Source organism: uncultured Microbacterium sp. (assembly GCF_937927635.1).
GTDB lineage: Bacteria > Actinomycetota > Actinomycetes > Actinomycetales > Microbacteriaceae > Microbacterium.
In genome coordinates, this window is sequence record NZ_CALBRW010000017.1 from 224520 (window position 1) to 339061 (window position 114542).

General features: G+C 69.0%; 101 protein-coding genes, 5 tRNA genes and 1 pseudogene (2 of these 107 cut by a window edge). 36 read left to right on the forward strand and 71 right to left on the reverse strand.

Annotated elements, in window-relative coordinates:
- Positions 1 to 315, forward strand: the 3' end of a protein-coding gene (locus Q0568_RS07700) for a DUF4349 domain-containing protein (RefSeq protein WP_298864843.1). Its footprint begins 636 nt before the window's first position; the window shows 315 of its 951 coding nt (coding positions 637-951); its start codon lies beyond the left edge, outside the window; the stop codon is at positions 313 to 315.
- A 31-nt stretch (positions 316 to 346) separates the two neighbouring features.
- Here the strand turns inward: Q0568_RS07700 and nusB are convergent, their stop codons facing one another.
- The 14 genes from nusB to Q0568_RS07770 form a co-directional block, all read right to left on the reverse strand.
- Positions 347 to 757, reverse strand: a complete 411-nt coding sequence (gene nusB / locus Q0568_RS07705) for a transcription antitermination factor NusB (protein ID WP_298864845.1) — start codon at positions 755 to 757, stop codon at positions 347 to 349.
- A 9-nt stretch (positions 758 to 766) separates the two neighbouring features.
- On the reverse strand, positions 767 to 1330 hold the full coding sequence (gene efp / locus Q0568_RS07710) for an elongation factor P (protein ID WP_298864848.1): 564 nt from the start codon (positions 1328 to 1330) through the stop codon (positions 767 to 769).
- Positions 1331 to 1401: 71 nt separating this feature from the next.
- On the reverse strand, positions 1402 to 2232 hold the full coding sequence (locus Q0568_RS07715) for an alpha/beta fold hydrolase (RefSeq protein ID WP_298864851.1): 831 nt from the start codon (positions 2230 to 2232) through the stop codon (positions 1402 to 1404).
- Positions 2233 to 2236: 4 nt separating this feature from the next.
- A complete protein-coding gene (locus Q0568_RS07720; RefSeq protein ID WP_298864854.1) occupies positions 2237 to 2662 on the reverse strand; it encodes a type II 3-dehydroquinate dehydratase in 426 nt (141 codons plus the stop codon).
- A 13-nt stretch (positions 2663 to 2675) separates the two neighbouring features.
- Positions 2676 to 3755 carry a 3-dehydroquinate synthase gene (gene aroB, locus Q0568_RS07725; protein ID WP_298864857.1) on the reverse strand — a complete coding sequence of 360 codons (1080 nt, stop codon included), beginning with the start codon at positions 3753 to 3755 and terminating at the stop codon, positions 2676 to 2678.
- The gene (locus tag Q0568_RS07730) at positions 3752 to 4285 is read right to left on the reverse strand and encodes a shikimate kinase (RefSeq protein ID WP_298864860.1); all 534 of its coding nucleotides are present in this window, start codon (positions 4283 to 4285) and stop codon (positions 3752 to 3754) included. Before Q0568_RS07730 ends, aroB begins: the two co-directional genes overlap by 4 nt.
- Entirely contained in the window at positions 4269 to 5498 is a 1230-nt protein-coding gene (gene aroC / locus Q0568_RS07735; protein WP_298864863.1) for a chorismate synthase, read from the reverse strand. The genes Q0568_RS07730 and aroC overlap by 17 nt, the downstream gene beginning before the upstream one ends.
- 4 nt (positions 5499 to 5502) lie before the next feature.
- Complete coding sequence (locus Q0568_RS07740) at positions 5503 to 6327, reverse strand: shikimate dehydrogenase (protein WP_298864866.1); 825 nt, start codon at positions 6325 to 6327, stop codon at positions 5503 to 5505.
- A gap of 1 nt (position 6328) precedes the next feature.
- Positions 6329 to 7831: an endolytic transglycosylase MltG gene (gene mltG, locus Q0568_RS07745; protein ID WP_298864869.1), complete on the reverse strand. Its 1503-nt coding sequence runs from the start codon at positions 7829 to 7831 to the stop codon at positions 6329 to 6331.
- Complete coding sequence (ruvX, locus tag Q0568_RS07750; RefSeq protein ID WP_298864872.1) at positions 7824 to 8306, reverse strand: Holliday junction resolvase RuvX; 483 nt, start codon at positions 8304 to 8306, stop codon at positions 7824 to 7826. Before ruvX ends, mltG begins: the two co-directional genes overlap by 8 nt.
- Entirely contained in the window at positions 8303 to 10963 is a 2661-nt protein-coding gene (gene alaS / locus Q0568_RS07755; RefSeq protein ID WP_298864875.1) for an alanine--tRNA ligase, read from the reverse strand. The genes ruvX and alaS overlap by 4 nt, the downstream gene beginning before the upstream one ends.
- A 64-nt stretch (positions 10964 to 11027) precedes the next feature.
- Positions 11028 to 11216 (reverse strand): hypothetical protein, encoded by a 189-nt coding sequence (locus Q0568_RS07760; protein ID WP_298864878.1) that lies wholly within the window; start codon positions 11214 to 11216, stop codon positions 11028 to 11030.
- Between the two features lie 62 nt (positions 11217 to 11278).
- Positions 11279 to 11908, reverse strand: a complete 630-nt coding sequence (rpsD, locus tag Q0568_RS07765; RefSeq protein WP_182253198.1) for a 30S ribosomal protein S4 — start codon at positions 11906 to 11908, stop codon at positions 11279 to 11281.
- Between the two features lie 172 nt (positions 11909 to 12080).
- Positions 12081 to 13400 carry a replication-associated recombination protein A gene (locus Q0568_RS07770; protein WP_298864892.1) on the reverse strand — a complete coding sequence of 440 codons (1320 nt, stop codon included), beginning with the start codon at positions 13398 to 13400 and terminating at the stop codon, positions 12081 to 12083.
- Positions 13401 to 13573: 173 nt separating this feature from the next.
- Here Q0568_RS07770 and Q0568_RS07775 point away from each other — a divergent pair, with 173 nt between their 5' ends.
- Positions 13574 to 14524 (forward strand): formate/nitrite transporter family protein, encoded by a 951-nt coding sequence (locus Q0568_RS07775; RefSeq protein ID WP_298864895.1) that lies wholly within the window; start codon positions 13574 to 13576, stop codon positions 14522 to 14524.
- A gap of 59 nt (positions 14525 to 14583) precedes the next feature.
- Here the strand turns inward: Q0568_RS07775 and Q0568_RS07780 are convergent, their stop codons facing one another.
- From Q0568_RS07780 to nirB, 5 genes are read right to left on the reverse strand one after another with little or no spacing between them, the layout of a single operon-like run.
- A complete protein-coding gene (locus Q0568_RS07780) occupies positions 14584 to 15261 on the reverse strand; it encodes a sirohydrochlorin chelatase (RefSeq protein ID WP_298864898.1) in 678 nt (225 codons plus the stop codon).
- Positions 15258 to 16388, reverse strand: a complete 1131-nt coding sequence (locus tag Q0568_RS07785; RefSeq protein WP_298864903.1) for a uroporphyrinogen-III synthase — start codon at positions 16386 to 16388, stop codon at positions 15258 to 15260. The genes Q0568_RS07780 and Q0568_RS07785 overlap by 4 nt, the downstream gene beginning before the upstream one ends.
- Positions 16385 to 17620, reverse strand: coding sequence for a uroporphyrinogen-III C-methyltransferase (gene cobA / locus Q0568_RS07790; RefSeq protein WP_298864906.1), 1236 nt, complete (start codon positions 17618 to 17620; stop codon positions 16385 to 16387). The genes Q0568_RS07785 and cobA overlap by 4 nt, the downstream gene beginning before the upstream one ends.
- Positions 17617 to 17979, reverse strand: coding sequence for a nitrite reductase small subunit NirD (nirD, locus tag Q0568_RS07795; protein WP_298864909.1), 363 nt, complete (start codon positions 17977 to 17979; stop codon positions 17617 to 17619). The genes cobA and nirD overlap by 4 nt, the downstream gene beginning before the upstream one ends.
- Positions 17976 to 20555, reverse strand: a complete 2580-nt coding sequence (gene nirB, locus Q0568_RS07800; protein ID WP_298864912.1) for a nitrite reductase large subunit NirB — start codon at positions 20553 to 20555, stop codon at positions 17976 to 17978. The genes nirD and nirB overlap by 4 nt, the downstream gene beginning before the upstream one ends.
- Positions 20556 to 20726: 171 nt before the next feature.
- Here nirB and Q0568_RS07805 point away from each other — a divergent pair, with 171 nt between their 5' ends.
- The 3 genes from Q0568_RS07805 (at position 20727) to Q0568_RS07815 (ending at position 23068) form a co-directional block, all read left to right on the forward strand.
- A complete protein-coding gene (locus tag Q0568_RS07805; protein WP_298864915.1) occupies positions 20727 to 21032 on the forward strand; it encodes a hypothetical protein in 306 nt (101 codons plus the stop codon).
- Between the two features lie 118 nt (positions 21033 to 21150).
- Entirely contained in the window at positions 21151 to 22437 is a 1287-nt protein-coding gene (locus Q0568_RS07810; protein WP_298865259.1) for a DUF349 domain-containing protein, read from the forward strand.
- A gap of 67 nt (positions 22438 to 22504) precedes the next feature.
- Positions 22505 to 23068 carry a type IV toxin-antitoxin system AbiEi family antitoxin gene (locus tag Q0568_RS07815; RefSeq protein WP_298864918.1) on the forward strand — a complete coding sequence of 188 codons (564 nt, stop codon included), beginning with the start codon at positions 22505 to 22507 and terminating at the stop codon, positions 23066 to 23068.
- Here Q0568_RS07815 and Q0568_RS07820 read toward each other — a convergent pair.
- The 9 genes from Q0568_RS07820 to Q0568_RS07860 form a co-directional block, all read right to left on the reverse strand.
- Positions 23055 to 25307, reverse strand: a complete 2253-nt coding sequence (locus Q0568_RS07820; RefSeq protein WP_298864921.1) for a bifunctional (p)ppGpp synthetase/guanosine-3',5'-bis(diphosphate) 3'-pyrophosphohydrolase — start codon at positions 25305 to 25307, stop codon at positions 23055 to 23057. The two genes, Q0568_RS07815 and Q0568_RS07820, sit on opposite strands and share 14 nt — an antisense overlap.
- Before the next feature lie 68 nt (positions 25308 to 25375).
- The gene (gene secF / locus Q0568_RS07825) at positions 25376 to 26371 is read right to left on the reverse strand and encodes a protein translocase subunit SecF (RefSeq protein ID WP_298864924.1); all 996 of its coding nucleotides are present in this window, start codon (positions 26369 to 26371) and stop codon (positions 25376 to 25378) included.
- Positions 26368 to 28122, reverse strand: a complete 1755-nt coding sequence (gene secD / locus Q0568_RS07830; protein WP_298864926.1) for a protein translocase subunit SecD — start codon at positions 28120 to 28122, stop codon at positions 26368 to 26370. Before secD ends, secF begins: the two co-directional genes overlap by 4 nt.
- Positions 28123 to 28154: 32 nt before the next feature.
- Positions 28155 to 28568, reverse strand: coding sequence for a preprotein translocase subunit YajC (locus Q0568_RS07835; RefSeq protein ID WP_298864929.1), 414 nt, complete (start codon positions 28566 to 28568; stop codon positions 28155 to 28157).
- Between the two features lie 90 nt (positions 28569 to 28658).
- Positions 28659 to 29690, reverse strand: coding sequence for a Holliday junction branch migration DNA helicase RuvB (gene ruvB / locus Q0568_RS07840; RefSeq protein WP_298864932.1), 1032 nt, complete (start codon positions 29688 to 29690; stop codon positions 28659 to 28661).
- Positions 29683 to 30291, reverse strand: coding sequence for a Holliday junction branch migration protein RuvA (gene ruvA / locus Q0568_RS07845; RefSeq protein WP_298864935.1), 609 nt, complete (start codon positions 30289 to 30291; stop codon positions 29683 to 29685). The genes ruvB and ruvA overlap by 8 nt, the downstream gene beginning before the upstream one ends.
- Before the next feature lie 9 nt (positions 30292 to 30300).
- Positions 30301 to 30900, reverse strand: a complete 600-nt coding sequence (ruvC, locus tag Q0568_RS07850; protein WP_298864938.1) for a crossover junction endodeoxyribonuclease RuvC — start codon at positions 30898 to 30900, stop codon at positions 30301 to 30303.
- 86 nt (positions 30901 to 30986) lie between these two features.
- Positions 30987 to 31751 (reverse strand): YebC/PmpR family DNA-binding transcriptional regulator, encoded by a 765-nt coding sequence (locus Q0568_RS07855; RefSeq protein ID WP_298865262.1) that lies wholly within the window; start codon positions 31749 to 31751, stop codon positions 30987 to 30989.
- 79 nt (positions 31752 to 31830) lie between these two features.
- Entirely contained in the window at positions 31831 to 32709 is an 879-nt protein-coding gene (locus tag Q0568_RS07860) for a DUF402 domain-containing protein (RefSeq protein ID WP_298864941.1), read from the reverse strand.
- Between the two features lie 32 nt (positions 32710 to 32741).
- Here Q0568_RS07860 and Q0568_RS07865 point away from each other — a divergent pair, with 32 nt between their 5' ends.
- Positions 32742 to 33665 (forward strand): aminoglycoside phosphotransferase family protein, encoded by a 924-nt coding sequence (locus Q0568_RS07865; RefSeq protein WP_298864944.1) that lies wholly within the window; start codon positions 32742 to 32744, stop codon positions 33663 to 33665.
- A 21-nt stretch (positions 33666 to 33686) separates the two neighbouring features.
- On the opposite strand, the gene pdxT is transcribed toward Q0568_RS07865, so the two are convergent.
- Positions 33687 to 34274, reverse strand: coding sequence for a pyridoxal 5'-phosphate synthase glutaminase subunit PdxT (gene pdxT / locus Q0568_RS07870; protein WP_298864947.1), 588 nt, complete (start codon positions 34272 to 34274; stop codon positions 33687 to 33689).
- A gap of 5 nt (positions 34275 to 34279) precedes the next feature.
- Positions 34280 to 35176 (reverse strand): pyridoxal 5'-phosphate synthase lyase subunit PdxS, encoded by an 897-nt coding sequence (gene pdxS, locus Q0568_RS07875; protein ID WP_298864949.1) that lies wholly within the window; start codon positions 35174 to 35176, stop codon positions 34280 to 34282.
- Between the two features lie 81 nt (positions 35177 to 35257).
- On the opposite strand from pdxS, the gene Q0568_RS07880 reads away from it, so the two are divergent.
- Positions 35258 to 36565, forward strand: coding sequence for an aminotransferase class I/II-fold pyridoxal phosphate-dependent enzyme (locus Q0568_RS07880; RefSeq protein WP_298864952.1), 1308 nt, complete (start codon positions 35258 to 35260; stop codon positions 36563 to 36565).
- 31 nt (positions 36566 to 36596) lie between these two features.
- Positions 36597 to 37448, forward strand: a complete 852-nt coding sequence (gene pdxY / locus Q0568_RS07885; RefSeq protein WP_298864955.1) for a pyridoxal kinase PdxY — start codon at positions 36597 to 36599, stop codon at positions 37446 to 37448.
- A gap of 3 nt (positions 37449 to 37451) precedes the next feature.
- Here the strand turns inward: pdxY and Q0568_RS07890 are convergent, their stop codons facing one another.
- The 5 genes from Q0568_RS07890 to Q0568_RS07910 all read right to left on the reverse strand — a co-directional run bounded on the left by Q0568_RS07890 (position 37452) and on the right by Q0568_RS07910 (position 40522).
- Entirely contained in the window at positions 37452 to 38003 is a 552-nt protein-coding gene (locus Q0568_RS07890; RefSeq protein WP_298864958.1) for an HIT domain-containing protein, read from the reverse strand.
- Positions 38000 to 39937, reverse strand: a complete 1938-nt coding sequence (gene thrS, locus Q0568_RS07895; RefSeq protein WP_298865265.1) for a threonine--tRNA ligase — start codon at positions 39935 to 39937, stop codon at positions 38000 to 38002. Before thrS ends, Q0568_RS07890 begins: the two co-directional genes overlap by 4 nt.
- A gap of 286 nt (positions 39938 to 40223) precedes the next feature.
- Positions 40224 to 40295 (reverse strand) — tRNA-Val (locus tag Q0568_RS07900).
- Positions 40296 to 40324: 29 nt separating this feature from the next.
- Positions 40325 to 40395: transfer RNA gene (locus tag Q0568_RS07905), tRNA-Cys, on the reverse strand.
- Between the two features lie 54 nt (positions 40396 to 40449).
- Positions 40450 to 40522, reverse strand: a tRNA-Gly gene (locus Q0568_RS07910).
- Between the two features lie 214 nt (positions 40523 to 40736).
- Here Q0568_RS07910 and Q0568_RS07915 point away from each other — a divergent pair.
- The 3 genes from Q0568_RS07915 (at position 40737) to Q0568_RS07925 (ending at position 41853) form a co-directional block, all read left to right on the forward strand.
- Positions 40737 to 40809, forward strand: a tRNA-Val gene (locus Q0568_RS07915).
- A gap of 1 nt (position 40810) precedes the next feature.
- Positions 40811 to 40886: transfer RNA gene (locus Q0568_RS07920), tRNA-Gly, on the forward strand.
- Positions 40887 to 40956: 70 nt separating this feature from the next.
- The gene (locus tag Q0568_RS07925) at positions 40957 to 41853 is read left to right on the forward strand and encodes a TIGR01777 family oxidoreductase (RefSeq protein ID WP_298864962.1); all 897 of its coding nucleotides are present in this window, start codon (positions 40957 to 40959) and stop codon (positions 41851 to 41853) included.
- A 72-nt stretch (positions 41854 to 41925) separates the two neighbouring features.
- On the opposite strand, the gene Q0568_RS07930 is transcribed toward Q0568_RS07925, so the two are convergent.
- The 3 genes from Q0568_RS07930 to Q0568_RS07940 all read right to left on the reverse strand — a co-directional run bounded on the left by Q0568_RS07930 (position 41926) and on the right by Q0568_RS07940 (position 44240).
- Positions 41926 to 42312, reverse strand: a complete 387-nt coding sequence (locus Q0568_RS07930) for an SPW repeat protein (protein ID WP_298864965.1) — start codon at positions 42310 to 42312, stop codon at positions 41926 to 41928.
- A 94-nt stretch (positions 42313 to 42406) separates the two neighbouring features.
- Positions 42407 to 42985 (reverse strand): type II toxin-antitoxin system PemK/MazF family toxin, encoded by a 579-nt coding sequence (locus Q0568_RS07935; protein WP_298864968.1) that lies wholly within the window; start codon positions 42983 to 42985, stop codon positions 42407 to 42409.
- 19 nt (positions 42986 to 43004) lie between these two features.
- The gene (locus tag Q0568_RS07940; protein ID WP_298864971.1) at positions 43005 to 44240 is read right to left on the reverse strand and encodes an ammonium transporter; all 1236 of its coding nucleotides are present in this window, start codon (positions 44238 to 44240) and stop codon (positions 43005 to 43007) included.
- Positions 44241 to 44433: 193 nt separating this feature from the next.
- Between Q0568_RS07940 and Q0568_RS07945 the strand changes: the two genes are divergently transcribed.
- On the forward strand, positions 44434 to 45051 hold the full coding sequence (locus tag Q0568_RS07945) for a YceI family protein (protein ID WP_298864977.1): 618 nt from the start codon (positions 44434 to 44436) through the stop codon (positions 45049 to 45051).
- An 18-nt stretch (positions 45052 to 45069) separates the two neighbouring features.
- On the opposite strand, the gene zapE is transcribed toward Q0568_RS07945, so the two are convergent.
- Positions 45070 to 46125 (reverse strand): cell division protein ZapE, encoded by a 1056-nt coding sequence (gene zapE / locus Q0568_RS07950; RefSeq protein ID WP_298865268.1) that lies wholly within the window; start codon positions 46123 to 46125, stop codon positions 45070 to 45072.
- Between the two features lie 139 nt (positions 46126 to 46264).
- Here zapE and Q0568_RS07955 point away from each other — a divergent pair, with 139 nt between their 5' ends.
- Positions 46265 to 47161: a sulfurtransferase gene (locus tag Q0568_RS07955; protein WP_298864980.1), complete on the forward strand. Its 897-nt coding sequence runs from the start codon at positions 46265 to 46267 to the stop codon at positions 47159 to 47161.
- An 18-nt stretch (positions 47162 to 47179) separates the two neighbouring features.
- Entirely contained in the window at positions 47180 to 47611 is a 432-nt protein-coding gene (locus Q0568_RS07960) for a SufE family protein (protein ID WP_298864983.1), read from the forward strand.
- Positions 47612 to 47617: 6 nt separating this feature from the next.
- Here Q0568_RS07960 and Q0568_RS07965 read toward each other — a convergent pair whose 3' ends face one another.
- The gene (locus Q0568_RS07965) at positions 47618 to 48775 is read right to left on the reverse strand and encodes an alpha/beta fold hydrolase (protein WP_298864987.1); all 1158 of its coding nucleotides are present in this window, start codon (positions 48773 to 48775) and stop codon (positions 47618 to 47620) included.
- A gap of 25 nt (positions 48776 to 48800) precedes the next feature.
- Here Q0568_RS07965 and Q0568_RS07970 point away from each other — a divergent pair, with 25 nt between their 5' ends.
- The 4 genes from Q0568_RS07970 (at position 48801) to Q0568_RS07985 (ending at position 54003) form a co-directional block, all read left to right on the forward strand.
- The gene (locus Q0568_RS07970; protein ID WP_298864990.1) at positions 48801 to 49382 is read left to right on the forward strand and encodes a DUF3000 domain-containing protein; all 582 of its coding nucleotides are present in this window, start codon (positions 48801 to 48803) and stop codon (positions 49380 to 49382) included.
- The gene (locus tag Q0568_RS07975; RefSeq protein ID WP_298864993.1) at positions 49375 to 50571 is read left to right on the forward strand and encodes an HRDC domain-containing protein; all 1197 of its coding nucleotides are present in this window, start codon (positions 49375 to 49377) and stop codon (positions 50569 to 50571) included. Before Q0568_RS07970 ends, Q0568_RS07975 begins: the two co-directional genes overlap by 8 nt.
- Before the next feature lie 73 nt (positions 50572 to 50644).
- On the forward strand, positions 50645 to 51850 hold the full coding sequence (locus tag Q0568_RS07980) for a thiolase family protein (RefSeq protein ID WP_298864996.1): 1206 nt from the start codon (positions 50645 to 50647) through the stop codon (positions 51848 to 51850).
- Positions 51851 to 51858: 8 nt separating this feature from the next.
- The gene (locus Q0568_RS07985; RefSeq protein ID WP_298865271.1) at positions 51859 to 54003 is read left to right on the forward strand and encodes a 3-hydroxyacyl-CoA dehydrogenase NAD-binding domain-containing protein; all 2145 of its coding nucleotides are present in this window, start codon (positions 51859 to 51861) and stop codon (positions 54001 to 54003) included.
- A gap of 62 nt (positions 54004 to 54065) precedes the next feature.
- On the opposite strand, the gene Q0568_RS07990 is transcribed toward Q0568_RS07985, so the two are convergent.
- The 3 genes from Q0568_RS07990 to Q0568_RS08000 are packed head-to-tail and all read right to left on the reverse strand — an operon-like array spanning position 54066 to position 58211.
- A complete protein-coding gene (locus Q0568_RS07990) occupies positions 54066 to 55688 on the reverse strand; it encodes a GMC family oxidoreductase (RefSeq protein ID WP_298864999.1) in 1623 nt (540 codons plus the stop codon).
- A 5-nt stretch (positions 55689 to 55693) separates the two neighbouring features.
- Positions 55694 to 56593 (reverse strand): YegS/Rv2252/BmrU family lipid kinase, encoded by a 900-nt coding sequence (locus Q0568_RS07995; protein WP_298865002.1) that lies wholly within the window; start codon positions 56591 to 56593, stop codon positions 55694 to 55696.
- Positions 56586 to 58211, reverse strand: a complete 1626-nt coding sequence (locus tag Q0568_RS08000) for an FAD-binding oxidoreductase (RefSeq protein ID WP_298865004.1) — start codon at positions 58209 to 58211, stop codon at positions 56586 to 56588. Before Q0568_RS08000 ends, Q0568_RS07995 begins: the two co-directional genes overlap by 8 nt.
- Positions 58212 to 58231: 20 nt before the next feature.
- Here Q0568_RS08000 and Q0568_RS08005 point away from each other — a divergent pair, with 20 nt between their 5' ends.
- The 3 genes from Q0568_RS08005 to Q0568_RS08015 are packed head-to-tail and all read left to right on the forward strand — an operon-like array spanning position 58232 to position 60975.
- Entirely contained in the window at positions 58232 to 58816 is a 585-nt protein-coding gene (locus Q0568_RS08005) for a TetR/AcrR family transcriptional regulator (RefSeq protein ID WP_298865008.1), read from the forward strand.
- Positions 58813 to 60261 carry a glycerol-3-phosphate dehydrogenase/oxidase gene (locus Q0568_RS08010; RefSeq protein WP_298865013.1) on the forward strand — a complete coding sequence of 483 codons (1449 nt, stop codon included), beginning with the start codon at positions 58813 to 58815 and terminating at the stop codon, positions 60259 to 60261. The genes Q0568_RS08005 and Q0568_RS08010 overlap by 4 nt, the downstream gene beginning before the upstream one ends.
- Before the next feature lie 42 nt (positions 60262 to 60303).
- On the forward strand, positions 60304 to 60975 hold the full coding sequence (locus Q0568_RS08015; protein ID WP_298865016.1) for a TetR/AcrR family transcriptional regulator: 672 nt from the start codon (positions 60304 to 60306) through the stop codon (positions 60973 to 60975).
- A gap of 52 nt (positions 60976 to 61027) precedes the next feature.
- On the opposite strand, the gene dxs is transcribed toward Q0568_RS08015, so the two are convergent.
- The 6 genes from dxs to dut all read right to left on the reverse strand — a co-directional run bounded on the left by dxs (position 61028) and on the right by dut (position 68347).
- Positions 61028 to 62971: a 1-deoxy-D-xylulose-5-phosphate synthase gene (dxs, locus tag Q0568_RS08020; RefSeq protein ID WP_298865019.1), complete on the reverse strand. Its 1944-nt coding sequence runs from the start codon at positions 62969 to 62971 to the stop codon at positions 61028 to 61030.
- A gap of 114 nt (positions 62972 to 63085) precedes the next feature.
- On the reverse strand, positions 63086 to 63391 hold the full coding sequence (locus Q0568_RS08025; RefSeq protein ID WP_298865022.1) for a hypothetical protein: 306 nt from the start codon (positions 63389 to 63391) through the stop codon (positions 63086 to 63088).
- 128 nt (positions 63392 to 63519) lie between these two features.
- Positions 63520 to 66399, reverse strand: a complete 2880-nt coding sequence (locus Q0568_RS08030; protein WP_298865025.1) for an aconitate hydratase — start codon at positions 66397 to 66399, stop codon at positions 63520 to 63522.
- Positions 66400 to 66528: 129 nt separating this feature from the next.
- Positions 66529 to 67191 carry a DUF3159 domain-containing protein gene (locus Q0568_RS08035; protein WP_298865274.1) on the reverse strand — a complete coding sequence of 221 codons (663 nt, stop codon included), beginning with the start codon at positions 67189 to 67191 and terminating at the stop codon, positions 66529 to 66531.
- A 116-nt stretch (positions 67192 to 67307) separates the two neighbouring features.
- Positions 67308 to 67901 carry a DUF3710 domain-containing protein gene (locus Q0568_RS08040; RefSeq protein ID WP_298865029.1) on the reverse strand — a complete coding sequence of 198 codons (594 nt, stop codon included), beginning with the start codon at positions 67899 to 67901 and terminating at the stop codon, positions 67308 to 67310.
- Entirely contained in the window at positions 67898 to 68347 is a 450-nt protein-coding gene (gene dut / locus Q0568_RS08045; protein ID WP_298865032.1) for a dUTP diphosphatase, read from the reverse strand. The genes Q0568_RS08040 and dut overlap by 4 nt, the downstream gene beginning before the upstream one ends.
- Positions 68348 to 68359: 12 nt before the next feature.
- Here dut and Q0568_RS08050 point away from each other — a divergent pair, with 12 nt between their 5' ends.
- Positions 68360 to 68845, forward strand: coding sequence for a DUF3093 family protein (locus tag Q0568_RS08050; protein WP_298865276.1), 486 nt, complete (start codon positions 68360 to 68362; stop codon positions 68843 to 68845).
- A gap of 63 nt (positions 68846 to 68908) precedes the next feature.
- On the opposite strand, the gene Q0568_RS08055 is transcribed toward Q0568_RS08050, so the two are convergent.
- Positions 68909 to 69202, reverse strand: coding sequence for a DUF4193 domain-containing protein (locus tag Q0568_RS08055; protein WP_298865034.1), 294 nt, complete (start codon positions 69200 to 69202; stop codon positions 68909 to 68911).
- Between the two features lie 205 nt (positions 69203 to 69407).
- Between Q0568_RS08055 and sepH the strand changes: the two genes are divergently transcribed.
- Entirely contained in the window at positions 69408 to 70445 is a 1038-nt protein-coding gene (gene sepH, locus Q0568_RS08060; protein WP_298865037.1) for a septation protein SepH, read from the forward strand.
- Positions 70446 to 70463: 18 nt separating this feature from the next.
- Here the strand turns inward: sepH and Q0568_RS08065 are convergent, their stop codons facing one another.
- A complete protein-coding gene (locus Q0568_RS08065; protein ID WP_298865040.1) occupies positions 70464 to 71591 on the reverse strand; it encodes an alkaline phosphatase family protein in 1128 nt (375 codons plus the stop codon).
- Positions 71592 to 71674: 83 nt separating this feature from the next.
- Here Q0568_RS08065 and Q0568_RS08070 point away from each other — a divergent pair, with 83 nt between their 5' ends.
- Positions 71675 to 74113 (forward strand): DNA topoisomerase IV subunit A, encoded by a 2439-nt coding sequence (locus Q0568_RS08070; protein WP_298865043.1) that lies wholly within the window; start codon positions 71675 to 71677, stop codon positions 74111 to 74113.
- Between the two features lie 61 nt (positions 74114 to 74174).
- On the opposite strand, the gene Q0568_RS08075 is transcribed toward Q0568_RS08070, so the two are convergent.
- Positions 74175 to 76274, reverse strand: coding sequence for a DNA topoisomerase IV subunit B (locus tag Q0568_RS08075; protein ID WP_298865046.1), 2100 nt, complete (start codon positions 76272 to 76274; stop codon positions 74175 to 74177).
- A gap of 183 nt (positions 76275 to 76457) precedes the next feature.
- Here Q0568_RS08075 and Q0568_RS08080 point away from each other — a divergent pair, with 183 nt between their 5' ends.
- Positions 76458 to 76670 carry a hypothetical protein gene (locus Q0568_RS08080; RefSeq protein WP_298865048.1) on the forward strand — a complete coding sequence of 71 codons (213 nt, stop codon included), beginning with the start codon at positions 76458 to 76460 and terminating at the stop codon, positions 76668 to 76670.
- A 23-nt stretch (positions 76671 to 76693) separates the two neighbouring features.
- On the opposite strand, the gene Q0568_RS08085 is transcribed toward Q0568_RS08080, so the two are convergent.
- The 3 genes from Q0568_RS08085 to Q0568_RS08095 are packed head-to-tail and all read right to left on the reverse strand — an operon-like array spanning position 76694 to position 79436.
- The gene (locus Q0568_RS08085; protein WP_298865051.1) at positions 76694 to 77749 is read right to left on the reverse strand and encodes an alanine racemase; all 1056 of its coding nucleotides are present in this window, start codon (positions 77747 to 77749) and stop codon (positions 76694 to 76696) included.
- Positions 77737 to 78408 (reverse strand): alanine racemase C-terminal domain-containing protein, encoded by a 672-nt coding sequence (locus Q0568_RS08090; RefSeq protein ID WP_298865054.1) that lies wholly within the window; start codon positions 78406 to 78408, stop codon positions 77737 to 77739. Before Q0568_RS08090 ends, Q0568_RS08085 begins: the two co-directional genes overlap by 13 nt.
- Positions 78405 to 79436 (reverse strand): sugar-transfer associated ATP-grasp domain-containing protein, encoded by a 1032-nt coding sequence (locus Q0568_RS08095; protein WP_298865057.1) that lies wholly within the window; start codon positions 79434 to 79436, stop codon positions 78405 to 78407. The genes Q0568_RS08090 and Q0568_RS08095 overlap by 4 nt, the downstream gene beginning before the upstream one ends.
- Before the next feature lie 92 nt (positions 79437 to 79528).
- Here Q0568_RS08095 and Q0568_RS08100 point away from each other — a divergent pair, with 92 nt between their 5' ends.
- On the forward strand, positions 79529 to 80560 hold the full coding sequence (locus Q0568_RS08100) for a sugar-transfer associated ATP-grasp domain-containing protein (RefSeq protein WP_298865060.1): 1032 nt from the start codon (positions 79529 to 79531) through the stop codon (positions 80558 to 80560).
- Between the two features lie 39 nt (positions 80561 to 80599).
- Here Q0568_RS08100 and murJ read toward each other — a convergent pair whose 3' ends face one another.
- The 4 genes from murJ to Q0568_RS08120 form a co-directional block, all read right to left on the reverse strand.
- Positions 80600 to 82186, reverse strand: a complete 1587-nt coding sequence (gene murJ, locus Q0568_RS08105; protein WP_298865063.1) for a murein biosynthesis integral membrane protein MurJ — start codon at positions 82184 to 82186, stop codon at positions 80600 to 80602.
- A gap of 18 nt (positions 82187 to 82204) precedes the next feature.
- Positions 82205 to 82900 (reverse strand): coenzyme F420-0:L-glutamate ligase, encoded by a 696-nt coding sequence (locus Q0568_RS08110; protein ID WP_298865066.1) that lies wholly within the window; start codon positions 82898 to 82900, stop codon positions 82205 to 82207.
- Entirely contained in the window at positions 82900 to 84168 is a 1269-nt protein-coding gene (locus tag Q0568_RS08115) for an RNA polymerase sigma factor (protein WP_298865069.1), read from the reverse strand. Before Q0568_RS08115 ends, Q0568_RS08110 begins: the two co-directional genes overlap by 1 nt.
- A 165-nt stretch (positions 84169 to 84333) precedes the next feature.
- Positions 84334 to 85263, reverse strand: coding sequence for a proteasome assembly chaperone family protein (locus Q0568_RS08120; RefSeq protein WP_298865097.1), 930 nt, complete (start codon positions 85261 to 85263; stop codon positions 84334 to 84336).
- A gap of 108 nt (positions 85264 to 85371) precedes the next feature.
- On the opposite strand from Q0568_RS08120, the gene Q0568_RS08125 reads away from it, so the two are divergent.
- From Q0568_RS08125 to sucB, 3 genes are all read left to right on the forward strand, one after another.
- Positions 85372 to 86847 (forward strand): leucyl aminopeptidase, encoded by a 1476-nt coding sequence (locus Q0568_RS08125; protein ID WP_298865100.1) that lies wholly within the window; start codon positions 85372 to 85374, stop codon positions 86845 to 86847.
- Entirely contained in the window at positions 86847 to 88220 is a 1374-nt protein-coding gene (gene lpdA / locus Q0568_RS08130) for a dihydrolipoyl dehydrogenase (RefSeq protein WP_298865103.1), read from the forward strand. The genes Q0568_RS08125 and lpdA overlap by 1 nt, the downstream gene beginning before the upstream one ends.
- Positions 88221 to 88286: 66 nt before the next feature.
- A complete protein-coding gene (gene sucB / locus Q0568_RS08135) occupies positions 88287 to 90068 on the forward strand; it encodes a 2-oxoglutarate dehydrogenase, E2 component, dihydrolipoamide succinyltransferase (RefSeq protein WP_298865106.1) in 1782 nt (593 codons plus the stop codon).
- A gap of 6 nt (positions 90069 to 90074) precedes the next feature.
- Here sucB and Q0568_RS08140 read toward each other — a convergent pair whose 3' ends face one another.
- Positions 90075 to 91430 (reverse strand): hypothetical protein, encoded by a 1356-nt coding sequence (locus tag Q0568_RS08140; protein WP_298865110.1) that lies wholly within the window; start codon positions 91428 to 91430, stop codon positions 90075 to 90077.
- Between the two features lie 116 nt (positions 91431 to 91546).
- On the opposite strand from Q0568_RS08140, the gene Q0568_RS08145 reads away from it, so the two are divergent.
- Positions 91547 to 92260 carry a DUF4191 family protein gene (locus Q0568_RS08145; RefSeq protein WP_298865113.1) on the forward strand — a complete coding sequence of 238 codons (714 nt, stop codon included), beginning with the start codon at positions 91547 to 91549 and terminating at the stop codon, positions 92258 to 92260.
- 56 nt (positions 92261 to 92316) lie between these two features.
- Here the strand turns inward: Q0568_RS08145 and Q0568_RS08150 are convergent, their stop codons facing one another.
- Complete coding sequence (locus tag Q0568_RS08150) at positions 92317 to 93504, reverse strand: RimK family alpha-L-glutamate ligase (protein ID WP_298865115.1); 1188 nt, start codon at positions 93502 to 93504, stop codon at positions 92317 to 92319.
- 25 nt (positions 93505 to 93529) lie between these two features.
- Here Q0568_RS08150 and Q0568_RS08155 point away from each other — a divergent pair, with 25 nt between their 5' ends.
- The gene (locus Q0568_RS08155; protein WP_298865118.1) at positions 93530 to 94009 is read left to right on the forward strand and encodes an ATP-dependent zinc protease; all 480 of its coding nucleotides are present in this window, start codon (positions 93530 to 93532) and stop codon (positions 94007 to 94009) included.
- A gap of 44 nt (positions 94010 to 94053) precedes the next feature.
- Here the strand turns inward: Q0568_RS08155 and Q0568_RS08160 are convergent, their stop codons facing one another.
- Positions 94054 to 94470, reverse strand: a complete 417-nt coding sequence (locus tag Q0568_RS08160; RefSeq protein WP_298865120.1) for an RDD family protein — start codon at positions 94468 to 94470, stop codon at positions 94054 to 94056.
- A 118-nt stretch (positions 94471 to 94588) separates the two neighbouring features.
- On the opposite strand from Q0568_RS08160, the gene glnA reads away from it, so the two are divergent.
- The 4 genes from glnA to Q0568_RS08180 all read left to right on the forward strand — a co-directional run bounded on the left by glnA (position 94589) and on the right by Q0568_RS08180 (position 101751).
- Positions 94589 to 96013: a type I glutamate--ammonia ligase gene (gene glnA / locus Q0568_RS08165; RefSeq protein ID WP_298865123.1), complete on the forward strand. Its 1425-nt coding sequence runs from the start codon at positions 94589 to 94591 to the stop codon at positions 96011 to 96013.
- A 400-nt stretch (positions 96014 to 96413) separates the two neighbouring features.
- Positions 96414 to 97637, forward strand: coding sequence for an IS256 family transposase (locus tag Q0568_RS08170; protein ID WP_298865126.1), 1224 nt, complete (start codon positions 96414 to 96416; stop codon positions 97635 to 97637).
- A gap of 77 nt (positions 97638 to 97714) precedes the next feature.
- Positions 97715 to 99442 carry a DUF262 domain-containing protein gene (locus Q0568_RS08175; RefSeq protein WP_298865128.1) on the forward strand — a complete coding sequence of 576 codons (1728 nt, stop codon included), beginning with the start codon at positions 97715 to 97717 and terminating at the stop codon, positions 99440 to 99442.
- 5 nt (positions 99443 to 99447) lie between these two features.
- Positions 99448 to 101751 carry a DUF262 domain-containing protein gene (locus Q0568_RS08180; protein WP_298865279.1) on the forward strand — a complete coding sequence of 768 codons (2304 nt, stop codon included), beginning with the start codon at positions 99448 to 99450 and terminating at the stop codon, positions 101749 to 101751.
- Between the two features lie 38 nt (positions 101752 to 101789).
- Here the strand turns inward: Q0568_RS08180 and Q0568_RS08185 are convergent, their stop codons facing one another.
- The 6 genes from Q0568_RS08185 to Q0568_RS08210 all read right to left on the reverse strand — a co-directional run bounded on the left by Q0568_RS08185 (position 101790) and on the right by Q0568_RS08210 (position 108072).
- Complete coding sequence (locus Q0568_RS08185; RefSeq protein WP_298865131.1) at positions 101790 to 102173, reverse strand: sulfate permease; 384 nt, start codon at positions 102171 to 102173, stop codon at positions 101790 to 101792.
- A gap of 222 nt (positions 102174 to 102395) precedes the next feature.
- Positions 102396 to 103124, reverse strand: a complete 729-nt coding sequence (locus tag Q0568_RS08190; protein ID WP_036285135.1) for an adenylate/guanylate cyclase domain-containing protein — start codon at positions 103122 to 103124, stop codon at positions 102396 to 102398.
- Positions 103125 to 103134: 10 nt separating this feature from the next.
- Entirely contained in the window at positions 103135 to 103692 is a 558-nt protein-coding gene (locus Q0568_RS08195) for a Pycsar system effector family protein (protein WP_100810668.1), read from the reverse strand.
- Positions 103693 to 103797: 105 nt separating this feature from the next.
- Positions 103798 to 107337 (reverse strand): MobF family relaxase, encoded by a 3540-nt coding sequence (gene mobF, locus Q0568_RS08200; RefSeq protein ID WP_298865282.1) that lies wholly within the window; start codon positions 107335 to 107337, stop codon positions 103798 to 103800.
- 117 nt (positions 107338 to 107454) lie between these two features.
- Entirely contained in the window at positions 107455 to 107817 is a 363-nt protein-coding gene (locus Q0568_RS08205) for a hypothetical protein (RefSeq protein ID WP_298865149.1), read from the reverse strand.
- 60 nt (positions 107818 to 107877) lie between these two features.
- Positions 107878 to 108072 carry a hypothetical protein gene (locus Q0568_RS08210; protein WP_298865151.1) on the reverse strand — a complete coding sequence of 65 codons (195 nt, stop codon included), beginning with the start codon at positions 108070 to 108072 and terminating at the stop codon, positions 107878 to 107880.
- Between the two features lie 110 nt (positions 108073 to 108182).
- On the opposite strand from Q0568_RS08210, the gene Q0568_RS08215 reads away from it, so the two are divergent.
- Positions 108183 to 110843 (forward strand): DEAD/DEAH box helicase, encoded by a 2661-nt coding sequence (locus Q0568_RS08215; protein ID WP_298865158.1) that lies wholly within the window; start codon positions 108183 to 108185, stop codon positions 110841 to 110843.
- Positions 110844 to 110852: 9 nt separating this feature from the next.
- On the opposite strand, the gene Q0568_RS08220 is transcribed toward Q0568_RS08215, so the two are convergent.
- The 3 genes and pseudogenes from Q0568_RS08220 to Q0568_RS08230 all read right to left on the reverse strand — a co-directional run.
- Positions 110853 to 112646 (reverse strand): hypothetical protein, encoded by a 1794-nt coding sequence (locus tag Q0568_RS08220; protein ID WP_298865161.1) that lies wholly within the window; start codon positions 112644 to 112646, stop codon positions 110853 to 110855.
- Between the two features lie 490 nt (positions 112647 to 113136).
- A pseudogene (locus tag Q0568_RS08225) lies at positions 113137 to 113907 on the reverse strand (DEAD/DEAH box helicase); the annotation flags it as partial.
- A 135-nt stretch (positions 113908 to 114042) separates the two neighbouring features.
- On the reverse strand, positions 114043 to 114542 hold the 3' portion of the coding sequence (locus tag Q0568_RS08230) for an alpha/beta fold hydrolase (RefSeq protein WP_298865285.1). 637 nt of this gene lie beyond the right edge of the window; the window shows 500 of its 1137 coding nt (coding positions 638-1137); its start codon lies beyond the right edge, outside the window; it ends in the stop codon at positions 114043 to 114045.

The following is a 114542-nucleotide window of genomic DNA, read 5'->3' on the forward strand; positions in this document are numbered from 1 at the left end:
GAGGCGCACTACGTTCCCGCGCCGACGGCGCCGCGCGATCTCGGCGAGGCCATCGTCGCGGGCTGGAACGGCTTCCTCGCGTTCTGGGCGGGAGTCGGCATCGCCCTGGGCGTGGGCCTGCCCTGGCTGGTGCTGATCGCCCTGGTCACGGCGGCCGTCATCTGGCTGGTGCGCCGGTCGCGCCGTCGCCGGCCGGGGCCGCTGCCCGCTCCGACGCTCCCTCCGGACTTCGGTGGTGAGCTGCTCGGGGCGAGGGCCGGTTCCGACGGTGCGGCCGCCTCGGATCCGCAGACGGCTCCCCCGCAGTCGCAGTGAGGCCGAGGCGCCTCTCAACGCTTCGGGCTCCTCACCGGGCGCGGTCGATGCGCGCGAGCACGCCGTGCACGAAGGCGCCGGAGTCCTCGGTCGAGAGCTCCTTGGCCAGCTCCACGGCCTCGTCGACGGCGACAGCGGTCGGTACCTCGTCGTTGAAGAGGATCTCCCAGGTGCCGATGCGCAGCAGGGCGCGGTCGACCGCCGGCATCCGCTCCAGCTTCCAGTCGCGGCTGTGCGTGGTGATCTGCTCGTCGATCTCGTCCTGGTGATCGATGATCCCGTCGACGATGTCGCGGGCGTACAGCCACGACGCCTGCCGTGCCGGCTCGCTGGCGGCGCGGGCGGCGGCGGCGGCGAGGGCGACGGAGACCTCTTCTCCGCGAACGTCGGCGGAGAAGAGGATGTCGAGGGCGCGCTTGCGCGCCTTGGTGCGTGCGCTCAAAGCCGGCCGTCAGTCGTTGACGCGGCCGAGGTAGTCGCCCGTGCGGGTGTCGACCTTGACCTTGGTGCCCTGCTCGAGGAACAGCGGGACCTGGATCTCGTAACCGGTCTCGAGCGTGGCGGGCTTGGTGCCGGCCGAAGAGCGGTCGCCCTGCAGACCGGGCTCGGTGTGCGTCACCTCGAGCACGACGGAAGCCGGAAGCTCGACGTACAGCGGGTTGCCGTTGTTCAGCGCGATCTGCACCTGCTGGTTCTCCAGCATGAAGTTGGCTGCGTCGCCGACGGTGGCGGCGGTGACGGTGAGCTGGTCGTAATCCTCCTGGTCCATGAACACGAAGCTGTCGCCGTCGTTGTACAGGTACTGGAAGTCGCGGCGGTCGACGTTCTCGATCTCGACCTTGGTGCCGGCGTTGTAGGTGCGGTCGACGGTCTTGCCCGAGACGACGTTCTTCAGCTTGGTGCGCACGAACGCACCGCCTTTGCCAGGCTTGACGTGCTGGAACTCCACAACGCTCCAGAGCTGTCCGTCGATCTTGAGGACGACGCCGTTCCTGATGTCTGCGGTGGATGCCATGCTGGTGCGAGTCCGTTCATGTAGAAGGTTCAATGGTCAGGCGCGGATGCGCGCAGAGAGTGACCGAGGATTCATCCTATCGGATGCGGGCTGGACGCCCGCCGCGGTGAGTCCAGTATCCGCTCGATATGCGGCCAGGCCTGCGTGCCCAGCTCGGCATCGGCATCCGGCGTACCGCCGCGCTGCATGGTGATTCCACCCGAAGCCCGACTCTCGCCCGGCAGCAGCAGGCGGTGACCGGCGCCGGGATGCGAGACGACCATCGTATGCAGTCCTGCCGCCCCGCGTGCGGCCTGGATCTCCGCGGCGAAGCGCACACTCGGCCACACCCGATCATCGCCGCCGGCGATCAGCAGCACGTCGCCGGCGATGTCTTCGACACGGATGCGCGCAGCCTCTGTCACCTCGGTATCCAGCTGCAGACTCGATCCGTACAGCGACAGGAACGCGGGCGGGTCGGCATCCGGCTCCCACTCCGCGTCGAACGGCACGAACGGTACAGGTGCGCCTTCGTACGTCCAGTGCGACGACCACGAGCCCGCGTGCAGCCCCGCCCACACGACAGATGACGGCGCCACAGCGACCACGCCATCGACATGATGCCTGCTCGCGACGGCCAGAGCTGCCTCCGCCCCGAACGACGTGCCGAACAGCACCACGCGGTCGGCATCCCTTCGAAGCACTTCGATCTGCTCGATGAACAGCTCGAGCGGCACCTCGTGCGGCGCCGGACGCTGTCCGATGCCGCCGAACCATCGGATGGCGCGCACACGAGCGCCGGTCGTCGAGAGCAGGTCGGCCCGTGCGGATTCGATCCGCCCGCTCGACCCGGCCAACAGCAACACCGCCGTGCCGTTCGATTCAGCGGGCTCTGCATCGTACAGGTCGGCGGGATTCAGCATTCGGCTACTCGCCGATCTTCGCGACCAGCTCCCGGACGGCCTCGGCGTAGCCGTCGATCCCATGGCCGACCACGCGCACGGCGGCGACGTCCTCCAGGTACGAGAAGTGCCGGAACGATTCCCGGGCGTACACGTCCGAGATGTGCACCTCGGCGAACGGCAGCCCGACACCGGTCAGCGCGTCGCGCAGCGACACCGAGGTATGCGTCAGCCCACCAGGGTTGATCACGATGCCCGCGCAGTCCTCCCGGGCTGCGTGGATCGCGTCGATGAGCACCCCCTCGTGGTTGCTCTGCAGCGCTCGGACCTCGTAACCGAGTTCGGCAGCCGTCGCGGCAGTCAGCTGCTCGGCATCCGCGAGCGTCGCCGTGCCGTACACCTCCGGCTCGCGTGTGCCCAGAAGGTTGAGGTTCGGACCGTTCAGAAGCATCAGGCGGCGCATATCACTCGGCGATCTCCTGGTAGGCCGCGAACATCAGCGACTCATCGGGAGCCTGAAGCACGGTCGGCTTGGCGATGTCGTCCAGCACGATGAAGCGCATCATCGACCCGCGGGCCTTCTTGTCGCGCTTCATGGTCGTCAACAGGCCCTTCCACGCGTTGCCGCGGTACGTGGTCGGCAGTCCCAGCGACTCCAGGACGCTGCGGTGACGGTCGACGGCCTCGTCCGAGAGCCGGCCCGCCAGCCTCGACAGTTCCGCGGCGTACATCATGCCGATGGAGACGGCCGCACCGTGTCTCCACTGGTAGCGCTCGGCGTGCTCGATGGCGTGACCGAGCGTATGTCCGTAGTTGAGGATCTCGCGCTGGCCCTGCTCGCGGAAGTCCTCCGAGACCACCCTGGCCTTCATGTCGATCGCCAACTCGACCATGCGCGCGAACTCATCGGTGGCGGTGTCGACCGCCCGCTCCGGTGAGGCCTCGATGATGTCCAGGATCTCCGGCGCCCAGATGAATCCGGCCTTGACGACCTCCGCGAACCCGGCGGTGGCCTCGTTCGCGCTGAGGCTGCCCAGCTCGTCCAGGTCGCCGATCACGGCGCGGGGAGCCCAGAACGCGCCGACCAGGTTCTTGCCCTCTGCGGTGTTCACCCCGGTCTTGCCTCCGACGGATGCGTCCACCAGTCCCAGCACGGTCGTGGGCACCTGCACGACCTGCACGCCGCGCAGCCACGTCGCGGCGACGAATCCCGCGACGTCGGTGACGGATCCGCCACCGTAGCCGATCACGGCATCAGTACGGGTGAAGTCGGCCTGGCCCATGATCTGCCAGCAGAACGCCGCGACCTCGATGCGCTTGCCTGCCTCGGCATCCGGGATCTCCGCCAGCAGCACCTGCAGCGTGCCGTCGGCCGTGAGCCGGTCACGCAGCTCGGCAGCACGGATGGCCAGCGTGGGCGCGTGCACGATGAGGACCTTGCGCACGGCGGGGTCCAGCGCCGTACGCACCTCGTCGAGGATGTCCCGCCCGAGGATGATGTCGTAGGCGGACGCTCCGGTCACGCTGATGGTCTTGAGGGTCATTCCTGTTCCTTCCTCCAGGCGGCGATCTGCTCCGCCAGCATCCGCATCGGCCGGCGCGAGGTGTCGACGGTCAGGTCCGCGACCTCCTCGTACCAGCCGAGTCGCTCCGCGAAGATCGTCCGCCAGCGTTCCACCGGATCGCCCTCCCCCGTCAGCAGCGGGCGCCCCGCACCGCGGATGCGCTGCGACACCGCCTCTGCGCTGACGGTCAGGAAGACCACCGGAAGCTGCGCCAGCAGCGCGCGCGTCGCGGTATCCGTCACGGCTCCGCCGCCCAGCGACACCACGCCGCCGGCCGCGACGGCCTCGGCGACCGCCGTGCGCTCCAGGTCGCGGAAGTACGGCTCGCCGTGCTCCGCGAAGATCTGAGGGATCGGGCCGTGCTCTGCCGCGATCCGCTTGTCGGTGTCCGTGAACGGCACCTCCAGCAGCCGGGACACCTTGCGCCCCACGCTGGTCTTCCCCGCCGCCATCGGGCCGACGAGCACGACGGTCAGCGGACGGTCGACCGTCTCAGGAGAGCTCATCATGGGCGAGCAGCGCCGCCTCGGATGCCGGCGCCGTGCGCAGCGCCTCGGGGATGCCCGCGAGGTATCCCTCCAGGTTGCGTCGCGTCTCGCGGATGCTGTCTCCGCCGAACTTCTCCAGCACGGAGTTCGCCAGTTCGATGGCCACCATGGCCTCGGCCACCACGCCCGCTGCCGGAACCGCGCACACATCCGAGCGCTGGTGGTGGGCTGTGGCGTCCTCGCCGGTCGCGACGTCGACGGTGTGCAGCGCGTGCGGCACGGTGGCGATGGGCTTCATACCGGCGCGCACGCGCAGCACGGTGCCGGTCGTCATGCCGCCTTCGGTGCCGCCCGCGCGGTCGGAGCTGCGGGTGATGCCGTCTTCGGTCTCGAACAGCTCATCGTGAGCGGCGGAGCCGCGACGGCGGGTGGTCTCGAAGCCGTCCCCGACCTCGACGCCCTTGATGGCCTGGATGCTCATCAGCGCCTGCGCGAGACGGCCGTCGAGTCGGCGGTCCCAGTGCACGTGCGACCCGACCCCCGGGGGCAGCCCGTACGCCAGCACCTCGACGATGCCGCCGAGGGTGTCGCCGTCCTTGCGGGCCGCGTCGACCTCGGCCACCATCAGCGCAGAGGTCGCGGTGTCGAAGCAGCGCAGCGGATCGGCGTCCAGGGCGTCCACGTCGTCGGGGGTCGGCAGCGGCGAGCCGTCGGGAACCCGCACCGGCCCGATGGACAGGGTGTGGCTGACCAGCCGGATGCCGAGCTCGCCGAGGAATGCGCGGGCGACTGCCCCGAGTGCGACGCGGGCTGCGGTCTCACGGGCGCTGGCGCGCTCGAGGATGGGGCGGGCCTCGTCGAAGTCGTACTTCTGCATGCCCACCAGGTCGGCGTGCCCGGGGCGGGGGCGCGTCAGCGCGGCGCCGCGACCACGCGACTTCTCGGTGAGCTCGGCGGGTGCCGGGTTCATGACCTCGGTCCATTTGGGCCACTCGGTGTTGCCGATGCGCAGCGCGACGGGGCTGCCGAGCGAGAGCCCGTGCCGCACGCCACCCGAGATCGTGAGCTCGTCCTGCTCGAACTTCATGCGCGAGCCGCGGCCGTAGCCGAGCTTGCGGCGCTGCAGGTCGGCCTGGATGGCCTCCGCCAGGACGGGGACGCCCGAGGGCAGGCCCTCCATGACGGCGATGAGTTCGGGGCCGTGCGATTCGCCGGCCGTGAGCACACGGAGCATGCCTCTAGTCTTCCATGGCTGCAGCGCGCATGATCGCCACGATGACGTCCTCGTCGTCAAGACGGCGGTCCTGGTCACCGTGCAGGAAGATGCGGATCTGCCGCACGGCCTGGTACAGCAGCATCTCGAACCCGGAGATCACCCGAGGATTCCGCCACTGAGAGGCCAGCGCAGACGGCCACGGCGCGTAGGCGGCTTCGAACAGCACGCCGCCGCTGTCCGCCAGGGGCGCGGAGATCCCGGCATCCAGCGCCGTGCCGCTGGGCAGCGTCGCGACGGTCGCATCGACGGCATCCACCGGTGCGTCGAACGGCACCACCGTGAGCGCCACGCCCAGCTGCTCGCCGATGCTCAGCATCCGCCCGGCCGACTCAGGGCGGCGCGCGCGCACCTCCACCGCTGTCGCGCCCAGCTCCCCCAGCGCGACCAGAGCGGATGCCGCCGTCGCGCCGGCGCCGAGGATACGAGCCGAGCGGATGCCGGTGACCCCGGCGTTCCTGAACGCGTCGACGATCCCGCCGACATCGGTGTTGAAACCGCGCAGTCGCTCGCCCAGCAGCAGTGTGTTCACGGCGCCGGTCAATCGCGCATGCGCGTCGATCTCATCGGCGGCCTCCAGCGCGGCTGCCTTCAGCGGCATGGTGAGCGACAGCCCCCGCCAGCTGTCGTCGAGACCGGCCAGCGCGGCGCCGAAGCCCGCTGCGTCGACCCGCTGACGTCCGTACTGCCAGTCCAGGCCCATCCGGCGGTAGGCGGCGCCGTGCAGCGCCGGTGAGCGGCTGTGGCCGATGGGGTCGCCCCACACCGCCAGCAGGGTTCGTGCGGTCACCTCAGCAACCCGTGCCCGGGTTGGCCTTGCACCACGCCTGCATCTTCTTGATGGCCTGCTGGTGCTCCTCGTACGTGGTGGAGAACTGCGTCTCGCCGGTGCTCATGTTCACGGTGACGAAGTACAGCCAGGGCCCGTCGGCGGGATGCATGGCCGCGTCGATCGCGGCATCCCCCGCGCTGGCGATGGGCGTGGCGGGCAGACCGGTGATGACGTACGTGTTCCACGCGTTGTCGTTGTTCTGCGCCTCCTTCGATGTGCTGGCCTTGCCCGCGTGGAGCTCGCCGAACCCGTACTGAGCCGTGGAGTCCATCTGCAGCTTCATGCCGTCGGCGAGCCGATTCTCGATCACCCGCGACACCTTCGCGAAGTCCGGCGTGCGCGCCTCGCGCTCGATGATCGACGCGATCGTCAGCACGCGCTGCGCGTCGGCATCCGGCACTCCCGCCTTCTGCAGCGACTCGCGAGTGCGATCCACCATCCGCTGGATGACGTCCTTCGCCGTCACGCCGGGATCGAACGTGTACGTGGCCGGGAACAGCCACCCCTCCAGCGACTTCGCCTGCACGCCGTAGACCGTCGGATCCTTGACAGCGGCCTGCAGGTCCTCGAGCTTCAGCCCGACGCCGTCGACGATCCGCGGCAGCGACGACGCCATGGTGCCGCCCTCCGCGATGCGCACGGTGTTCGCCATCCGATTCTTCGGATCCTGCAGCGCCGCCAGTGCTGCGGCGGCGGTCATCTTCTTCTGCAGCTTGTAGACGCCCGGATAGAACGTGACCGACTTGTTCTCCTGGATCAGGTAGTCGTAGAACGCGCGGTCGGTCTTCGTCACACCGGCCTTGTACAGCGCGGTCGAGACCGGGGAGCCGGTGTCGCCCTTCAGGATGGTGAGGGTCGCCTCGCCGGATGCCTGCCCTGCCGGGTAGTCCGCGGATTCGCCCCAGCCCATCACCTTGTCGATCTGCGGCTTGTACGTGCTGTACACCCACGCGCCGCCCGCCGCGATGGCGCCCAGCACGACCAGCAGGACGATCAGCCAGATCAGGCAGCCGCGACCGCGCTTCTTCGGCGGCACGGGCTTGTGGCGCTCGGGCGAGAACAGCGAATCCAGGCCGCCTTCCTGCCCGAAGGGTGCGCCCGCCGAGGACTCGGCTGGCAGGAGCGGTGCGACCTCGGAGGCGACCGTCAAGGGGTCCTTGGCCGACCGCTCGGGATCGGAGGCGGATGCCTGCGCTGTGACCGGCACGTAGGTGGAGCGGTGCGCGGGTGCCGCAGCCGGCGCAGGTGCGGGGGCAGCACCCCGTGCGCGCTCGTCACCCCGTGTGCGCTCGTCACCCTGCGCGCACTCGGCGGCCTCGCGAGCCTCGCGCATCGCACGGCGCGAACCCGGCGCCGCCCGCTCGCGCTGCTCGCGCTCCGGCAGCGGAGAGGATGCCGTGGGCAGATCGTCGAAGAGACCGTCCAGCCCCGGCACGGACGGGGACTCGTGTGAGTCAGGCATCGTGAGAGGGCTCCTCATCGAGTTCGATCAACGCGCCGGCGGGGTTCCCGGTGCTCTTCTCGGTATCGACCGCGTGCTGCAGGAGCACGACCGCGGCCACCTGATCCACAATGCTACGAGAGTTCTTCTGAGTCCTGCCCGAGGAATGCAGTGCCGTGTACGCGCTCACGGTGCTCAGCCGCTCGTCCACCATGCGCACGGCGATGCCGGTGCGACGGCCGAGCCGAGCGGCGAAATCGCGGGCATCCTTGGTGGACAGGGTCTCCTCGCCCCGCATGTTCACCGGCAGCCCCACGACGAACTCGATCGGCTCCCACTCCCGGGCGAGCTCGGCGATCCGGTCGACCGAGGCCTCCGACCTCGGCACGGTCTCCACCGGCACGGCGAGCATGCCGTCCGGATCGCAGCGCGCGACACCGACACGGGCCTTGCCCACGTCGATGCCGAGCCGGGCGCCGCGGCGGAATCCGGTCACGCTGCCGAGAGCTCCATGGTGACGGCAGCCAGCGCGGCATCCAGCGCCGAAGCATCCGTGCCCCCGCCCTGGGCGACATCGTCCTTGCCGCCGCCGCCGCCGCCGAGCACGCCGGCGGCGATGCGCACGAGCGCGCCCGCCTTCGCTCCGGCCTTGCGAGCGGCATCGTTCGTGGCGACCACGACGATCGGGCGGGAATTCACGATTCCGCCGAACGCGACGACCGCGGCATCCGAACCCAGCCGCTCGCGAACGCTCAGCGCGAGGGTGCGCACGTCGTCAGCCGAGCCGACCTCGCCGAGCGAGGTGGCGGCCACCCGGTACGAGCCCAACTGCTGCGCGGCCTCGGCCAGGGCCGGCACACGACCGGCGCGCTCCGCGGCCTCGAACTGGGTGATGCGCTTCTCGGCGGCCTTCAGGTTCGCCTGCAGCTCCTCGATACGGGCCGAGAGCTGATCGCGCGGCGCCTTCAGCGCGGCGGACAGCTGCGAGACCACCGTGCGCTCGGCAGCCAGCTCGCGGAAGGCGTCCTGGCCGACCAGCGCCTCGATGCGGCGGTTGGACGCGCCGACCGAGGACTCGCCGACGACGCTGACCAGGCCGATCTCGGCACTGGAGGAGACATGGGTGCCACCGCAGAGCTCACGCGACCAGGGTCCGCCGATGTCGACCATGCGCACGATGTCGCCGTACTTCTCGCCGAACAGCGCCATGGCGCCGGCCTCCTTGGCCTCGTCCAGCGAGATCACCCGGGTCGTCACCTCGAGCGCGTCATTGACAGCGCGGTTGGTGATGTCCTCGATCTCCGTGCGGGTCTCTGCCGACAGCGGCTGCGACCAGGCGAAGTCGAAGCGCATGTACCCGGCGCGGTTGAGCGAGCCCGCCTGCGTGGCCGTCTTGCCGAGCGTGTCGCGCAGAGCGGCGTGCACGAGGTGCGTGGCGGAGTGCGCCTGACGGGCGGCGTGCCTGTTCGCAGCGTCGACGACGGTGGTCGCGGGATCGTCGACGGCGACCGCGCCGGAATCCACGTGCACGGTGTGGCTGATCAGCCCGGGCACGGGCTTCTGCACGTCGAGGACATCCAGCTCGAAGCCCGCACCGACGATGGTGCCCTTGTCGGCCACCTGACCGCCGGACTCGGCGTACAGCGCGGTCTCGGCGAGGATGACCTCGGCGACCTGGCCTTCGGTCGCGGTCTGCACGGGCGCGCCGTCGACCAGGATGCCCAGCACGCGGGACTCGGTCTTCAGATCGTCGTAGCCGACGAACGAGGTCTCCCCCAGTGCACGGAAGTCGCGGTACACCGACACATCGGCGCGCTGGCGCTTGCGGCTGCGGGCGTCGGCCTTGGCGCGCTCGCGCTGTCCGCGCATGAGCTCATCGAACGCCGGGCGGTCCACGTCCAGCCCCGCCTCCTCGGCGACCTCCAGCGTGAGGTCGATCGGGAAGCCGTAGGTGTCGTGCAGCAGGAACGCCTGCGAGCCGCTGAGCGTGGATCCGCCGGCCTTGCGGGTCTCGTCCAGGGCCAGGTCGAGGATGGTCGATCCCTGCACCAGGGTGCGACGGAAGGTCTCCTCCTCGGCGAAGGCGGATGCCGACAGCATCGACCAGTCCTTCTCCAGCACCGGGTAGGCCGACTTCATGGCGTCCTTGGACACGGCGAACAGCTCGGGGAACGTCGGGTCCTCCACGCCCAGCAGGCGCATGGCGCGCACCGTGCGGCGCATCAGCCGGCGCAGGATGTACCCGCGGCCCTCGTTGGAGGGGCGGACGCCGTCGGAGAGGAGCATCAGCGAAGAGCGCACGTGGTCGGCGACCACGCGGAAGCGCACGTCGTCCTCGTGGACGGCGCCGTACTTCTTGCCGGACAGCTCGATGGCGCGGTCCAGCACGGGGCGCACCTGGTCGGTCTCGTACATGTTCTCGACGCCCTGCTTCAGGAACGCGACGCGCTCCAGGCCCATGCCGGTGTCGATGTTCTTCATGGGCAGGTCGCCGACGATGTCGAACTCGGTCTTGCCGCGGACGTTGTCGATGAAGTCCTGCATGAACACGAGATTCCAGATCTCCAGGAACCGGGTGTCGTCTGCGGCGGGCCCGCCGTCCTTGCCGTACGCCGGGCCGCGGTCGAAGAAGATCTCCGAGTCGGGGCCGCCGGGGCCGGGCTGACCGGTGTTCCAGTAGTTGTCCTCGCGGCCCAGCCGCTGGATGCGCTCGGGCTTGAGGCCGATGATGTCGCGCCAGATCGACTCCGCCTCGTCGTCGGTCTCGAAGACGGTGACCCAGAGGTCCTTCTCGTCGAAGCCCAGGCCGCCGTCGGCCTCGGATGAGGTCAGCAGCTCCCACGCGTAGCGGATGGCGCCTTCCTTGAAGTAGTCGCCGAAGGACCAGTTGCCGAGCATCTGGAAGAAGGTGCCGTGCCGCGCGGTGCGTCCGACCTCTTCGATGTCGTTGGTGCGGATGCACTTCTGCACGTCTGCGATGCGGGGATGCGGCGCGGGGACGACTCCGGTCAGGTACGGGATCATCGGGACCATGCCCGCGACCGTGAACAGCAGCGACGGGTCGTCGCTGACCAGCGATGCCGACGGGACGATGACGTGGTCGTTCTTCTCGAAGAAGTCGAGGTAGCGCTGCGCGATCTCCGCAGTTCTCATAGTGCTCTCAGGTGTCCTTGCATGGCTCGGTCGCGTCCCGCGGACGCGGAGGGATGAATCGTGGTCAGTCGTCTGCGGGGTCCGACAGGCGCGCCTCCTGCTGGCGGTACGCCTCACCGAGGATGCCGGTGAACTCCGAGATGCGCGCGTCGATGTCGGCGAAGATCTCCTGACCCCGAGGGTCCTTGTTCATGAAGTGCGCGGCGACGAAACCGCCGATCACACCGATCAGGAACCAGAGCAGATTCTTCATTCCGCCATCCTACGACGAGAGGCGCCGGGGAATCCCCCGACGCCTCTCGCACGGATGCTGTATCAGCGAGCCGCGTAGTACTCGACGACCAGCTGCACCTCACAGGTCACGGGGACCTCGACGCGCTTCGGACGACGGACCAGACGGGCCTGCAGCTTGTCCAGCTCGACCTCGAGGTAGCCGGGAACCGGGGGCAGGACCTCGGCGTGACCGCCGGCGGCTGCGACCTGGAAGGGCTCGAGAGCCTCCGACTTGGCCTTGACGTGGATGAGCTGACCCGGCTTCACGCGGAAGGACGGGCGGTCGACGAGCTGACCGTCGACCAGGATGTGACGGTGCACGACCAGCTGACGGGCCTGCGCGGTGGTGCGGGCGAAGCCGGCACGCAGCACGAGGGCGTCGAGACGCATCTCGAGCAGCTCGACCAGGTTCTCACCGGTCAGGCCGTCCTTGCGGCGGGCCTCGTTGAACGCGATGCGCAGCTGCTTCTCGCGGATGCCGTACTGCTCGCGCAGACGCTGCTTCTCGCGCAGACGGACGGCGTAGTCGCTGTCGGCCTTGCGCTTGGTGCGGCCGTGCTCACCGGGAGCGTAGGGACGCTTCTCGAGGTAGCGGGCGGCCTTCGGGGTGAGCGGGATGCCCAGCGCGCGGCTGAGGCGGACCTTGCGGCGGTCCTGAGACTTCGTGACCACGAAGTGCTCCTTCCATGACGCGGACGTGTCTTTCACGACTCGCGGGCGTATCTCCTCTGCTCCGCCTTTCCGCCGCGTACGCCGAGGCGCGCCGGGAAGTGCTTCAGGAATGGAGGGATGCCCGAAAACTGGGTTTCGAGCCAATCCATGCTATCAGACGAGCCCGGGCGTCTCAGCGGTCGCCGAGGATGCGGCGGATGCGCTCGAGCCGCGCGGAGACATCGCGCTCGGCGCCGAGGTTCTTCGGCTCGTAGTAGTGCCGGCCGACGAGCTCGTCGGGAAGGTACTGCTGCGGCAGGATGCCCGCATCGCTGTCGTGCGGGTAGCGATAGCCCTTGCCGTGGCCGAGCCGCTTCGCACCCGCATAGTGCGCGTCGCGCAGATGGATGGGCACGCGCCCGAAGCCGCCGCCGCGCACATCGGCGATCGCGGCGTCGATCGCCAGGTATGCGGCGTTCGACTTGGCCGTCGTGGCGAGGTAGATGGTCGCCTCGGCGAGCGGGATGCGGCCCTCCGGCATGCCGATGAACGCCACGGCATCCGCCGCGGCGGTGGCGATCGACAGCGCCTGCGGATCCGCCAGACCGATGTCCTCCGCCGCGGAGATGACCAGCCGGCGGGCGATGAAACGCGGGTCCTCCCCCGCCTCGATCATCCGCGCGAGGTAGTGCACCGCGGCATCCGGGTCCGACCCGCGGATGGACTTGATGAACGCGCTGATCACGTCGTAGTGCTCGTCGCCCTGGCGGTCGTAGCGCAGCAGCGCACGGTCCACGGCCTGAGCGACGTCGTCGGCCGTGATCTCCGCCTCGCCTCCGCGCGACAGCGCGACGGCGGCGGCCGCCTCGAGCCCGGTCAGCGCCCGGCGGGCATCCCCGGAGGCCAGCCTGATCAGCGCGGCGCGCGCATCGTCGGCCACCGTGACCGCGCCGGACAGACCGCGCGCATCCGTGATGGCGCGATCGACCAGAACGCCGATGTCGTCGTCGGTCAGCGGCTGGAGCGTGAGCAGCAGGGAACGCGACAGCAGCGGTGAGATGACCGAGAACGAGGGGTTCTCGGTGGTCGCGGCGATGAGGATCACCCAGCCGTTCTCGACACCCGGGAGCAGGGCGTCCTGCTGCGCCTTCGTGAAGCGGTGGATCTCATCCAGGAACAGGATCGTGGTCTGGCCGTAGAGGTCCCGCTGGGTGATGGCCTCCTGCATCACCTCGCGTACGTCCTTGACGCCCGCGGTGATCGCGGACAGCTCGACGAACCGTCGACCGGACGACCGCGCGATCGCCTGCGCGAGCGTCGTCTTGCCGGTGCCGGGCGGGCCCCACAGGATGATCGACACCGCGCCGGGTGCCTTGGCGTCAGGATCGGCGAGGGCCACGATGGGAGACCCCGAGCGCAGCAGGTGCGCCTGCCCCGCCACCTCGTCGAGCGAGACCGGCCGCATGCGCACGGCGAGCGGCGTCTGACCCGAGAGGAGCGGAGCGGAGGTCATGACTCCAGGCTACTGGGCGGCACCGACAGCGGAGGCGCGCGACTTCACAGCGCGCATGGCGGGAGGTGAGCTCTTCGTTCCACTGCCGTAACCCCATCCGCCATCCCCTGAAACGCGACCCGGCGACGCTGGACCCGAGCGAGCCCGTCGGGCTCCTGTCACTGGAGGTCCTCATGTCCTATGTCAAGCCCGCCGAGCTCGTCGAGCGCATGCTCGACGCCGGCGCCAGCAAGATGCAGCTCTCCGCACGCGACACCGTCGTGCGCGCCTTCATGGGCGCGGCCCTGCTCACGATGGGAGCGGCCTTCGCCGTGACCGTGTCGACGCAGACCGGCCAGCCCCTGCTGGGCGCCCTGCTCTTCCCCGTCGGCTTCGCCATCCTCTATCTGTTCGGATACGACCTGCTCACCGGCGTGTTCACCCTCGGCCCGTTGGCGGTGATCGCCCGAAGGCCCGGAGCGACCGTACCCGCCATGCTCCGGAACTGGGGCCTGGTGCTCCTCGGCAACGCGGGCGGCGCAGTCCTCGTCGCGGTGCTCATGGCGCTGTACTTCACGTACTCGTTCTCCTCCGAGCCCAGCGCCGTCGGGCAGGCGATCAGCGAGATCGGTCACGGCCGCACCGTGGGCTACGCCGAGCACGGCGCGGCCGGCATGCTGACGCTGTTCGTCCGCGGTGTGCTGTGCAACTGGCTGGTGTCCACCGGCGTCGTACTGGCGATGGCCTCGGACAGCATCACGGGGAAGGTCCTGGGCATGTGGCTGCCCATCATGCTCTTCTTCTACATGGGCTTCGAGCACTCCGTGGTCAACATGTTCCTGTTCCCCTCCGGCCTGCTGCTCGGGGCGGACTTCACGCTGTGGGACTACCTCATCTGGAACGAGTTCCCCACCCTGCTGGGCAACCTCGTGGGCGGTCTGCTGTTCGTCGGACTCCCGCTCTACCTGAGCCACGGCCGCACCCGCCCGCGCACGGCGGGCACGTCGGCGCCGCGCACCGTCGCCGCGGTCGAGGTCCCGGCCTCGTCATCCGTCTCCCCCGCCCCGGCGGAGCTCGATTCCGACGCCGGCGCCGAGTCGGTTCTCGCCGATGTCGAGCGCGAGCGGCAGCCCACGGCGGTCTGATGACCTGGCGGCTGAGGGGCGTGGCGCGGTCGGGAACGACCGCGCCACGCCCTGCGTGGTCAGGCTGTTCGGAAGCGCTCGACGATGACCTGGGCGATACGCGGATCCGCGCCGAGTGGCGCGGAGACCACATCGGCGCCGGCTTCGTGGACGAGGCCGGCGAAGAAGCCGGGCGCGAGCAGGTGGCTGGCCGCGATCACGCGCCCCGCTCCCTCCAGTCGCGAACCGGCGACGGCATCCGCGATCCGCGGCCGCATCGTCGAGACATAGCCGACCGACACCGGGGCGGGGATCAGCGCACGCAGGTGCTCGGCCGCCGTGTCCACATCGACCGCCGCGGCGGGATCGCTCGACCCCGCCGCAGCGAGCACCACCCGATCGCCGGCGCGCCAGGAACCGCTCACAGCGGCGCGCAGGCGCGTGGCGAGCACGTGCGCGACCAGCGGATGCGATCCCAACGGCTCGGTCCGGCGAGCACCGGGATGCCCTGCGATCGCGTCGGCGATGTCGACGGCGGTGTGGTGGCCCGCTGACAGCAGCAGGGGCACCACGACCAGGTCGTCCTCCGTGCTCTCCTCGACGACGACGTCGCGGATCGCGGGGGTCTGGACGTCGACGAAGGCCTGCACCACCCGCACGCCGGGCAGCAGCTCGCGCACCATCTCCACCAGCCGGACGATCGTCGCGCGCCCTGCGCCGGAATCCGTGCCGTGCGAGCAGGCGATCAGAGTGGTCACGCCGTCTCCGACACGGTCAGGCGGTATCCGCGCTTGACCACCGTCCTCACGGCATCCGCGCCACCGAGACCATCGCGCAGGCGCGCGATCGCCATCTCCACTGCGTGGGCGCTCTCGCCCCCGCGCGGAAGCGTTCGCCCCAGCTCCTCACGTGAGAGCACCCGCCCGCGCGCATCGAACAGTGCCCCGAGGATGCTCGCCGACGATGGGGAGAGCGGGGCGAAACGACCGTCCAGCAGTGCCCCGCCGCTGCGCACCTCGAGTTCCCCCGCCGCGGTCGTGGCGAACGGCGTGCCGCCCGCGGCGAAATGATCGACGACGCAGCGCACCAGCGATCCGAGCCTTCCCCGCACGGCCGTCTTCACGTTCAGAGCCGCCTCTGCGAAGGGAGCTGCGGTGATCGGGCCGACGGCCGCCAGCAGCAGCCGCCCGTTCGCCGCGCGCTCCCGGATGGCACGGATCGCTCCCGCGTCCTCTGCCACGCGGATCCAGGCTGCCGCACCCGGCGCCGAGGTGAACAGGACAGCGTCGACGGCTCCCGATGCGGCCTGCTGCGCGGAGCGCCGCACCACTTCCGGGTCCGGCGGAGGCCCCCAGCGGTACACGGTGAGCGGCACGACGTCGGCGCCGTGCTCGATGAGCAGGGAGTCGAGCCCATCGGCCCCGGCGCCGTGGTGCTGGACGGCGATGCGAAGCCCCTCGACACCGCCCGCGATCAAGTACTCTGCGACCTCAGCGGACGTCTCGGATGCGGCGACCCACCGCGCCGCGAAGCCGGCCTGCTGGACGGCGCCGTGCGCTTTGGGCCCACGGGCGATGAAGCGGGCGTCCTGCAGGGCGGTTGATAGGGGCTCGTGCAGTCCGCGCTCGTGCGCCGCGTCCATCCACCCCCGCAGGCCGATGCCGGTGGTGACCACGACCACGTCCGGCGGTTCCGCGATGAGCGCGCGCGACCGCTCGATGAGCTGCTCGTCATCGGCGGCATGAAGGATGCTCAGTGCCGGAGCCCGGTACACCGCGGCTCCGCGGCGCTCGAGCGCCTTGGCCAGGTCGCCCGCGCGCCGGTCGGCGGCGATGACGATCGTGCATCCGGTCAGGGCCTCGTCGGGCAGGGAGGCGGCCGTCATGCGAGCGCCACCCGCTGCGACGCGGGGGCGGGCAGAAGCAGATCTGCGCGTGCGACCTCGCCGATCACGATCACCGCGGGGTTGCTGAGGCCGATCTCCGCGGCGGCGGTCAGCGCGTGCGCCAGCGTGGTGCGGGTGGTGCGCTGCACTGCGCTGTGCCCGTTCTCGACGAACGCCATCGGACGCTCCCCCGGGATGCCGCTGCGCACCGCGGCCGAAACGAGCTGCGGGAGCGCGGCGACGCCCATGAGCACGATCGTCGTCACCGCGGGATCGCCCATCGCGGCCAGCGTCGAAGGCTCGAGTCCGCCCTGGCCGTTGACGACGTGGAAGGCGGCTGCGGTGCCACGGTGGGTGACCGGGATGCCCGCCGCCTGAGGCACAGCGATCGCGCTGGACACCCCTGGCGTGACCTCGACGGCGACACCGGCGGCGAGGCAGGCCCGCACCTCCTCACCACCGCGGCCGAACACGAACGGATCGCCGCCCTTGAGGCGGACCACACGATGCCCCGCGAGCGCATGCTCGACGAGGATGCTGTTGATCTCCTCCTGTGGCACCGGATGGGCCCCAGGGCGCTTTCCGACGTCGATCACCTGCACACCGGGGTCGAGTTCACGGACGACCTCCTGCGCGGGCCCGAGACGGTCGGTCACGATCACGTCCGCCTCGGCGATGAGGCGCCGGGCACGCACCGTCATCAGATCGGCGGGCCCTGGCCCTCCGCCGACGAGATCCACGCGGCCTGCCCCGCCTCGCCGGTTGCGGCGCAGCGGGAGGCGTCCGTTGGCCACGAGGTCTGCGATCGCATCCCGGATCGCCATCGTGCGCCTCGGGTCGGCGCCGTGGGTGCTGACGACGCCGAGTGTGACGTCACCCGCCTCCGTCTGAGCAGTCATCCGCGCTGAGCCGTGCGATCCGTCACCGGCCGCGACGCACAGGATCCGGCGTCGTTCGCAGAGTGCCACGACGCGGCGATCGACGTGCGCATCGCCGGTCGCGACGTGCACCATCCACACCCCTGCGAGGTCCGCGGCGCGGAACCGTCGCGCCCGCCAGTCCAGCGCATGCGTCCGGACGAGCCGAGCGGCGTCGGGATCCAGCTCCGGCGCGACGACCCGCACGATGGCGCCCTCATCGACGAACCGACGCAGCCGGCGCGCCGACACGGCGCCTCCCCCGACCAGCAGAACGTCGCGCCCGGCAAGTGAGACCCCCAGCATCAGCGTCATCCCTGCTCCTCGAAGTCGAGGTAGACGTCATCATCGCGGACGACGACCGGCCAGACCCGCAAGGACGCCGCAGGCCTGCCCTGCGTCGCCACGCACAGGCCGGTGCGCAGATCGAAGACCTGCTTGTGCATCGGAGAGGCGACCGTGGGCGACTGATCTCTGGTGCCGACGATGCCGCGGGACATCACGTGCGCTCCGCTGTACGGGTCGAGGTTCGACACGGCGTGCACCGTGCCGTCCGCGAGGAGGAACAGCGCGATCTGCGTGCTGCCGAGCAGCGCGGCGCGACCGCGTTCCACTTCCAGGTCCCGTATTGAGCACACGCGCACGAGCGTGTCGACGGCTGCTGCGATGGTCATCTGCGCACCTCCAAGGTGGTTCCGGCGATGAGGATGCTCTCGGCCGACCGCTCGTCCGCGGTCGCCGGCCGCACCTGTCCACGGACGGGCACGTACGCGAGCGAGGGATCGGGGGTGTCTGCGGCGTTCACGAAGGAGCCGAAGCGCCGCAGCTTCTCCGGGTCGCGGAGCGTCGCCGCCCACTCGTCCTCGTAGCGGTCGACGTGGCGCGCCATCGCGGCGTCGAGATCAGCGCAGATGCCGAGACTGTCATCGAAGATGACCTCGCGCAGGCCGTCCAGACCGCCCTCGAGTTCCTCACACCAGGGTGCCGTCCGCTGCAGCCGGTCGGCCGTGCGGATGTAGTACATGAAGAAGCGGTCGATCGCGCGGATCAGCCCCTCGTCGTCGAGCTCCGAGGCCAGCAGCTCGGCATGCCTCGGCGAGAATCCGCCGTTCCCGCCCACATACATGTTCCAGCCGGTCTCGGTGGCGATCACTCCGACGTCCTTGCTGCGGGCCTCTGCGCATTCGCGAGCGCATCCCGAGACGCCCACCTTGAGCTTGTGGGGCGCACGCAGCCCGCGGTAGCGCAGTTCGAGGCGCACCGCCATGCCCACCGAGTCGAGGACGCCGTATCGGCACCACGTGGAGCCCACGCACGACTTCACCGTGCGCAACGCCTTGCCGTACGCCTGCCCAGACTCGAATCCCGCCTCGACGAGGCGCCCCCAGATCGCGGGAAGCTGCTCGAGCCGGGCGCCGAACATGTCGATCCGCTGACCCCCGGTGATCTTCGTGTAGAGCCCGTAGTCGTCGGCGATCCGGCCGATCGCGATCAATCCGGCAGGTGTGACCTCGCCGCCGGGCATGCGCGGCACGACCGAATAGGTGCCGTCCTTCTGCATGTTCGCCATCACATGGTCGTTGGTGTCCTGCAGCGCGGCGTTCTCGCCGTCGAGCACGTGCTCCCCGACCAGCACGGAGAGAATGCTGGCCAGGGCGGGCTTGCAGATGTCGCAGCCCCGCCCGCGGCCGAAGCGCGCGATGATCGCGCTGAAGGTCGTGAGCTCCGACACGCGCACGGCGTCGAACAGCTGGCGTCGTGACATGTCGAAGTGCTCGCACAGAGCCGTGGAAGCCGTGCGACCGGACTTCGCGAGTTCCTTGGCGACGATCTTCGACACCATGAAGACGCAGGAACCGCAGGTGGCGCCCGCTCGTGTGCAGCTCTTCACGCCCGCCGCGTCCGCGCATCCCTCCTCGTGCACGGCGGTGCGGATGCGTCCCGCGGTGACGTTCGAGCACGAGCAGACGACAGCGTCGTCGGGCAGTTCGCGGGAGGGCGCCTCTATGCGGTCCTCCGGCAGCAGGTACGCCGCCGGGTCACCGCCCAGTGGGCCCCCGACGAGCGGCCGCAGTGCGCCGTACGCCGACGCGTCGCCGATCAGGATGCCGCCGAGGAGCGTCTTCGCATCGTCCGAGAGGACGAGTTTCTTGTAGACGCCCGCCACCGGGTCGGTGTAGACCACGTCGAGCGCGCCGGGAATCGTCGCCATCGCGTCCCCGAAGCTCGCCACGTCCACGCCGGACAGCTTCAGCTTCGTCGAGTCGTCGTAGCCGGGGAAGGACGCGTCCGCGCCGTTCAGCCGCGCCGCCGCCACTTCCGCCATCGCGTATCCCGGCGCGACCAGACCCACCGCGCGCCCCTCGAAGCTCGCGACCTCACCGACGGCGAGGATCCGAGGATCGTCCGTGCGGCATCCCTCGTCGATGATCACGCCTCCGTGCGGGTGGACCGCGAGTCCCGCCGCGCGGGCGAGCTCGTCGCGCGGGCGGACGCCGACGGTGAACACGACGACGTCGGCGGGCAGGCCGCCTCCGTCCTGGAACTCGACCGCGGCGACCGCGCCGGACTCGTCGGCGGCGAGCCGGCTGGTGCGGCTTCCGGTGCGCACCGAGATGCCTCGAGCCTCGATGAGACGCCGCAGCACGATCCCGCCCGCCGCGTCGAGCTGGGCGGACATGAGCCGATCCGAGGACTGCACCACCGTGCAGTCGACATCCATCCCCTGCAGCGCCCCGGCGGCCTCGAGCCCGAGCAGGCCACCGCCGATCACCGCGCCGCGTAGCGTCCGTCCCAGTCGCGCGCTCCGCTCCGCGACGTGCTCACGCAGCCGCGCCACGTCGTCGAGGGTGCGATAGACGAAGCATCCGTCGAGGTCGCGGCCCTCGACCGGAAGCCGCGGAGCATACGACCCGGTGGCCAGAACCAGCGTCTGGTAGGCGAGCACCGCGCCGGACAGCGTCTGCACCGTCTGCGCGGCACGGTCGACGTGCGTCACGGGATCGCCGCTCAGATGGGTCACCCGTGGATCGGCGAACACCCTGCGGTCCAGCGCGAGCTCGTCGGCGGTCGCGCCGGAGAAGAAGGACGTCAGGCCCACGCGGTCGTAGGGATCCCTCGCCTCCTCGCCGATCACGGTGACGGAGTGGCGGTCCTGACCGCCGCTGAGAAGACTGTCGACGAAGCGGTGCGCGACCATCCCCGCACCCACCACGAGCACATCCGCGGCGGCTCTGAGCTTTTCGGTCATCGCACCCTGTTCCATGCATCGAAGCTATGGAGCCCGTGTTTCGCGAACCGGCCGATCCACGTTACGCGCGTCGAACAGTTCGCTCACAAACGGGTAACGATGGTGTGAGCAGACCGGGCGATAGGGTTGCGATGGCGGGCCCACCGGTCCGGACGGAGGGAGAGGAACGCGATGGCGACACGCGGTTCCCGTGGCGCGCAGCAGCGCGCACGCACGGATGCGGAACGAGCACGTCTCTACGCGGCGCGCCGCGACTGGAACGACGGACTCGTCGCCCGCAGGCGCCGCGACACGGTGATCGCCGTGGTCGCGGGCGGACTCATCGTCATCGGGGCCGGAGTGAGCCAGGCGGTCCACGCGCAGGTCAGCGCACCCGCTCCGAAGCCGTCTCCCACGGCGACCGAGCCCGCGCCCGAACCGCTGCTGACCCCGCCCGCCGACGAGTCGCCCGCACCCACGCAGACTCCCGGCGAGTGAACTAGGCTGAGCGGAGCCCTTTCCCACTCCCGCGGGCAAGCCGCGCAAGGAGAACACCGTGTCTGACGACAACGCCCCCAAGCCCACCCCGCCGATCCCCGCGCCTCCGCGCCGTCCGATGCCTCGCGTCACCGCCGCGCCGGCCGCCGCGCCCGTGACATCCGCGCCGATCACCTCCGATGCCTCCGAGTGGGGTCGCGTCACCGAGGACGGCACCGTCGAGGTGCGCGAGGGCGACGCCTGGCGTCCGGTCGGCCAGTACCCCGACGGCACGCCCGATGAGGCGCTGGCATACTACGCCCGCAAGTTCGACGACTTCGCCGTGAAGTTCGGAACCCTGGAGACCCGTGCGCAGAGCGGCGGCAGTTCGGCATCCGATCTCACCAAGCAGGCGAACCGCCTTCTCAGCGAGGTGACGGATGCTGCGGCCGTCGGCGACCTCGCGGGCCTCCGCAGCCGCATCGAGGCCCTCGTGGCGAGTCTCTCCGAGGCCACCGCCAAGGAGGCCGAGGCGGCGAAGGCCGCCATGGACGCCGCCATCGCCGAGCGCACAGTGATCGTCGAGAAGGCCGAGGCCATCGCCGCCCGCGACCTGTCGAAGGTGCAGTGGAAGCAGGTCACGGTCGAGATGACCGAGCTGTTCGACGCCTGGCAGTCGCACCAGCAGAACGGACCGCGTCTGCCCAAGGGCGCCGCCCAGCAGCTCTGGAAGCGGTTCCGTGACGCCCGATCGAGCGTCGACAAGGCGCGTCGCGCGTTCTTCTCCGAGCTCGACGACGTGCACCGCAGCGCTCGCGACGCCAAGGCGCGCCTGGTCGAGCGGGCTGAGGCCCTCGCGCCACGCGGTGTGGACGGCATCCCCGCCTACCGCGACCTGCTGGACGCGTGGAAGGCCGCTGGCCGTGCCGGACGCAAGGCCGACGATGCGCTGTGGGCGAAGTTCAAGGCCGCGGGCGACGCGCTGTACTCGGCTCGTGCCGAGCAGGCCGCCGCGGATGAGGCCGAGTCCGCGCCGAAGATCGAGGCACGCCAGGCTCTGCTGGAGGAGGCCAAGGCCGTGGCCGACGAGCCGAACCTCAAGAAGGCGCGCGCCCTGCTCACCCGCATCCAGCGGCAGTGGGACGAGGTCGGACGCATCTTCCCGCGCGAGAAGGAGCGGGCGCTGGACGACCGCATGCGCACCATCGAGCAGGCTCTGAAGTCCCGCGAGGACGTGGACTGGAAGAAGAACAACCCCGAGACCAAGGCTCGTGCGAACGACATGAGCGCGCAGCTCAACGAGTCCATCGAGAAGCTCGAGCAGGAGCTGGCCGCCGCCGAGAAGGCCGGCGACGCGAAGGCCGTCAAGGAGGCGACCGAGGCGCTCGCCGCCCGGCGCTCCTGGCTGAACGCCCTGCGCGGCTGAGCACGCGTTATCCACAGCATGAGCCGTGCCCGCCCATCACCGGGCGGCACGGCTCATACTGTTGTGCATGCACTCCGCGCTGTTCTACCGCCCCGGTGACCGGCTGACCCTCGCGGAACTCGGCGCGGCCCGTCTCGACGGGGTCGTGATCGAGGTCGGCGAGGGATTCATGCCCGTCGACACGGTGGAGGAGGCGGATGCCAGGGCGCTCGGCGTCGCCATGCTCATCCCCCGAGGCACCGCGGCCTGCGGCCCGACCGCCGCCTGGATCCACGGCGCCGGTGACGCCCCGCCGGCCGTGCATCACATCCGCCGCGTCTCCGCAGCGCGCATGCGCGTCACGCCGCGGGCACGCGTGGTCTATCACGACCGTCGCGCCGCGCACGACGCCGTCGCCGACGTCGGAGGCATCCCCGTGACGACACCGGAGGCGACGGCCTCGGAGCTGCTGTACGCCGCGGCGCTCGACCAGGGCGACGATCACTGGCTGGGCGCGCTCCTTCAGGCCAGGCCGGAGCTGCTGGACTTTCTCGAGGGCGAGCTCGCGCGTGCGACCAGACGCCCGGGCCGACGCGCCGCCGCGCTGCTGCTGCAGGCCGAGAGAGCGGCTCAGGCTCTCAGGACGTCGTGACGCGGTAGACGTCGTACACGGCGTCGATGCGGCGGACGGCGTTGAGCACGCGGTCCAGGTGCACGGAGTCCCCCATCTCGAACACGAAGCGGCTCAGGGCCAGGCGCTCGTCGGTGGTGGACACCGACGCCGACAGGATGTTCACGTGGTGTTCGCTGAGCACGCGCGTGACGTCCGAGAGAAGGCCCGAGCGATCCAGCGCCTCCACCTGGATCTGGACGCGGAACACGCTCTTGGTGGTCGGCGCCCAGGACACCTCCACGAAGCGCTCGGAGTCCGCGCCCAGCGCCTTCACGTTCACGCAGTCCTTGCGGTGCACGGAGACGCCGCTGCCGCGCGTGACGAAGCCGACGATGGGGTCTCCCGGCACAGGCGTGCAGCACCGCGCCAGCTTGACGAGGATGTCGGATGCGCCGCGGACCAGGATGCCGGAGTCCGCCGCCTTGGCCTCGCGGCTGGGTGCATGCCCTGGCAGCTGGATGGCACCGGTGCTGGTGTCGGGCTCGGAGGCGACCAGCGCGGTGACCTTCTCCAGCACGGACTGCGTGGAGACGTGCCCCTCGCCGACCGCGGCGTACAGCGAGGTGACATCCTCGTAGCGCAGCTGTCGGGCGACCTCGGCGAACGACTCCTGGCTCATCAGGCGCTGCAGGGGCAGGTTCTGCTTGCGCATCGCGCGCGCGATGGACTCCTTGCCCTGCTCGATGGCCTCTTCGCGGCGCTCCTTGGTGAACCAGCCCTTGATCTTGTTGCGCGCCCTGGTGCTCTTGACGAAGCTCAGCCAGTCCTGGCTGGGGCCGGCATCCGGGTTCTTCGAGGTGAACACCTCGACCACGTCGCCGCTGCGCAGCTCGGACTCTAGCGGCACCAGGCGGCCGTTGACCTTGGCGCCCATCGTGCGGTGGCCGATCTCGGTGTGCACGGCGTACGCGAAGTCCACCGGGGTCGCCCCGGCGGGGAGTCCGATGACACGCCCCTTGGGCGTGAAGACGTACACCTCCTTCGCGCCGATCTCGAAACGGAGCGAATCCAGGAACTCGCTGGGATCGGCCGTCTCGGCCTGCCAGTCGGAGATGTGCGCGAGCCACGCCATGTCGGCGTCGGTCTTGCGGGTGTCGACCTTGCCGCCGTTCATCCGCTCCTTGTACATCCAGTGCGCGGCCACGCCGTACTCGGCCTGCTGATGCATCTCATGCGTGCGGATCTGGATCTCCACCGTGCGTCCGGACGGGCCGATCACGGTGGTGTGCAGCGACTGGTACAGGTTGAACTTCGGGGTGGCGATGTAGTCCTTGAAGCGGCCGGGCAGCGGGGTCCAGCGCGCATGGATGGCGCCCAGCACCGCGTAGCAGTCGCGCACGGAGTTCACCAGCACGCGAATGCCGATCAGGTCGTAGATGTCGTCGAACTCGCGGCCGCGCACCACCATCTTCTGGTACACGGAGTACAGCTGCTTCGGGCGCCCGAACACCTTGCCGCGGATGCGCAGCTCGTGCAGATCCTCGTCGATCTCTGCGATGACCTGCTTGAGGTACTTCTCGCGCTGCGGGGTGCGCTGCGCCACCAGGCTGGAGATCTCCGCGTAGATCTTCGGGTTCAGCACCGCGAAGGACAGGTCCTCCAGCTCGGACTTGATGGTCTGGATACCGAGGCGGTTGGCCAGCGGCGCGTAGATCTCCAACGTCTCCTTGGCCTTGCGCGCGGCCTTCTCGGGCGGCACGAAGCCCCAGGTGCGCGCGTTGTGCAGCCGGTCGGCCAGTTTGATCAGCAGCACGCGGATGTCCTTGGACATCGCGACGATCATCTTGCGGACGGTCTCGGCCTGCGCGCTCTCGCCGTACTTGACCTTGTCGAGCTTGGTGACGCCGTCGACGAGCATGGCGACCTCGTCGCCGAACTCCTCGGACAGCTCGGTGAGGGCGTAGCCGGTGTCCTCGACGGTGTCGTGCAGCAGTGCGGCGGCGACCGCACGAGGCCCGAGGCCCAGGTCGGCGAGGATCTTCGCGACGGCCAGCGGATGCGTGATGTACGGCTCCCCGCTCTGCCGGAACTGCCCCTCGTGCTTCTCCTTCGCGATGCGATAGGCGTGCTCGATGATGGGCAGATCGCCGCGGGGGTGATTGGCGCGGACCGTGCGGATCAGGTTGTCGAGGTCATTGACGCGGGGCGCACGGGAGAAGATGCGCGGCACCAGCCGACGCAGGCTGGATCCCTGCGATGTGACCTGCGAATCCGCCATCTGTGCTCCCGTCCCGGCGTTGTGCTCATCCTACGCGGGGACCGGCATGCCGATCCCCGCGCGGGGTGTCAGACCTCGACGGTGGCGGCGGCGCGCTCGCGCGCCTGCAGCACCTTCTTGTCATGCGCGAGGATGGCCGGCTCGTTCTGCCGGAACGCCGCGTACAGCGGCGCGGACACGAACAGCGTGGAGTACGTCGCGACCAGGATGCCGACGAAGATCGACAGCGAGATCGAGGACAGCGTCTCGGCGCCGAACCAGAACGCGCCGATGAAGAGGATCGCGCCGACCGGGAGCGCCGCCACGACGGACGTGTTGATCGAGCGCACCAGCGTCTGGTTGACGGCCAGGTTCACCGACTCCCCGAAGGTTCGCGACATCTGATCGGCATCCTCGGTGGTGTTCTCGCGCACCTTGTCGAACACGACCGTGGTGTCGTACAGCGAGTACGCCAGGATCGTCAGGAACCCGATCACCGCCGCCGGCGAGATCTCGAAGCCCGCGAGGGCGTAGACGCCGACCGTGATCACCAGCACGTCCAGCAGGCCCAGGATGGAGGCCGCGGACATCTTCCAGGTGCGGAAGTAGATGCCGAGGATCAGGAAGGTGAGCGCCAGGAAGATCGCCAGACCCCAGAGGGATTGCCGTGTGACGCCCTCGCCCCAGGCCGGGCCGATGAACGAGTCCGCGACCTCCTTCGGCTGCACCTTGTAGGCGTCCGCCAGGGCGTTCTTCACGTCCTGCGTCTGGTTGGGCGACATCTGGTCGGTCTGGACGCGGACGTCCTTGCCGTTGACGATGGCGACCCTGGTGGTGGCGTTCGGCACCACGCTGCGCACCGCATCGGATGCCAGGCCCTGGTTCGTCGAGGACGGGCCGACGATCATGAACTGCGAGCCGCCGGTGAACTCTATGGAGAACTGCACCGGGCGGATGAACGGCACCAGGATGGAGCCGAGCACCAGCAGCACGGCGATGATGAACCACAGCCTGCGCCTGCCGACGAAGGGGAAGGAGGTCTTCCCCGAGTAGAGGTTGTTGCCGAACTCGTTCATCGAGATCATGATGCGGAGGAGTCCTTCCCGGCATCCTGGGATCCCTGAGCGGCGAGTGCCTCAGCGCGCTTGCGCTCGGCGATGGTCTGGCGCCTCGCGGCTTCGCCGCTGGCGCCCTTGTTGCGTGCGGCGCGGCCGGTCGACCCGGTCTCCGCGGTGCGGTACTGCACGCGGTCGCTGTACATGGCGCCGAGGGACTCGGCGTTCAGGCCGGACAGCGGATGCCCGCCGCCGAAGAACTCCGTGCGGGCCAGGATCTGCATGACCGGGTGCGTGAAGATCACGAAGATGAACACGTCGATCAGGGTGGTCAGACCCAGCGTGAACGCGAAGCCCTTCACCGTGGCATCGGCCAGGATGAACAGCACCACGGCCGCGAGGATGTTGACCGCCTTGGCGATGTAGATCGTGCGCTTCGCGCGATCCCAGCCGTACTCGATCGAGCCGGTGATGGACTTGCCGTCGCGCAGCTCGTCTCGTATTCGCTCGAAGTAGACGATGAACGAGTCGGCCGTGAATCCGATCGACACGATCAGACCCGCGACGCCTGCCAGAGACAGCCGGAAGCCCATGCGCCAGGCCAGGATGGCGATGATGATGTACGTCAGCACGCCCATCACGCCGATGGATGCCATGATCACCCAGCCCAGGGCGCGATAGCTGAGCAGCGAGTAGATCGCCACCAGGCCGAGGCCGATGAGACCGGCGATGAGACCGTACTTCAGCTGCTGCGATCCGAGCGTGGCGGAGACCGTGTCGGAGCTCTGCACGGTGAAGCTCAGCGGCAGCGCGCCGTACTTGAGCTGATCGGCGAGGGCCTTGGCCGTCTCCTGCGTGAAGTTGCCCGAGATGCTGGGGCGGCCGTTGAGGATCGCGGCCTGCATGGTCGGCGCAGAGATGACCTCGCCGTCGAGCACGAAGGCGAACCTGTCCAGCGGCGCCTTGCCTGCGAGGCGGTTGGCATTCAGGCGCTGGCTGATCTCGCCGAAGACCTTGGTGCCTTTCGCGTTCATGGTCAGGTTGACGGTCCATTGACCGGACTGCTGCTCACGACCTGCCGTCGCGTCGGTGATGACCGTGCCGTCCAGCTCCATCGGGCCGAGGATGTACTTGGCCACGTACTGGCCGTTCTCCTGCTCGCAGGCGATCAGCGGCTGATCCTCGGGCTGATTGGTCGGTCGCTTCGCCGTGCAGTCGAAGGCGTCGAACTGCGCCTTCAGCTTGGGGGTGATCCACGCCGGATCGGACGCGTTGCTCGGCTTGACCGTGGGCGTGGCCTGCAGCGTGGGGTCGGGCGTCGGATACGGGGTCTGCTTGCCGTCTTCGCCGACGAAGGTGGTCCCCGGCGCGTCCGTGTACAGCACGGCGCGGAACTCGAGCTTGGCGCTCGCGGTGATGCGATCACGGTCGGCCTGCGAAGCCTGGCCGGGGATCTGGACGACGATGTTGCGTCCGCCCTCGGTGGTGATGTCCGCCTCCGACACACCCGATGCATCGACGCGCTGGCGGATGATCGAGACGGCCTGGTTCAGCTGGTCGGCCGAAGGCGCCGAGCCGTCCGGCGTGGCCGCCTGCAGGATGATCTGCGTTCCGCCCTGCAGGTCGAGGGCGAGTTCAGGCGTCCACGAGCTGGCCGGCTTGCCGTTGTCGGTCTTGAAGATGTACACGCCGAGAGAGTTGATGCCGAACAGCACCGCCGTGACGATGAGCAGGCCGAGGAGGACCCGCCAGGCATGGCGAGTCGGAGATGTGGATGCCACGTGATTGCTTTCCGCGAGAGGGACGCCGAGCGTCAGTTGTCGTTGTTGCGCTCGAGACGCGCCTTGGTCTCCTCAGGAGTCTCCACGGTGATCGACTCGATGCCGTCGTCAGCACCTTGGGCGGGCGTGGTGTCCGCGTCGACGTCGGCCGCGTCGTCATCGGCATCCTCGAACTCGCTGGGGTCGACCACGCGCAGGATGGACTGGCTGTGCACCTCGATGACGACGCCGGGGGCGAGCTCCACCTGAGCGGGCTTGTTGAGGTCGACCGGGTCGTAGGAGACGACGGTGCCGTACAGGCCGCCCTGCAGCAGCACCTTCGCGCCGGGGACCGTCTTCGCAGCCTTCTCCTCCTGCTGCGCCTTCATCTGCCTCTGGCGCTTGCGGGTGTTCATGAACATGAAGACGAGCATCACGGCGAGGAGGCCGAAGAGCATGAGGGACATGGGATCCATAGGAGCGGGAGCCTTTCAGATGCACGCCGGACGCGGCGTCGCGTATGGGGGGGGACCGGGATTCCGGCAAGCCTTCAGCGATTATAGGTCATCGAACAAGGCGGCACCCTCGGGATGGACCAGGCCCAGGTGCTGGTACGCCTCCGGCATGGCGATGCGCCCGCGAGGCGTGCGGCCGAGGAATCCGATGCGCACGAGGTACGGCTCGACGACGCTCTCGACGGTCTCCGCCTCCTCACCGACGGTGACCGCGAGCGTGCTCAGACCGACCGGACCGCCGCGGAATCTGCGCACGAGGGCATCCAGCACCGCCCTGTCCAACCGATCCAGGCCGATGGCGTCGACGTCGTACAGCTCCAGCGCCGCGCGCACGTCGTGAATGGAGGCCTCTCCCCCGCCGCCGTGGACCAGCGCGTAGTCGCGCACGCGGCGCAGCAGCCGGTTGGCGATGCGCGGGGTGCCCCGAGAGCGTCGCGCGATCTCCGAGAGCGAGTCGCCGGGAAGCGTCACGCCCAGCACGGATGCCGAGCGGGCGATGACCTGCTCGAGGTCGCTCTCGTCGTAGAACTCCAGGTGTCCGGTGAAGCCGAAGCGATCGCGCAGTGGGTTGGGCAGCAGCCCCGAGCGGGTGGTCGCGCCCACCAGTGTGAAGGGCGCCAGATCCAGCGGGATGCTGGTGGCGCCGGCTCCCTTGCCGACCATGATGTCGATGCGGAAGTCCTCCATCGCGAGGTACAGCATCTCCTCGGCGGAGCGCGCCATGCGGTGGATCTCGTCGATGAAGAGCACTTCGCCGGGCGTGAGGCTGGACAGCAGGGCCGCCAGGTCGCCGGCGTGCTGGATGGCCGGGCCGCTGGACAGGCGCAGCGGGCGTCCGCTCTCGTGCGCGACGATCATCGCCAGGGTGGTCTTGCCGAGCCCGGGAGGGCCGGCGAGCAGGATGTGGTCGGCGGGGCGCTCCTGGATGCGCGCGGCCTCCAGCAGCAGCTGCAGCTGGCCGCGCACCTTGGGCTGGCCGACGAACTCGCCCAGGCTCGTCGGCCGCAGTGCGCCCTCGATGGCCAGTTCGGTCTCGTCCAGCGCTTCGCCGGCGTCGCGGGGGTTCTCAGCCACGCTTGGCCCCCGGTCCCATGGCTGCCAGCGTGCGGCGCAGCAGCGCGGGCACGGATTCGCGCTCCGCATCCGTCGCCGTGTCGGCGGTGTCGGCCGCCGCCTCTGCGGCGACCTTCTCGGTCCAGCCCAGGCCCACCAGCGCGGCGGTGACCTGATCCACGACGGCCGTGGCGGCGACGGCCGCAGGTGTCGACGCCACCCGCGGCTGCACCTTGCCTGCCAGCTGCACGACGATGAGCTTGGCGGTCTTCGGCCCGATGCCGGAGACACGACGGAAAGGCGCATCGTCCTCGGCTGTGACGGCCTCGGCGATCTGGTCGACCGTCAGGTGCGAGAGCACACCCAGTGCCGACTTGGGGCCGACGCCGGTGACGCTCAGCAGCTGTCCGAAGATCTCCAGCTCGTCGCGGTCGCCGAACCCGTACAGGGTCAGCGCGTCCTCACGGACGATCAGGCTGGTGTGCAGCTGCAGCTGCTCCCCCACGACGGCGATGTGCGCGACATCCGCGGGAACGAACACCGAGAAGCCGACGCCGCCGGTCTCGATGACGACGCGGTCGGCGGCCGTGTGCAGCACGGTGCCGCGCAGCGAGGAGATCATGGTTCCACCCTATCGGGCCGCTCGTACATTCGTTCGAGCGACACGAGAGGTGCGCGAGTTCCGCTCGGCGTCTGCCCAGGCGCGCTGAGCGGGCGTCATGCCGCCGCCCGCAGCGGGGGCGGCGGGGCCGGTGCGCCAGGCGTGGCAGAGCGCGATGGCCAGCGCATCGGCGGCGTCGGCGGGCTGTGGCGGGGCATCCAGCCGCAGGATGCGGGCGATCATCGACTGCACCTGCTTCTTGTCGGCCGAGCCGTAGCCGGTGACGGCGGCCTTCACCTCGCTCGGGGTGTGCGTGGCCGCAGGAAGGCCCGCCTCGGCGGCGATGAGCAGTGCGACGCCGGATGCCTGGGCCGTGCCCATCACGGTCTGCACGTTGTGCTGCGCGAACACGCGCTCCACGGCGACGGCATCCGGGTGGTGCTCCTCGATGACGGCGCGGATGCCGGTGGCGACCGCGGCCAGGCGCACCGACAGGTCCGCGTCCAGCGGCGTGCGGACGACCCCGACGTGCACCAGCGTCGCCCGGCGGGAGCGGTCCACGTCGACGACGCCCACGCCGCAGCGGGTGAGGCCGGGGTCGATGCCGAGAACGCGCAGCGGGGAGGTCACTCCCCCAGGCTACGGGCGCACATCGGCCCCGGGCGCAGGCGCGCCCGGGGCCGATGCTTCGACGGGCTCAGCAACCCGTGAAAGGGTCAGTCCTCGTCGTCGTTCTCGAGCTCGGCCTGCACCTCGGCGGTCAGATCGAAGTTCGCGAACACGTTCTGCACGTCGTCGCTGTCCTCGAGGGCGTCGATCAGGCGGAAGATCTTGCGCGCGGTCTCGGCGTCGATCTCCACCTTGAGGTTCGGCACGAACTCCACATCGGCGGAGTCGTAGTCGATGCCGGCGTCCGCCAGCGCGGTGCGCACGGGCACGAGGTCGCTGGCGTCGGTGATGATCTGGAAGCCCTCGGCCTGCTGCTCGATCTCCTCGGCGCCCGCCTCGAGGGCGGCCATCATGAGGTCGTCCTCGGTGGTGCCCTCGGCGGTGACGACGATGACGCCCTTGCGGCTGAAGTTGTAGGCCACCGAGCCCGGGTCGGCCAGCGTTCCGCCGTTGCGGGTGAGCGCGGTGCGCACCTCGGCTGCCGCGCGGTTCTTGTTGTCGGTCAGACACTCGATCATGAGGGCGACGCCGCCGTGGCCGTAGCCCTCGTACATGATCGAGGAGTACTCCACCGACTCGCCGCCGATGCCCGCACCGCGCTTCACCGCGCGGTCGATGTTGTCCTTGGGGACGGAGGTCTTCTTGGCCTTCAGCACCGCGTCATACAGCGTCGGGTTGCCGGCGAGGTCGGCGCCGCCGAGCTTGGCCGCCACCTCGATGTTCTTGATGAGCTTGGCCCACGACTTGGCACGACGCGCGTCGATGACCGCCTTCTTGTGCTTGGTCGTGGCCCACTTGGAATGCCCGGACATATGTCTCCGCTCGTCTCGTATGCCCGGAGTCGCCTCCAGGGCATCGTCCATTCTAACGAATCGTGATCGAAGCGCCGTGTCAGCCTTCGAGGGAGGTGCTGCCCGACCGGCGCCGTGCATCGTCGATCGCCGGGATGTCGGGCAGTCGGACGGTGTCGTCCATCGTGGCATCGGGGCGCCAGGCATCCCATCCCTCATCGAGCGGCCACGTCCCCCGGGCGATGAACTCCTGCACGGCGTGGTCTGCGATGGCACGCACGGCCTCGGCCTGCTGCGGCGTGAGCCGGCCCTGATCGACGGCGGCGACCAGTTCGTCGGCATCCTTCAGCCAGACGTCCTCGCTGCCGGAGTGCTCGGCGTCGATCCACAGATCCAGCACGAGATCGCGCGAGAAGATCGCAGGCGCCGCACCGTCCGCTCTGCGGTGCGGCAGCTCCAGGTTCACGTAGGCTCCGGCCGGCGTCCCATCGGCACGGCGGAAGAACCATACGGACCACGGCCTCCCGGCCGGGGCGATGCGCACGACGCCGGGGCCGCGCCAGGTCGACTCCCGCATCACCCATGGCACGCTGAAGCGCTCGTCGAGCGGCACTTCCCGCGGAGCGCGGCCGTCAGCAGGCACTGGACCGAGCCGCTCGGACCCGGAGGGGATCCACACCACCAGCCCGCAGTCGTCGTCCCGGATCACGCGGGCGGTCTCGATATAGCGACCGTAGCGCCAGAGGATCGCCTGTCCCGGTGCGAAGCGCGGAGCGTCGGGCGAGTCCGAGAGCACGGCCTCGTCGAAGACGGGATCCGCATGCGTGCGACGCTGCTCGCCGTCATCCAGCAGGCGCAGCGCCTCGTCCAGTGCCATCGGATGCGCGGCGACGGGAATCCATTCGGCTCCCGTGCGGCTCACGAGGGTGACCGTCCCGCCGCTCTCACTGACATCGGTCGAACCCAGGGGCAGTCGCATCCGTCCACGCTACCGCTGCTAGCTTCGTCAGCATGAGAGCAGGCGCCGACCGTCTCCGGCCCGAGTGGGGTTCGCTGCCGGCGAGCCTGCGCGCCCGTATCGCGGACACCCTCGGAGGGGACATCGTCATCGACTCCCCCGCACAGGGCGGATTCAGCGCGGGCTACGCCGGCATCGTGCGGACGGCGCATGCGGAGGCGTTCGTGAAGGCGATCGGCGCAACCGGGCATCGCGATTCGCGGACGTTCATCCGCCGGGAGATCCGTGCGCTGCAGGCGATCCCCGCTTCACTCGCGCCGCGGGTGCTGGCGAGCATCGACGACGAGGAGTCGACGGCACTGGTGCTGGAGGTCGTGCCCGGCATCCACCCCGGCGATCCGTGGACCATCGAGCAGCTGCACGTCGTCGCCGCGGAGATCGCTCGGCTCGCGCGCACGCCCGCCGCTGAGAGCATCTTCCCCGCGGAGCGCTCGATGCTCCCTTACTACGCGCGCTGGCAGACCATCGCCGAGGACGCCGCGCTGACGGCATCCCTCCCGCACGACCTGGCGGAGCGGATGCCGGATCTGCTTCGTCTCGAGCAGCTGCTGCCGGATGCCGTGACGGGGCCGTTCCTCACGCACGGCGACCTGCGCGCGGACAACATCCTCATCGACGGTGAGCGCGCGCACTTCATCGACTGGCCGCATGCCCGGCGCGGTGCGGCGTGGCTGGACGGGCCGCTGCTGCCTCCCTCCGTCGAGGCCTCCGGCGGGCCGCGCTGCGCGGACGCGTGGGAGATCCTGCGTGTGCACGGCGCCCCGGACGCGGCGAGCATGCTGCCGGTGATCTCCGGCTTCGCCTCGTTCCTGTGGTGGGGACAGGGTCAGCCGGAGATCCCGGAGCTGCCGGGACTGCGGGCGTTCCAGCGCGCGCAGGCCCGGCCGCTGCTGCGCTGGCTCGCAGAACTGCTCTGACTCGTCGAACTGCTCTGAGGCTCAGCCGCGGGCGGACACGCGGTCCAGGAAGCGCTGGTGGAACCGCGGCTCGCCGCTCAGCTCGGGGTGGAAGCTGATGCCCATCAGATTCCCCTGCTCGACCGCCACGACGGTTCCTGCCGGCAGCGAGGCCATGGCCGCAGCATCCGCCCCGACCTCCTCGACCACCGGACCGCGGATGAAGGTCGCGGACACCGGTTCTCCGACGAATGCGGGCACCGGCACTTCGCCCTCGAACGAGTCGACCTGCCGGCCGAACGCGTTGCGCCGGGTCAGCACGTCCAGGCCGCCGAACGTCTGCTGGCCGACGATCCCGTCCGCCAGCCGATCCGAGAGCATGATCAGGCCCGCGCAGGTGCCGAGCATCGGCATCCCGTCGGCGATGGCCGCCCGGATGGGGTCACGCAGTCCGAAGGCGCGCGAGAGCTTGTCCATCACCGTGGACTCGCCGCCGGGGATCACGAGGCCCTCGACCTGCGCGAACTCCTCCGGCCGGCGCACGCGCACGACGTCGGCGCCGAGGTGCTCCAGCAGGGCGACGTGCTCGCGCACGTCGCCCTGCAGGCCGAGCACGCCGACTCGCGGCATCCGGGTCACCAGCCCCGCTCGGCGAGGCGGTGAGGTGCGGGCAGGTCGGAGACGTTGATGCCGACCATCGCCTCACCCAGGCCCCGGGAGACATCTGCGATGACCTTCGCATCGTCGAAGAAGGTGGTGGCCTTGACGATCGCGGCGGCGCGGGCGACCGGGTCGCCGGACTTGAAGATGCCCGAGCCGACGAACACGCCGTCCGCGCCCAGCTGCATCATCATCGCCGCATCCGCCGGGGTGGCGACGCCACCGGCCACGAACAGCACGACCGGCAGCTTGCCGGTCTCGGCGATCTCGGACACCAGTTCGTACGGCGCCTGCAGCTCCTTGGCCGCCACGTACAGCTCGTCCTTGGACAGGGCGCCGAGCGCGGCGATCTCACCGCGGATCTTGCGGATGTGCTTCATGGCCTCGGAGACGTCACCGGTGCCGGCCTCGCCCTTGGAGCGGATCATGGCCGCGCCCTCGTTGATGCGGCGCAGTGCCTCGCCCAGGTTGGTGGCACCGCACACGAACGGCACGGTGAAGTTCCACTTGTCGATGTGGTTGACGTAGTCGGCCGGCGAGAGCACCTCGGACTCGTCGATGTAGTCGACGCCGAGCTCCTGCAGCACCTGCGCCTCGACGAAGTGACCGATGCGGGCCTTGGCCATCACGGGAATCGACACCGAGGAGATGATGCTGTCGATCATGTCGGGGTCGCTCATGCGTGAGACGCCGCCCTGGGCGCGGATGTCTGCGGGCACGCGCTCCAGCGCCATGACGGCGACCGCGCCGGCGTCCTCGGCGATCTTGGCCTGGTCGGCGGTGACGACGTCCATGATGACGCCGCCCTTCAGCATCTCGGCGAGTCCGCGCTTGACGCGCTGCGATCCGGTCGTCGGGGTCTGGTCTGCCATGGTGTCTCCTCGGGAAAGATTCAAGTCAGCACAAAACATCGTTTGGCCTATGTCAAAAGATACCACCGTAGAATCGAGGTGATGGACCTCGATATCACCGGCACGACGGCGGCCGAGATAGCCGACAGCGTGCGCGCGCTGCGCGAGCGCGGCATGCTGCGCCCCGGTGACGCCCTGCCGCCCGTCCGGGAGCTCGCGGGCCTGCTGGGAGTGAACCGCAACACCGCCGTCGCCGCCTACCGTCAGCTGGCCCAAGCGGGACTCGTCATCTCCAAGGGACGCGGTGGCACCCTCATGGCCGGCGCCGCGCATGTGGCGCAGGAGGGCGTGGCCGCCGACACCGTGCTGCAGGACATCGGCTCGGGCAACCCGGATCCACGGCTGATCCCCGACCCCACGGCGGCGCTGACCGGTATCGTGGGGCGCCCCGTGCTGTACGGCGAGCCCGTCATCGACCCCGGGCTGGAGCAGTGGGCCCGGGCGTGGATCCTCGCCGACCTGCCGCGCGCCGACCTGCGCATCACCGTCACCAGCGGTGCGGTGGATGCCGTGGAGCGTCTGCTCGCGCAGGCCCTCATGCGCGATGACGCGGTGGCGCTGGAGGATCCGTGCTTCCTGGCCAGCATCCACACCGTCCGCCTCGGCGGTTACCGCGGCGTGCCGGTGCCGGTCGACGAGGAGGGCATGACCGTCGAGGGTCTGCAGGCGGCACTGGATGCCGGCATCCGGGCCCTCATCTGCACTCCCCGCGCGCAGAACCCCACCGGGGTGAGCCTGTCCCCCGCCCGCGCGGCAGCCCTGCGCGAGGTGCTGCGCCCGCATCCGTACGTGCTGATCATCGAGGACGACCACTTCTCCATGCTCTCCGCGCACCCGTACGCGTCACTGATCGGTCCCGAGCATCGTCGCTACGCGCTGCTGCGATCGGTGTCGAAGTTCCTCGGCCCTGACATGTGCCTGGCCGTCGCCGCCACCGACCCGACCACGGCAGAGCGCCTGTCCCTGCGGCTGAACCCCGGCACGACCTGGGTGAGTCATCTGCTGCAGCGTCTCGCTCACGCGCAGCTGTCGGATGCCGGTGTCCGCGCCGAGATCGGCGCAGCCGCCACTCACTACGCCGAGCGCAACGCGGCCTTCGTCGCCGCTCTGGCCCAGCGCGGCATCGTCACGCACTCCTCCGACGGGCTGAGCCTGTGGGTGCAGGTTCCCGCGCCCGCCCAGGCGGTCGCGGAGCGCCTGATGCGCAGAGGGTGGCTGGTGCGCACCGGCGACGAGTTCCGGATCGAGAATCCGTCACCGGCATCCGATCACCTGCGTCTGACCGTGCACGACCTCTCGGATGCCGACACGGCACGCCTGCTGGATGATCTCGAGGCCGCCGCGCGCTGAGCATCCGGGCATCGGATGAGAGGATGACAGGATGAAGATCCTCTCGATCCAGTCGGCCGTCGCCCACGGCCACGTCGGCAACTCGGCCGCCGTCTTCCCGCTGCAGCGCATCGGCGTCGAGGTGCTGCCGGTGTACACGGTCACCTTCTCCAACCACACCGGTTACGGCGCCTGGCGCGGCCCGATGATCGCTCCCGACGACGTGCGCGACGTGATCACGGGCGTCGAGGAGCGCGGCGTACTGCCGCAGATCGACGCCGTGCTCAGCGGCTACCAGGGCGGGGAGGGCATCGCCGACGTCATCATCGACGCCGTCGCACGCGTGAAGGCCGCCAACCCGGATGCCGTGTACGCCTGCGACCCGGTGATGGGCAACGCCAAGTCGGGCTGCTTCGTCGCCCCCGCGATCCCCGAGCTGCTGCGCCGGCGAGTCGTGCCGGTGGCCGACATCATCACTCCCAACCAGTTCGAACTGGGCTATCTCACCGGCACCGAGCCGGGCGACCTCGCCTCGACGCTGGCCTCGGTCGACGCGGCGATGGCCATGGGTCCGAAGACCGTGCTGGTGACATCGGTCGAGCGGCCGGATCGCGAGGAGGGCACCATCGAGATGCTCGCAGCCGACGCGATGGGCGCCTGGCTGGTCGCCACGCCGCAGCTGCCCATGAAGGCCAACGGCTCGGGCGATGTGACGGCGGCGCTGTTCACCGCGCACTACGTGCAGACCGGCGATGCGAAGGTCGCGCTGGAGCGCACCGTGTCCAGTGTGTTCGACCTGCTGCAGAACACGCTGGACTCCGGTGAGCGCGAACTCGCGCTGGTGCAGTCGCAGGAGACCTACGCGAACCCGCGCCTGCAGTTCACCGCGTACCAGGTGCGCTGAGGATCAGGCCGTCGCGGGCCACGCGCTCGCGACGGCCTCGCGCACCTCGCCCAGCAGCTGCGGCAACGCCTTGGTCTTCGCGATGATCGGGAAGAAGTTGGCATCCGAGGCCCACCGCGGCACGATGTGCTGGTGCAGGTGCGCGTCCACGCCGGCTCCGGCGACGGCGCCCTGGTTCATGCCCAGGTTGAAGCCGTCGCAGTTCGACACGGCCTTCAGCACCCGCATCCCGGTCTGCGTCAGAGCACCGATCTCGGCGACCTCCTCGGCCGTGGCCTGATCGTAGGTGGCGATGTGGCGATACGGGCACACCAGCAGGTGACCGGAGTTGTAGGGGAACAGGTTCAGCAGCACATAGGCGCTCTTCCCCCGTGCGACGATCAGCCGCTCGGCATCCGGATGCTTGGGCGCCTCGCAGAACGGGCAGTCCTCCCGCAGCACTTCGGGGCCGGCCTGGATGTAGGCCATGCGGTGCGGGGTCCACAGCCGCTGGAACTCGTCCGGCACGCCCACCAGGCGTGCGGCATCCTCCAGCGGCTGGGCCCCGTCGGTCATGCCAGGTCCCCCGCTGCCAGCACACGCACGTGCGCGGCGACGGCGGCGCGGATGCGCGCGACCGCGTCGGCCACGGGCACCCCGTTCTCCTGCGAACCGTCGCGGAAGCGGAACGAGACGGTACCGGCGGCACGGTCCTGCTCACCGGCGATGAGGATCACGGGCACCTTGGCCGTGGTGTGGTTGCGGATCTTCTTCTGCATCCGGTCGTCGGAGTGATCGACCTCGGCGCGCACGCCCTCGGCCTTCAGCTGTCCGACGACGTCCTCGAGGTAGTCGCCGAACTGGTCGGCCACGGGCACGCCCACGACCTGCATGGGAGCCAGCCACAGCGGGAAGTCGCCCGCATAGTGCTCCAGCAGGATGGCGAAGAAGCGCTCGACCGAGCCCAGCAGCGCGCGGTGGATCATCACCGGGCGGTGCTTCTGCCCGTCGGGTCCGGTGTACTCCAGCTCGAACCGCTCGGGCTGGTTGAAGTCCAGCTGGATGGTGGACATCTGCCAGGTGCGGCCGATCGCGTCGCGCGCCTGCACCGAGATCTTCGGGCCGTAGAACGCGGCACCGCCCGGGTCGGCCACGAGCTCCAGGCCGGAGGCCAGCGCCACCTCGCGCAGCGTGTCGATGGCGGTCGTCCACTGCTCGGGCTCGCCGAGGAACTTCGGGTTGCCCTCCTCGTTCGTGGACAGCTCCAGGTAGAAGTCGTTCAGGCCGTAGTCGCGCAGCAGCTCCAGCACCAGGTTGAGGTTGGCAGTGAGCTCCTCGCGCACCTGATCCTGGGCGACGTAGATGTGCGCGTCGTCCTGGGTCAGACCTCGCACTCGGGTCAGCCCAGAGAGGGTGCCGCTCTTCTCGTACCGGTACACCGTGCCGAACTCCGCCAGGCGCAGCGGCAGCTCGCGGTAGCTGCGGCCGCGGGCGCGGTAGATCAGGTTGTGGAAGGGGCAGTTCATGGGCTTCAGGTAGTAGTCCTGGCCCTGCTTGGTGACGTTGCCGTCCTCATCGACCACCTCGTCCAGATGCATCGGGGGGAACATGCCGTCGGCGTAGGTCTGCAGGTGACCGGAGGTCGCGAACAGGTCCTTCTTCGTGATGTGCGGGGTGTTCACCACGTCGTAGCCGTTGCGCAGCAGGTGACGACGCAGGTTCTCCTCGATCTCGTAGCGGATGATGCCGCCGCGCGGGTGGAAGACCGCCAGGCCCGAGCCGATCTCGTCGGGGAACGAGAACAGATCCATCTCCACGCCCAGCTTGCGGTGATCGCGGCGCTCGGCCTCGGCCAGGCGCTCCTGGTACGCGCGCAGCTCGTCCTTGCTGGGCCACGCCGTTCCGTAGATGCGCTGCAGCTGCGGGTTCTTCTCACTGCCGCGCCAATAGGCCGCGGCCACGCGGGTCAGGTCCCAGCCGTTGCCGAGCAGGCGCGTGGAGGGCACGTGAGGTCCGCGGCAGAGGTCCTTCCAGGCGACCTCGCCGTTCTTCTGCACGTTGTCGTAGATGGTCAGCTCGCCGGCGCCGACCTCGACGGATGCTCCTTCTGCGGCATCCGCACCGGAGCCAGGCCCGCCGGCCAGGTCGATCAGCTCGAGCTTGAAGGGCTCGTTCGCCAGCTCGGCACGGGCCTCGTCGGCGGTGACGACGCGGCGCGTGAAGCGCTGGCCGTCGCGGATGATGCGCTGCATCTCCTTGGAGATGGCCTTCAGGTCCTCGGGGGTGAAGGGCTCGTCGACGCCGAAGTCGTAGTAGAAGCCATCGGTGATGAACGGGCCGATGCCGAGGTTCGCGGCGGGACGGATGCGCTGCACGGCCTGAGCGAGCACGTGGGCGGTGGAGTGGCGCAGGATGTTCAGCCCGTCGGGGCTGTCGACCGTGACCGGCTCGACGTCATCGCCCTCGGCGACGGTCGCGGCGAGGTCCTTGAGGACGCCGTTCACGCGCATGGCGATCACGGAGCGGTCGGTGAAGAGTGCGAAGCCGTCGTGCTTGTCCGCGTTCGGCTGGGCGTTGTCTGACAAGGGATTCTCCAGATAGACGATGGAATGAGTCGACTCAGCTGCAGGCGCGAGGGCGCCCTGCCCGCTCAGGCGCCAGTAGTTCGCGTGACGACACCGGTGACAGAGGTCACGAGAAGGGCCGACACGGAATCCATGGCACGAGTCTACGCCGTCGGCTGCAGCGTCGCGGATACGAGAAGAGCCCCGGATGACATCCGGGGCTCTTCGCCTGTGCGCGATACTGGGATCGAACCAGTGACCTCTTCCGTGTCAGGGAAGCGCGCTACCGCTGCGCCAATCGCGCCTATGAAGGCTGTTAAGTTGTCTGCTGAGAGGTGGCGACGGGATTCGAACCCGTGTAAACGGCTTTGCAGGCCGGTGCCTAGCCACTCGGCCACGCCACCAGAGGTGGATTCGAACCCACATGCCAGAACCCCTGGCTGGGGCTCCTGCACTCGAGCGGATGACGAGACTCGAACTCGCGACCCCAACCTTGGCAAGGTTGTGCGCTACCAACTGCGCTACATCCGCATGATATTCAGTTCTCAGATCTTACCCGGAGTGCCGGGCACTCGAGATACATTAGCCCAGGTTCGAGGCGTTCACCAAACCGCGCCACGACATCGGGCGTGTCCCCCGAGACCGCATCACCCCGCCACGCCCGACCGGATCCGTGATGTCGGGCACGCTCCGCGGATCGGGTATGCTTTTCAATCGTGCCACGGTGCACATCACAATCACATATGGGCGATTGGCGCAGTTGGTAGCGCGCTTCCTTCACACGGAAGAGGTCGTCGGTTCGAGTCCGGCATCGCCCACGCGGATGTAGCGCAGTTGGTAGCGCACAACCTTGCCAAGGTTGGGGTCGCGAGTTCGAGTCTCGTCATCCGCTCCACTCAGAAGACCCGGGATCGATGATCCCGGGTCTTCTGTCGTTCACGGTGGAATGGCGTAGCGTCTGTCGCATGGCACCTGAGCGGATCGTCATCGCCGGAGCGAGCGGCCTGATCGGGCGCGCGCTGACAGCATCCCTCCGCGCGGACGGCATTGAGGTCGTCCACCTCGTCCGGCACCCGGTGCGCGGGCCGCAGGAGATCGCCTGGCTGCAGGACGGTCACGCCCTCTCCCCCGATATCCTGGCCGGAGCGGATGCCGTGATCGGCCTCAACGGCGCGAGCATCGGCCGGTTGCCGTGGACCCGCGGCTATCGGGAGACCCTGCGCACATCACGGCTGACACCCACACGTGTCCTGGCGGCGGCGCTGCGCGAACTGGGTGACGATGCACCGGCGTTCTTGTCAGCATCCGCGGTCGGCTACTACGGTCACAGCCCCGGAGAGCCTGTGGACGAGCGCAGCGGCGCGGGCGACACGTTCCTCGCCCGGCTCTGCATCGACTGGGAGACCGCCGCCCTCAGCGCCGGCGACCGGGTGCGCACGGTGCTGCTGCGCACCGCTTCGGTGCTGCACCCCGAGGGCGTGCTCAAACCCCTGATGCGACTCGCAGGTGTCGGCCTGGCCGGTCCCCTGGGCACGGGGCGCCAGGTGTGGCCGTGGATCTCCCTCGACGACGAGGTGCGCGGCATCCGGCACGCGATCGATCACGACCTGGCAGGGCCCGTGAACCTCACCGGGCCGACGCCGGCGACGGCCGCCGACATCGGACGCGCGCTGTCCCATCGCCTGCATCGCCCCTATCTGCTGCCCGCCCCCGCGTGGGCGCTGCGGCTGGTACTCGGGCGGGCAGCCGCCGACTCGCTGCTGCTCGCGGACGCCGATGCGGCCCCACGAGCTCTGCTGCGGAGCGGGTTCGAGTTCCGGCATCCGACGGCGCAGGATGCCATCGACGCGGCGATCGGCTGATCGTGGCCGCGGGCTCCCCGCCGATGCGGGGGATCCGCCAGGAGGCTGACGGATCCCCTCACATGCGCGACCTCAGGCTCGCGACGTGCGCAGCTCCGCGCGGCCGGGCTGCGGTTCGGTGAAGATCACCACGACGATGACCGCGATGCCGACGACGACGTGGGGAGCCCACGCGTTGGGCGACGCCGACACGAAGCCGAACAGCCACGGCGAGGTGGCGAGGAACAGGCTGGCCACGACGTCGAAGATCAGATGGACCGGCATCGGGATGAGCTTGAGCACTCCCCACTCGTAGCGGGTCAGCAGGCTGTACAGGATCAGACCGACCCCGAGCACGATGGGGATCACCACGGCCGGGCCGCCCATCGCTGCGAAACCGAACAGCCACGGGGCGACGATGAGTGCGATGCCCACGACGTAGTCGAGCACGCCGTGGACCTTCGTGGGGATGAAACGCATGATTCCTCCTCGATCAGACGAACCGCGGAGTGCGGCTCACAGAGGATTCGTCACGCCGGCCCGATCGGATTGGACCGCGTCGGACGCCACCAGGTCAGGCGCGCGCCCAGCCGTAGCGCTTGATCAGGGCGTCGGCGACGCGCCCGTAACGCTGCCGATCCAGCACGGCCGCCTCGCGGCGCATGCCGGCGTCGTGCACGCTGTAGAGCTGCTCGATGTCCACCCAGGATTCCCGGCCCTGCGAGTCCCAGGATCCTGACCCGATCGACAGGAAGTCCCGGTCACGGTCGTGCGCCTTGCTGGTCATCCGCACGGCGTACACGCGGTCTTCGGACTGACGCCCGATGACCAGCACCGGCCTGTCCTTGCCTCGGCCGTCGTTCTCCTCGTACGGCACCCACGTCCAGATCACCTCACCGGAGTCCGGCATCCCGTTGCGCGACGGCGAATAACCCACGCTCACATCCCCGACCCGCTCCGGATCCACCTCGATGGTCTCCGAACCGGGCATCCGCCCCGCGGTCGCCTCCTCGGCCCGAGCTGATCCCCGCCCGTCCGGCCTCAGCACGGCATCCCGCCGCGACAGCGACGAGCCGCCGGCCGGACCGCCCTTCGCGAGCAGCCGGCCGACGACATCGCCGAGGACGGACAGGATGCGCTGCGTCGTGGTCACCTCCCCACAGTAACCGCCGTCAGTCCGCCAGCGCGTAGCCCTGCTCGCCGTGCACGAACCGGTCGACCCCCGCGACCTCCGCCTGCTTCGTGACCCGGAAGCCGATGGTCTTCTCGATGACGACCCCAGTGATCCACGCCACCGCGAACGCGTACACCAGCACACCGCCAGATGCGAGCACCTGCACGACCAACTGACGCCCGTCACCGCCGGTGAACAGTCCGTGACCGGTGGCGAAGAAGCCCAGGTACACCGTGCCCAGCAGGCCGCCCACCAGATGCAGCCCCACCACGTCCAGCGAGTCGTCGAGCCCCATCCGGTACTTCAGTTCGACGGATGCTGCGCACGCGACCCCCGCCAGCCCGCCCAGCAGCAGCCCCCAGCCCGGCGCGAGATCCGCGCATGCCGGGGTGATGGCCACGAGCCCCGCGACCAGCCCCGACACCGCGCCGACCGACGTCGCCTTGCCGTCGCGGAGGGTCTCGACGAGGATCCATCCCAGGATGCCTGCGGCCGATGCTCCCAGGGTGTTGATGGTGATCAGTCCGGCCTGTCCCATTCCGGGCGTCGTCCACTGCGCGCCCACGTTGAACCCGAACCATCCGAACCACAGCAGCGCCGCACCCAGCAGCGTCAACGGCACGTTGTGCGGTCTCTGGATGCCCTTGCGGAAGCCGATGCGCTTGCCCAGCACCAGAGCCAGCGCCAGGGCCGCCGCACCGGCGTTGATGTGCACGGCCGTGCCGCCGGCGTAGTCGATCACGGCGATGCCGCTGTCCTTGCCGAACAGCGTCGTGCCCAGGTGCGTGATCCAGCCGCCGCCCCACACCCACGCCGCAATGGGGAAATAGCCGATGGTGCCGAACACGCCCACGAAGATCAGCCAGGGTCCGAACCTGGCCCGGTCGGCGATGGCGCCCGAGATCAGCGCCACCGTGATGATGGCGAAGGTCGCACCATAGGCGACCGTCAGCAGCGCGGTGTTGGCATGCGGCGACGAGGCCGCACCCGCCAACGCGAAGTCGGCGAACGGATCGCCCGCGAACTGCGCGGGATCGCCGACGGTGCTCATGGAGTAGCCGTACAGCATCCACAGCACCGCGATCAGCCCGATCGCGCCGAAGCTCATCATCATCATGCTGATCACGCTCTTCACACGCACCATGCCGCCGTAGAAGAACGCCACCCCCGGCGTCATCAGCAGCACCAATGCGGTCGCGGTGATCCCCCACGACACGGATTCCGTCGCTTCCATCCCAGCCTCTTCCTGTCGACGATTGAAGAGAGTCTCGCGGGTGCATGTTTCCTGCGAGCACGCGCTTCATTGCAGCCGCGTTACGGCAGCCTCCCGGATGTGACGATCGCGTTACGCCACGCACCGGAGTGCTGGGTTGGTATCCTCGAACGCGACTCCCGTCGTCTGGGGGAGGAACGAATAGGAGTTTCGCGTGATCGACCTCGAACTAGTCAACGGTGACTGGGAATTCGACCCACAGCACACCCGGATCGGCTTCTCTGCAAAACACGCCATGGTCACGACCGTCCGCGGGGCGTTCAACGAAGTGACCGGCCACCTCCATGTGGACACCGAGCACCCGGAGAACTCCTGGGCGAAGGTGGTCATGAAGACCGCCAGCGTGGACACCCGTGTCCAGCAGCGCGACGACCACCTGCGCAGCGCCGACTTCTTCGACGCGGAGAAGTGGCCCGAGATCACGTTCGTGTCCACGCACATCGAGGAGGTCGACGACCGGGCGTTCGGCGTCACCGGCGACCTGACCATCCGCGACGTCACCAAGCAGGTCATGATCCCGCTGGCGCTGCTCGGCGTGGAGACGGGAGCCTACGGCGAACTGCGTGCGGGCTTCGAGGGCAGCCGGCGCCTGAACCGTCGCGACTTCGGCCTGGTCTGGAACACGCCCCTCGACTCCGGCGGAGTGCTGGTCTCCGAGAAGATCACGCTCGAGTTCGAGATCTCCGCCGTGAAGGTCGTCGCCGACGGTGACGAGGCCGACGAGGCATCCGACGAGGACGCTCAGGCGGAGGATGCCGAAGACGGCGAGTGACGACTGGTCCGGCGGGGCTCACGCCTCGCCGGACAGTTCCTTCGCGGAATGCGTGAGCGCGATCAGGCGCGAGACCGCACGCAGGTACTTCTTGCGATAGCCGCCGCCGAGCATCTCCTCGGAGAACACCGCGTCCAGGCTGACCCCGGTCGCCGCCACAGGCACCTGCGCGTCGTAGACGCGGTCCACGAAGGCGACGAATCGCAGTGCCTCGGACTGGTCCGTGAGCACATGCACGTCTCGCAGGCCCACCAGGTCGAGTCCGTCGATGAGTCGGATGTACCGCGACGGATGCACCTGCGCCAGGTGCCGGATGACATCGGCGAACGCATCATCCGACGCGCTGCCGCGCTCCGCGGCATCCGCGATGCACTGCGCATACTCGGTGTCGTCGAACACCGCTGCGCTGCCGTCGATGGCGCGCTGCCGGTAGTCGACGCCGTCGATGCGGATCGTCTCGAAGCTCTCCGACATGGCGTGGATCTCGCGCAGGAAGTCCTGAGCCGCGAACCGCCCCTCTCCGAGCGCGTTCGGCGGCGTGTTCGACGTGGCCGCGAGCTTGGTGCCGGATGCCACCAGCTCGCCCAGCAGGCGGGTCATGACCATCGTGTCGCCGGGGTCATCCAGCTCGAACTCGTCGATGCACAGCAGGTCGGAACCGCGCAGCAGATCCACCGTATTGCGGTAGCCCAGTGCGCCGACCAGTGCCGTGTACTCGATGAACGAGCCGAAGTACTTCCGACGCGAGTTCGTCGCGTGATAGACGGATGCCAGCAGGTGCGTCTTGCCGACCCCGAATCCGCCGTCCAGGTAGACGCCCGGCTTCATGGCGGCGATCTTGGGTGCGCGGTGGAACAGGCCCGTGCGCTTGACGAGCTCCTGCCGACCGGCGAACTTCTGCAGGAGCTCCTTGGTGGCCTCCTGCGACGGATACGCCGGGTCCGCCCGGTAGCTCTCGAAGGTGGCGGAGCCGAACTGCGGCGGCGGAACGAGGCTGGCCAGCATCTCGCTTCCGCTGACCACCGGCGTGCGCTCGGTGAGGTGCACGACTGAGGCACTGGTCTGCTGGGTCATCACGTTCCTGGTGTCGGAGAAAGTCATAGTCTTACGATCCGGATGCGGGAGCGCCCGAACGGATCTATGGTCAGAAGGGACGGCTCAACATTACGCCGTCACATCACCCACCCCGCGTCCTGAAACCATAGGAGCATCCGTGACTGTCGAGCACGACACCTCATCCACCAAGTTCGCCGAGTACTCCGCACCCGAGCGTCTTGTCACCACCGAGTGGCTCGCCGCCAATCTCGGCAAGCCCGGCCTCGTCGTCGTCGAATCCGACGAGGACGTGCTGCTCTACGAGACCGGCCACATCGCCGGCGCCGTCAAGGTCGACTGGCACACCGAGCTGAACGACCCGGTCGTGCGCGACTACGTCGACGGCAAGGGCTTCGCCGAACTGCTGAGCCGCAAGGGCATCTCGCGGGACGACACTGTCGTCATCTATGGCGACAAGAACAACTGGTGGGCCGCCTACGCTCTGTGGGTGTTCTCGCTCTTCGGCCACGAGGACGTGCGCCTGGTCGACGGCGGTCGCGACAAGTGGATCGCCGAGGGCCGCGAGCTGACCACCGAGAAGACGGTCCGCCCCGCCACGGAGTACCCGGTCGTCGAGCGCGACGACTCCAAGCTGCGCGCCTACAAGGAGGACGTGCTGAAGTTCATCGGCCACGGCCCCCTGATCGACGTCCGCTCCCCCGAGGAGTACAGCGGTGAGCGCACCCACATGCCCGCCTACCCCGACGAGAGCTCGCTGCGCGGCGGCCACATCCCGACCGCGCAGAGCGTGCCGTGGAGCCGTGCCGTGGCCGAGGACGGCGGCTTCAAGCCCCGCGCCGAGCTCGAGGCGATCTACCTCGAGGGCGCCGGCCTGAAGAAGGGCGAGGACGTGATCGCCTACTGCCGCATCGGTGAGCGCTCGAGCCACACCTGGTTCGTGCTGAACCACCTGCTGGGCTTCGAGAACGTGCGCAACTACGACGGCTCCTGGACCGAGTGGGGCTCCGCCGTGCGCGTCCCGATCGTCGCGGGGACCGAGCCCGGCACCCTCTGAGAGTGGGAGAATCACAGGGTGACTGACACGCATCTGCCCGAACGTCTGGCCGAGTTCCGCGAGGAGTTCCTCGAGCTTCCGCAGGAGGATCGTCTGGAGCTCCTGCTGGAGTTCTCGGCCGAGCTTCCGCCTGTGCCCGACTACCTGGCGGGCAAGCAGGAGCTCTACGAGCGCGTGGCAGAGTGCCAGTCCCCTGTGTTCATCCACATCGAGGTCAACGACGGCGTCGTCGCCATGCACGCGACGGCGCCCGTCGACGCCCCGACCACCCGCGGATTCGCCAGCATCCTGGCCCAGGGCATCACCGGCCTCACGGCCGACGAGGTGCTGGCCATCCCCGGCGACTACCCGCAGACCCTCGGACTGACCAAGTCCGTCTCCCCGCTGCGCATCGGCGGCATGACCGGGATGCTGGTGCGAGCCCAACGCCAGGTCAGGGCCAAGCGCTGACGCGTCTCAGGATGCCGCAGGGGCCAGGCCCCGTGCGGCCATCCAGTCCGTGATCGCCGCCGTCCAGCCGTTCTGGTCGTAGTTCCACAGCTTCGTGTGGCGAGCTACGGCGAACGGCGGCATCGTGACCAGATCCGGTCGTGCCGCCGCCAGCGCATGCGAGGCATCCGCCGGCACGAATCCGTCGTCCTCGCTGTGCAGGATCAGGATCGGCGCGTCCAGTTCGGCCGCACGCGCGACCATGTCGAGACGATCGAAGCGGATGGCCTCCTCGGCGCCGCTGAGCCGCGCGGTGAACGTGTTCTCGAGAGCGCTCATGGCGAGTGCCGGCAGCGGCTCGCGCAGGCCCTCCTCGCGCGCCTGGAAGCGCAGCACGGTGCGCCAGTCGACCACCGGCGAATCCAGCACCAGTCCGGCGATGCGGTCGCGGTTGCCGGAGGTCACGGCGGTCTGCAGCACGAGTGCGCCGCCCATCGACCAGCCCATCAGCACCACACGACGGGCGCCATGCCGCAGGGCGTACGAGATCGCGGCATCCACATCGCGCCACTCCGAGGCGCCCAGCGCGTAGCTGCCGCCGCGCGAGCGCGGAGCCTCGCCGTCGTTGCGGTACGAGACGACCAGCGTGGGCAGTCCCAGCCCGTGGAACACCGGCACCGCGCGCAGGCACTCCGAGCGGGTGGTGCCGCGGCCGTGCACCTGGATCGCCCAGGTGTCCGACGATCCCGGGAAGAACCACGCCGGGCACGGTCCCGCGGGCGAGCCGATCAGCACGCTCTCCCAGGGCAGGTGGAGCTCGCCGGGCGTGACGTAGTACCAGCCGCTGAAGGCGGCGTCCCTGTCCACCTGCGTTCCGGGCTCGATCTGCGTGAGCAGCTTGCGGCGCACCTTCCCGGCATCCGCTCCCAGCACCGCCCCCAGCTTGACGTACCCGTAGCTGCCGGTGGTGAACAGTCCGTAGCGGCCGGGGAGCTCGGTGTCCAGCGTGCGGTCGAGCTCGATGGTCTGCGCGCCGGTGTCCACCGACAGGATGTGCGTGTCGTTGCGGCGCACGGACGGCGTGACCACGCGGTGCGCAGTCGCGAACACGGCCGCGGCGGCTGCAGCACCGACCGCCAGAACGGCGGGGACGGCGATGGCTACGGCGTGCCTGAGTCTCTTCATCGCCTTCTGACTCTAGCCTGTCCACGTGACAGCGAACCCGGATGCCGCAGCGCTCTTCGACGTCGCAGCGACGCAGCTGCGCGAGACGACGTTCCGCTCGGACATCGTGGTGCGCGAGATCCCCTCCCCGGCCGGCCTCGCCCCCTTCTCGCTGGCGCTGGCCGCCGATGTGCGCCCCGACGACCACGGCGACTCCGTCTACGGCACCGGCCGCTTCGTGCTGCTGCACGATCCGGAGGAACCGGCTGCCTGGGGAGGCCCGTGGCGCATCGTGGCGTTCGCACAGGCTCCGCTGGAGACCGAGATCGGCACCGACCCGCTGCTGGCGGAGGTCGCGTGGTCCTGGCTCGTCGACGCCCTGGACTCCCGCGATGCGCAGTATCATTCCGAATCGGGCACCTCCACCAAGATGCTCTCGAAGGGCTTCGGCGGGCTCGCCGAGGAGGGTGACGGCGCGCAGATCGAACTGCGCGCGTCATGGACTCCCGAGGCGCCGCTGCGTCCGCATGTGGAAGCATGGGCAGAGCTGGTGGGAATGCTGGCCGGGCTCCCGCCGGGGTCCGAGGATGTCGCCGTGTTCGGCGCGAGAAAGGGCGGACGTGTCTGACTACTCCGTGATAGATGACCGCACGGAGTTCGAGAAGGCATGCACGCTGCTCGCCGCAGGCGAGGGTCCTGTCGCGGTCGATGTCGAGCGCGCATCCGGCTTCCGCTATTCGCAGCGGGCCTACCTCGTGCAGATGTTCCGCCGCGGCGCAGGGGTGTTCCTGTTCGATCCGCCCGCGATCGGCGACTTCAGCGCCCTTCAGGCGGCGATCGGCGATCTGGAGTGGGTGTTCCACGCCGCCAGCCAGGACCTGCCGTCACTGCACGAGCTGGGCCTGTACCCGGCGAGCATCTTCGACACCGAGCTCGGTTCCCGGCTGCTGGGCAGCGAGGGCTTCGGCCTGGCAGCGGTGGTCGAGCACGCGCTGGGCATCGTCCTGAAGAAGGAGCACTCCGCGGCGGACTGGTCGACCCGCCCGCTGCCCCAGTCCTGGCTCGAGTACGCGGCGCTGGATGTGCTGTACCTGATCGACGTCAAGGAGATACTGGCGGCCCAGCTGGCGGAGGCGGGCAAGACCGAGATCGCGGCGCAGGAGTTCCACGCCACGCTCGTGAAGCCGCCGAAGGCTCCCCGGGTGGATCCGTGGCGACGGCTCAGCGGCCTGCACAAGGCCCGCGGCGCCCGGCAGTTGGCGGTCGCCCGCGAGCTGTGGACGGCGCGTGAGCAGTACGCGGAGCAGATCGACGTGTCCCCCGGGCGGCTCGTCCCCGACCGCTCCCTGCTGGCTGCCGTGCTCGCCGCGCCGACCAGCAAGTCCGCGCTGAGCGCCATGAAGGACTTCAACGGCCGCGCGAGCCACACGCAGCTGGACCGCTGGTGGGATGCCATCCAGCGAGGCCGCACCACTGACGATCTGCCGCAGCTGCGGCTGCGCAGCGACGCGCCGCCGCCGCCGCGCAGCTGGTCCGACCGCAACCCCGAGGCGGACCTGCGGTACAAGGCCGCGCGCCCGGTCGTCGAGGCCATCGCCGAGGAGCTGCACATGCCCACGGAGAATCTGCTCACCCCCGATCACCTGCGTCGTCTGGCCTGGGAGCCACCGGCGGACCTCACCGCGGAATCCATCGGCGACGCCCTGACGGCGCTCGGCGCCCGCCCCTGGCAGATTGCGCATACTGCACAGAAGATCGCGGATGCCTTTGTAGAAGGCCCGCAAATCGAATCGGACGCCGTCGAAGTCGCTTCGTAGGTTCGATCCAACCGATTCCTGAGGCTTCTGATGCGCTTCTAGGCTGGGATCATCCCAACCAATGGAGGCAGGAGTGGCCGAGATCTCGGACGTCTTCTTCGTCGATGGAGTGCGCACGCCTTTCGGGCGCGCCGGCGAAAAAGGAATGTATTGGAACACCCGCGCAGATGACCTCGCCGTCAAGGCGACCATCGGCCTGATGGAGCGCAACGCCTCCGTCCCGGGCGAGCGCATCGACGACGTGGCCATCGCCGCGACCTCGCAGACCGGCGACCAGGGCCTGACCCTCGGGCGCTCCGTGGCGCTGCTGGCGGGTCTGCCGCAGACCGTCCCGGGCCTGGCGATCGACCGCATGTGCGCAGGCGCGATGACGTCCGTCACCACGATGGGCGCCTCGATCGGCGTCGGCATGTACGACCTGGCGATCGCCGGCGGCGTGGAGCACATGGGCCACCACCCGATCGGGAGCAACGCCGATCCGAACCCGCGCTTCGTGGCTGAGCGGATGGTCGACCCGGCGGCGCTGAACATGGGCGTGACGGCGGAGCGCATCCACGACCGCTTCCCGCAACTGACCAAGGAGCGCGCAGACCGCTACGGCATGCTCAGCCAGCACAAGGTGCAGGCCGCGTACGAGGCAGGCAAGTTCCAGCCCGACCTGGTGCCCGTCGCCATCAAGGGCGCCGACGGCGCCTGGGGCCTCGCCACCGAGGACGAGGGCCGCCGCCCGCAGACCACCATGGAGGACCTGGCGAATCTGAAGACGCCGTTCCGCCCGCACGGCCGCGTCACGGCCGGCACCTCCTCCCCCCTCACCGACGGCGCGACCATGTCGCTGCTGGCCGGCGGCGGCGCCGTGAAGGAGCTGGGTCTGACGCCCAAGATGCGGATGGTCTCGTTCGCGTTCGCCGGCGTGCAGCCCGAGATCATGGGCATCGGCCCGATCCCCTCCACCGAGAAGGCGCTGAAGAAGGCCGGTCTCACGATCGATGACATCGGGCTGTTCGAGCTCAACGAGGCGTTCGCCATCCAGGTGATCTCCCTGCTGGACCACTTCGGCATCGCCGATGACGATCCGCGCGTGAACCAGTGGGGCGGCGCCATCGCCGTGGGTCACCCGCTCGCCGCGACCGGCGTGCGCCTGATGATCCAGCTGGCTGCGCAGTTCGCCGAGCGCCCCGACGTGCGGTACGGCCTCACGGCCATGTGCGTAGGCCTGGGCCAGGGCGGCTCGGTCATCTGGGAGAACCCGTTCTACGACGGCAAGAAGCGGAAGTGAGCGCGGGAATGACCAACTACGACGACATCGACTTCTCGCCGATCATGGCCCTCACCGAGGGCGAGGTGATCACGCACTCCCCCGTGCGCGACATCCGCCTGGCATCCGGCAAGGTGCTCGCGCTGATCACGCTCGACAACGGTCGTGACCACACCCGCCCCAACACGCTGGGCCCGGCCACGCTCACCGAGCTCGGCGAGACCCTGACCACGCTGAAGGCCCGCGCGGCCGCCGGCGAGATCCAGGCCGTGGGCATCACCGGCAAGCAGTACATCCTGGCCGCCGGCGCCGACCTGTCCGACATCAGCAGGGTGGGGTCCAAGGACAACGCTCGCCTGATCGCGCAGCTGGGCCACAAGGTCATCGGCTCGCTGTCCGACCTGGGCGTGCCCTCATTCGCGTTCGTGAACGGCCTGGCGCTCGGCGGCGGCGTGGAGATCGCGCTGAACTCCACCTACCGCACCATCGACGCGTCGGCGGCGGCCATCGCCCTGCCCGAGGTGTTCCTGGGGATCATCCCCGGCTGGGGCGGCGCCTACCTGCTGCCGAACCTGATCGGGATCGAGAACGCCCTCGAGGTGATCATCTCGAACCCGCTCAAGCAGAACCGCATGCTCAAGCCGCAGCAGGCGTACGACTACGGCATGTTCGACGAGATCTTCCCGCCGGCGAACTTCCTGGAGAACTCGCTGGCCTGGGCCGATGAGGTGCTCGGCGGGCGCAAGGTCGAGCGCAAGAACGCCCCGGGCAAGATCGAGCGCACCGTCAAGTGGCCGGTGGCGATCAAGATGGCCCGCGGCATGCTCGAGTCGAAGATCGGCACCGTGCCGCGCTCGCCGTACGTCGCCCTCGAGCTGCTCGAGAAGGCGCGCAGCGGCACGAAGGAGGAGGGCTTCGCCCGCGAGGACGAGGCGCTGTCCGAGCTCGTGACCGGCGACCTGTTCGCCGCGTCGATGTACGCGTTCGACCTGGTGCAGAAGCGCGCCAAGCGCCCCGTCGGCGCGCCCGACAAGCAGTTGGCGAAGAAGGTCACCAAGGTCGGTGTCATCGGCGCGGGCCTGATGGCCAGCCAGTTCGCGCTGCTGTTCGTGCGCAAGCTGCAGGTGCCGGTGCTCATCACCGACCTGGACCAGGCGCGCGTGGACAAGGGTGTGGCATACATCCACGACGAGATCGGCAAGCTCGAGGCCAAGGGCCGGCTGGACGCCGACTCCGCCAACAAGCTGCGCTCGCTGGTCACCGGCACGACCGACAAGTCCCTGTACGCCGACTGCGACTTCGTGATCGAGGCCGTGTTCGAGGAACTGGGCGTGAAGCAGGCCGTGTTCGGCGAGATCGAGCAGATCGTCGCCGAGGACGCCATCCTCGCCACCAACACCTCGTCGCTGTCGGTCGCCGAGATCGGCTCCAAGCTCGCCCACCCCGAGCGCCTTGTCGGCTTCCACTTCTTCAACCCGGTCGCGGTCATGCCGCTGGTCGAGATCGTGAAGACGGATGCCACCACGGATGCCGCTCTCTCGACCGCGTTCGTGGTCGCGAAGGGCCTCGGCAAGAGCGCCGTGCTCACCGCCGACGCACCCGGATTCGTCGTGAACCGCCTGCTGGCGAAGGTCATGGGCGAGGCCGCACGCGCCGTGTACGAGGGCACCCCGGTCGCCGACGTCGAGAAGGCGTTCGGTCCCCTGGGCCTGCCGATGGGTCCGTTCCAGCTGATCGATCTGGTCGGCTGGAAGGTGGCCGCGCACGTGCAGGACACCATGGTGCGTGCCTTCCCGGAGCGCTTCTACGCCAACGAGAACTTCCACACCCTGGCGGCACTGGACGCCGTGGTGGAGAAGGACAAGGGCGGCCGCGTGACCGGCTGGACCAAGGCCGCTGAGAAGGCGCTGAAGGGCCAGACGGGCTCCTCTCCGGCATCCGCCGATGAGATCCTGCGCCGCGTGCAGGACGGGCTGGCCCAGGAGATCCGCATCATGCTCGACGAGGGCGTGGTTCCGGAGGTCGAGGACATCGACCTGTGCCTGATCCTCGGCGCGGGCTGGCCGTTCATCGACGGCGGCGCCTCGCCGTACCTCGACCGCGAGGGCGCCTCGGAACGGGTCTTCCAGGGCACGTTCCACAGCCCGGTGATCCGCGGCATCGCGAACAGCTGATCATCTGACGCACGAGAGCGGGGCCGCACCGGAGGGTGCGGCCCCGCTCTCGTCGTGCCCGATCACTGCTCGGGTCGGGTGTCCTGCTCCCCCTTGCGCGGCCAGTTCGCGAACGCGCGCTCGGCGATGGCCGTGATGGTCAGCGAGGGATTCACGCCCGGGTTCGCCGGCACGGCCGAACCGTCCACGACGTGCAGCCCGGGATGCCCCCACACGCGGTTGTACGAGTCGACCACGCCGCTCTCGGCGGTCTGGCTGATCACCGCGCCGCCCAGGAAATGCGCGGTCATCGGGATGCCGAACACCTCCGGCCACGATCCGCGCGGCTCCGAGCGCACACCGGTCTCCTGCTGCATCCGCACGGCGATGGCGCTCGCCGCGCGGTGCGCCTGAGGCAGGTACGACGGATTGGGCTCGCCGTGGCCCTGCGCGCTGGTGAGCACGTCGCGGCCCAACCTGCGGCGAAGCGACAGCGTGAGCGAGTTGTCGGCGGTCTGCATGACCAGGGCGATGATGCCGCGCTCACTCCAACGGTGCAGGTTCGCGAGCTTGAACTCGCGGATCGGATGCCGCAGCACCCGCCCCACGAGTGCGCCCAGCCGTCCCAGCAGCGAGCGGTCCCCGCGCACCATGACGGTGGCCAGCGCACCCATCAGGTTGGAGCCAGGGCCGTAGCGCACGTTCTCGACGTGCGTGCGGTCGTCGACGTGGAAGGACGTGGTGATCGCCACGCCGTGCGCGTACTCGGAGGCATCCGGAACCCGCGTCGCGACCGAGCCGTCCAGCGCCTCGGAGTTCGTGCGGGTCAGGCGGCCCACGGCATCCGAGATGCGCGGCAGCGCTCCCGACGCCTTCATCCTGTGCAGCAGCTGCTGCGTGCCCCAGGTGCCGGCGGCCAGCACCACCTGCTCGGCGCGGATCGTGCGCCGCCTGCGCCGGATCCACGCGCCGGAGCGCTGCGTGGTGATCAGGAAGCCGCCGCGCGGGTCCTCGCGCACCTCGACGACGGTCGAGAGCGCGTCGATGCGCACGCCGCGCTTCTCGGCGAGGGCGAGGTAGTTCTTCATGAGGGTGTTCTTCGCGCCCACGCGACAGCCCACCATGCAGTTGCCGCACAGCGTGCATCCGGTGCGTGCGGGACCCTCGCCGTCGAAGAACGGATCGGGCACGGTCACCCCCGGCATGCCGAGGAACACGCCGACCGGTGCGTGCCGGAACGTGCCGCCCACGCCCAGGTCCTCGGCGGCGCCGGCCATGATCCGCTCCACAGGGCCGGTGTGCGGGTAGTGCTCCACGACGCCCAGCATCCGCTTCGCGGTCGCGTAGTGCGGCGCGAGCTCCGCCTGCCACGGAGTTCCCTGCGGCCACTGCGCGTCCGCGAAGAACGTCGCGGGCGGCTCATAGAGGGTGTTGGCGTAGTTCAGCGACCCACCGCCGACGCCCGCGCCGGCGAGGATCATCACGTGCGGCAGGCGGTGGATGCGCTGCACGCCGAAGCAGCCCAGCGCCGGCGCCCACAGGTAGCGCTTGACGTCCCACGAGGTCTTCGCGAAGTCGTCGTCCTCGAAACGCCGTCCCGCCTCGAGCACGCGCACCCGGTAGCCCTTCTCGGCCAGTCTCAGGGCGGCGACGGAACCGCCGAACCCCGATCCCGCGATCACGACGTCCTCGTCGTACCCGTTCATGCTTCTCATCCCTCCGGGATCATCATGGTGACGGCACCCGGACGGATGCCGATCGTGCACTCCCCTGCGCCGACGCGCTCGCCGTCGGCGTAGACGACGAGATCCGGTGCGCTGACGCACAGTCTCGTGGCGCGACGGTGGGCGACTTCACGGCGGCCGAGGTGCGTTCCCCGGAGCAGCAGCGGGAAGACCCGCAGCAGCTTGAGTCGGCCCAGCGGCGCGACGTGCACGACATCCAGGACGCCATCGTCGGGCCGCGCGCCCTTGCAGATGGGCATTCCGCCACCGTAACTGGAGGTGTTGCCGACGGCCAGCAGCGTTCCCGGCATCCGCTCTGCCCTGCCGCCGTCGACGGCGATCCGGAAGTCGGTGGGCTTCAGGCGCAGCAGCTCGATCACGATGGCGAGGTAGTAGCGCAGCGGCCCGCTGGGGTGGCGCAAGGCGTTGGTGCGCTCGCTGACCTTGGCGTCGAAGCCCAGCGCGGCGATGGTGAGGAACACCCCATCGCGTCCCTGCGACGAGATGGTACCGAGGTCGATGCGCCTCGCGTGCCCGCTCACCGCTGCGGATGCCGCCCTGCCTGGGTCGTCTGCGGGGATGCCGAGTTCCCGTGCCAGGTCGTTGCCTGTTCCGGCGGGGACCAGCGTCACGGGGATGCCCGCATCGGCCAGCACGTCCACGATGCCGGTGAGGGTTCCGTCCCCGCCCACCACCACGACGCCGTCGGGTCCGTCACTGACGGCCCGGTGCGCGAGGGCCCGGGTCTGCGCGGTCGTCTCACCGGCGAGCACCGTGAGCTGCGCACCGGTCTCGCGCAGCGCGCGCTCCGCCAGATGGCCGGCGGCGGCCGCCCGACCCTTGCCTGCGGACGGGTTGACCAGCAGTGCCAGGCGGAGCTCAGCCATGGTCCGGCTCGACAGGGATCAGCACGCCCGGGTTCATGACGCCCTGCGGGTCGAGTTCGCGCTTGACCGCCCGCAGAATGCGGATGCCGGTCTCGCCGATCTCCTCCGCCAGCCACGGCGCATGGTCACGGCCGATCGCATGATGATGGGTGATGGTGCCTCCGGCGGCCATGATGGCATCGCCCACGCGGTGCTTGACGCAATCCCAGACGTCGAACTGGTCGCCCTTGATCCCCGCCAGCACGGTGAAGTACAGCGACGCGCCCGTGGGATACACGTGCGAGACGTGGCACATCACGAAGCTGCGTGCACCGGCAACCGCGAAGCCGTCCTTCAGGGCGGCAGCCACTGCCGCACGCAGCGTGTGCAGGTTCGACCAGGTGGTGGCAGTCTCCAGCGTCTCGCAGAACACTCCGGCATCCAGCAGCGCGTCGCGCAGGTACGGCCCGTCGAATCGCGTTCGCGCCCAGTCCTCGGCCGCGCTCTGCCCGCCACTGGTGCCGCCTGCCTCGGACATCAGGGCCGCGGTGCGCGCGCGGCGGTGCTCGGCATCCTCCCCTTCGAACACGGTGACGGCGCTGGCGCCCTTGGCGAGCACCTTGCCGATGCGGCCGATCTGGGCCAGGCTGACGCCGGTCTCGGCCTCGTCGGAGAGGCGGATGACGGTGGGACCGGTACCGTGCTGCACCACGCTGCGCAGTGCCTCGGCACCGCTCGCGAAGTCGGGGAAGGTCCAGGACTCGACGATGCGCTCGGCCGGCGTGGGGTGCACGCGTACGCGCACCTCGGTGATGACGCCGAACGCGCCCTCCGAGCCCAGCAGCAGCCTCACCAGATCCGGGCCGGCAGCCGAGCCCGGTGCGCGGCCCAGGTCCAGGTCTCCGGTCGGCGTGGCCATCCGGATGCCGGTGACCATCGTGTCGAACCGCCCGTAGCCGGCGGAGTTCTGCCCGGAGGAGCGCGTGGCGGCGAATCCGCCGATGGTCGCGTAGCGGAAGCTCTGCGGGTAGTGGCCGAGTTCGAAGCCCCGCTCGGCCAGCAGCCGCTCGGCCTCCGGCGCGCGGGTGCCGGCCAGCAGCACGGCCTCGCCGCTGATCCCGTCGAAGCGCACCAGGCCGCTCATCCGTGCGAGGTCGAGTGCGATCACGGCACGGTGCGCGCCGGCATCCGGCTCCACTCCGCCGACCACGCTGGTGCCGCCGCCGAAGGGGACGGCGGCGAGGTTCCGCTCGGCGGCGATCCGCAGGACAGCCGCCACCTGATCGTGCGACGCGGGCCGCACCACCGCATCCGGTGCTGCCTGCCGCCGACCGCGTCGACGCAGCAGGTCGGGTGTGGACTTGCCTCCGGCGCGGCGCAGGCGGGTCACGGGGTCGGTGTGCAGATGCTCGGGTGCGACGACGCCGCTCAGCGCGTCGACGTCCTCGCCGGTGAGTCGGGAGTCCGCCACCTCGACCTCGTCGATCGCGGGCGCGGGCGCGGGCCTGCGCACCCGTCCCAGCATCAGCGGCAGCAGGGCGCGGACGGCGCGCGGCAACTCGGTGGCGCGGGCGGGATCACCCCACCCGTCCCACCGCATCTCGGGCGGTTCGACAGCACTGTCGTGTGGCAGCTCCATGCGTTACAGTGTGACACATTATGGAAACTCGTCAAGCACTCGCGGCGACGTGGGACGCCACGCAGCTGCGCATCCTGGATGCCGCCGAGCAGCTGATCGCCCGGCGAGGCGTGCAAGGGCTCGCCGTCGCCGAGCTGGCGCGCGAGGCAGGAGTCTCACGGCCCACCGTGTACCGCACGTGGGCGGGGGCTGACGAGGTGGTGCGCGCCGTGCTGCTGCACCGGGTGCTGGTGCTGCTGCAGGACGTTCCGGTCTCCGATTCTCGGGAGCGGATCGTCGACGGCGTGATGCACTTCTCCGCCGCGTTCCGAGCCGATCCGCTGTACGCGGCGCTACTGGATCGCGAACCCGAGGTCTTCACGCGCTACACACTGCAGCGCTTCGGCACCAGCCAGCAGGCCATCCTGCAGCGCATGGCGGAGTCGGTCGCCGCCGCGCAGCACTCCGGCTCGGTGCGTGCGGGCGAGCCGCAGCACATCGCGGTCATGCTGCTGCTGATCGCGCAGTCCGCGATCCTGTCCCATGGCACGGTGAGCGATCTGATCGACGAGGCGTCGTGGGAGCACGAGCTCCGAGCCGCCCTCGACGGGCTGCTTCGGCCATGACCATGCACTCCCCCGATCTGGATCCCGCGCGGCGGCGCCGGGACCTGACGCGCTCCGCCGAGGACGAGGTCGATGTGCTCGTGGTCGGAGGCGGCATCACCGGCGCGGGAGTCGCCCTGGACGCCGCCTCGCGCGGCCTGAGCGTCACGCTCATCGAGGCGCACGACCTGGCCTTCGGCACCAGCCGCTTCAGCTCCAAGCTCGTGCACGGCGGGCTGCGGTATCTCGCCACCGGCGACTTCGCCACGGCCCGGGAGAGCGCGCAGGAACGCCACCTGCTGATGACGACCATCGCGCCGCACCTGATCCGCTCGCTGCCGCAGCTGCTGCCGTTCGTGCCGGGCGTCACGCTCACGCAGAGATTCGCCGGAGCCGCCGGCATGATGATCGGCGACGTGCTGCGACTGCAGGCCCGCACGCCGCATGCCACGCTGCCCGGGCCTCGTCTCGTCTCGGCCCGCACCGCGCACCGGATGGCGCCCCTGCTGGATCGCACCGGGCTGCATGGCGGAATGGTCACCCACGACGGCCAGCTCGTCGACGACGCCCGCCTGGTCGTGACCGTCGCGCGCACGGCGGCCGGCCTGGGCGCCCGCGTCCTCACGCGGGTGCGGGCGCTCGCTCTGGGCGGTGACGGAGCGGATGCCGAGGACGTGCTCACCGGCGAGCGACTGCGCATCCGCGCCCGCAGCGTCATCAACGCCACCGGGGTCTGGGCGGGCACGCTCGACGAGCAGATCAGACTCCGGCCGAGCCGGGGAACGCACATCGTGCTGGACGGGGCGGATCTCGGGCATCCGAACGCCGCCCTCACGATCCCCTTGCCCGGATCCATCAGCCGCTACGTGTTCGCCCTGCCGCAGTGGGACGGCCGCGTCTACGTCGGTCTGACCGACGAGGACGCCCCGGGGCCGATCCCCGATGTGGCTCGGCCGACCGAGGACGAGATCACGTTCCTGCTGGACACCCTGAACCGCGTCATGTCGACACCGATCCGCCTGGATCAGGTGCGCGGTGCGTACGCCGGCCTGCGACCGCTGGTCGACAGCGGTGACGACAGCACATCCGACATCTCCCGTCGGCATCTGGTGGCGGCATCCGGTGCGGGATTCGTGAATGTGCTGGGCGGCAAGCTCACGACGTATCGGCGCATGGCGCAGGATGCTGTGGATCTGGCTGTGCGGCTGCGCGGGCTCACCGCGGCCCCGAGCCGCACGGCGTCGCTGCGGCTCGTGGATGCTGCGGTCCCCGCCTCTGCGCCGCTCCTCGAGGGATTGCCGCTCACGCGAGCAGGCATCGAGTTCGCCGTGCGCGCCGAGGGTGCGCTGACAGCGGACGATGTGCTGGACCGGCGCACCCGCGTGGGCCTCGTCGACGCCGACCGTGCACGGGCGTTGCCGGTGGTGACCGAACTGATGACCGCTGCGCTGAGTGAGTTCGACTGACCTCCCCTGCCCTCCCTCGCGTTCGCGCGCTATTCTTTGAACATGTTCGGTTCTGAGCTCACGCCGAAGGCCGAGCGCACGCGCACCAGGATCCGCGACGCCGCCATCACCTCATTCATCGAGCGCGGCTACCCCGACACGACGATCCGTCTCATCGCCGCCGAAGCCGGCGTGTCGGTGGGCAACGCCTACTACTATTTCCCCTCCAAGACCCACCTCGTGCAGGCGCTGTACGAACAGGTGCAACAGGAGCATGTGCGGGTGGCCGTTCCGCTGCTCGATCGCGAGAACGGCCTCGTGGATCGCCTGCGCATCGTGTTCGAGACGGGTCTCTCCGTGCTCGAGCCGTACCAGCGCGTCGCTCCGGGGTTCCTGTCGGCCATGATCGCGCCGGACTCCCCCATCAACCCGCTCTCGCGGGAGTCCTCGCCGGCACGCGCGATGACCGTGGGTCTGTTCCGGCGCGCCGTGGACGGTGCGGATCACAAGCTGCCGACGGAGATCGCCGAGGGGCTTCCGGATGCCGTCTTCGTCGCCTACCTCGGACTGGTCCTGCGCTGGACCTACGACGACGGCGAGGGCCACTCGCGCACGCGAAGGCTGCTCGACACCGCGCTGAAGCTCCTCAGCGTCGCGCTGCCGTTCGTGCGGGTGCCGGGGGTGCGGGGCGTCGCTCGCGACCTGCTGGAACAGATCGCCGAAGTGCGGGCATGACTCGCACTGACCGCGACGCCGCATCCGACGACCATGCGCCTGACGACTGAACTCAGCGGCCCTCGTGAATCGGCAGCTCCACCGCGCCGGTGCTCTCGGTCTGGCGGGCCATCGGCACGCGCCTGCCGAGCACCTGCGCGACGACGTCCTGGGCGATCTTGGAGGCCGTGAGACCGGCATCCTTCAGGACCTGATCTCGCGTGGCGTGCGAGATGTACTCGTCGGGCACTCCCAGCTCGTCGACGGCCGTGTCGATACCGGCCTCGCGCAGCACCTGACGCACCCGGGTGCCGACACCGCCGACGCGGATGCCGTCCTCCAGAGTGATCACCAGGCGGTGCCGCGCGGCCAGCTCCAGAATGGAGGGCTGCACGGGAATGGCCCAACGCGGATCCACGACCGTGGCGCCGATGCCCTGTGCACGCAGGCGCTGTGCGACATCCATGGCCAGCGACGCGAACGGCCCGATCCCGACCAGCAGCACATCCTCGGTCTCGTCCCGCACCAGCACGTCGACGCCGTCCGGCATCCGCTCGATGGCGGGGATGTCCTCGGCGACCGCACCCTTGGGGTAGCGGAGCACGGTCGGCGCGTCGTCGACGGCGATGGCCTCGTCCAGCAGCTCGCGCAGGCGCGTGGCGTCGCGGGGGGTGGCGATGCGGATGCCCGGAACGATCTGCAGCATCGCCATGTCCCAGATGCCGTGATGGCTGGGGCCATCGGGCCCCGTGACGCCGGACCGGTCCAGCACGAACGTCACACCGGCCTTGTGCAGGCCGACATCCATCAGCACCTGATCGAAGGCGCGGTTCATGAACGTCGCGTAGATGGCCACGACCGGGTGCAGGCCGCCGAACGCGAGTCCTGCGGCAGAGGCCACGGCGTGCTGCTCGGCGATGCCCACGTCGTACACGCGATCCGGATGCCGCTCGGCGAACGGTGCGAGCCCGGTGGGCCGAAGCATGGCGGCGGTGACGCCGATGACGCGCTCATTGCGCTCGCCGATCTCCACCAGCGCGTCCGAGAACACCGACGTCCACGACGGACCCTTGGACGTGGCGAGGGAGTCGCCGGTCTTGGGGTCTATGCGTCCGACGGCATGGAACTGGTCGGCCACATCGTCCCGGGCAGGCTGATAACCTCGGCCCTTCTCTGTGATGGCATGCACGATGACCGGGGCTCCGTAGCCCTTGGCCAGTTCCAGCGTCTCCATCAGCGCGTTGATGTCATGCCCGTCGACAGGACCGAGGTACTTGATGTCGAGATTGGAATACAGCGCGACGTTGTTCGTGAAGCGCGACAGGAAGCCGTGCGTGCCGCCGCGCACGCCGCGGAACAGCGCGCGCCCGAAGGGACCGAAGGCACGGAACAGGCGGTCGGACTTCGCGTGCATCTGGCGGTACGCCGCCGCGGTGCGCATGCGGTTGAGGTAGCGGGACATCCCGCCGATCGTCGGCGCGTAGGAGCGGCCGTTGTCGTTGACGACGATCACCAGGTTGCGCCGGTTGTCGTCGGAGATGTTGTTGAGCGCCTCCCACGTCATGCCGCCTGTGAGTGCGCCGTCGCCGACCACGGCGACCACATGCCGGTCACCGCGGCCGGTGGCCGTCAGCGCCCGCGAGACGCCGTCCGCCCAGCTCAGTGAGCTGGAGGCGTGCGAGGACTCCACGACATCGTGTGGACTCTCCGACCGCTGCGGGTAGCCTGCCAGGCCACCGCGCGAGCGCAGCTGCGAGAAGTCCTGCCGGCCGGTGAGCAGCTTGTGCACGTACGACTGATGCCCCGTGTCGAAGATGATCGGGTCGTCCGGTGACGAGAACACCCGATGCAGGGCGATGGTGAGTTCGACGACTCCCAGGTTGGGACCCAGGTGACCGCCGGTGCGGGCGACGTTCTCGACCAGGAAGGTGCGGATCTCGGCGGCCAACTCGGTCAGCTGCTCCGACGACAGGCCATCGAGGTCACGGGGTCCGGTGATGCTCGGCAGGATCGGCATGGATGCTCCTCCGCGACTTGACGAACACGCGGCCGAAGCGGCCGCGCGGATCTGCTCAGTCTATCTCGGGGTGGTGATTGTTCGGTGAACGCGGCGACTTCGTGCCGCATCGAGTCAGAGCTGCGACGGCACGCTGAGGTCGCCGTAGTCGCGACGCCAGCCCCGCAGCGATCCGTCGTCCATCACCTGGTGCACCGTCCCGTCACGTCCGGACAGCACGACCGCCAGCTCCAACGGCGACGGCCGCCCGTCCTCGAGGAGCGCGTCGGCGACGGCGTTCAGCACGACGGTGAACCCCAACTCATCCCCCGCGTCGTGCACGCCTGTGATCGGGGCATCCGGTGTGTCTGCGACGACCAGAGCCAGCGCGACGGGAGCCGTGTCGCGCTGGCGATCCATGTGTCCGATACTCCACAGCATGTGCATCTCCTCAGTGCCCCGACCAGGTGACGGAGCATCCCGAGCCTACGAGGGGCCACCGACACCGTATCCGGACACGGAGGCGCCCCGCCCGGCCGAAGCCGTGCGGGGCGCCTCTGCGATCAGTGTCAGACCAGCGACCGCAGCACGTACTGCAGGATGCCGCCGTGACGGTAGTAGTCCGCCTCACCGGGTGTGTCGATGCGGACGACCGCATCGAACGAGACCGGCTCACGGCCCTCGGCGGAGAACTCGCTCGGCGTGGCCGTGACCTTGACGGTCTTCGGCGTGGTGCCGTCGTTGAGCTCGGTCAGGCCCTCGATCGAGACGATCTCGGTGCCGTCCAGGCCCAGCGACTCCCACGACTGACCGTCGGGGAACTGCAGCGGCACGACGCCCATGCCGATGAGGTTCGAGCGGTGGATGCGCTCGAAGCTCTCGGCGATGACGGCCTTGATGCCCAGCAGCGTGGTGCCCTTGGCGGCCCAGTCGCGCGACGAGCCGGAGCCGTACTCCTTGCCGCCGAAGACGACCAGCGGCACGCCCTGCGCCTGGTAGTTCTGGCAGGCGTCGTAGATGAACGCCTGCGGACCACCGGGCTGGGTGAAGTCGCGGGTGTACCCGCCCTCGATCTGCTTCCCGTCGTTGACGGCCTTGACGATGGTGTTCTTCAGTCGGATGTTCGCGAACGTGCCGCGGATCATCACCTCGTGGTTGCCGCGACGCGAGCCGAAGGAGTTGAAGTCCTTGCGCTCGATGCCGTGCTCCTGCAGGTACTGCGCAGCAGGGGTGCCGGGCTTGATGGCGCCGGCGGGCGAGATGTGGTCGGTGGTGACCGAGTCTCCCAGGGCCGCCATCACGCGGGCACCGCTGATGTCGGAGACCGGGGTGAGTTCCATGGTCATGCCGTCGAAGTACGGGGCCTTGCGCACGTACGTCGAGTTCTCGTCCCACTCGAAGATCGGGCCGGTCGGCGTGGGCAGGCTCGTCCAGCGCTCGTCGCCGTCGAAGACGGTGGCGTACTGCTTGATGAACTGCTCGCGGGAGATGGAGGAGTCGATGATCTCCTGCACCTCGGCCGAGGTCGGCCAGATGTCCTTCAGGAACACGTCGTTGCCCTCGGTGTCCTGGCCGAGCGGGTCGGTGTCGAAGTCGAAGTGCATCGAGCCGGCGAGGGCGTAGGCGATGACCAGCGGCGGCGAGGCCAGGTAGTTCATCTTCACGTCCGGGCTGATGCGCCCCTCGAAGTTGCGGTTTCCGGAGAGCACCGCGGTGACGGCCAGGTCGTGCTCGTTGACGGCGGCCGAGACCTCGTCGATCAGCGGGCCGGAGTTTCCGATGCACACCGTGCAGCCGTACCCGACGGTGTAGAACCCGAGGCCTTCGAGATCCTCGTTCAGACCCGACTTCTCGTAGTAGTCGGTGACGACCTTGGACCCAGGGGCCAGTGTGGTCTTCACCCACGGCTTCTGCTTCAGGCCCTTCTTCAGCGCCTTGCGCGCCACCAGGCCGGCAGCCACCATGACCGACGGGTTGGAGGTGTTGGTGCAGGACGTGATGGCCGCGAGGGTGACCGCGCCGTTGTCGAGGATGTACTCCTCGCCCGCGGGGTTGGTCACCGGCACCGGCTTAGAGGCGTTGGCGGGTGCGCCGCTGCTGATGTGCACCGGACGGGTGACGGGGTTCTCCTCACCGGGGACCTGACCGGGGTCGGATGCCGGGAACGAGTGCTTCGACTCGAGGTCGGCGAGCTCGTCGGTGGTGAACGGCGTGGCGTAGTTGAGGATGTCCTTCTCGAACTGCGACTTGGCCTCGGACAGCAGGATGCGGTCCTGCGGACGCTTCGGGCCGGCGATCGAGGGAACGACCGTGCCGAGGTCGAGCTCCATGTACTCGCTGTACACGGGCTCGCTCGTGGCGTCGTGCCACATGCCCTGGATCTTGGCGTACGCCTCGACGAGAGCGACGGCCTCGTCGGTGCGTCCGGTCAGGCGCAGGTAGTCGAGGGTCACGTCGTCGACCGGGAAGATCGCAGCCGTGGAGCCGAACTCCGGCGACATGTTGCCGATCGTGGCGCGGTTGGCCAGCGGCACGGCGGCGACGCCCGCGCCGTAGAACTCGACGAACTTGCCGACCACGCCGTGCTGGCGCAGCATGTCGGTGATCGTGAGCACCACGTCGGTGGCGGTGACACCAGAGGGGATCTCGCCGGTGAGCTTGAAGCCCACCACGCGCGGGATCAGCATGGAGACGGGCTGGCCCAGCATGGCGGCCTCGGCCTCGATGCCGCCGACGCCCCAGCCCAGCACGCCCAGGCCGTTGACCATGGTGGTGTGCGAGTCGGTGCCGACCAGCGTGTCGGGGTAGGCGCGCAGCACGCCGTCGACGGTGCGGTCGTAGACGACCTTGGCCAGGTGCTCGATGTTGACCTGGTGGACGATGCCGGTCCCCGGCGGGACGACCTTGAAGTCGTCGAACGCGGTCTGGCCCCAGCGCAGGAACTGATAGCGCTCGCCGTTGCGCTGGTACTCGATCTCGACGTTGCGCTGCAGGGCGTTCTCCGCGCCGAAGAGCTCGGCGATCACGGAGTGGTCGATGACCATCTCAGCGGGCGAGAGCGGGTTGATCTTGTTCGGGTCGCCGCCGAGGTCTGTGACGGCCTCGCGCATGGTGGCGAGATCGACGATGCAGGGCACGCCGGTGAAGTCCTGCATGAGGACGCGCGCAGGCGTGAACTGGATCTCGGTGTTGGGCTCCGCGGTGGGGTCCCACGAGCCGAGCGCCTCGATCTGCGACTTCGTGACGTTCTTGCCGTCCTCGGTGCGCAGCTGGTTCTCAAGCAGAACCTTCAGGCTGTAGGGGAGCTTCTCATGACCGGCAACCGCGTCGATCCGGAAGATCTCGTAGTCGGTACTGCCGACCGTCAGGGTGCTCTTCGCACCGAAGCTGTTCACCGTGGACACGTATCCGTCTCCTTCTGTTCTGATGGGAGCGACAGGCGACTTCATCTTGCTCGCCAAGACCACGCGGAGGCTAGCAAGGCTCGCCTTACCAGTCTGCGCCGCTCGACGTCCGGGCGAAAGCCCGAGATTTATCTTGATGTCAAGATAAATCTAGCAGAGGAACAGGCCTTCGGCTCACTCGGCGCGCGGGTAGAGCGCGCGCACCACCAGCCAGGTGACGGCCACCATCGGGGCGAACAGCGGCAGCCCCATGATGAGCTTCAGCGTGCCCAGCAGAGTGACCTGATCGGTGAGATACAGCGGCAGCTGCACGGCCAGGCGCGCGAAGAACAGCACGCCCCAGGCGATGCCCAGCCAGAAGAAGGCACGGCGCTTGCGCCGGTCCGCCCGCCAGGCGGTGCCCTCCCCCATCAGGAATCCGACGGCCAGCCCGATCAGGGACCAGCCGACCAGCGCTGCGATGATCATGGCCGAGCCGTAGAGCGCGTTGGTGATGAGCCCCGGGACGAAGTTGTCGGCGCCACGGCCGGTCCACAGCGCGAGCCCGGCTGCGGCGCCGGCGGCGACCAGGCCGCCGATGGCGGCCGATGGCGGCGACTTCTGCACCAGACGCACCACGGTGAACACCGCGGCCAGCCCCACCGACACGCCCAGGGAGAGCAGCAGCGGCTCCGGCCGCACGGTGAACAGCACCACGAACGCCAGGCTGGGCAGGACGGATTCGAGGATGCCTCGCCAGCCGCCCATCGCGCTCCAGACCACGGTCTGAGTGCGCTCGCCGCCGTCAGAGCTCAGCCCCGCGCGCCTCGCGGCGCCGCTGAGCGCGGCTCCGATCAGCTCCGCGGCGGTCGGCTCTGCGGCATCCGCTCCGGTTCCGGCATCCGCTCCAGTTCCGGCATCCGCCTGCGCCGGCGAATCCGCGTCGGCAGACGACTGCTCGTCGTCGGGTCGGCTCACGCCGCGCCCGGAGTGGAGGGCATCTTCAGCGGGATGAGGTCGCGCGGGGGCATCGGAGAGCCGCCGCGCACCACGACGATGGAGCGGAACAGATCCTCGACCTGCTCGGCTGCGGCGGGGTCGGATGCCGCCTCGCCGCCGATCACGCCACGGAGGAACCACCGGGGGCCATCGACGCCGATGAAGCGCGCCAGACGCATGCCGGATCCCTCGGCGGCTGTCATCGGCACCTCGGCGAGCAGTTCGCGGCCCAATGCGCCCTCGCGCTCCTCGACGCGGCCGCCCTGAGTGCGGATCTGGTCGCGCAGCTGCACCCGGGTCTCCTCCCACAGCCCGCGTGTGCGCGGTGCGGCGAACGGCTGCACCTGCAGCGACGAGTTCGCGTAGTCCAGCCCGACCGCCACGATGCGCTTGGTCTGCTCCTCGACCTCCAGGCGAAGGTTCAGGCCCTCGCGAGGCAGCACCTTGATGCCGCCGAGGTCGATGTACGGGCGAACCGGGTTCGCCTCGGTGTCGTCGAACGGCCCCGCGGTGGCCCGGTCCTCCGGCGCCGACTTCAGCGTGGGCGTGGGTTCGATCTCTTCAGTCATTCGCTCTTTCCCTGGGTGTAGCCGGTGGACCCGAAGCCGCCTTCGCCGCGGATGCTGTCCGGCAGCGCCTCGACGGGTTCGAAGCGCGCCTGGATCACGGGCATCACGATCAGCTGCGCGATGCGATCACCGACCGCCACATCGTACGCGTCCTTGCTGTCGGTGTTCAGCAGGCTCACCTTGATCTCTCCCCGGTAGCCCGCATCCACGGTGCCGGGCGAGTTGACGATCGTGATGCCGTGCTTGGCCGCCAGGCCGCTGCGGGGCACGACGAAAGCCGCATAGCCGTCCGGCAGCGCGATGCGCACTCCCGTGCCGATGAGAGCCCGCTCCCCCGGTTCCAGCCGCACGGACTCGGTGGATACCAGGTCGGCGCCGGCGTCGCCCGGATTGGCGTAGTGCGGCACCTGTGCGGAGATAATGGGGATGGCAACGGAATGAGTCACCCCATGAGGCTAATGCAGAACACCCCCCTGGAAACCCGCGACGTCCACCGCGAGCGGTTGTCCCCGAGTCTGTGGATGCTGATCACGATCGCCCTGATGGGCCCGATGGCCTCCCTGGTCTTCCTGCCGGTCGCCGCCAGCCTCGCCGGCGTCATCGGAGCGGTGGTCTCGCTCGTACTGGTGACCGCCAGCATCCTGCTGGCCCCCGTCGTGCGCGTGAACGGCACGACCCTGTACGCCGGGCGCGCGCACATCGACGCGCGATGGCTCGGCGAGCCCGAGCACTTCACCGGTCAGGACGCCCGCGACCGGCGCGGTCGTGACATCGCGCACGACGGCTGGCATCTGATTCGCGGCGGCATCGACGGCCTGGTGGTCGTTCCGATCACCGATCCTGCCGACCCGATGAGGTCGTGGACCATCTCCACGCGGATGCCGGATCGACTCGCCGCGGCGATCCGCACAGCGCGCGCCGCCGCAGCGGCATCCGACGACTGACGCCACGCACAGAACGCGCCCCGTGCCGAATCGGCCGGGGCGCGTGGTGCTTCTCGAGATGCGTCAGGCGGCGCACTCCTTGCAGATGGGGCCCTCGGGTGCCTCGTGGTCCAGCTGCGAGCGGTGCTTCACGAGGAAGCAGCTCATACAGGTGAACTCGTCCTGCTGCGCCGGGAGGACGACGACAACGTCCTCCACGTCGGAGAGATCGGCCCCGGGGAGGTCGAACGGCGTGGGGTTGTCGGAATCCTCGACATCGCCTGCGCCGGACTTGTTGTTCGGCACGCGTTCCTTGAGGGCTTCGATCGACTCGGAGTCGTCGTCGCTCTTGCGGGGCGCGTCGTAGTCGGTTGCCATGTGGTGAATCTCCACTTCCGTGGTACGAGTGGGTTTTGGGGGAGCTGATTCGGGTGTTCAGCGGGCGTCAGTTTGCACGACCGGGAGCGATTTCGCAAATGCTTTCAAGCTCTGCCTGGAAAACTCACGGCGCGCCCACGGTATTCCCGCCCCTCCACAGGTGGTCGTGACACCATGAACGCACACCCACCAGAGGGGCATCGGTATGGAAAACGTCACCATCGTCGGAACAGAAGCGGGAGTCCTCGTCCTCGCCACCGAGTCCGGGCAGCGCTTCGCGCTCCCCATCGACGACGTGCTGCACCGCGAGGTCCGTCGAGCGACCCGTGAGGCGGAGCCCGTGGTGGCGCGCCTGGCCGCGAGCCCCCGCGACATCCAGACGCAGATCCGGGCAGGACTGTCCGCCGCGGAGGTCGCCGCCCTGCTGGGCGTCAGCGAAGAGGATGTCGCGCGTTTCGAGGGACCTGTGCTCGCCGAGCGCGAGCACATCGTCGACCAGGCACTGGCCGTCCCCGTGCTCATCGGCAGCGAGGTCGAGCCGGATGCGCAGCCCACCTTCGGCGTGGCGGTGCGCGCCAAGCTCGCCGACCTGCACGCCTCTGACGAGCGCTGGGTCAGCTGGAAGGACGAGTCCGGCTGGACCGTCAAGCTGGAGTTCATCGCGGACGAGGTGGAGCACGACGCGCGCTGGGGCTTCGACCCCCGCCGCAGCACGCTCTCCCCGCTCAACGCCGACGCGACGCAGCTGTCCCGCCAGGGTTCGCTGCCCGAGGGCCTGATCCCGCGCTTGCGCGCCGTCGACACCGAGCGCGTCTCGCCGTACAAGGACGACAGCCGTTTCGACTCCGGCGCGTTCGGGCCCAGGCTGCTGCCCACCCCCGAGGAGCCCGCTCAGGAGGTCCCCGTCGTCTTCGAGCAGCCCGAGCATTCCAGCGCCGCCGTCCAGGAGGCCGCCGCACGTCGCGCGCCGGAGGACAGCCACCCCGGCGCTGAGACCGCCGACCTGCTGGAAGCGCTGCGCCGCCGCCGCGGGCAGCGCGAGACCGCTCCCCTGTTCGATGCCGAGGAGCACGATGAGGCGTCTCCGATCGCGCTCTTCGACGCGCTCGACGAGGACGACGACCCCGAGCCCACGCCCGTACCCGAGCCGGAGCCTGCGGAGTCCGCCTCCGGTCGGCGCAAGCGCCGTAACGCACTGCCCAGCTGGGACGAGATCGTCTTCGGCGCCCGCACCGACGAGTAGGACCGCCCGGGTCCTCGCTCAGGACGCGAAGGCGCCCATCCTGATCAACGGCACGCGCCACTCCTCCGGCGTGAGAGCGCCGTGCTGCCCCACCATGCCGCGGCCGCGCTGATCGGCCGCTTCGGCGTCATACAGGGCCCGATTGGAGTGCGCCACGGCGAGGATGTCGCCGATGCGCTCGCGCGCGGCATCCGTCACCATCGGCCCGAACATCCCGGCGTCGATGGCCTCGGTCCTGCTGATGACGTCAGCGAGGCCCTCCAGATCGCGGCGCCAGCGCGCCAGGATCGCTGCGGTGTCGGCGTCGGGTTCCGTGTAGACGTGCAGCATCCGCGGTTCGCCGCCGATGTGGCGGATGCCGTCATGCCAGCCACCGGCCGCGTCCAGCATCACCTGCCGATGCGCGGGCACGTCGACCATGCCGTGATCGGCGGTGACGAGCACGCCCACGCCGTCGGGGACGCGGCGGCTGAGTGCCGCATCGATGTCCTCCAGCGCGGCCGTCCACGCCGCCGAGTCGACGCCGTGCTTGTGCCCGGCCTTGTCGGCCTCGGGCAGGTAGCAGTACACCAGGGCACCATCGTGGGCATCCGCCAGCTCCCATGCCAGCTCCACGCGATCGGCCGGCGACCGCGCCGCGCGGAACTCCGCACCGCGCAGTGTCGCACGGGTCAGCCCCGAGTTCGCGTATTCGGCGATCCCCACCACGAAGGCGGGATGCCCGGCATCCGATGCCTGCTCGAAGATCGTCGGCGCCGCCTGCCAGGTGTACGGATCGATGCCGGCCGACTCCCACTCCCGCAGCTGATTGACCAGCACGTCGCGCTGCGGATGCCGCACCCGGTAGCCGACCATGCCGTGCTCCCCCGGCGCGACACCGGTCAGCAGCGTCGTCAGCGCGGCGGCCGTGGTGGTCGGGAAGACGGCGCCGGCGACATCCTTCTTCCCCAAGGCCGCGTTCAGCGTGCGGGCGTGCCCGCCATGCGCGCGCAGCGGGATGGCGCCCACGCCGTCCATGACCACCAGCACCGCCGATCGGGCGCGACCGAGGCCGCGGGGGGCACCGCTCAGCGCCGCGAGCAGCTGGGGCGCCACCCCGGCGATGCTCCGGGTCGAATCCGGGCTGGACGGTAGCATGAGAGGCATCCGGGTCAGTCTTTCACAGGCATCCCGCCGCGCCGCATCCGGGCGCGATCGCGAGTCCACCCCGAGCGTCCAGCAGGAAGTCCATGCCAAAGCCCTCGTCATCCGAGCCCGTCCAGGAGCGCATCCAGGACATCGACCTCTCCCAGGAGATGCAGGGCTCGTATCTGGAGTACGCCTACTCGGTCATCTACTCGCGGGCGCTTCCCGATGCCCGCGACGGCCTCAAGCCCGTGCAGCGGCGCATCCTGTACCAGATGGCCGAGATGGGGCTGCGCCCCGACCGCGGTCACGTCAAGAGCGCGCGCGTCGTCGGCGAGGTGATGGGAAAGCTGCACCCGCACGGCGACTCCGCCATCTACGACGCGCTGGTGCGCCTGGCGCAGGACTTCGCGCTGCGCGTGCCGCTGGTCGACGGGCACGGCAACTTCGGGTCTCTGGATGACGGCCCCGCGGCCTCCCGATACACCGAGGCGCGGCTGGCGGCATCCGCTCTGGCGATGACGGAGAACCTCGACGAGGACGTCGTCGACTTCGTCCCCAATTACGACGGCCAGTTCCAGCAGCCGGCGGTGCTCTCCGCGGCGTTCCCCAACCTGCTGGTCAACGGCGCCAGCGGCATCGCCGTCGGCATGGCCACGAACATGGCCCCGCACAACCTCATCGAGGTCATCGCGGCGGCGACCCACCTGCTGGAGAATCCCGACGCCACCACGGCCGAGCTCATGGAGTTCGTGCCCGGGCCGGACTTCCCCTCCGGCGGCATCCTGATGGGCCTGGACGGTGTGAAGGAGGCCTACGAGACCGGGCGCGGCGCGTTCAAGCTGCGTGCCAAGACCTCGATCGAGTCGCTGGGGCCGCGCAAGACCGGCATCGTCGTGACCGAACTGCCGTATCAGGTGGGTCCGGAGCGGGTGATCGAGAAGCTCAAGGATGCCGTCAACGCGAAGAAGCTGCAGGGCATCAGCAACGTGCACGACCTCACCGACCGGAAGAACGGCCTGCGGCTGGTCGTCCACGTCAAGACGGGCTTCGATCCGGCGGCGGTCCTGGAGCAGCTGTTCCGGTACACCCCGCTGGAGGACTCGTTCTCGATCAACAACGTCGCACTCGTCGAGGGCCAGCCGCGCACGCTGGGCCTGAAGGAGCTGCTGCGGGTGTACCTGCAGCACCGCATCGGCGTCGTCGAGCGACGCAGCCGCTTCCGCCTGGCGCGCCGCAACGAGCGGCTGCACCTGGTGCGCGGCCTGCTGCTGGCCATCCTGGACATCGACGAGGTCATCCAGGTGATCCGCTCCTCGGACGACTCCGAGACCGCCCGCACGCGCCTGCAGCAGGTGTTCGACCTCGACGAGGTGCAGGCCGAGTACATCCTCGAGCTGCGCCTGCGCCGGTTGACGAAGTTCTCCCGGATCGAGCTGGAGACCGAGCGCGACAAGCTGCTGGCCGAGATCGCCGAGCTGGAGAAGCTGCTGAGCGACCCCGCGCTGGTGCGCGCGCAGGTCGCACGGGAGCTCGACCATGTCGCCGAGACCTTCGGCACCCCACGCCGCACGCTGCTGCTGAACGCCGCTCCTCCGAAGGCCCGGACGACCAAGACCGCAGCGCAGCTGCAGATCGCCGACGCGCCGACCACCGTGCTGCTGTCGACGACGGGTCGCGCCGTGCGCGTGGATCTCGAGGCGGATGCCGCGATCACCACGCCCGCGCGGCGCAGCAAGCACGACGCCATCCAGGCGACGCTCTCGACGAGCACGCGCAGCGAGATCGGGGCCGTGACCAGCACGGGCCGTGTGCTGCGGTTCACGCCGGTCGACATCCCCGCGGTCCCTGCCACCTCGGTGGGCCTGGGTGCCGGCGTGCGCATCCACGACTATCTCGGACTGACGGACCGGAGCGAGCGGGTGCTGGCACTGATCCGCTTCGACGACGACACTCCCCTGGCGCTGGGCACCAGAGACGGCGTGGTCAAGCGCATCGTCCCGTCCGCGCTGGCCGTGCGCCCCGAACTGGAGATCATCGGACTGAAGCCGAAGGACGTCGTGATCGGCGCCGCGCCGGCATCCGACGACGCAGAACTGGTCTTCGTCACCTCCGATGCGCACCTGCTGCACTTCTCCGCCGGCAGCGTCCGCCCGCAGGGCGCGCCCGCAGGCGGCATGGCCGGCATCAAGCTGGGTTCCGGCTCGGAGGTCATCTCGTTCACCGTCGTCGATGCGGCGGAGGACGCCGAGGTCGTCACCGTGTCGGGCTCTGACGGGATGCTGGCAGGAGCGGATGCCGGTCGTGCCAAGGTCTCGTCGTTCGCCGAGTTCCCCGGCAAGGGTCGCGCCACCGGCGGCGTGCGCGCGCACGCGTTCCTGAAGGGCGAGGATCGGCTGACCCTGGCCTGGGTGGGCATCGAGCCCCGCGCCATCGGCTCCGACGGCGCCACGCGCAAGCTGCCCGAGTCCGGCGCCAAGCGCGACGCCTCCGGCCAGCCCCTCGACGCCGTGATCGGCTCCATCGGCACCGCGATCGGCTGATCCCTCGACGCGTGCTCAGCGGCCCGGGAGAAGGAATCAGCGGCCCGCTCCGGGCCCGCGGTCACGCGTCGATGGAGTCGCGGCTCAGGCGGTCACTGGAGCTCATGATGAACTCGCGACGCGGCGCCACCTCGCTGCCCATCAGCATCTCGAAGGTGCGCACCGCGGCATCCGCCGCCTCGGCATCCTGGATCGTCACGCGACGCAGCAGCCGCCCGCCCTTGTCCATCGTCGTGGTGGCCAGCTGATCGGCATCCATCTCGCCGAGGCCCTTGTACCGCTGGATCGGATCCTGCCAGCGCTTGCCCGCCTTCTGCAGCTTGGCCAGCAGGGCGTGCAGCTCGGCCTCCGAGTACGTGTAGATCGTCTCGTTGGGCTTGGAGCCGGGGTTCACCACGATCACGCGGTGCAGCGGCGGCACCGCCGAGAAGATCCGTCCGGCCTCGACCATGGGACGCATGTAGCGGAAGAACAGCGTCAGCAGCAGCGTGCGGATGTGCGCCCCGTCGACGTCGGCATCGCTCATCAGGATGATCTTGCCGTACCGCGCCTGCGACAGGTCGAACGAACGCCCCGAGCCCGCGCCGATCGTGGTGATGATGGCCGCGCACTCCGCATTGTTCAGCATGTCGCTGACCGACGCCTTCTGCACGTTGAGGATCTTGCCGCGGATGGGCAGCAGCGCCTGGAACTCGCTGTTGCGCGCGTGCCTGGCCGTGCCGAGAGCCGAGTCGCCCTCCACGATGAACAGCTCGGACTGCGACACGTCGCTGGACCGGCAGTCGACCAGCTTGGCCGGCAGCGACGAGGACTCCAGCGCGTTCTTGCGCCGCTGGGTCTCCTTGTGCGCACGCGCTGAGACGCGAGCCTTCATCTCGGAGACGATCTTGTCCAGGAGCATGGATGCCTGGTTCTTGTCGTCGCGCTTGGTGGAGCTGAACCGCTCGGCCAGCGCCGTGCGCAGCACCTTCGCGACGATGGAGCGCACGGCCGGGGTGCCGAGCACCTCCTTGGTCTGGCCCTCGAACTGCGGCTCGGGCACCGTCACGGTCAGCACCGCGGTGAGACCCGCCAGCACGTCGTCCTTCTCGAGCTTGTCGTTGCCGACCTTCAGTCGGCGGGAGTTCTGCTCCACCTGACCGCGCAGCGACTTCAGCAGCTCCTGCTCGAAGCCCTGCTGGTGCGTGCCGCCCTTGGGCGTGGCGATGATGTTCACGAACGAGCGCACGACGGTCTCGTAGCCGGTCCCCCAGCGCAGCGCGATGTCGACCTGGCACTCGCGCTGCACCTCTTCTGGCTTCATGTGCCCGTTGGGCTGCAGCACCGGCACCGTCTCGGTGAAGTGCCCGCTGCCCTGGATGCGCCAGGTGTCGGTGATCGGCGCATCGGATGCCAGGAAGTCGACGAACTCGGAGATGCCGCCCTCGTAGTGGTACGAGGTCTCGACCGGCCCCTCGCTGTCATCCGAGGGCCGCTCATCGCGCACCATGAGTTCCAGGCCAGGCACGAGGAACGCGGTCTGACGGGCACGGGTCACCAGCTCGTTCAGCTGGAACGCGGCATCCTTCGTGAAGATCTGCCGGTCCGCCCAGTACCGCACGCGCGTACCGGTGACGCCCTTGGCCACCTTGCCGATCACGCGCAGCTCGCTGCGCTTCTCGAACGGCGTGAACGGCGAGTCCGGATGCGGCTCGCCGTCGTCGGCGAAGACGCCGGGCTCGCCGCGGCGGAAGGACATGGCGTAGGTCTTGCCGCCGCGGTCGACCTCCACGTCCAGTCGCTCGGAGAGCGCGTTCACGACCGAGGCGCCGACGCCGTGCAGACCGCCGGATGCCGTGTACGAGCCGCCGCCGAACTTCCCGCCCGCGTGCAGCTTGGTGTAGACCACCTCGACGCCGGTCAGGCCGGTGCGCGGCTCGATGTCCACGGGCACGCCGCGGCCGCGGTCGGAGACCTGCACGCTGCCGTCCTCGTACAGCACGATGTCGATCTTGGTACCGGTGCCGGCGATGGCCTCGTCGACGGAGTTGTCGATGATCTCCCAGAGGCAGTGCATGAGGCCCGGCGATCCGTTGGATCCGATGTACATGCCGGGGCGCTTGCGGACGGCTTCGAGCCCCTCGAGCACCTGGAGATGATGGGCGGAATACTCGGCTGTCACAATGTTCGATTCTATTTCGAGCCGGCACTGCGCCAGGCCACGACACTCCCTCGCCGCAGTACCGGGGCCCCGCGCGTACGCGCTGAGCGAAACACGCCGCAAACCGGGCATGCACCACAGCCGCGCGTGGTTGTATTGAGCACGATCTCGAATCGGACAGAACCCTATTGAGGAGGCACTGAGATGAACGCTACGACTGAGCGAGAGACCCTCCCGTACCGCCTCACCGCGATGGACCGCTGCGATTCCTGCGGGGCGCAGGCTTACATCGCCGCCGAGGTGAACGGCACGGAGATGCTCTTCTGCGCACACCACGGCCGCAAGTACGAGGAGAAGCTGCGCGCCGTCGCCACCAGCTGGCATGACGAGACCGCGCGCCTCATCGACGCGAACTGATCGTCAGCCGACCGGACTGACCGTCAGTCGACGAAGGTCCGCCTGATCCGCGGGGAGAGCCTCAACAGGATCTCCTCGCCGATCGATCCGATGTGCTCGCCGAGGGTGGTCGCGTCCGATTCGCCGTGCTCCCCCGGTCCGAAGACATGCACGAGGTCGCCGACGGCGGCATCCGCCCAGGCCTCGAGCGTGACCCTCGAGGCGTCGACCGCCGTGATCCGCCGCGGTCCCGCCGGGGTCCCGACCTCGGCGCCGACCAGCGTCGTGGGCAGACCGTCCAGTGCGCCGATGCCGACCTCCACCCCCGCGCCGTCCACCCGCACGACGGGCGCGACGAGCGAAGCGATCGGTGCGACACCGGGAAGCCGGGGCCCGTCGCCTGAGCGGATGCCGTAGCAGAACGCGCCGATCCTGCTGACCGTCCCCCGCAGCTCGGGCCGCCACCACGACGCGGCGGAAGCGGTGAGGTGCAGTGCCTGCGGCGACCCGCCGGCGGCTCGCACAGCAGCGACAGCCTGATCGAACGCGCTTGCCGCCTCGTCGTCCTCCTCGTCGCTGGCCTCCGCGAGGTGACTCCAGACGCCCTCCAGCACGATCGAACCGCGCCGCTCCGCCTCCAGGGTTGCGTCCACCGCCCGACCCCACTCCTCGGGGCGGAAGCCGTTCCTGTGCAGGCCCGTGTCGATCTTCAGGTGCACGCGCGCGGTGGCATGCAGCGCCTCAGCAGCACGGATCACCTGCTGGAGGTACGGCTCGGTGCCAACCCCGAGATCGATGTCGGCGCTGATCGCGGCGCGCGCCTCGTCCTCACTGGAAGTGGCCCAGGCGAACACCCGGGGGCCCGTGCCGGCACGCGCACGGATGCGCAGCGAAGTGGGGATGTCGTAGCCGCCGAACCAGCGCACGACCGCGTCGGATGCCGTGATCGCGTCGACGACGGCCTCGATGCCATGACCGTACGCATCGTCCTTCATGACGACCATGAGCTCTGAGGGCGCGATCCGCCGCTGGACGGCGAAGATGTTGTCGACGAGCCGTCCTCGCGAGATGACCAGCTCGGGTGCGTTCACTCGGTCCATTCGCGATCCCCCTTGAGCCCGACGATGGTCACGAGCTCACCGGCGGTCAGGCCACTGACACGCACCCAGTTCTCGAGCTGATCGCGGGCGGGACCCGTGCCACCGAAGTAGACCACCTCATCACCCACCACGGGGTCCACCGCGCTCACATCGACCACGCAGACGTCCATCGCGACGCGCCCGACGATCGGGCAGAGCACACCCCCGACCTCGACCAGCGCCCGGTTGCTGAGAGCCCGCACGATGCCCTGAGCGTAGCCGCCGGTGACCAGGGCCACCGTGCTCTCGCGCTCCGCGCGATACGTGTACCCGTACGACACGGCATCGCCGGGCAGCAGCCGCTTGGTCGACATCACCTGGCCGCGCAGGGTCATGGCGGGTGCAGACGGGATCCCGTACAGCGCGGAGGCGTCGACATCGGGAACCCCGTCGCGGCGCGCGCGGATGCCGGCTCCTCGAAGCCGATCGACCTGATCCGGATCCACGAGCACCTCAGGAACGCCGGCGGCGGACACGATCCGGGCGGCCTCGAGCGCTCCGTGTCCGTAGGCGTCACCGCGCAGGTCTGCGAGCATCCCCCCGGCGACTGCGGCGGCGCGGCGGCGCAGCACCGACGCGTCGACGAGCACGCGCGTGCTGCTCGTCAGCGGAAGCGTCATCGGCGACTGGCCTCGATCACGGGAAGGTGACGTGCGCGGCTGCCGGTGCGGATCCCCGTGGCGCTCACGCGCGTCTCGTACAGGCCGGGGGTCCAGTTGCCCTCGATGATCATGGGCCCGTCGGGACCGACGGCGACATCCCAGCCGACGTACGGCACGGTGGGGATCTCGCGCGCCGCGCGGTCCACGATCTCCAGCACCTGGTCCCACAGCGGCACCTGGAAGTCGACGATGGACTCCCCCGACTCCGGGTGCGTCACGTAGCGGCTGATGTGCTTGCCGGTGTGGCCGGGGCCGAAGGACTTCCCGTTCTCGTCGATCATCGAGAAGAAGCCGCCCCAGGTGAACTGGTCGCTGACGGCGCCGCGTCCGAACTTCTGCGCGGTCATCAGCACGTGCACCTTCTCACCGTCGAAGAAGGTCGCCACGCGCGTCGTGTTGACCGTGCCGGCGCAGTACTTGGCCAGGTACGGATGCTGCACGATGGGCTCTTCGATCAGGCGCTCACCGCGCTCGCGGAGCTCGGCCCGCAGCGCGTCGATGTCGGAGTGCTCCGCGGTGTCATAGCGGAAGACGCCCTTGCCCTCGCGTCCGACGGGCTTCTTCGCGATGATGATCGGATGCCGCTCCACGAAGGAGCGGAAGTCCTCCGGGGTGCTGTCCTCGAGGTCCATCCACTCGCGGCCCAGGTAGGCGGCGAAGCGCTTGTTGAATGCGAGCTTGTCCTGGAACTGCAGGGCGTCGACCTTGTCGTTCAGGGCCTCGGCCAGGTGGTGCTGCACGAGCGAGGTCATGAACGTCTTGCGTTCGGCCCTGGTCAGCAGCGCGAAGTCGGCTTCGTAGTAGTCGATGTACGCCGTGTCGTGGAACGCCGCCCAGATGAGCATGTCCACGAAGATCTTCGGTGCCCACTTGCCCTGCTCCTTCGCGATCTGCGTCGCGAACGCCCAGACCCGGGAGGGGCCGGATGCCAGTGCACGCTTCATCAGGTACTTCAGGCGCGCCGTCGCAGCGACATCTCGGGACACAGGCAACCTCTCGTCAGGACGGGTGGGACCGTCTCATAGTAGTGGCTCCGCCCCGGAGAACCCCGGGAACACGGGTCTGTTAGCCTGGTTCGGTGGATCAGAAGCGTTTGCGCATCCGGTACCTCTTCGACCGGGCTCGGCGTCTGAATCCGACTCAGCTCCTCGAGCTCGCCCACCAGGTGAAGAGGATCTCGAAGGCCCCGGTACCCGTCATCATCGGCGACATGCTGTGGTGCTCGGTGCGCTACGAGATGGGCTTCCGCGACTACGTCGTGTGGGACATCCGGATGCTGAAGGCGGCCGAGCGGCGCACCTGGATGACGCATCCGAAGGCGTTCCGTCTGAACAAGACGCTCAACGCACCCGAGGCCAGGCAGCTGCTGCAGGACAAGAAGCAGTTCCTGATCGACTTCGCCGACCTCACGCACCGCGAGTGGATCGATGCGGCCACCGCCACGGATGACGAGACCCGCGACTTCCTCAGCCGGCATCCGCGAGTGATCGCCAAGCCCGCCGCCGGCGAGGGCGGGGCCGGCATTTCCATCTACGAGTCCGCCGAGATCACGGACGTCGCCGCCTGGCGCGCCGAGCTCGTCGCGAACGATCAGACGCTCCTGGAGCAGGTGCTCGCGCAGCACGACGACCTGAACGCCGTCTACCCCGACAGCGTGAACACCGTGCGCATGATCACCTATCGCGACCCGCACGGCGAGCTGCACGTGATCGCCTCGGTGCTGCGCATCGGCAACGGCGCCGTCATCGACAACTTCGCCTCGGGCGGCATGTTCACCATGCTCGACGACGAGGGCGTGGCACTGTACCCGGCCGTGGACAAGCAGTCCAACATCTACCGCGAGCACCCGAGGACCGGCATGACCATCAAGGGCATCCGCGTGCCGTTCTTCGACCGCGTGGTCGAGATGGTGACGGAGGCCTCCACGCGGCTGCCCACCGTCCCGTACGTGGGCTGGGACATCGCGATCACCCCGGAGGGTCCGGCGCTCATCGAGGCGAACCACAACTCCAGCGTGTTCCAGATGAAGCCCTCGGCGTCCGGCATCCGCACCGGTCTGCTGCACCGCTACCGCGACGCCATCGGCGCTGACATCGTCGACAAGCGCTGAGGCCGCCGGCGCCGCGTCGACGTGCGCCGACCGGCCGACTCAGCCGCGTCGGCGCACGGCATCCAGCGCGATGCGCAGCTCGGGGACCCGCAGCACCGCCAGCAGCGCCGCGTACACGACCGCCACGACGGCGCCGATCACGCACGAGCCCACGGCACCCATCAGCTGACTGTTCAGCATCCAGCCCTGCGCGCCGCCGGACAGCAGGTACACGCCGTAGCCGGCGAGCCCTGCCGGGATCGCCGCGACCGCGAAGCGCAGCAGCGCCAGCCACGTCGGCATCAGTCCGAGCGGCCCGAGCTTGCGACGCAAGAGGATCGTGGCGAGCACGGTCTGCAGGATGCCCGCGCACGACTGCACGAGCGCGACCACCGCCGCCATCCAGGCCAGCGGGGTGGTGAACGAGACCACGATCGTGCCGGTCAGCACCAGCACGGCCTGCACGATCGTGAACACGAACGGGGTGCGGGCGTCGCCGTAGGCGTAGAACGTGCGCTGCACGATGAACAGCACTGCCATCGGAATCAGGCTCACCAGGTACGCCAGCAGCACCGGCGCGGTGATCACGGCATCCGCTGCGGAACTGCTGAACACCCGGGTGGCGGCGACAGACGCTGCGGCTACCGCGGCGGTGCCCGCCATCACCAGCACCCCCAGCACGCGGATGGACTGGCCGATGTCGTCCCGCACGTGATCGTGGCGCTCCGCCGAGGCATGCTCGCTGAGGCGGGTGAAGTACGGGGTGCCGATGGCCAGGATGATCACCGAGTACGGGACCATGTACACCAGCCAGGCCAGCCCCGATGCCTGCACGGAGGGGTGGTCGCCGGATGCGGCGGTGACGACGGAGGACTGCACGATGCCGACCAGCTGGCCGAGCAGAGTGGTCATCAGGGTCCACGTGGCGAGCCGGCCCAGCGTGCCCAGGCCCATGCCGCGCCAGTGGAAGTCCAGTCGCAGCGGGATCCCCACTCGACGCCAGAAGAACAGCAGCACGATGGTCTGCGCGACGATGCCGAGGGTCGCCGTGCCGGCGAACAGCGCGATCATCTCCGGAGTCCACTCCGAGGCGATGCGCCGGTCGCCGCCGAACATCATCATGAACGCCAGGAAGCCGACGATGGAGACGATGTTGTTGCTGATGGGCGCCCACGCGTAGGGGCCGAACACGCGCCTGGCATTGAGGATCTCCCCCAGCAGCGCGAACATGCCGTAGAAGAAGAGCTGCGGGATGCACCAGTACGCGAATGCCACGGCCAGCGTGTACTGCGCTCCCTGGTAGTGCGGTGCGTACAGCGAGACCAGGGCCGGGGCCGCGAACACGGCGACGACCGTGACACCGCCGACGAGAATCATGCCCATCGTCAGCAGCTTCGCGAGGAACGCGTGCCCGCCGTCCTTCTGCGCGCTGGCACGCACCACCTGCGGCACGATCACGCCGGTCAGCAGGCCTGCCGATATCACCTGGTAGATGGCGTTCGGCAGCTGGTTGGCGGTCGCGAATGCGTCGGTCGCCTGACCGATGCTGCCGACGGCGGCGACCAGGACGGTCGCGCGCAGCAGCCCCGTGATCCGCGAGGTGAGCGTCCCTGCGGCGATCAGCGCGCTGGCGCGACCGAGTCCCATGCGTCCGATCCGCTGCCGTCAGGCTGTGCGGATGATCCCCAGCGGGGTGGACTCGTGGCCCTGACCCAGCGGGTTGTCCTTGAGGATGCGCACCAGGCGCGCCTCACCGGCACGATCGAGTGTGGAGCCCAGGATGTTGCCGCCGATGTCGTTGATGTCCACGACGGCCACGTCGGCCTTGACCTCCAGCAGACCCTGCAGGTGCTCGGCGACCTGCGCGGGCTTCTCCGGGCCCAGCACCACGGCCGTGTTGTACGGCGGAATGGTGTGCTTCGTGGGTCCGTCGATGGAGCGGGCACGGTAGCCCGCCACTCGGTAGAAGTCACCGCGACGGCCGAACAGCTTGGTCACGGCCGAGACGGCCGCAGCCAGCAGGATGCGCGGCGTGCCGCACTCGCGCAGCGCCATCTCCATGGTCTCGGGCATGCCCAGGCCGATGCCGTAGGTGGTGCGCGTGACGTACTTCGACAGGAACCGCGCCAGCCCCCGCGGCTCGATCTCGTCGATCTGGAACGAGCGCCCCTGCGTGATCGCGACGATCTTCTCGGTCACGAACAGCAGGTCGCCCTGCTGCAGCTGCCCGGCGGTGAACTGCCGCACGACGGCGTCCAGGTCATCGCCCGGCATCACCACTGTGGTGCGGATCGGGATGCGCTGGTACGAGACGCCGTCGACGTCGACGCTGAGGGCCTTGCCCTTGTTCGCCTCCGCCATCACTCGAGGTAGTCCCGCAGCGACTGCGAACGGCTGGGGTGCCGCAGCTTGGCCATGGTCTTGGACTCGATCTGGCGGATGCGCTCGCGCGTGACGCCGAAGGTGTCGCCGATCTGGTCGAGCGTCTTGGGCTGGCCGTCGCCCAGGCCGAAGCGCATCCGGATGACTCCGGCCTCGCGCTCGGACAGGGAGTCCAGCAGCTGCTCCAGCTGACGCTGGAGCATGGTGAAGCCCACGGCGTCGGCCGGGACCACGGCCTCGGTGTCCTCGATGAGGTCGCCGAACTCGCTGTCGCCGTCCTCGCCGAGCGGGGTGTGCAGCGAGATGGGCTCGCGGCCGTACTTCTGCACCTCGACGACCTTCTCGGGCGTCATGTCCAGCTCGCGGGAGAGCTCCTCGGGCGTGGGCTCGCGGCCCAGGTCCTGCAGCATCTGCCGCTGCACGCGAGCGAGCTTGTTGATGACCTCGACCATGTGCACCGGGATGCGGATGGTGCGCGCCTGGTCGGCCATGGCGCGGGTGATGGCCTGGCGGATCCACCAGGTGGCGTAGGTGGAGAACTTGAAGCCCTTGGTGTAGTCGAACTTCTCGACCGCGCGGATCAGGCCCAGATTGCCCTCCTGGATGAGATCCAGGAACTGCATGCCGCGACCGGTGTAGCGCTTGGCGAGCGAGACGACCAGACGCAGGTTGGCGCCCAGCAGGTGACTCTTGGCACGCTGGCCATCGCGGGCGACCCACTGCAGGTCGAGGCCCAGCTGGCTGGACTTCTCGGCCGCGGCCATGCCCGACAGCTTCTCCTCGGCGAAGAGCCCCGCTTCGATGCGCATCGCGAGCTCGACCTCTTCGGCCGCGTTCAGCAGTGCGACCTTTCCGATCTGCTTCAGGTAGTCCTTGACCGGGTCGGCGGTGGCGCCGGTGATCTGCGCCGAGTAGACCGGTGCGTCGTCCTCGTCCTTGGAGGAGATGACGATGGCACCGGTGGGCAGAGCCTCGGTGAAGACGGGCTTCTTCTCGCCGTCCTCCTCCTCGGCTTCGGCGGTGTCGACGGCCTCGTCGTCGATCTCGGGGGTGTCGGCCTTCTTGCGGGAAGCGCGCTTGGCGGGAGTCTTCTTCGCCGGGGCCTTCTTGGCGGGAGCCTTCTTGGCTGCGGCCTTCTTCGCGGGGGCGGCCTCAGCGGCGGCATCCGCGGTCTCGACGACCTCGACCTCTTCGGCAGCGGTCTTCTTGGCGGTCGTCCGGGTCTTCTTCGTGGTGGCAGGGGTCACGTTTCGCCTTTCATGGAGCGGTGCACGCGCTCCGGGCCTTTTCGGACACTAGTAAGACCCTTGTCAAGCCCGATCACGAGAATCGGTGCTTGACAACGGGTCAGACGACCATTATCACACACATGAGAGCGGCCGACGTCCTCCACCATGCACAGGCGCGTCGCGTCAGCTGTGCTTGTCGTCGTCGCCGGTGCGGCGATCGGCGAGATAGCGCTCCAGTTCGGCCGCCAGCTCGTCGGCGCTGGGCAGATCGCGCTCATCGAACGAGGCATCCGCCTCGCCGTCGTCCTCTCGGCCGGCCATGTACGCGTCGTACCGGCGCTCGAGGGTGTGCACCATGTTGGTGAGCTCCTCGTTGCCCCGCACCTGCTCCTCGACGCGGGCGTGGTACTCCTCGCGGCTCTGGTGCACCTCGTCCATGCGCAGCACGAGTCCGGTGGCGACCATCAGCCGGTCGGCGGCGGTGATCACGGTGTCGGGGTACTCGGTGTCGGCCAGGTAGTGCGGCACCAGCAGCACGAATCCCGCCACGCGGATGTCGTGCTGGATCAGCCGGTACTCCAGCAGGTGCCCGGCCGTGGCGGGGACCTGCGTGCGAGGCCGCCACACCGAATGCGCGGCGATCAGCTCGCGGCGGTTGCCGCTGACGGTCGTGCCCAGCGGCCGGGTGTGCGGCACCGGCATGGCGATCGAATGGATCCACGACACCGAGGCGACCTGGAAACCCTCCGCGAAGCTGACCACGGCATCCGTGAACGCGTTCCAGGCGAAATCCGGCTCGTAGCCGGCCAGCAGCAGGAACTTCTGTCCCAGCGCGTCGTGCGCGAGCGAGAGCTCTAGCCGCGCGGGGCGGAACTCGGTGAGATGGTCCTGGTCGAACACGATGACCGGACGGCGGGCGCGGTAGTCCAGCAGCACGTCGTTGTCGAAGGAGATGAGCGGCTGCGGGGAGGTGGTGTCCTGCAGGTGGTCGATCAGCCCCGACACGGCGTTGCCGGCGTCGGTGAAGCCCGTGAGCAGGATGACCAGGGGAAGGCCGGTGGGCACATCGGGTGCTCCGGCGATCGACTCGTACAGCGGCGCGGAGAAGGGCATGGGTCAATGCTACGAGCAGGGGGCGTCATGCGGCCCCGCTCATGCTGACAGCGAACACGGCCCCGAGGGTGTCCGCGGCGCCGGGCGGGCGATCCCTAGGATGGAGTCATGACGCTTCCCGCGATCTCGCACACCACCGATCCGTTCCCAGGAATCGCTGCAGACGCCGCAGTGCTCGTCATCCCCGACCCCGCCACCGCCCACGAGGCGCTGGACGGATACCCGGGACTGTCCGCCGCCCTCGAGGGCATCGGATACAAGGGCACCGCGTCGGCAAGCACGCGCGTCCACGTTCCCGAGGTCAGCGACCGGCCGTTCGCCGTCGTCAGCGCCGGGTCCGCCCCGACCGCCGAGAGCGTACGGGATGCCGTGGCCACCGCCGTGCGCACGCTGACCGGCTTCGCCACGGTCTCGATCGGCTTCGCACCGGGCCTGGAGCAGTTCGCGGATGCCGCCGCCGAGGGCGCCCTGCTGGGCGGCTACCGCTTCGACGACTACCGTTCCGAGAAGAAGCCGCAGCGCGCGGATTCCGTGGTGCTGCACGCGCCCGCGATCGGTGAGCACGCGCTGGACGATGCCCGCATCGTGGCGGACGCCGTCGCGCTGGTCAAGGACCTGGTCAACATCCCCGCCGAGTGGCAGAGTCCGGCGCAGCTGGCACAGTCGGCGGCGGATGCCGTGTCCGGCACTCCCGTCGAGGTGGAGATCCTCGACGAGGCTCAGCTCTCCAAGCAGGGCTTCGGCGGCATCCTGGGCGTCGGGCGCGGTTCGGACCGCCCTCCGCGCCTGGTGCGCCTGAGCTACTCCCCTGCGAACGCCGTGCGCCACATCGCGCTGGTCGGCAAGGGCATCACCTTCGACACCGGCGGGCTCTCGCTGAAGCCGCCGACGGGCATGGTCGGCATGAAGTTCGACATGGCCGGGTCTGCCACCGTGCTGGCCACCACCCGCGCCATCGCGCAGCTGGGCCTGCCCGTGCGCGTCACCGCCTGGATGTGCATCGCCGACAACATGCCCTCCGGCCACGCCACGCGTCCCGGCGACGTGCTGCGGATGCTGGACGGCCAGACCGTCGAGGTGCTGAACACCGACGCCGAGGGGCGTCTGGTCATGGCCGACGGCCTGGTCGCCGCCAGCCGCGAGCAGCCTGACGTCATCTTCGATGTCGCCACGCTCACCGGCGCCATCATCACCGCCCTCGGCATGCGCCACACCGGCGTGATGGGCGAGGAGCAGGCGGTGGCCGAGTACCTGGTCGCGGCCGAGACCGTCGGCGAGCCGGCCTGGCCGCTGCCGCTGCCGGAGTACATGGAGGACCTGCTCGAGTCGCAGATCGCCGACATGATCAACTCCAACATGGGCGACCGCTCCGGCGGCTCGCTGTTCGCAGGCCTCTTCCTGCAGCGTTTCGTCGGCCGCACCTCGGATGCCGCCGACGCGCCCCGCATCCCGTGGGTGCACCTGGACATCGCCGGCTCCGCCGAGCACAAGGGCTCGCCGTACGGATTCACGGAGAAGGGCCCCACGGGGGCCGCTGTCCGCTCCCTCATCGCTTTCGCCCGCGCATCCGTCAAGGAGGCATGATGTCCGTGCACGAGTTCGATGTCGTCATCCTCGGCGGCGGCAGCGGCGGCTACGCCGCGGCGCTGCGCGCCAGCGAGCTGGGCAAGAAGGTCGCCCTGATCGAGAAGGACAAGGTCGGGGGCACCTGCCTGCACCGCGGCTGCATCCCCACGAAGGCGCTGCTGCACGCGGCCGAGGTCGCCGATCACGTGCGCGGCGCGGCATCCGTCGGCATCACCGCCACGCTCGACGCGATCGATGCGGCGGGGGTCACCGCCTACCGCGAGAACATCGTCGCCAAGAAGTTCAAGGGCCTGGAGGGGCTCATCAAGGCCCGCGGCATCACGGTGGTGGCGGGCGAGGGTCATCTCGAGAAGGACCGCTCGATCACGGTCGGCGAGGACCGCTACGTCGGCGCCGACGTGGTGCTGGCCACCGGCTCGTACAGCCGCACCCTGCCGGGCCTGGAGATCGGCGGACGGATCCTCACCAGCGAGCAGGCGCTCGAGCTGGGCGAGATCCCCTCCAAGGTGATCATCCTGGGCGGCGGTGTCATCGGCGTGGAGTTCGCCAGCGTCTGGCACTCCTTCGGCGCCGACGTCACCATCGTCGAGGCTCTGCCGCATCTGGTGCCCAACGAGGACATCACGCTCAGCAAGGGCCTGGAGCGCGCGTTCCGCCGCAAGGGCATCGCCTACAACCTGGGCACGCGGTTCCAGACCGCCGAGCAGGACGAGAACCAGGTCACCGTCACGCTCGAGGACGGCAAGACGTTCAGCGCCGACTACCTGCTGGTCGCCGTCGGCCGCGGTCCCGCCACCGCGGACCTCGGCTTCGAGGAGGCGGGGCTCACGATCGAGCGCGGCTTCGTGATCGTCGACCCGCAGCTGCGCACGGGCGTGCCCGGCCTGTGGGCCGTCGGCGACATCGTGCCAGGACTGCAGCTCGCGCACCGCGGGTTCCTGCAGGGCATCGCCGTCGCCGAGCGCATCGCCGGCATGGACGTCGCTCCGCTCCCTGAGACGCAGATCCCGCGTGTCACGTACTGCAGCCCGGAGGTGGCATCCGTCGGCATCACCGAGGCGGCCGCCGTCGCCGAGCACGGAGCGGATGCCGTCGTCTCCTACGAGTACAACCTCGCGGGCAACGGCAAGAGCGAGATCATCGGCACGGCGGGCACCGTCAAGGTCGTCCGCCGCAAGGACGGCCCCATCCTGGGCGTGCATCTGCTCGGCGACCGCGTCGGCGAACTGATCACCGAGGGACAGCTGGCCGTCTCGTGGGAGGCGCACCCGGAGGACATCGCTCCCCTGATCCACGCGCATCCCACCCAGAGCGAGGCCTTGGGCGAGGCGTTCCTCGCACTGGCCGGAAAACCGCTCCACGCACTCTGAACCGCACAACAGGGCGCCCGGGTCACTAAGCTTGGGGCGTCACAGATTTCTGAAGGAGACTCCGTCATGAGCACACCCGTGGTCCTTCCCGCACTCGGGGAGAGTGTCACCGAGGGTACGGTCACCCGCTGGCTGAAACAGGTCGGCGAAACAGTGCAGGCGGATGAGGGCCTGCTCGAGATCTCGACCGACAAGGTCGACACCGAGATCCCCTCCCCCGTCAGCGGCGTCATCGAGGAGATCCTCGTGGCCGAGGACGAGACCGTCGAGGTCGGCGCGCTGCTGGCCCGCATCGGCGACGGCAGCGGGGCGGCTGCGGCCGCCGACGCGCCGGCCGCCGCAGAGCCGGCCGCCGAGGCCGCTCCCGCACCTGAGGCCGCGCCTGCACCCGAGGCGGCCCCTGCTGCCCCCGCGGAGCCGGCCCCCGCTGCCGCCGCACCGGCCGCTGCTCCCGCAGCCTCCGGCGACGCCACGGATGTCACCCTCCCCGAGCTCGGCGAGAGCGTCACCGAGGGCACCGTCACCCGCTGGCTGAAGGCCGTGGGCGACGACGTGGCCGTCGACGAGGCCCTGCTGGAGATCTCGACCGACAAGGTCGACACCGAGATCCCGTCGCCCGCCGCGGGCACCCTGCTGGAGATCCTGGCCGGCGAGGACGAGACGGTCGCCGTCGGCGCCGTGCTCGCCCGCATCGGCTCCGGTGCTCCGGCGGCAGCGGCTCCGGCCGCCGAGGCTCCTGCCGCTCCCGCGCCTGCTGCCCCCGCAGCTCCCGAGCCGGCTCCTGCTGCCGCTCCGGCTCCTGCTGCCGCTCCGGCTCCTGCTGCCGCTCCGGCTCCTGCCGCTGCTGAGGCACCCGCTGCTCCTGCCGCAGCCGCACCGGCTGCTGCCCCGGCTCCGGCCGCACCTGCACCCGCCCCCGCGGCTCCGGCCGCCGAGGCATCCGACTCGCTGTACGTCACCCCGCTGGTGCGCCGCCTGGCCTCCCAGCAGGGCATCGACCTGGCCACGGTCAAGGGCAGCGGCGTCGGCGGACGCATCCGCAAGGAGGATGTGCTGAAGGCCGCCGAGGCCAAGGCACAGGCTCCTTCCGCTCCCGCAGCCGCACCGGCCGCTGCTCCGCTCGAGGTCTCGCCGCTGCGCGGCACGACGCAGAAGATGTCGCGTCTGCGCAAGGTCGTCGCCGAGCGCGCCGTGGCGTCGATGCAGCAGACCGCTCAGCTGACGACCTTCGTCGAGGTGGACGTGACGGCCCTGGCCGCCTACCGCTCCGCGAAGAAGGACGAGTTCCTGCAGAAGACGGGCGACAAGCTCTCCTTCCTGCCGTTCTTCACGCTGGCGGCCGCCGAGGCGCTGCAGGCCTACCCGATCATCAACTCGACGGTCGACGGCGACAGCATCGTCTACCCGGCCACGGAGAACATCTCGATCGCGGTGGACACCGAGCGCGGCCTGCTCACGCCGGTCGTGCGCGATGCGGCGTCGAAGAACATCGCGCAGATCGCGCACGACATCGCCGATCTCGCCGCCCGCACCCGCGACAACAAGCTGAAGCCCGATGAGCTGGCCGGCGGCACCTTCACGGTGACCAACACCGGCTCACGCGGCGCGATGTTCGACACGCCGCTGGTGTTCCTGCCGCAGTCCGCGATCCTCGGCACCGGTGTCGTGTTCAAGCGCCCGGGCGTGGTGACCGTCGACGGCGTCGACGCGATCTCGGTCCGCTCGTACGTGTGGCTCGCCATCTCGTACGACCACCGCATCATCGACGGTGCGGACGCAGCCCGCTTCCTCGGGGCGATCAAGAACCGCCTGGAGGCCGCGGACTTCGCAGCAGTCCTCGGAGCCTGAGTCCGCTCAGCCCTCACCGGATGGCTGGTCGGCGACGTCATACACGTCGCGGACCAGCCATCCGTCTTTCCCCTGCACCATCACCAGCATCTGCTCGCCCTGCGACGCGGTTCGCGCCACGCGGATGACCGCCACATCGCCGTAATCCTCGATGAGCGAGGTCGCACGCTCCACGGCGTCAGCCCCCAGCCGCTCCAGCACGGCCGCTCCTGCGCCGTCGACCACGGCAGCCGCACACGCGGCATCCTCGTGCTTGCGGCACCCGTCGACGACCGACAGCAGTCGCGACGCCTCGCGCGCCAGTTCACTCCCGTCGGATTCCGGTTCCTCCGGCACAGCGGAAGTCTCGACCGCAGGCGTCTCGGCCGTCGGCACCGCAGTCGCGGTCGCGGCGGGTGAAGCGGTGCGCTCGGCGGCGACCGCGTGGGGACCCGCCGGTTCCTCCTCCGCGCTCGGCCACAGCATCCCGCCCGTCAGCACCAGCGCGGCCGTCCCGACGCCGATCAGCAGCATCCGCCTGCGCTGCGGACGTGCGGCATGGTCCTGCGCCGTCCCGCTCCCGCCCGCCGGATGCCGGGTGCCTCGCAGCAGTCGCCTCGGAACACGATCGCGCCCCCAGTCCGCCAGCACCGTGCAGCGCTCCCGCGCGCGCTCCCACAGCCCGGGGCTCTCCTCACCTGCTCCGAGGTCGCGCGCCAGCACAGCGTGATGCACGGGGATGTCTCGCACCCGCTCCGGGGCATGCACTTCGCGCTCCAGAGCCCGAGGCGCCGCCAACTCCGTGAGCTCGCCCTCCCACTCCCCGATCGCCTGCGTCACCGCACGGTGATCCGCCAGTCCTGCCTCGATGCGCCCCAGCACGCGCTCCAGGGCACGATCGCCGCAGCCCGCCCGCACCGACTCGACCAGCGCGGCAGCGGACGCCGTGCACGATGCCCCCTCACCGGGCGCGAACAGCGGACGAGCACGATCGTCCAGCCACCAGCGGCCGGTGACCGGGTGACCGCCCGCCTCGACCACGCCTCTCAGCAGGCTGCCGACGAGGGTGACGATCTCCCCCGGCACCAGTGCGCTCCCCGCCGCGGTGCGCCGCGCGAGGAACACGTCGACCGGCTCCACGCACCACGGCAGCAGCGCGTGCTGACCTGCTGCACCCGCCAGCAGATCACGCACGCCCGCGATGTGCTCGGCGCCGGCGAACTCCCACAGCGCGGGATCCAGCGTCCCCGCGTCCATGCTCACCCGCTGGCGCTCGCCGTCTGTCACCAGGGCGCCGATGAACGGCGACTCCGTCCCATCCAGTCTCCGCACGGCGCGATGCGCACCGGGGACCAGTTCCCTCGTCTCGACCATGTCCACCATGACAGCGCATCCGCCACCCGCGCACGGGCGGAATAACAGCGGTGGTGGACAACTCGTTGCGATTCGCAGATTGTGCAGGGAGAATGTGCCCGTCAGGCTTCGGTAGGCTGGTGGGCATGGCAAAAAAGGCATCCGCTCCGGAGAAGCGTCCCAATTTCTTCTCCCAGATCCGTTCACTCTTCCGGTTCACCCGTGAGGTGTACGGGTGGCTCCCGTGGGCGCAGGCGGCCATCCTCGTCGGCGGCGTGCTGATCGGTCTCATCGTCGGGTTCCTGCTGGGCGGCGACGGCGCCGTCCTCTCGCTGATCCTGTGGGGCGTCACCGGTCTGATGTTCGGCGTGCTCGGCGCCATGTTCCTCATGACGCGCCTGTCCACCAAGGCCATGTACGCCAAGATCGACGGGATGCCGGGTGCCAGCGGCCACGTGATGAGCACGAGCCTGGGCCGCAGCTGGCAGTCCTCGGACACTCCTGTCGGCATCAACCCGAAGACCCAGGAGGCCGTCTACCGTGCCGTGGGCCGCGGCGGCATCGTCGTGGTCGGAGAGGGCAGCAGGGGCCGGCTGACCCGCCTGGTGAACGAGGAGCGCCAGAAGGCGCAGCGCGTGGCGAACGGCGTGCCCGTGACCGTGTTCTACGTCGGTCACGGCGAGGACGAAGTGCAGATCTCCGAGCTCGCGAAGGCCATCAAGAAGGTGCCGAAGGCCATCGACAAGGCCACCATGGGCGCCGTGATCCGTCGTCTCGACTCCGTCTCGCAGTCGCTGTCGTCGTTGCCGATCCCGAAGGGCATCGACCCGACGAAGGTGCGCGCGCAGCGTCCGCGCTGATCTGTGGCATCCGCCGTGCGAAACGGCTCCCGTCCTCAGACGGGAGCCGTTCTCGTTCACTCCCCCAGCGGCGCCTTCGGCAGCCTGCGCACGCGCGGGCGGCGCCGGCGCTTCTCCGGGATCATGGTGCGCATCTCGTCGAGCCTGCCGAAGCACAGCAGGCGGTCCTCCGCCTCCAGGACCACGTGCTTGCGCGGGTTGGGGATGACGCTGGTGCCGCGGTGCAGCGTGAGCACCGTGATGTCGCGGTCCCACAGGCCCAGGTCGCCGAGCTTCTGGCCGACCTGCTCGGCTCCCGTGTGGACCATCAGCTCGGCCACGCCGTAGCCGGTGGAGACGCTCAGGCGCTGGCGCACGTCGATGTCGGGGAACGCCACCTGGCCGGCGATGTAGTCGATGATGGCGCCTGCCACGTCGAGCTTGGTGGCCGCCTCGATGCCCTGCAGGCCCGGCGAGGAGTTGACCTCCATCACCAGCGGGCCGTCGTCGCTCTCCAGCATGTCCACGCCCGCCACGCGCAGCCCCATGATCTGGGCGGAGCGCACGGCTGTCTGCTCGTAGATCGGGTCGATGGCCACCGGCTCCACGCGCCCGCCGCGGTGCACGTTCGAGCGGAACTCGTCTCCGTCCGCGACACGGCGCATGGCGGCCACGACACGGTCGCCGACCACCAGCGCGCGGATGTCGCGCCCCCGGCTCTCCGCGATGAACTTCTGGATCAGCACGTTCTGCTTCGTGGAGTGCAGGGTCTCGATGATGGCCTCGGCCACCTTCACCTGCGGCGCGAGGATCACGCCGATGCCCTGCGTGCCCTCGAGCAGCTTGATGACCACCGGGGCACCGCCGACCCGCTCGATGGCGGGGCGCACGTCGGCGCGGTTGCGCACGAACGCCGTGGGCGGCATCGCGATGTTGTGCCGAGACAGGATCTGGTTGGCGCGCAGCTTGTCGCGCGCGTTGGAGATGCCTGCCGCCGTGTTGGGCGTGTACACCTCCATCTGCTCGAACTGGCGCACGACCGCCGTGCCGAAGTACGTGATCGAGTTGCCGATGCGCGGCAGGATCGCGTCGTAGTCGCTGAGTTGCTTGCCGCGGAAGAACAGGTCAGGCGCGTCGGCGGTCAGGTCGATCGCGAAGCGCAGCGTGTTGAGCACTTTGACGTTGTGCCCGCGCTGCTGCGCTGCTGCCCGCAGACGCTGCGTGGAGTACGACTGCGGTGCCCGCGAGAGAACGGCGATCTTCACAGATGTTTCCTGCCAGGATGTAGGGGTGACTCGGTCCTCTCATTCAAACACGTCCACGGGGTGGCGCGAGTGGGTGTCGCTGCCCGAGCTCGGCGTGGACTGGATCAAGGCCAAGATCGACACGGGCGCCCGCACCTCGTCGCTGCACGCCTTCGACATCGAGGAGTTCCGCCGCGACGGCGAGGACTGGGTGCGTTTCGCGGTGCGGCCGTGGCAGGAGAGCCAGGCGGATGCCGTGACGCACGAGTGCCCGGTGCACGACCGCCGCGCGGTGCGCAGCTCGTCGGGGCACGCCGAGGACCGTCTCGTGGTCATGCTGCGGATGCGGCTGGTGGGCCAGGACGTGCACGGCGAGGTCACGCTGACCAACCGCGACGAGATGGGCTTCCGGATGCTGATCGGCAGGCAGGTGCTGCGCCGAGGCTTCATCGTGGACCCGGCGAAGTCGTTCCTCGGCGGCCGCGCGCCCAGGGAGGCCCGCCGCCGCAACCGCGGGCGGAGCTGACTCAGGCCCGACGGGGTCGCTGAGCCTGTCGAAGCGTCGAAGCGTCAGGCCCGGATGAGCACGGTGCCTGCGGCCTTGTCATGCAGGCCGCGCTGATCGGCATCCCAGATCACGGCGGGGATCACGACGATCAGCAGCAGAGTGCGCACGATGGGGCGCCAGAGGCCCACCCAGCCGCCGCCGAAGCGCACGACGCGCATTCCCAGCATCCGATGCCCCGGGCTGCCGCCGGCGGTGGGGATGAAGACGATCTGCAGCACGGCGAACACCATCATCGGCGCGAACTGACGCCAGCCGGCCTCGGAGGGCAGCGCGAACTGGTCGTAGCCGAAGAAGCCGATGGCGATGATCGTGGCGGCCAGGTAATCGATGAGCAGCGCGCCGATCCGGCGACCGGGGCGGGCGATGCTGCGAGGCCCTGTGGCGGGCAGACCGAGGCGTTCCCCGGGGTAGTCGTTCACCCTCCCAGCCTATCGAGCATGCGTAACATGCCCGAAACACGAGCGACACGGCTGGGAAACTCCCACTGCATAACCTGCGTAAGGTTGATCCAACCGAGAGCCGATACAGGAGTCGTCCATGTTCACAGAGCCCGCAGAGGTCCTTCGCTTCATCGAGGAGAACGACGTCAAGTTCCTCGACATCCGTTTCACCGATCTTCCGGGGGTGCAGCAGCACTTCAACATCCCCGCCTCGACGGTCGATGAGGACTTCTTCCGCGACGGGCAGCTGTTCGACGGCTCCTCGATCCGCGGGTTCGCGTCGATCCACGAGTCCGACATGCAGCTGATCCCCGATGTGACGACCGCGTACGTCGACCCGTTCCGCATCGAGAAGACGCTCATCATGCTCTTCGACATCTACAACCCGCGCACCGGCGAGATCTATTCGAAGGACCCGCGCCAGGTCGCCAAGAAGGCCGAGAAGTACCTGGCCTCCACCGGCATCGCCGACACCGCGTTCTTCGCCCCCGAGGCCGAGTTCTACATCTTCGACGATGTGCGCTACGAGGTCAACGGCCGGCACAGCTTCTACTCCGTGGACTCCGAGGAGGCCGCGTGGAACTCCGGCCGCAAGGAGGAGGGCGGCAACCTCGGCAACAAGACGCCGTTCAAGGGCGGCTACTTCCCCGTGGCGCCTGTCGACAAGCAGGCCGACATCCGCGACGACATGTGCCTGCGGCTGGGCGCCGCAGGTCTGATCCTGGAGCGCGCGCACCACGAGGTGGGCACCGGCGGCCAGGCGGAGATCAACTACCGCTTCGACACCATGGTCCGCGCGGCCGATGACGTGCTGAAGTTCAAGTACATCGTCAAGAACACCGCGGAGGACTGGGGCAAGACGGTCACGTTCATGCCGAAGCCGCTGTTCGGCGACAACGGCTCGGGCATGCACACCCACCAGTCGCTGTGGCTCGACGGCAAGCCGCTGTTCTTCGACGAGGCCGGCTACGGCCAGCTCAGCGACATCGCACGCTGGTACATCGGCGGCCTGCTCAAGCACGCCGACGCCGTCCTGGCGTTCACGAACCCCACGCTGAACAGCTACCACCGCCTGGTGAAGCACTTCGAGGCGCCTGTCAACCTGGCCTACTCGGCCGGCAACCGCTCGGCCGCCATCCGCATCCCGCTGACCGGCTCCAACCCCAAGGCCAAGCGCATCGAGTTCCGCGTGCCGGATGCCTCCGGCAACCCGTACCTGGGCTTCGCCGCGCAGCTGATGGCGGGCCTGGACGGCATCAAGAACCGCATCGAGCCGCTGGAGCCCATCGACAAGGACCTGTACGAGCTCCCGCCGGAGGAGGCCGCGAACATCCCGCAGGTGCCGAACTCCCTGCTGGACTCCCTGGAGGCGCTGCGCGCCGATCACGCCTTCCTGCTCGAGGGCGGCGTGTTCACCGAGGAGCTCATCCAGACCTGGATCCAGTACAAGTACGACCACGAGATCCTGCCGATGGCACAGCGCCCGCACCCCTACGAGTACGAGCTGTACTTCGGGGTCTGATTCCGGGAGGCCCTCAGAGCCACACTTCCGGTTCTTGAGACCAGCAATTCACTGAGCCCCAGGCGGCAGATGCCGTCTGGGGCTCAGTCTATCTCTGGACGTTTGCGGACGGCTACGGGGAGTAAACGGACAGGTTTTCGGACAGCGGCGCACGAGCTACTTCAGCCAGACCCTTCGACCCTTCGAAGACCCAGGTGGTCAAAGGTCGGGTGGCGCGCACAAGTGCCTCCCCTCTCGTCGGCGAGCTGGGCGACGGAGCGTCGGGGGGCTCCACTAGGGTGACGTCCCCTGGGGTGGTGTAATTCTCGGCTGAGGAGCGTCGCATGGTCGACGTGGTGAGCCATCGTGCGATGGTCAGTGAGAACTGTCTAGGAATCTCACGAAAGGACACACACGCACGATGGCTCTTGACCAGTCTGCCCTCCTGGAGTTGCTCGGGGAACTGAAACTCACCGACGTCACCGACCGAATCCGTATCGCGACCGAGACGCTCTACCAGGAGCTGATCGACGCGGAAGCTGCCGCGTTCATCGGCGCCGCCCCATTCCAACGCACACCGGATCGTGTCGCCCAACGCAACGGGGTACGGCCACGCGCCCTGACCACGACCGCGGGTGAGCTTCAGTTGCGGGTTCCGAAGCTGCGGCAGGGGTCGTTCTTCCCGTCACTGTTGGAGCGTCGCCGCCGGGTCGATCAGGCACTGTTCGCGGTCGTGATGGAGGCCTACGTCCACGGCGTCTCCACTCGCAAGGTCGACGACTTAGTGAAAGCGCTCGGGGCCGACACCGGCATCTCGAAATCAGAGGTCTCACGGATCTGCGGCAACCTCGACGAGGACGTCGCAGCGTTCCGGGACCGCCCACTGGCAGATCAGACCTACCCATACGTGTTTCTCGACGCGACCTATTGCAAAGCCCGCGTCGGCCGGCGGGTGGTCTCCCAAGCCGTGGTCGTCGCGGTCGGCGTCGCCGCGGACGGGCGCAGGGAGGTGCTTGGCTTCGAGGTGGGAGACACCGAGTCGCAGCCGTTCTGGACCACGTTCCTGCGCTCTTTGAAGGCCCGCGGTTTGGGCGGGGTGAAGCTGGTCATCTCTGACGCTCACACCGGCCTGATCGCCGCGATTCAGACCGTCTTCCAGGGCTCCAGCTGGCAGCGATGCAGGGTTCACTTCATGCGCAACGTCCTGGCGAACGTGCAGAAGGCTGCCGGCCCCATGGTCGCCTCGATCATCCGCACCATCTTTGCCCAACCCGACGCTGAGCACGTGAGCACCCAGTTCGAGGAGGTCGTGCGGATGCTCGCACGCTCCCACCCGAAAGTCGCTGACATGCTCGAGCACGCCCGCGACGACCTACTCGCGTTCACCGAGTTCCCGCCTGCGCATTGGCGACAGATCTGGTCGACCAACCCGCTGGAGCGGGTCAACAAAGAGATCAAACGCCGCACCAACGTCGTGGGCACCTTCCCCAACCCGGCCGCGCTGCTGCGCCTGGCCGGGCACGTGTTGATCGAGCAGCACGACGAATGGGACGGCGCCGACCGCCGCTATTTCAGCGAGCACTCCATGAAGCTCCTCGACATGAAAGAAGAGGAGGTGGCGATCCCGGAACTGAACGCGGCATAATCGCCACAAGCTGATCCCGCACGGTGTTGAGAAACTCCACCACTCAGAGGGACGTCACGCTCCACTAGCGTGGACGAGTGGATGCGATTCTTGAACCGCGAGCAGTCGGTGACGTCACCGGAGCCTTCTTCGTTCCCGGCTACCAGCGGGGTTACCGCTGGGGTCCTGACGAGGTCGACCGTCTCCTCGCAGACATCTGGGAGAGCAACGGCGAGCCGTACTACCTCCAGCCCGTGGTCGTAAAACAGATGGCCGACGGTCGGTGGGAACTCATCGACGGCCAGCAGCGGTTCACCACTCTGTACCTGATCTTCCAGTACATGCGGGATCAGGGGCTGCAGAGCGCCGGCGCTGGCTACTCGATCGAGTACGAGACACGCCCCGGCAGCCAAGAGTTCCTACGGTCACCGATGGCCGACCACAAGGACGAGAACATCGACTTCCACCACATCTTCGGAGCGTATGAACGAATCCGCACATGGTTCGAGGCGTGGGAGCATCGCACTCAGCACGTCGCCAACAAGTTCTACGGCTACCTCTTCGACTCGGTCAAAGTGATCTGGTATGAGGCATCGCAAGATCTCGATTCCATCACCCTGTTCACCCGACTGAACGTCGGGCGGATCCCGTTGACTGACGCCGAACTCGTCAAGGCGCTCGTGTTGGCAAACAGCCGTGCGCGTCCTGGATACTCAGACAAGAGCGAGCAGATCGCCGCGCAGTGGGACCAGTTCGAGCGGGAACTTCGCGCGCCGGAGGTGTGGTCGTTCATCACAGGCCGACACGAGCACGAGGCAACCCACATCGGGCTCGTCCTCGACACTCTCGCCGATCAGATCGGCGGGAGGCCTTCCGGTCGGCACCGCCCTCGCTACTACACGTTCGAAACGCTGAGGAACGAAATCACCGCAGATGCGCAGGCATTCTGGGACCGAGTCGTCAGGCTCCATTCACTGATCCTCGGCTGGCACGACGACCGCCAAATCTTCCACAAGGTCGGATTCCTGATCCAGGTCGGAAGCGACACCTTCGGCCAGCTCGTGAATATGGCCGACGGCCTCACCAAACCGCAGTTGCATGAGGCCCTCGACGGCCGAATCCGTGATGTGCTCGACCTGACGGAGGAGGACCTCGGCGCACTGGATTACGACACTAGGAGCGCGAAATGTAACGAGGTCTTGCTGCTGATGAACGTGGAGACAGTTCGCGCCCGCAAGGACGACACTGCCCGGTATTCGTTCAACGCCCACTCACGCGGCTCCTGGTCGCTGGAGCACATCCACGCGCAGAACGCCAAGGAACTCCGGCGCGACGAGAAGATCTGGCGCGAGTGGCTCCTGCTACAGCGCGATGTCGTGGAGGACCTGCCGACGCTCGAGAGCGCGGTCCGCGCCGAACTCCTCTCCGAGATCGACGACGTGCTCGGGATGATCGCGGAGCAGCAGGTTCATGGAGTCGGCGTCCGCTTCGACGCGGTGAAGGCCGCCGTCGAGGATGCCCTCACGGGCGAATCGACTCGCCGGGGAGAAAACGTGCACTCGCTGGCGAACCTGGCCTTGCTGGCAAGTGGCGACAACAGCGCCCTCAGCAACTCGACGTTCGAGGTCAAGCGTCGGGAGATTCTCGCCCGGGACAAAGCCGGCTCATACATTCCGCCGTGCACCCGCAACGTGTTCCTCAAGTACTACACCGATGCCGACGACCAGCAGATTCACTTCTGGGGAGCCGCCGACCGCGAGAGCTATCTGAAGGCGATCCTCGAAGCCGTCGCCCCGTACCTGCAGACGTCGGAGGTCGCAGCGTGACCGAGATGCGCGGCACCAAGACCTCATTCGCCCGCATGTTCCAGCCCGGTGAGACCGGCGCGGACACCATCAAGCGTGTCGAGATCCCGCTCATCCAGCGCGACTACGCGCAGGGCCGAGACGAACGCGGTGTCAACAGCATCCGCGCAGACTTCCTCGGCGTCCTCATTGAAGCGCTCGTAGGCGACGAGACTGTCGATCTCGACTTCGTGTACGGGGAGATTGGCGACGGAACGCTGCGACCCCTCGACGGACAGCAACGCCTCACAACCCTGTTCCTCATTCACTGGTACATCGCTGCGCGAACTGATCGACTCCACGAGGCCGCGGCGGTCCTCCGGTTCGAGTACGCGACTCGTGCAAGCGCCGAACTCTTCTGCCGCGAGCTCGTCAAGCCCGAGCACTCCCCCGGCGATGACTTCTCCACGCCAAAGACGTGGATCACGGATCAAGCGTGGTATCTCCATGCCTGGCGGCACGACCCGACAATCCAATCGATGTTGAACATGCTCGACGCGGTCCACGAGCGAATCATCGCGGAGAACATCGATCTCGATTCCGCATGGGAGCGACTCATGGACGAGTCGGCACCAGCGGTGTCCTTCTACCTTCTTCCCATCGACGACATGCCTTCCGGCGAAGAGCTGTACATCAAGATGAACTCGCGGGGAAAGCCGCTCACGGACTTCGAGAACTTCAAGGCGAGACTGGAGAAGCTCTTTCACGAGACTCTGCCCAAGGACGACTTCGACGCGATCATCCACAAACTCGACGGTGTGTGGAGCGACGTGCTCTGGAGCTTCCACGGCGGAGACCACCTCATCGACGACGAGTTCCTCCGGTACCTCGAGTTCATCATCGAGATCAGCGAGTGGCGCGACAACGTGGTCCCTGAGGGCACCCTGCTGGAGCGGGCGGAACGCGCCTTCGACGTCGGCAACCCGAACGCAGCGAGTCACATCGCCTTCTTGACTCATGCCTTCGACACCTGGGTAGGCGTCGACGACGTGCGCGCAGCATTTGAGGAGCACTTCGTCGACCTCGCCCGCAGCAGCGCCGCATCACAGACCGGGCGTGTGCCGCTCGACACCACGAATCTCAACCTGTTCGAAGGCTGTCTCGAGCTGTACGGAAAGCGAACTGGAAACCGGCGGCTCTTCTCGCTGGCGGAGACGCTCATGCTCTTCGCCGTGCTCATCCATCGGCAGTATGCGACCGAGGAAATCGCGGCTCGACTCCGAATCCTTCGCAATCTCGTCGATGGCGCCGACGACGAAGTGCGCCTCGAACGGATGGGTGACCTCATCCCGAGCGTCGAGCAACTCATTCGCGACGGCGACCTCGCAACGACCCGCGGCTTCAACCCCGACCGCGTGCAAGACGAACTCGACAAGATCGCGCTGATCGAAACCCACCCAGAGCTCGAACACTCAGTGCATTCCCTCGAAGACCATCCACTTCTTCGCGGCAGGATCTTCGCGTTCGACCTCGACCCAGAGTCGCTCCAGCGCCACGCGACTGTGTTTCCCGATGTCGTCGCGCCGCAGCACTGGCCGATCTTGACCGGCGCGCTCTTGGCGAAGGGCGACTACGGATATCCCCGCACGGCGGGAAGAGCCGTTCAGCTGGGAACCGGAGACCCGAAGCAGAGCGCGCGGTGGCGTGGCGTCTTCTCCAATCGAGGACGCGGTCGGAACCAGGCACTCCGAGCCGCACTCGCCTCCCTGCTCGACGACGTCGCGGCGGACGGTGGTGGCAGCGTCGGTCACTCGTTGCAGCGAGTCACCGATGAGTTCGTCGAGCAGGCCCGGTCAACGCGACGCTTCACCTGGCGCGCGTATCTCGCCACCTACCCGGAGATGCGGGAGGGCGAGACGGGCGTCTACTACGGCGAGTACCTGCAGGAAACTGGGCAGTGGAGACACTCCATGTGCATGTTGCGCACCCCTGACCTCAGCGGGAGCGGACGATACCGAGACCCCTATCTCTGGGCGATGTATCGAGTCAGCGGGCTCGCGTCGGGTATCGAGACTCTGTGGTTCTCGGGGTACGAGTTCCAACCACGGTGGCTCGTTCTCTCGGCCAGCGGCGCTGGTATTCGCATCGTTCCCGATGGATTCGAACTGGCTCCGCCCGCCGATGCGGCTCTGTCGCGACGGTTCCGAGACATCTGCGCCCAACATGGTGCAACATCGGACACGCACCTTCCAGTCGCGCAGGTCGACCTTGACGGCGAACTCGTCGACACCGAGGACCGAGTCGCAATGGGTGCTGCTCTCCTGACGGCGCTCGTAGCGGCCGGTCTCTGACCGAACGAGCCGCGGGAGCTTCAGAAGCTATTATCAGATCAGCGGAGCGACGCGGTCAGCACGGAGATGTCGCTGCCGGTCGTGTATCCCGCCGACTGACGCTCGGTGAGTAGCCGGTCACGCCGCTCGGCGATGCGTGCCCGGATCAGGGCGATCAGAGTGATCGGGCCGTTGACGAGGAACTTCAGTGCGTTCCAGATGAACAGCAGCACGAGCAGGTTCAGCCACCCCGGCCCGCCATCGGCGATCCAGACGGTCAGCAGCCACGCGCCGAGCAGATACGGCACGGCGATCAGCATGGCGGGCACACCCCACTTCAGTCCGCGGCGCGTCCGCAGCGCGTTGAGCAGGATGTTCGTCGGCATGTACGTCCACAGGAACAGCCGAACTCGGATGCTGAGATTCCAGAGCAGTCGGAACATGATGTCCGTCTCCTGAGAGGGTGCGTAGCTCCGCCGAGGAGGTAGATCATGTGGTGAGCGTCCCGAGGGGACCGTCGCAAGCGACCTAGAAATCGTGGCTACTACCTCGACACCCAGGGTACGCCCGACCTCGGACACACGGAAGGTTCCGCGCCAAGTCACTCTGGGAGGAGGACAACGACCTGGACGAGCGGCGGCCGAACCTCATCAGCTCGGAAACCGTCAGCTGAGGGTATCGACCCAATCGTTCATCGGAGTGCTCACGACGTTGCCAGTGTGGACCGTCCCGAGGCCGTTCACATATCGAGAAGTCAACAGTGCCTTGTTGTGGTCGTTGAGATTCTGCTCGAAGACGCCGCCTACGAAGATCGGATCGGCCCACCCTCTGCCTGCTTCGTGTGCCAGGTGAGCGGCGCGGTTGACGACGTCGCCCATGTAGACGACATCATTGATTCCGCTGCCACTGAATCCCGCCTTGATCATGAGCACTCGGCCGTAGTCGACGCCGATGCCGATCTTCAGGGGGTCGATCCCCTTCTTCGCGTAGTGGTGGTTGAGGAGCTTGATGAGTGTGTTCGCCTGATAGGCAATGCCAAACACATCGTCAATGTGCGTCTTCTGCGTGGTCTTGTACACAGCCCAGACGCAGTCCCCAACGATATTCACTTCCCGGACGTACAGATCGGAGTTCAGCACCGCCACCATCTCAGAGATGAACGCGCGATATATCTTTGCGAGAATCGGACGCTTGTGCTTGGCGGTGAGCCCAGAAGAGTCTCGGATGTCGATGAAGACCGCCGAGCACATTCCATAGAACCCGTTCGTGAACGTGAGCTTGTCCCGGTCGGGCAGCCCGTCGACCTCCTCGAAGCTTCCTGCGGGCTGATCCAGGATCGCCTTGATCCGATCGGAACTGCTCGTGTAGCTGTACGCCTTGTAGTTGCCGTCCATGTTCCCGTCCTCAGATGCTTTCAATCCCGACGATGATTGCGACCGCCGCGACGCACGCGCCAGCCGCTAGGGCCGACCGGATCGCCCATTTCACGTACTTCGCCTTGAGCGTCGCGATCTTTGCGTTCGCGTGGACCTGATCAGCGAGATCCCGGACGAGTTCGCGCGGATCCGCTGTTAGCGTGCCCAGCACTTCCGTGTAGCCGGGACGGTCGCCTTTGAAATGTCGGGCGATGCTTGCGAAGAAGACGCGATTGATTGCTTCGGGGGCAGCGTCCTTGTCGTTGACGCGCGGAGTCAGAGTCCAGCCGCAGAGCGCCGCGGTCAGCACCGAGAGCGCGCACGCAGCGACGACAATCACATCGAAGATGAGAGAGCGCTGCGTGAACTCCCTGACGAGGTTGAACAGCATCGTGCCGAGAACACCAACGAAAGCGAGAGTTACCCCTGCCTTGGCGTCCGAGTGACGGATCCACTCGTTGACAAGGCTCAGCAGTTTCCACGCGTGATCAGGATCGGGGTCGGGCGCAGGCGGTCTCTTTGCACGGCGGAAGATCAGTAGAGGCACGCTTCGAACGTACTCGGGGGCCCGGACATCACGGGCAACTCAGTGCGTAGGCGTGGCCACCAAAGCACCTACGTGGAGGACACGGGACGACGTGCATCCGTGCCGCTACATGCCCAAGCGGGGCGTAGAGCGCTCTGGCACATACGATCCCGGCTCCGGTTCTGCTGCGCGTGCCGCGAGCAGCCGCGCGCGGTGGATCGCGGCGCGCGCTCGTGCAGCGTGTGCGCGTTGCCGGGCGTCGTCGCCGATGAGTCCCAGCGTGCTGGTCTCGCTGATGCCGTAGGTGTCGCGGTACGCGGCGACGGTGCGCGCCTCGCGCCGCCAGAGCTCGGCAGGCTGCGGTTCGGCGGGCTCGGTGCCGAGTTCCACGATCCACGCCGCCGACGACCCGATAGCCTCCGTGACGAGTGCGTCGGCGCGCTGTTCGATGAGTGCGGCGCGCTCCCGGAGCGCCGTGCGCTCGTCGTCACCCATCGGGCCGAGTGCGGGGGTGATGAGTCCTGCGATGGGCGTGGCGGGCTGGCGAACGCGCCCGGCTCCGTTCGCGCGAGCCAGGGCTCGTATCACCCGCTCGTGGAGCACCGCGGAGATGTCGCCCGCGTCATCAAATGGCCGTGAAGCGACGAGCGCACCGAGGAGGCGTTGCGCGTCGTACCCGTCGGCCTCGGCGCGGCGCAGCTCGGCAACCAGCACCCCGAACGCGGTCGACGCGAGTGCGGCGTCGGCTTCCGCCTGGGTAAGCCGGGTCGCGCGGATGGCCGCCTCCCAGCGGGGCTGCTGTGCAGCGGCCGCGATGGTCTCGTACTCGGCGGCGAGCTGCGCGACCGATCCCCAGGTGTCCTGCTCGGCGGTGATGGTCTGGTGGGCCGAGAGTTCCGCGCCGACGTGGGCGAGTACGCCCGCGAGCACCCTGCGCGCCGCTATCGCGGCGGTGCCTTCGGTCGGCGGGTGGATGTGCTCGTCGTCAGGTCGGTTCAGGGAGACGTAGGCGGTGTTGCTGTGGATGCCGCGGGTCATGGCGACGTAGAAGTTCTCGCGGGTCGCGCCGGGCTCGACGAGCGTGTGGCCGGTGTCGACGGTGACGCCTTGCGCGCGGTACGCGGTGACCGCGTAACCGAGTTCGACGTGCTCGGCGACGTACTCGGACGGGAGTCGGAGCGTGGCACCCCAGCGCCGTCCGGCCGGGCGAACCCGCAGCGATCCATCGTCACCAACCTTGATGATCGTCCACCGGCTACCGTTGCGCACCCATCCGCGCCCGACACGCAGCGAGCGGTCGTTGCGGCGGGTGATGACGGTATCGCCGACGGATGCCTCGGTGCCGTCGTGCAGGCGCGTCTCGGCGCGGGCGGCGACAGCTCCGGCGAGGATTAGCTCGGCGCGGGCGCGCTGGTTGAGCGTGGTGACCATCGCGCTGGACTCGGCGATGAGGATGCTTGCCAGCCCCGCGGCCTGGTCGCGCTGCCATGCCTGGTAGGCGGCGTCCGCCATGCGCGCGGCTTCTCCCGCGCGGATGCGCCCGTGGGCCTGGTAGGTGTCGATGGCTTCGATGCATCCGTGGCGCAGGTCGAGGGTGGCATCCTTCTCCCAGGCTGCGGCGATGCGGCGCACGTCGGTCAGCTCGGGCACGTCGTCGCGGTGGGCGATGAGCAGCCCGAACGCTCCCCCGGCGTCGACGGACTGGAGTTGCGCGGGGTCGCCCGCGAGCAGCACCTTGGCTCCGGCGTCTGCCGCGACGCGCACGAGCCGGTCGAGCGCGAGCGTCCCGGCGAGGGATGCCTCGTCCACGATCACGAGCTGCCCAGCGGTGAACCCGGTGCCGTGGTCGCGGTAGGTCTGCCACCACTTCGCGGTGTTCTCTGTCGGGATGCCGAGGTCACCGGCCAGCACTTCGGCCGCGACCGCGGATGGTGCCAGGCCGACGACCGAGCCGTGCCCGTGCTCGGCCTCCCATGCGCGACGCAACGCGCGCAGCGCGGTGGTCTTGCCCGCCCCCGCGGGGCCGACGAGCAGGTCGAGCATCCGGCCTGACGACGCAATCGCTGCGAGTGCCGCGCGCTGGTCGTCGCCGAGCGCGCGCCCACGGCGGGGTTGCAGCGCGTGCGCGATGGTTGCGTCGGCCAGGCGCGGTGCAACCTGCTCGCGGGAGCGTGCAAGCAGCCGATCCTCAGCAGCGAGCACCGCGGCACCGCTGTATCGGGCGGCGTTGCGAGGCCGGAACACGCTCGTCCAGTCCGCGCGCCGGAACGCAGCGGGACTGGAGGCCAGCTCAGGCGGGGTGAGCCGAATGGACGCCTGCTCCGCGGCGTCGGCGATCACCCCCGTGATCGCCTCGCGGTCCTCGGTGGCGGCGAAGCGCCAGCCCATCGTCTGCCGTGCTGCCTCCGCGTACAGGTTCCAGTGGCTCCACGTCGTGCGCTTCTCGGCAACCGCGGCGACCGCCGAGGCGCCGAGCCTGGCGATCTGCTCCAGTGGAACGTCCTCCGCGCGCAGCAGCTTCGCGGGCTCGACCGCGACGGCTTCTCGCGCCCATTCGGTTGCGTCCCGGCCCAGCAGTCGGCTCGCGCGGGTGCGCCACTCCTGGGCGAGGTCGGCGAGCGGGCGGACTTCCTTGTCGGGCCGGGTTGCCAGCGTCGCCTGCTGCCGCAGCCGGATGATCGTCTCCCGTGACGGCGCGTGCCCGTGCGCTCGCTCGTACTCGGCGATCAGCCTGTCCTTCTCGATGTCGATGTGCCGCGACCGGGACGAGAACTCGGCGACCAGCTCCTCGGGCACCGTGGCGACCGCCCACACCGGGTTGCGATCCGCGCCCCGGTCGCGCCGCTCCCACCCGACGCCGAGCGCGCGGGTCAGGTGGTCGGCGAACACCGCGGTGTGCAGCTCGCTCAGCGCCACGGTCGCCGCGTGCAGAGGCTGGCCATCCAGCGACCGCCACTTGCCGTCGAACAGGGTGCGCACTTTGTTGCTCACCACGACATGCGTGTGCAACTGCGGATCGCCCGCCCGCGAGTCAAAGTGATCGAACGCGGTAGCGATGAACCCGATTACCTCAACCTGCGCAACAGCTCCCCCGCGGGACTTTGCGCCGGAGCGCGTCGCGGCAAGCTCACGCTCCATGAACGCAACCACCTCCGCAACCGCCGCATGGTGCGCCTCCGCGATCCGTGCCTGCGTCGTTGCGTCCGCAACCGCCCACAGCACCGAGGCGGACTTCGGCAGCGAGAAGGTGAAGTCGTACCCGGCGACTGCCCGCCGCGAGATGCGCGTCGACTCCTCCGCCTCGATCACCACAACAGCCTCGGCCCGCTCATCCGCGCCCAACGCCGGATCGAGCCGCGAGATGCGCGCCGCGATCCGATCCTCGACGCTCGGGAACACCGGATACGCCCTCCCCAGCGGATCGCCCGTCACAGGATCGCGCCCCATCCCCAGCAGAAGCTGGAGCTGCGCCTCCGAGACCGGCGCGCCCTCGTGAATCTCACCCTCCCCGAGCGCCGCGAGCCCGCCGCCCATCCAGCGGCCCGGCGGCGTGCCCTGCTCGGCGTAGTACCGGGTCAGCGGCGTCGAGAGCGCCCGCTCGCCGTCAGCCGACGCCACGGAGCGCAGCAGGTACTTGTAGCCGTCCCCCGCGCCCATGACCCGCATCGAAACCGACACCCGACACCGCCTCTCTCGTCAGAGAGGTGAGCCGCCGAGCCCGCCGTCAGGCGCGATCGACCTCGATGTGCAAGACGTGTACTGGTCTCTGGAGGGCTTTGACGGTCAGACGAGGCGGGCGCGGACGACCGCGATGTCGCGTTCGTGGTCGCGGACGATCTTGTCGGCCTTCGTCGTGAACTCCGACTTGTGGATGACAACAACGCGGATGCCGTGCTGCGGCAGGATCTCCACCTTCCGCTGGTCGTAGAGTCGGCGCTGCTCGCCGCGAGGCACCCCGGAGACGGTCGCGCGTCGGTCGAACAGCGGCACGGCCTCGGTGTGCTGCTTCTCCTGGAACTCGACCACGAGATTCAGGGGCGGCCAGTATCCATCGATGGGGAGCCTGCGAGTCCGTCCGGTCGTCGGCGACACGTCTCCGATGAGCCACGGGAACGTCGCCTGGCGCTGGCCGCGAGTTCCGATCACCTCGTCGCAAAGGTCGAGGACGTAGTGTTCGTCGCTGTCCGCGCGCTTGCCCACAGCGATCTACAGGTACTCGATGACGACAAGAGCGCGGTAGCTCGTGGCGAACTCGCTGTAGGAGGTGATCGATAGCGAGATGATCTTGTGCTCGGGCTTCTCCGACAGCTCCGCGAGGATCGCGTTACGAATCGAGGCTCGGAGGCTGTCGAAGATGTTGATTTCGACGATCTCCTGCTTGCTGGTCAGTCCCTCTGCCACGCTCGTCCTCTCGCTGCGCCCGGTTGCGGCGTGCTCGCCACGATACGGCGAACCCGCGACATCGGCGGCTGCCGATAGCGTGAGTGTGCCCGAGAGGAACGACAGTACACATGCCACTGAGCCGCGATGAGGCGCAACAACTGCGCCCGGTGATCGAAGAGGTCACCGCGTGGTCGAAGCACGCCACGGCAATCGTCGCGCATCGCACTCGGGTCGCTGCTGAGGCCGATGCCGCCTTCGGCGTGCTTCGCGCGCGCATGGTCGACGTGGCGATCCGAAGTGGGAGTCGCTTGGCGGTGTTGCCACTACGGGATGCCGATAGTGGACAACTCGGCATCCTGACCCGATCCGTCTCGCTGCCGGAGATCCGGGCAGGCGAGGCGACCTGGCTCGGTCAGCTCATGAACGAGGTGCCGAAGGCGCTGAACGATGCGAGGTCCAACTTCGGACTCCGCAAGCTGTTCAGTGGTGGTCAGTCGCGCGAAGCGGGCGAACGCGCAGCTCGCTACCTGCTCGACTACCAGCGGTGGGGTGCTGCGTCGGGTGTTGCTGCGACGCTGACCCGCTTCGATGATCGCGCACGTCCGGCACAGCCCGTCGATGTCGTTCACGCGCTCGTCCCGTCCGTGGGGTTCGCTCCGCGGCTCTCGTCGCTGGGCGTCGGCCAGCTCGTGCCGGGCGCAGCGGTCGCCAGCCTCCCTGCGGCGATCAAGACGATCCAGGATGCGCTCGATAAGGAGTCGCGCTACCGACAGCAGGTTGTCGATGCGGGTGTCGCTCTGAGGAAGGCCGAGGCGCAGAAGGTCATCGCCGAGATGCCGGTGGAACGGCTGAAGGACGCGACCCGCGAGCGCATCCGCATCAGCCCGCTCGCGGATGCGGGCATCGTCACGATTCAGGACGTGTTCACCTACGCGAACCGTCTCGCCTCGATCCAGGGAATCGGCGCGACGTCCGCGCACCGGATTCGCGGAGCCGCCCAGACCCTCTGGCAGACGAGTTACGAGGAGATGCCGGTACGGATCGACATTGCCGCACCCTCGCCTCAGACGATTGACCTCGTTCGGCACCTTGCCACCTGGGACGCGACCCGACGGACGAAGAACGCCACCCGCGACCTCGCACGAGCTGAGGCACTCACCCCGCTGGCGCGGACGCTCGATCCGCGAGTGGCCCAGCTCGCCGTCTTCGGCGGCAGCACGGACGAGTTCATCGCTGCCATCGAGGCCGTCGTGCTGCGCGCACAGAGCATCTCAGGCACCGCAGCAGGCTCGGCTCCCGCCGACCCCTGGCAGGACTTCCTCGCCAGGCCGGCCGACTACTTCGCCATGCTGCAGGAGCTGGGTTTCCTCACCGAGGACGAGGACGCGGTGCTCGGCGGGCTGCCCGAGGAAGTCGTCGCCGCCGTCCGTGAGTTCGAGCTGGAGACGGAGCATCTTTCCGTCTCCTTGCGCGGGTATCAGGGCTTCGCGGCTCGGTTCGCGCTCGTACAGCGCAAGGTCATCATCGGCGACGAGATGGGGCTCGGGAAAACCATCGAGGCGCTCGCCGTCCTCGCTCACCTCCGCGCGAAGGGCTCGCACCATTCGCTGGTGATCTGCCCGGCGGCGGTCGTCACGAACTGGGTTCGAGAGGTGCACGCGAAATCCGCGCTGAACGCTTACCGACTGCACGGGCCTGGCCGAGACGCCGCACTTCGGGGCTGGCGTCGTCAGGGCGGTGTCGCCGTGACGACCTACGAGTCGCTGGGCTGGTTGGAGCCCCACCTCGGGAGCGTGGAGGAACTGGCCTGCGTCGTGCTCGACGAGGCGCACTACATCAAGAACCCCGGTGCGCTCCGCGCTCAGCGCAGCGCCCGCGTGATCGACCGCGCTGACCGTGCGGTGCTGCTCAGCGGCACTCCGTTGGAGAACCGGGTCGAGGAGTTCCGCACGCTCGTCGACTATATCCGCCCGGATCTCGTGGTCGACGCCAGTGACCTACGGCCGCGACTCTTCCGGCAGCAGGTCGCTCCCGTGTACCTGCGGCGAAACCAAGAGGACGTGCTGACCGAGCTTCCCGCGCTGGTCGAGGTCGAGGAATGGCTGCCACTCTCCCGCGCCGACGCAATCGCCTACCGGGATGCGGTGATGGCGGGCAACTTCCAGGCGATGCGCCAGGCCGCGTTGCTCCAGGGCAGCGACTCTGAGAAGCTCCAGCGTCTCATCGAGATCGTCGAGGAGGCGGAGGACAACGGCCGCAAGGTCATCGTGTTCTCCAACTACCTGAGCGTCCTGGATGAAGTCACCGCAGCGCTGCCCGGCGTGGTCTTCGGGCCGCTCACCGGAGCCGTCCCTGCTGCGAAGCGTCAGTCGATGGTGGACGACTTCACCTCTGCCGAGGCAGGGGCGGTGCTCGTCTCGCAGATCGTCGCCGGAGGTGTCGGCCTGAACATCCAGGCTGCCTCTGTGGTGGTGATCTGTGAGCCGCAGCTCAAGCCGACGACCGAGTGGCAGGCCATCGCCCGCGCCCGCCGGATGGGCCAGTTGCAGTCCGTGCAGGTGCATCGACTGCTCTCCGAGGAAGGCGTCGACGTGCGCATCGTGCAGATCCTCGCCAGGAAGCGAGAGCTGTTCGCCGACTTCGCGGCGATCAGCGACACCGCGGAAGCCGCCCCGGAAGCGTTCGACGTGTCTGAGGCCGAACTCGTGCGCGAGGTCATCGAGTCCGAGCGGCAGCGCCTGTTCTCCGGCGCACGGACGACCGAGCCCGCCGACGAGCAAGTGAGCTGACCTCGCGCGCTATTCCGCCTCGAACTCGTTGGTGGTGAACTTCAGGGTGGTGGCGTTCTCTCGGATGGTGCGGAGCTGCTGCTCGGTGAAGCCGTCGGGGTGGATGGCGTCGATGGAGAGCGAGATTGTGAGCTTCGCGCCGGACGCGGCGAGGTTGGTCAGCACCTCGGTGGCGATCTTGGCGAAGTCCGCGGAGTAGCGTTCCGCGCTGATCGGCGCGCTGCCGACGTACCGCGTCGCCGCGGGCCTCCTCGCGGGTGCTGGCGCGGCCGTCGTCGCACCCCCCGGCGCAGCCGATGCCGCGGCCGCGCCCGTCGGCTGTGCATCCGCCCCTGACTCGGGCGCGCTGGTCGCAGCTGCCGCCACTTCCTCGGCGCGCTGCGCTTCGGCCGGCGTGGGCTTGACGATCAGCGTCGCGTCGGTCACGGGTGCGCGCCCGGTGTCGCCGGGCAGCCAGAGTCCGTTGTAGCGGTCGGTGGCGTCGTCGTAGCGGTCGGCGAGGGCGAAGCTCTCGCTCTGCCAGAGCAGCGGCTGGTTGTCGATGGCGTCGACTAGTACTTCGCGGGAGCGCAGGCGCGGCATGTACGGGTACTGCGCGTACAGGCTCCACAGGTCGCCGACCGCGATGTGTCCCGCCGACCAAGCGGCGGGCACCTTCGTGTCGAGCGCGAGCCGGATCGAACGCGCCGCATGCTGGGTGGAGTACGCGCCCGCACTGCCGAGCTTCTTGGCGACGCGCTCGGCGAGTGAGCCCGCCTGCCCGTCGGCCTTGACCTCCTCCAGCTCGAACGGCGAACCGGGGTCGGGCGCTACCGGGTTGAGCACCCACTGATAGGTCAACGCGAGCCGGTCGTCGACCGTGCGGCCGAACTGGTCGCGCTTGTCGGTGGCCTGCGCGAGCTGCTGCGGCGTGAGGTTCAGCTCGTTCGCCTTCTCAGCGATCTCCTTCCACGCCAGATACGAGCGCGCAGCCTGGTCGAGTTCGGCCAGGCGCTCCTCGTCGGGCGCGAGGAACACCACCATGTTGCGATTGGCGCGGTTCGCGGTGCCGCGCCGCTCGGTCGCGGCCCGCGCGAAGTCGTGCGCAGGCGAGTCCCCCTTCTTGCGCCGGTGCGGGAACTTCGGGTGCAGGATGACGAGCCTGGCCTGGTCGGTGTCGGGGATGTCGCCGGAGTCGTTCGGGCCGACGTGGACGCCCGCGAAGTCCGAGCGCACGCGCTCCTCGCCGCGCAGCCGCTTCACGATCTCGGCCCACACATCCTCGGGGTGCAGTGCATCGGCAGCGTCCTTCGCACGGCGGGTGATGTTCGCCTGGGTGTCATACCAATGCTTGCCCGCCGACGAGTAGTAGTAGGTGGTACGGTCGCCGAGTTGGGTGAGCGCGGAGTGGAAGTTGCCGACGACATCGCCCGGCACCGCCGCGCCGATGAACACCCGCTGAGTGTCGATGCCCTTGTGCGCGGTGCCGATCGTCGGTGCCGCGCCGAAGAACACGGTGCGGGCCAGGCGCTTGGTCACCGACCGTTGCCCGAGCACGGGCTTGTCGCTGTCGATGCGGGCGGGCTCGGAATTCGTCCCGTCCACGTCGGCGTCGATGACGGCCTTCCACGAGTCCTGGAGGTACTGCGTCAGCTCCGCGTTCACCGAGGCGACCGACAGCGGGATCGAGCCGGGCAGGATGAGCGGTCCCTGGTCTTCGCCGACCCACAGCGCATGGATGACGGCGTTCATCAGCCGCAGCACGCCGCGGGTGCGCTGGAACCGCTCCAGCGAAGACCAGTCCTCGTAGAGCCGGTCGAACAACTCGGGATGCAGCGGGTAGGTCTGCTGTATGCGCCGCCCGTACTGCGGGTCGCGTGCCTCCTTCGGGAACTCCCCCGCGTTGGCCTGGAGATGCCGGGGCTTCCCGCGGCGGGGCGTCGAGGATGCCGTCGAGCAGGTCGGCGCGGGTGCGCTCCAGCCGGTCGGTGCGGCGACGCAGCGACTGAAAGATCGCCTCCGGGCTCGACGCGAGCCGACGCTGGAGCACGGTGAGCGCGAAGCCGACCGTGTTCTTCCGCTTGCCCTCCAGCCGGTCGGCGAGGTTCATCCCGTTGCGGACGTACTCGGTGACCTCCTCGTAGAGGAACTGCTCATCCGGGGACAGCCGGTAGGAGGCAGTCTCCGCGATCCGCTCAGGGAACAGCGGACGTCCCTCGAAGGTGACCAGCTTCTCCTTCACCATGCGCCGCATCAGCCCGTCGGCGGTGCCGGTCTGCGCGTGCCGATCGCCGGGACCGGCGAAGCGGTCGCGGTCAAGCAGCGAGAGGAAGGTCTGGAAGTCCTCCTCCTTGCCGTTGTGCGGCGTCGCTGTCATCAGCAGGAAGTGCCGGGCGCGCTCGCTCAGCAGCTCGCCGAGCTGGAACCGCTTCGACGCCTTCAGCTCGCCGCTGAACCACGACGCGCTCATCCGGTGCGCCTCGTCCACGATCACGAGGTCGAACTCGGCCTGCTCGATCTGTTCCAGCAGCACCTCGTTGCGGGCGAGCTGATCCATGCGTGCGATGAGCAGCCGCTTCTGCTCGAACACGCTCTTTCCCGGTGCGGTGTCGTCCGCGCCGGGCGCGAGGATCTCGAACTCCAGGCCGAACTTCAGCGCCAGCTCGTCCTGCCACTGCTCCACCAGCCCTCCAGGGGCCACCACCAGACAGGTGCGCACGTCGTCCCGGAGGATCAGCTCCTTGATGTAGAGCCCGGCCATGATCGTCTTGCCCGCGCCGGGGTCGTCGGCCAGTAGGAACCGCAGCGGCGTGCGCGGCAGCAGCTCCCCGTACACCGCGCGGATCTGATGCGGCAACGGCTGCACGTCGCTCGTCGCCACCGCGAGCATCGGGTCGTGCAGCCCCGCAAGCATGATGCGCTGCGCCTCCGCAGCCAGCCGGAAGTTGCGCGGATCGGCGTCGAACGGACGCCCGGACTCCAGGTGCGGCGCGATCTTCGCCTCGTCGTCACGGAACAGCACCACCTGCCCGAGCGCCCCGTTGTCGTCCTGGTAGGTCACCTCGACCGCGTTCGAGCCGTGCATCTGCGCCGCCAGCACCGTCACGGCGCGCCCCGGCACGATGCCCGCCAGCCGCGCAGTCGCGGCGATGTCCTCTAGCCGCACGGCGACCCTTCCGACTCGAAACCCGACTTCGAGACTACCGACCAGCACCGACGTTCAAGACGGGACGTGCGCGGCGAGCCAGGCGATCGCCGCGCTCTGCCATCGGTCGGGGTCAGAGTTCCACGAGAGCGTGTGTCCCGCTTCGAATACCTCCAGTGACACAAGGCCAGGCCGAGCATCTCGGAGTCCTTGTGAGAGCCCTATCGGTACGGAGTCGTCGTGGGTGCCGTGAAGGATGAGCGTGGGCGCGGTGAGTTCCTCGGCACGAACCGTCCAATCGAAGGATCGGAGCGGGATGCGCTCGGGCAGGCCGACCATGTGGGCCAGCGGGCGGAGCATCAGCCACGGAATCGCGAGGCTGCCCGCGGCTGCGGGGAATCCGCTGCGGGCACAGTTCGCTTTGATGACTTCGGTCCAATCGAGCACGGGTGAGTCGAGCACGAGACCTGCGATGCTGCGTCGATATAACGGGTGGTGAGCGAGCTGGAGCGCGATGGCCGCACCCATCGACCATCCGAACAGCACGATCTGCCGGGCTCCGTGCCGCATCGCGT

Bases quoted from the DNA above. Each gene is read 5' to 3' on its own strand.
- efp (WP_298864848.1), bottom strand. From the start codon at position 1,330: ATGGCATCCACCGCAGACATCAGGAACGGCGTCGTCCTCAAGATCGAC.
- Q0568_RS07715 (WP_298864851.1), bottom strand. From the start codon at position 2,232: ATGCTGAATCCCGCCGACCTGTACGATGCAGAGCCCGCTGAATCGAAC.
- Q0568_RS07720 (WP_298864854.1), bottom strand. From the start codon at position 2,662: ATGCTTCTGAACGGTCCGAACCTCAACCTTCTGGGCACACGCGAGCCG.
- aroB (WP_298864857.1), bottom strand. From the start codon at position 3,755: ATGACCCTCAAGACCATCAGCGTGACCGGAGCGTCCGCCTACGACATC.
- Q0568_RS07730 (WP_298864860.1), bottom strand. From the start codon at position 4,285: ATGATGAGCTCTCCTGAGACGGTCGACCGTCCGCTGACCGTCGTGCTC.
- aroC (WP_298864863.1), bottom strand. From the start codon at position 5,498: ATGCTCCGTGTGCTCACGGCCGGCGAATCGCACGGCCCCGAACTCATC.
- mltG (WP_298864869.1), bottom strand. From the start codon at position 7,831: ATGCCTGACTCACACGAGTCCCCGTCCGTGCCGGGGCTGGACGGTCTC.
- alaS (WP_298864875.1), bottom strand. From the start codon at position 10,963: ATGAGAACTGCGGAGATCGCGCAGCGCTACCTCGACTTCTTCGAGAAG.
- Q0568_RS07760 (WP_298864878.1), bottom strand. From the start codon at position 11,216: ATGAAGAATCTGCTCTGGTTCCTGATCGGTGTGATCGGCGGTTTCGTC.
- Q0568_RS07770 (WP_298864892.1), bottom strand. From the start codon at position 13,400: ATGACCTCCGCTCCGCTCCTCTCGGGTCAGACGCCGCTCGCCGTGCGC.
- Q0568_RS07775 (WP_298864895.1), top strand. From the start codon at position 13,574: ATGTCCTATGTCAAGCCCGCCGAGCTCGTCGAGCGCATGCTCGACGCC.
- Q0568_RS07785 (WP_298864903.1), bottom strand. From the start codon at position 16,388: ATGACGGCCGCCTCCCTGCCCGACGAGGCCCTGACCGGATGCACGATC.
- cobA (WP_298864906.1), bottom strand. From the start codon at position 17,620: ATGACGCTGATGCTGGGGGTCTCACTTGCCGGGCGCGACGTTCTGCTG.
- nirD (WP_298864909.1), bottom strand. From the start codon at position 17,979: ATGACCATCGCAGCAGCCGTCGACACGCTCGTGCGCGTGTGCTCAATA.
- nirB (WP_298864912.1), bottom strand. From the start codon at position 20,555: ATGACCGAAAAGCTCAGAGCCGCCGCGGATGTGCTCGTGGTGGGTGCG.
- Q0568_RS07805 (WP_298864915.1), top strand. From the start codon at position 20,727: ATGGCGACACGCGGTTCCCGTGGCGCGCAGCAGCGCGCACGCACGGAT.
- Q0568_RS07810 (WP_298865259.1), top strand. From the start codon at position 21,151: ATGCCTCGCGTCACCGCCGCGCCGGCCGCCGCGCCCGTGACATCCGCG.
- Q0568_RS07815 (WP_298864918.1), top strand. From the start codon at position 22,505: ATGCACTCCGCGCTGTTCTACCGCCCCGGTGACCGGCTGACCCTCGCG.
- Q0568_RS07820 (WP_298864921.1), bottom strand. From the start codon at position 25,307: ATGGCGGATTCGCAGGTCACATCGCAGGGATCCAGCCTGCGTCGGCTG.
- secF (WP_298864924.1), bottom strand. From the start codon at position 26,371: ATGATCTCGATGAACGAGTTCGGCAACAACCTCTACTCGGGGAAGACC.
- Q0568_RS07835 (WP_298864929.1), bottom strand. From the start codon at position 28,568: ATGTCCCTCATGCTCTTCGGCCTCCTCGCCGTGATGCTCGTCTTCATG.
- ruvA (WP_298864935.1), bottom strand. From the start codon at position 30,291: ATGATCTCCTCGCTGCGCGGCACCGTGCTGCACACGGCCGCCGACCGC.
- Q0568_RS07855 (WP_298865262.1), bottom strand. From the start codon at position 31,751: ATGTCCGGGCATTCCAAGTGGGCCACGACCAAGCACAAGAAGGCGGTC.
- Q0568_RS07860 (WP_298864941.1), bottom strand. From the start codon at position 32,709: ATGCGACTGCCCCTGGGTTCGACCGATGTCAGTGAGAGCGGCGGGACG.
- Q0568_RS07865 (WP_298864944.1), top strand. From the start codon at position 32,742: ATGAGAGCAGGCGCCGACCGTCTCCGGCCCGAGTGGGGTTCGCTGCCG.
- pdxT (WP_298864947.1), bottom strand. From the start codon at position 34,274: ATGCCGCGAGTCGGCGTGCTCGGCCTGCAGGGCGACGTGCGCGAGCAC.
- pdxS (WP_298864949.1), bottom strand. From the start codon at position 35,176: ATGGCAGACCAGACCCCGACGACCGGATCGCAGCGCGTCAAGCGCGGA.
- Q0568_RS07880 (WP_298864952.1), top strand. From the start codon at position 35,258: ATGGACCTCGATATCACCGGCACGACGGCGGCCGAGATAGCCGACAGC.
- pdxY (WP_298864955.1), top strand. From the start codon at position 36,597: ATGAAGATCCTCTCGATCCAGTCGGCCGTCGCCCACGGCCACGTCGGC.
- Q0568_RS07890 (WP_298864958.1), bottom strand. From the start codon at position 38,003: ATGACCGACGGGGCCCAGCCGCTGGAGGATGCCGCACGCCTGGTGGGC.
- thrS (WP_298865265.1), bottom strand. From the start codon at position 39,937: ATGCGCGTGAACGGCGTCCTCAAGGACCTCGCCGCGACCGTCGCCGAG.
- Q0568_RS07925 (WP_298864962.1), top strand. From the start codon at position 40,957: ATGGCACCTGAGCGGATCGTCATCGCCGGAGCGAGCGGCCTGATCGGG.
- Q0568_RS07930 (WP_298864965.1), bottom strand. From the start codon at position 42,312: ATGCGTTTCATCCCCACGAAGGTCCACGGCGTGCTCGACTACGTCGTG.
- Q0568_RS07940 (WP_298864971.1), bottom strand. From the start codon at position 44,240: ATGGAAGCGACGGAATCCGTGTCGTGGGGGATCACCGCGACCGCATTG.
- zapE (WP_298865268.1), bottom strand. From the start codon at position 46,125: ATGACCCAGCAGACCAGTGCCTCAGTCGTGCACCTCACCGAGCGCACG.
- Q0568_RS07965 (WP_298864987.1), bottom strand. From the start codon at position 48,775: ATGAAGAGACTCAGGCACGCCGTAGCCATCGCCGTCCCCGCCGTTCTG.
- Q0568_RS07985 (WP_298865271.1), top strand. From the start codon at position 51,859: ATGACCAACTACGACGACATCGACTTCTCGCCGATCATGGCCCTCACC.
- Q0568_RS07990 (WP_298864999.1), bottom strand. From the start codon at position 55,688: ATGAACGGGTACGACGAGGACGTCGTGATCGCGGGATCGGGGTTCGGC.
- Q0568_RS07995 (WP_298865002.1), bottom strand. From the start codon at position 56,593: ATGGCTGAGCTCCGCCTGGCACTGCTGGTCAACCCGTCCGCAGGCAAG.
- Q0568_RS08000 (WP_298865004.1), bottom strand. From the start codon at position 58,211: ATGGAGCTGCCACACGACAGTGCTGTCGAACCGCCCGAGATGCGGTGG.
- Q0568_RS08005 (WP_298865008.1), top strand. From the start codon at position 58,232: ATGGAAACTCGTCAAGCACTCGCGGCGACGTGGGACGCCACGCAGCTG.
- Q0568_RS08010 (WP_298865013.1), top strand. From the start codon at position 58,813: ATGACCATGCACTCCCCCGATCTGGATCCCGCGCGGCGGCGCCGGGAC.
- Q0568_RS08015 (WP_298865016.1), top strand. From the start codon at position 60,304: ATGTTCGGTTCTGAGCTCACGCCGAAGGCCGAGCGCACGCGCACCAGG.
- dxs (WP_298865019.1), bottom strand. From the start codon at position 62,971: ATGCCGATCCTGCCGAGCATCACCGGACCCCGTGACCTCGATGGCCTG.
- Q0568_RS08025 (WP_298865022.1), bottom strand. From the start codon at position 63,391: ATGCTGTGGAGTATCGGACACATGGATCGCCAGCGCGACACGGCTCCC.
- Q0568_RS08030 (WP_298865025.1), bottom strand. From the start codon at position 66,399: ATGAAGTCGCCTGTCGCTCCCATCAGAACAGAAGGAGACGGATACGTG.
- Q0568_RS08040 (WP_298865029.1), bottom strand. From the start codon at position 67,901: ATGACTGAAGAGATCGAACCCACGCCCACGCTGAAGTCGGCGCCGGAG.
- Q0568_RS08050 (WP_298865276.1), top strand. From the start codon at position 68,360: ATGCAGAACACCCCCCTGGAAACCCGCGACGTCCACCGCGAGCGGTTG.
- Q0568_RS08055 (WP_298865034.1), bottom strand. From the start codon at position 69,202: ATGGCAACCGACTACGACGCGCCCCGCAAGAGCGACGACGACTCCGAG.
- sepH (WP_298865037.1), top strand. From the start codon at position 69,408: ATGGAAAACGTCACCATCGTCGGAACAGAAGCGGGAGTCCTCGTCCTC.
- Q0568_RS08065 (WP_298865040.1), bottom strand. From the start codon at position 71,591: ATGCCTCTCATGCTACCGTCCAGCCCGGATTCGACCCGGAGCATCGCC.
- Q0568_RS08070 (WP_298865043.1), top strand. From the start codon at position 71,675: ATGCCAAAGCCCTCGTCATCCGAGCCCGTCCAGGAGCGCATCCAGGAC.
- Q0568_RS08080 (WP_298865048.1), top strand. From the start codon at position 76,458: ATGAACGCTACGACTGAGCGAGAGACCCTCCCGTACCGCCTCACCGCG.
- Q0568_RS08085 (WP_298865051.1), bottom strand. From the start codon at position 77,749: ATGGACCGAGTGAACGCACCCGAGCTGGTCATCTCGCGAGGACGGCTC.
- Q0568_RS08090 (WP_298865054.1), bottom strand. From the start codon at position 78,408: ATGACGCTTCCGCTGACGAGCAGCACGCGCGTGCTCGTCGACGCGTCG.
- murJ (WP_298865063.1), bottom strand. From the start codon at position 82,186: ATGGGACTCGGTCGCGCCAGCGCGCTGATCGCCGCAGGGACGCTCACC.
- Q0568_RS08110 (WP_298865066.1), bottom strand. From the start codon at position 82,900: ATGGCGGAGGCGAACAAGGGCAAGGCCCTCAGCGTCGACGTCGACGGC.
- Q0568_RS08120 (WP_298865097.1), bottom strand. From the start codon at position 85,263: ATGCCCTTCTCCGCGCCGCTGTACGAGTCGATCGCCGGAGCACCCGAT.
- Q0568_RS08125 (WP_298865100.1), top strand. From the start codon at position 85,372: ATGACGCTTCCCGCGATCTCGCACACCACCGATCCGTTCCCAGGAATC.
- lpdA (WP_298865103.1), top strand. From the start codon at position 86,847: ATGTCCGTGCACGAGTTCGATGTCGTCATCCTCGGCGGCGGCAGCGGC.
- sucB (WP_298865106.1), top strand. From the start codon at position 88,287: ATGAGCACACCCGTGGTCCTTCCCGCACTCGGGGAGAGTGTCACCGAG.
- Q0568_RS08140 (WP_298865110.1), bottom strand. From the start codon at position 91,430: ATGGTGGACATGGTCGAGACGAGGGAACTGGTCCCCGGTGCGCATCGC.
- Q0568_RS08145 (WP_298865113.1), top strand. From the start codon at position 91,547: ATGGCAAAAAAGGCATCCGCTCCGGAGAAGCGTCCCAATTTCTTCTCC.
- glnA (WP_298865123.1), top strand. From the start codon at position 94,589: ATGTTCACAGAGCCCGCAGAGGTCCTTCGCTTCATCGAGGAGAACGAC.
- Q0568_RS08170 (WP_298865126.1), top strand. From the start codon at position 96,414: ATGGCTCTTGACCAGTCTGCCCTCCTGGAGTTGCTCGGGGAACTGAAA.
- Q0568_RS08180 (WP_298865279.1), top strand. From the start codon at position 99,448: ATGCGCGGCACCAAGACCTCATTCGCCCGCATGTTCCAGCCCGGTGAG.
- Q0568_RS08185 (WP_298865131.1), bottom strand. From the start codon at position 102,173: ATGTTCCGACTGCTCTGGAATCTCAGCATCCGAGTTCGGCTGTTCCTG.
- Q0568_RS08190 (WP_036285135.1), bottom strand. From the start codon at position 103,124: ATGGACGGCAACTACAAGGCGTACAGCTACACGAGCAGTTCCGATCGG.
- mobF (WP_298865282.1), bottom strand. From the start codon at position 107,337: ATGCGGGTCATGGGCGCGGGGGACGGCTACAAGTACCTGCTGCGCTCC.
- Q0568_RS08215 (WP_298865158.1), top strand. From the start codon at position 108,183: ATGCCACTGAGCCGCGATGAGGCGCAACAACTGCGCCCGGTGATCGAA.